Raw genomic sequence first — 112,386 nt, 5'->3', positions numbered from 1 at the left:
AGGTGTGAAGGACGCCGCCCATCCCCGCGACCCCGAACCAGCTGACGAGGTGGCGCGAATGGTTCATCGCGAGGCTCGCGACCTTGTCCCCCGGCTTGAGGCCGAGCGCCTGTAGCGCCTGCGCCATCTTGCGCGCATCGCGGTGGATGCCCGCCCAATTGGTCCGCGTCTCGCTGCCATCGGCCCAGCGGGTCACGATCTCGCGGGTTGGGGCTTCTCTCGCAGCATGGTCGATCACATGCGAAATCCGCATGGTCCAATCCTGCATGGCGCCTAACGACATATGCTCTCCTCTCGCCGTATTCAGGCGACGAGGCGCAGGTTTGCCTTCCCCCGTCGCGCGGTCAGTTGCACCTTGGCAAGGCCGGGCACGCTTGCCAAGCGTTCAGCGAGCTCTCCATCGATGCAAAATGTACGGCCGAGGCGCATGACCGGCGGCTCGGGATCGCCGGTGTGCAGTGTCGCCATCACCTCGTCGCCGCCCTCGCCTGCCGTCTGAAGCGCGATTGCCAGCTCCATGAGGGCATCGACATTCTCAACCTCGAGAGTGAGCAGCATCGCCATGCTGCCTTTCACTGCATCCAAGGGGACGGCGCCGCGCACGGTAATCCGCGGCGGTTCGTCGGGACTTGGACTGTCGAGCTCGACGTCAAGCTTTACGCAGGTCTGGTTCTCCGCCCATTCGAGGAAGCGATCGACCATGCCCTCCTCGAAACAGGCGGCACTGAACTGGCCGGAGCTGTCGGAGAAATCGGCGCGGATGAAGGGCTTGCCGCGCTTGGTGGTTCCCTTGCTCGCCTTCTCGACCATGGCTGCCATCACCGCACCCGCGCGGCCGCCGGGAGGGGCGCCGCTCGCCATAAGCGAGGCATAGCTGCGCGCACCCTGCGCGCTTGCCACGGTGCGCCAGGCTTCGACCGGATGCTCGGCGAAGTAGAAGCCGAAGTTCTCCTTCTCCCGCGCCATTTGCTCCGCGCGCGGCCAGGGATCGGCATCCTTGAGGCGCAGCGTGTCTTCGCTCGCCGCATCGTCGCCGCCGAACAGCGCCGCCTGCCCGCTCGACCGCTCGCGCTCGGCAGCGTCCGCGATGGCCAGCAGCATGTCGGCATTGGCGAACAGCTTCGCCCGGTTGGTCTCGAATTCGTCGAGTGCGCCGGCCGAAATCAGCGCCTCCAGCTGACGAGAATTCATCGAGCCCTTGGGCAGCCGCTCGAACAGGTCCTGCAGGCTCTCGAACTTGCCGCTGACCTCCCGCTCGTGGACGATCGCTTCCATCGCCCGTTCGCCGACATTGCGAATGCCCGCCAGCGCATAGCGCACGGCATAGCCATCGTCGGTCTGCTCGACACTGTATTCCGCCTCGGAATAGTTCAGCGCGGGTGGCAGCACCTTGATTCCGCTGCGCCGCGCATCGTCGACAAAGACGGCCAGTTTCTCCGACTGGTGCATGTCGAAGCACATAGACGCGGCGAAGAACTCTTCCGGATAATGCGCCTTGAGCCACGCCGTCTGGTAGGCGAGCAACGCGTAGGCCGCAGCGTGCGACTTGTTGAAGCCGTAGCCGGCGAACTTGTCGATCAAGTCGAACAGCGCATTCGCCTCGGCCTTTTCAATGCCGGAGACTTCCTTGCAGCCCTCGACGAACCGCTCACGCTGGGCGTCCATTTCGGCCTGCACCTTCTTGCCCATGGCGCGGCGCAGCAGGTCGGCATCCCCGAGCGAATATCCGGCGAGGATCTGCGCGGCCTGCATGACCTGTTCCTGATAGACGAAGATGCCATATGTCTCGGCCAGGATGCCTTCGAGCTTGGCGTGCGGATATTCGATCGCGACCTCGCCCGCCTTGCGCTTGCCGAACAGCGGAATGTTGTCCATCGGACCCGGACGATAGAGCGACACGAGCGCGATGATGTCGCCGAAATTTGTCGGTTTCACTGCCGTCAGCGTGCGGCGCATGCCTTCCGATTCCAGCTGGAACACACCGACCGTGTTGCCCGCCTTCATCAGCTCATAGACCTTGGGATCGTCGAGCGGGAGCGTCGAGAGGTCGATGTCGATCTCGCGCCGCTTGAGCAGGTCGGTGGCCTTCTTGAGCACCGAAAGCGTCTTCAATCCAAGGAAGTCGAACTTCACGAGGCCGGAGCTCTCGACATTCTTCATGTCGTATTGCGTCACCGGCATGTCCGAGCGCGGGTCGCGGTAAAGCGGGACGAGTTGCGCCAGCGGGCGATCGCCGATCACGACGCCAGCGGCGTGGGTCGAGCTGTTGCGCGGGAAGCCCTCCAGCTGCATCGCGAGATCGACGAGGCGCTTCACCTCATTGTCGTTATCGTATTCGCGCTTGAAGTCTGCCGCGCCATTGAGCGCGCGGGGCAGCGTCCAGGGGTCGGTCGGGTGATTGGGCACCATCTTGCAGAGGCGATCCACATGGCCGTAGCTCATCTGCAAAATGCGGCCCGTATCGCGCAGCACGGCGCGGGCCTTCAGCTTACCGAAGGTAATTATCTGCGCGACGTGATCGTGGCCGTATTTCTGCTGGACGTAGCGGATCACCTCGCCGCGCCGCGTTTCGCAGAAGTCGATGTCGAAGTCGGGCATCGATACGCGCTCGGGGTTGAGGAAGCGTTCGAACAGCAGGCCGAGCTGGATCGGGTCGAGATCGGTAATCGTGAGCGCCCAGGCGACAAGGCTGCCCGCACCCGAGCCACGGCCCGGGCCGACGGGAATGTCCTGATCCTTGGCCCATTTGATGAAGTCGGCAACGATCAGGAAGTAGCCGGGAAAGCCCATCTGGTTGATGATGTCGACTTCGAACTTCAACCGGTCGAAATAGACCTTGCGGTCTTCTTCCGACATCTCGCCATAGGGCGCCAGCCGAGCTTCGAGGCCATTGCGCGCGTCCTCTTCCAGCGCCCGCGCTTCGCCTTCCAGATCGCCCGCAAGGCTGGGCAAGATCGGGTCGCGATAGGGCGGCGCGTAGGCGCAGCGCTGCGCAAGGACGATAGTGTTCTCGACTGCTTCGGGCAGGTCGGCGAACGCCTCGTCCATCATGTGGTAGGTCTTGACGTAGCTTTCCGGATTGGACCGCGCGCGCTCCTCGGCCTCGATATGGGTCGAGCCGGCAATGCATAGCATTGCATCATGCGCCTTATGCATGTGCGGTTCGGCATAGTTTGCCGGGTTGGTCGCAATCAGCGGCAGGTCTCGCGCATAGGCCAAATCGACGAGGGCATCCTCAGCACGCTCCTCTACCTCATCTCCGCGCCTCGCGAGTTCGATGTAGAGCCTGTCCGGAAACAGCGCCTGCAGGCGATCCAGTGCAAGTTCGGCATGACTTTGCTGACCTTCCGCCAGAAGCCGCGTTACGACCCCTTCGCTCGCCCCCGTCAGCGCAATCAGCCCACCGGTGCGACCCTCGAAATCCTCCATCCGCACATGCGGCTCAAATTCCAGCGGGCGTTCGAGATGCGCTTTGGAAACCAGATGACAAAGATTGTCGTAGCCCGCCTCGTCCTGCGCATAGAGCGGCAGGTAGTCGACCTGCTTGCCCTCGGCATCCCTCGCGACGCCCAGAAGCGTGCCGATGATCGGCTGAATACCTTCCGCCTTGCAGGCGTTGGCGAACATGACCGCACCGTAAAGCCCGTTGCGGTCCGCGATCGCGATCGCGGGAAAGCCGCGTTCCTTCGCCAGCTTGGCCATCGCCTTGGGATCGATTGCCCCTTCGAGCATCGAATATGCCGACAACACGCGCAGTGGGACGAAAGGCTTGTAGCTCATAGCCACAAGTTAAGGGTTTTACGCGGATTCGGAAGGCTCCCGCAGCGCTCTTTCTCCACAGCGCGTGGAGAAGTCAGCCCTCCCGAATCTTCTTGCGCGTATCGCGGATCGTGGAGATAGCGCCATAGATCACCAGCGCGGCCAGGAAGATCCAGACCCAGATCGGAATATTCCGCCCCGCGATCGCCAGGTAAAGGTAGGCGGAGACGAAAAAGAACCCGGCCAGCATGGTCGGCACCACCGTGGAACGTCCTGCTCGCGCGCGCTTCACCAGCCAGCCGATCGAGAGCAGGAAAAAGGGGATCGCTCCCACATAAATCCCGCCGAAGATGTAGGGATTGACGCCATATTCGGCGCCGAGGGCGAGGAACCACTGGTTGATATCAGCAAGCATGGTCTGCCTTTCGCGCGGGCCGCCGGAACGGTTACAGCAGGCTCTCGATATCCACGGCGATGCCTTTTGGCGCGTCGGCCGGGCCGTACCTCTTTACGACGTTTCCCTTCCGGTCGATCAGGAATTTGGTGAAGTTCCATTTGATCGCCTTGGATCCCATCAGGCCGGGCGCCTCTTTCTTCATCCAGTCGAATAGCGGACTTGCTTCGTCGCCGTTTACGTCCACCTTCGCCATCAGCGGGAAGGTGAGGCCGAAATTCACTTTGCAGAACTGCTCGATCTCCTCCGCATCGCCCGGTTCCTGGTTGCCGAATTGATTGCAGGGGAAGGCCAGTACTTCGAAACCCTTGTCGCCATAGCGCTGATACAGCTCTTCCAGCCCGTCATATTGCGGCGTGAAACCGCACTTGCTGGCGGTATTGACCACCAGCAGAACCTTGCCGAGCTTCTCGCCAAGGTCGAGCGCCTCGCCCTTGCTGGTCGATACAGTGAAATCGGCGATTGTGGTCATGGGGGCGTTAATCCTTGCGGCGATAGATAAGGTCGAAGCTGTCCCGCCACGTTTGGCCATGGTCCGAGGATGCCTGACCGTACTGGCGCACGCTGCCGTCCTCCTGCACGCTGTATGTCATTCGCACAAGCTGCGGAGTGCCCTCCTGATCCTTGCCCCAATAGCCGGTCAGCACCATCGCGCCATCGACCGGACCGCCGTCGAAGAATACGCGGCCTGGCTGACCGCCGATCCATAGCTGGTGCCAGCGGCCGGTCTGCGGGTCCAGAGCGGTCAGGCTTTTGCCCTCCGGCCCCTGGAGCGGCATCCAGTTTTCGAGGATGGCGCAGCCTGCGCTGACTCGCTCGATCCGGCTATCGGCGACCTTCTCTTCGCGACCCTTGGGATAAACCTCCCACTCTCCGACCCAGAAATCGAAAGCGGAATGCGCCTCTGTTTCGCATGATGGCTGCGGTGGTGGCGTGGCGGGAATGTTGACTTGGGCGATCAGCAGCGCGGCTGCGGCGGACGTAAGCATGGTAGCATTTCCCCTCTCGGGAGAAACCTGTCACATCTTTGCCGAACCGTATGCGGCGCTTCGACGAGAGCGTGACCGCCCGCTAAGAACGCGGGAAATCATCGCGCGCTGCGAGCATGGCGATTTCTTCCGCATGGTATTCACGATCACCCAGCTTCTCGATGTAATATTCGCTGCGCTCGTCGGGGCTCATAAGCATGATGTGGCGGATGAGGTCGGCGAATGTGCCCTGACGCAGCCCCTTCGCACCGTCGAGCACTCCGTCGCCATCACCTTCTCGGTGCAGGCTCGCGCGATCGTCCCACTGGATGCCCGGGCGATGGGTATCTTCGGCGCGGTAGGTGCTGGGGTGGTCGGTCATGCAAAATCTCCTTTAATGACCAAACTCGCCAGCGGCCCTTCGGGTCCTACTCGAGCAGCCCTTCGTGCAGGCGTACGACCCGATCCATGCGCGCGGCTAACCGCTCGTTATGTGTCGCGATCAGGGCGGCACTGCCCTCACCTCGGACCAGGGCAAGGAATTGCTCCAGCACACGGTCGCTGGTGTGTTCGTCAAGATTGCCGGTGGGCTCGTCGGCGAGCACCAGCTTTGGCCGGTTGGCAAGCCCGCGTGCGACAGCCACGCGTTGCTGCTCGCCCCCCGACAACTGGCTCGGTCGGTGGTCCAGCCGATGGCCGAGCCCGAGGGAGGTCAGCAACTGCCGGGCACGATGTTCGGCTTCCTCGCGTGGTTTTCCCGATACGAGTTGCGGCAGAACCACGTTCTCGACTGCGTCGAAATCGGGCAGCAAATGGTGGAATTGGTAAACGAAACCGAGGTGCTCGCGCCGCAGAAGAGTCCGGGCATGGGAATCGGATTTCTCCGCAGATTCTCCAGCGATGAAGATTTCGCCGCCAAATCCACCTTCCAGCAGGCCGACTGCTTGCAAGAGCGTCGACTTGCCTGAGCCGGAGGGTCCGAGCAAGGCTACGATCTCGCCCGGTTGCACGGCCAGATCGACGCCGCGCAGGACGTCAATCCGCTCCCCACCCTGCTCGAAGCTGCGCGTGAGCTGCTTCAGTTCCACCACCGGTCGCACGCCACCGCTATTCATAGCGAAGCACCTGGACGGGATCGGTGCTGGCAGCCTTCCACGCAGGATAAAGCGTGGCCAGGAAGCTCAGCACCAGCGCAAGCAGAACGATCAGCGCCACCTCGACCGGATCAGTTTTGGATGGCAATGTGGTCAAGAAGCGGACTTGCGGATCCCACAGCTCTACCCCGGTCAGCCAACCGATCCCGGTGACGATGGGCTGGCGGAATGTAAGGACAATGAAACCGAGCACCAGCCCGGCAAGCGTACCGATGGCACCAACCGTGAAGCCGGTTGTCACGAAAATCTTCATCAGGCTGCGGCGGGTCGCGCCCATAGTCCGCATGATCGCAATATCGCGCGTCTTGGCACGCACCAGCATTACGAGGCTCGAAAGGATATTGAAAGCCGCGACCAAAACCATGAAACTTAATGCGAAAGCCATCGCCACGCGCTCAACCTGAAGCGCCTCGAACAAGGTCGAGTTGATCGTTTTCCAGTCGGCCACCACCGCCCTGCCCTGAACTGCACGCTGAACGGGAGCAAGGATTTCGCCGACTTCATCGGGGTCCTCGACAGTGACCTCGATCATGCTCACCGTGTCCCCGAGCAGCAGCAGCGTCTGCGCATCCTGCATCGGCATGACCACGAAGGCGCCATCATAATCGTAGACACCCACTTCGAAAATTGCCGACACTTCATAGCCGATCTGGCGCGGCACAGTGCCGAAAGGCGTCGAGCGGCCTTGCGGATTGATGATGGTGATCGTGTCTCCGACACGCGCGCCGATGTTCTCCGCAAGCCGGACCCCGATCGCAACTCTGCTCGCGCCAGGCTGCAGCGCGTCGATATTGCCGCTTACCACCTTGCTGCCGAGGTCGCGGATGTCCTGCGGAGTGTTGCCGCGCACGAGTATTGCCTCGACGCGGCCGTTGAAGCTGGTCAGCAGGGGCTGCTCGATGAGCGGACTTGCCGCCGTAACGCCGGGGGTTTCGCGCACCTCCTCGAGGATCGACTCCCAATCCTCCAACTTACCGCCATAGGCCTGGACGATTGCATGGCCGTTCAGCCCGACGATCTTGTCGAGCAGCTCGGCGCGGAACCCGTTCATCACGCTCATGACAATCACGAGCATGGCGACCGACAACATGACGACGGTGATGGAAATGCCCGCGACAAGCGCAATGAATGCTTCGCTCCTGCCGGGCAGCAAGTAGCGTCGGGCAATCGTTCGTTCGAAAGCGGAGAGGATCAAGCCGGCCCTTACACGTCCTGTTTGGTCCACGGGCCTTAGCAGGCGAAGCTGTCGCTGCAATGAAATCCTGTCGGCCGATCACTATGCCACTTGCCGCACTGCCCTTGTAATCGTCGCGTAACATCGCCATTGGGTCGCGCATCCCGATTGCTGGCGCGGACAGGCCCTTCGATGAACCTCACCCACCCGTTTCTCGACGAGGATGGCGACAAGCTGCGCGAAGAGTGCGGCGTGTTCGGTGCCGTCAATGCGACCGATGCCGCGGCGGCGACCGCGCTGGGGCTGCACGCGTTGCAGCACCGCGGCCAGGAAGCCGCCGGGATTACAAGCTTCGATGGCGCGGAATTCTTTACTCGCCGTGGCATCGGACATGTTGCGGAAAACTTCTCCAGCCAAGAGGCCATCGCCGAATTGCCCGGCATGATGGCCGCGGGACACGTCCGCTACTCGACGACCGGCGGTTCGGGTTTGCGCAACGTGCAGCCGCTCTATGCGGATCTTGCGAGCGGAGGCTTTGCCGTTGCGCACAATGGCAATATCTCGAATGCCGGGATGCTGCGCGAGGATCTCGTGCGGCGCGGATCGATCTTCCAGTCGACCAGCGACACCGAGGTCATCATTCACCTGGTCGCAACCAGCCGATATCCCACGATCATGGACCGGTTGATCGACGCGCTGCGTTTGCTCGAGGGTGCCTATGCGTTAATCGTGATGACGCCGGAAGGAATGATCGCCTGCCGCGACCCGCTCGGCATTCGCCCGCTGCAGATGGGGCGGATCGGCGATGCGACCGTCTTCGCGTCCGAGACCGTGGCGTTCGACGTGGTCGGCGCAGAGTTCGTGCGCCAGGTCGAGCCGGGCGAAGTCATCCGGGTCGATTTCGACGGCAATATCGACTCCCTGCATCCGTTCGGGAATCACGCTCCGCGCCCCTGCATTTTCGAGCATGTCTATTTCAGTCGTCCCGATTCCGTGTTCGACGGCCGCAGCATTTATGAAGCGCGCAAGGCGATCGGCGCCGAACTGGCGCGAGAAAAGCCGGTCGAGGCGGACCTCGTGATCCCCGTACCCGACAGCGGCGTGCCGGCAGCGATCGGCTATGCGCAGGAATCGGGCATCCCCTTTGAACTCGGCATAATTCGTTCGCACTATGTCGGGCGCACCTTCATCCAGCCGAGCGACGGCGCGCGGCATGCGGGCGTCAAGCGCAAGCACAACGCCAATCGCGCCCTGGTCGAGGGCAAGCGCATCGTCCTGATCGACGACAGCATCGTGCGCGGCACGACCTCACTCCAGATCGTCGAAATGATGCGTGATGCCGGCGCCATCGAAGTCCATTTCCGCGTTGCCAGCCCGCCGACTGCGCACAGTTGCTTTTATGGGGTCGACACGCCCGAACGCTCCAAGCTGCTGGCCGCCCGCATGGATGTGGAACCGATGCGCGAATTCATCAGGGCGGACAGCCTCGCCTTCGTCTCCATCGACGGACTCTATCGCGCGGTTGGCGAAAAGCCGCGCAACAGCACCTGCCCGCAATTCTGCGATGCCTGCTTCACGGGCGATTATCCGACTTCGCTGACCGACCTTGTCCGCCGCGAGGAAAAACAAGGCCAGCTTGCGCTCCCCGTCGAGGCTGCCGAATGAGCGACATGCCGCTCGACGGCCGGCTTGCGCTCGTAACCGGGGCCAGCAAGGGTATCGGCGCCGCGACGGCTCAGGCCCTTGCGAAGGCGGGCGCGCATGTCGTCCTGACCGCACGCGATGTCCGTGGGCTGGAACAGGTCGAGGATGCCATTCACGAGGCTGGCGGGCAGTCTACTATCGCGCCAGTCGACCTTGCTGAAAGCGACGGCATCGCACGCCTGGCATCGGCCGTTGCCGGACGATGGGACAAGCTCGATGCGCTGGTTGTTTCAGCAGCTTACCTGCCGACTCTCACGCCAGTTACTCAGATCGACGGCAAGCAGTTCAGTCAGGCGATAACAGTCAACGTGCTGGCGACTCAGGCATTGCTTGCCAATTTCGATCCGCTGCTCAAGCGTGCCGATGCGGGGCGGGTTTTCGGCCTGACAAGCAGCGTCGGCGAGACCCCTCGCGCCTATTGGTCGGCCTACGGATCAACCAAGGCTGCTTTCGACAACCTTCTCGAATGCTATGCGGCCGAGGTTGAGAAAGTGTCGAAGGTTCGGGTCGCGCTGATCGATCCGGGTGCGACTCGCACGGCAATGCGTGCAAAAGCCTATCCCGGCGAAGACCCGCAGACCGTCAAACCACCCGAAACGGTTGGCAGCCGCATAGTCGAGCTGCTTGTTAACGATTTCGAGGGCTTCCACCGAGAGCGGGTGGAAGAGTGAATTAACCCGACCGGTTTACCGTTTGGTAACCTGAAAGGCCGAGATTCGGCTTAAGTATTCACGGGCGCGAGCGGCCTCGAAACCGCCGGAAACTCGAATTGGAAGGGCGTCATATGACCTACCAGACACAGGATCGCTATCTTGTCGCCGCGCAGGAAGATCGCTGCGCACCGCGGACCAAGCTCACCATCCCGGGCCAGCTTCGTGCGTCGGGCGGACGCGCTTTCCAGACCGTGGTACACGATCTTTCGATTTCGGGATTTTCCGCCGCAGCGCTCAACCGCATGCACGAGGGCCAGATGTGCTGGCTCACCCTGCCCGGTCTGGAATCGCTCCAGGCGCAGGTCGTCTGGTGGGAAAACTGCATGGTCGGCTGCGCTTTCAACGAGCTGCTGTCGCCGATCGTGCATGACAACATCATCGGTCGCTACACCGGCGCGGGTAACTACCGCTCTTACTGAGCGGGATTGTACCCCATCCTATTCACGCAGACAGGCAACGACACCGAACGCTTTGGCAGCGGCCTCAGGGCCCGGCCTGAACCGTGTCCCGAGTGCTCGTTGCCGGTGGCGGTGCCGCTAGCGGTCGCCGCCACCACTGCGTTCAATCGAGATCGGCTGCGATCTTGCCCACCATATCGCGAAAGGCGTTTCGGTTGGCCGTGCTTGTGGCGGTAGGCCAGTTGCTGATGACCGCCACGACGAGGTCGCTCTCGGGAACGATAGTAATCGCCTGTCCGAAGATCCCCTGCGCGCCATAAGCGCCGGGGTAAGTCCACCACTGATAGCCATAGCCGAAGCCCGGTGCACTGGCGCCGAAATCGACCAGCGGCGATCCTGCGGTGGCAAACCAGTTTTCCGGAACGACCCCCTTGCCGCCTTCGAGCGCAAACTGGCCCATGCGCGCATAATCCGCGAGGCGCAGCGACAGGCAACAGCCGCCAATATTGCCGCCGGTGAGGTCCTGCATCCAGAAGAGCCCGCCCTCGAACCCGGCAGGCTCGACGATCTTCTCCGCCGCATAGGCGGCGAGCGATTTGCCGGTAGCTTCCTCGACGATCAGGCCAAGGAGGTTGGTCTCAAGCGTCTTGTAGACCCACTTCTCGCCTGCCGGTGCCTCTCGAGAAAGGGTTTTTGCATAGGTCACCGCCTGCGATTCTCCCGCGACCGGGGTGACCGATAACATCCGGGCGACATCGCTGTTCGGGTCGGTGTAATCCTCATTCCACGCTACTCCGGACGTCATGCTCGCAACCTGCCCGACGGTAACGCCATCATAGGCGGTGCCGGCAAGCGCGGGAATGATTTCGGTCACGGGCGTATCAACGCTGTCGATCGCGCCATCGGCAATTGCCGCGCCAAGCAGCGTGGAGGTGAAGCTTTTGGCCACAGAAAAGCTGGTCCACCGGTCGGCGGGCATGAGGCCGAGCCCATATTCCTCGAACCGCACGGTGCCATCGTCGAGCACCATTACACCGGCGGCTTCGGTTTCGGTCATGAACTCGCGGATTGCCACTTGGACATCGCGGGACAGAGGCGGACCACGGCGCAAGTCCCGCGGATCGGCAGCGGCGGCGACTTCGAGACCGGGAAAGAGCGACTCCATATCGCGAAACGCAGCAGAGCGCCGCGCGTCGTCCCAGAACAAGATGGAATCGCCGGGGTCCATGCTCGCCATTCGTTCGGGCATGCTTTGCGTGACCGCTGGCGCTGCCGCCACGGGCGTGTTTTCATAGGCCGTCGCACAGCCTGCTAAGGCAATGGCCAGGGTCGATGCAAGAAATGCCCTCATCCTAAGTCTCCTTCATTCACCAGAGTGACCTGGTGCACATCGATCCCGCCGCCACGGAACCCGCCTTCGCAATACATCAGGTAATAGCGCCAGAGATCGCAGAAACCCTCGTCGAAGCCCGCTGGCAACCGTTCCTCGCGCGCGGCGGCGTCGAAATTTTGCCGCCAGGCCCGCAGCGTTTCCGCATAGTCGAGGCCAAAATCGTGCTGATCCTTCCAAACAAGTCCGCGCTCTTCGGCCAGTTTGCGGAATTCGCTGGTCCGGATGAGCAAGCCACCGGGAAAGATATAAGCCTGGATGAAGTCGGCGCTGGCCGCGTAATCCTCGAAGATATCGTCGTCGATGGAGATGTACTGGATCGCCGCGCGTCCGCCCGGTTTCAGGTTGCGCGCGATGCAATCCATGAACGTCGGCCAGTATTCGCGGCCCAGCGCCTCGACCATCTCGACCGACACGATGGCATCATAGCTGCCGGCCGTGTCGCGATAATCCTGCTTGCGGAAGTGGATGGCGTCACTGTGGCGTGCCCTCGCCCAGTCGAGCTGCTCGCCCGAAAGGCTGATGGCGGTGACGTCACTGCCTCGCCGCGCCAGATCGTCCGCCAGCGCGCCCCAGCCGCAGCCGATCTCAAGCACCGTGGCGGCATCGCCGGTGCGTGACGCCAGCGCGTCCCACTTGCGCTTCTGTGCCGCTTCCAGCCCGTCCGCCGTGACGTCGAGCCCGGAGGAATAGCTCATCGTCGGATCGAGCCATGCCTCGTAGAAATCATTGCCGAGGTCGTAATGCGCGCTGATATTCTTCTGCGCGCCCTCATGTGTGTTGCGATTGAAGAGATGCGCCAGCTTCAGCGCATGGCGGAACGGACCCTTCGCGCGTGCCGTATCGCCCAGCCGCGTCGCATGCTGCATGAACAGCGCGAACAGCGGCACGGGATCGGGGCTCCACCATTCGCCTGCTTCCCATGCCTGATACCAGCCGACCGAACCATTGCTCGCGAGCCGCAGCAGCGCGTTATAGCTCCGCAGCTCAACCGTACATTCGAACCCCGGCGCGCGGCCGCCGAGCGTGCGCGGCGTGCCGTCGGGCAGCGTGCCGTGGATCGTGCCGGAAATCAGCGCTTGATCGATCCGGTCGAGGATCTTCTCGACCCCCGGTACGAACATCCGAGCGAACACGCCGGGCCGCCTTGCAAAGCGCTGCGCCCCCTCGGTCAGGCTTCGTCCGCGAAGTGTGGTCTGCATGTCCATTGCGCGTGGCTATGGCGCGGAGCGGCGCCATCCTCAAGCGTCTATGATTTGCTGTCCCGATAAGCCTGCAGCGCGCGCTCGCGGGCTTCCTTGTGGCCGATCAGCTTCTCCGGGTAGTCGTCCGGCCGATGCTTGTCGTCGGGATCGTGGATATGCTCGTCGTCCAGATCGGCAAGCTCCGGCACGTATTCGCGGATATACTCCGCCGCGTCGAACTTCTCGCTTTGGCTGAGCGGGGCCATGATGCGCGGGAACATGTTGCTGTCGACGCCTGTGCCGCTGACCCACTGCCAATTGGTGCCGTTGCTCGCATAGTCGCCATCGACAAGCGTGTCCCAAAACCAGCGCTCGCCATGGCGCCAGTCGATCAGCAGGTGTTTGATGAGGAAGCTGGCCGCGATCATGCGGACGCGGTTGTGCATCCAGCCGGTCTGCCATAGCTGGCGCATGCCGGCATCGACGATCGGATAGCCGGTCTGCCCCTGTTGCCACGCCTCCAGTTCGGACTGGATGATGTGACCGCGATTGGGGTTCCGCCACAGCGTCTGCTCATCGTAATCGCGGTAGCTTTCTTCGGGGTATTTCGGGAACTGGCAGATCACGTTCTGCGCATAGTCGCGCCAGATCAGCTCCTTCTCGTAAACTTGCCACCCGTCGGAGCGCATGTCCTTCATGCGGTGCCAGATGGTGACGGGCGAGATTTCGCCCCAGTGGAGGTGCGGCGACATTTTCGAGGTCGCATCCTCGCTCGGCAGATTGCGCCCGTCGTCATAGCCGCCGACGTGATCCGCCCACCAACCCAGCCGCTCATGCGCGGCATCTTCGCCCACGGTCCAGAAATCGCGCAGACCCCCTGCCCAGTCGGGCTTGGTCGGCAGCAAGTTCCAGTCGGCGAGATCGTCGCTCTCCGGCATATCGGACGGCTGCGAGATCGTGCCCGGCTCGGGCAGCTCGTCGCGCGGGGGCAGCAGCTCCTTCACCGCCTTCATGAAGGGCGTGTAGATCTTGTAGGGATCGCCGCCGCCGGTGCGCGCCGTGCCGGGGGGCAGCAGGTAGTTGCCATCGTGCAGCACCAGCTCGCACTCGCTGTCCTTCAGCGCATCGTGCAGGTCTTCCTCGGCCTCGCGGTGCCAGGGTTCGTAATGACGGTTCGCGTGGATCGCGCTCGCGCCGGTTTCCTGCGCGATGCCCTGCAGCACGGAGACGCTGTCGCCCCGGCGCATTACGATCTCCGCATTGCGGCGACCGTAGCTTTTCGCGAGGTCCTCCAGCGAATGATGCAGCCACCAGCGATGCGCCCCACCCAGCTTGCGATCGCCTGCGCGCTCGTCGTCGAGGATATAGACCGGGATCACCGGCCCTGACTGCGCGGCGGCATGGAGCGCGGGCTGGTCCTTCATGCGCAAGTCGCGCCGCAGCCAGACGATTTGTGGTGAAGCCATGAAATCCCCTTTTGCGAGGCAACGGGATCAACGCGAGGGAAGTTCCTCGCACGTCACAAGGGGCAGCGCCACGGTGAAGCGGTCACGCGCACGCGGATCGTAGAAGCGCGCATCGCGGAGCAGGATCGAGCCGTTAGGCGCTCTCTCCAGAAATGGCGAGCGCGACCAGAAGAGGAATGCGCGCGTCTGTGAATTAAGCTTGGCGATCCGGTCGAGATCGCAAAAATAGGCAAGCGCAGGATCGCCAAGAATATCTGGTCGAACCCGCTCCTCGGTCGGACCTGCGAAGTTCGGAATAATTTGAAACTGCCCGTTTTCGAGCGGTGTGATCATTTCCCGTTGCCAAAAGGCAAGGGGCAGTGGACTTGCGATCGTCGGTCCCGAAGCATTCATGGGCGTCATCCGCTCGTATGAATGGGTTATGGCCGCGTTCACGCCGATATACGCCAGCGCCACGCTCAGCGCCACGCGCGCCGGCCTCCGCCAATCCCCGCCCCGCTTCTCGCGGCGGAGCGAGAACCATGTCGCTGAGCCCATCAACCCCCACAGCCACACGTCGATTATGAACAGCGTGTCGCCGTAGAACCAGCGGCTGGAGAATGGCTCCAGCAGGCGGATGCCGTAAACGTTGAGCCAGTCGAGCGCCGGGTGCGTCAGGCAGCCGATGAAGCCGAGCAGGTAAAGCCATTTGAAGCTCACCGGCAAGCGCGCCGCTGGCCGCGTGCCGCGCTTCGCCTGCCAGCGGTCGAAACCGTAGAGCAGCCCCGCCAGCACCAGCGGCAGCAGCAGCCAGGCAGGCGGTCCATGCGTGATCCCGCGCCGGAAGCCGAGATGCTCCACCCCGTCGAGCCACAGGAAGCACGCCGCATCCACATCGGGCAGGTTCGCCCCGATGATCAACGCGGGCATGGCAAGGCCGGTCTTCTTCTTGAACCCCGCCTGCCCGATCAGCGCCCCGACGAGGGAGTGGGTCAGATTGTCCAGCGTATCTCTCCTGTCGGATAACCTCGGCCACTCATGCGTTATCGCCGCACCATCGCAAAGGACCGGCTGTGCAGCTATCCACCCTCAGGACCTATATCCACCGTGAACAGGGCCTACTGATCGGTCTTCTGGTCGGCGCCGCGCTGATCGGCGGGTTCGTCAAGCTGGCCGGCGAGATGATGGAAGGCGACACGCAGGCCTTCGATATCGCATTCCTGAAAGCGCTGCGCATGCCGGGGGACCTCGCCGCACCGGTCGGGCCATCATGGCTGCTCGGTTCGATGCGCGACATAACCGCGCTCGGTGGCGTGACCGTGCTGACGCTGGTCTCCGCGCTTGCCATCGCGTTCCTGCTGATGCGCGGACGCGTGAAGCAGGCGCTCTACACCGCCCTCGCGACCGGCGGCGGTGCAGTGATGGGCAAATTGCTCAAGAGCCTCTTCGCGCGCGAACGGCCCGAAGTGGTCCCGCATCTGGTCGAGGTTACCTCGCTCAGCTTTCCGAGCGGCCATTCGATGAACAGCGCCATCGTCTACCTCACGCTGGCAGTCATGATTTCGCGCAGTTTCGACGAACGCCGTGCGCGCATATTCACCATCGGCAGCGCCGCACTGCTTGTGCTCGCCATCGGGTTCAGCCGGCTATATCTGGGCGTACATTACCCCACCGACGTACTCGGCGGCTGGACGGTCGGGGCCAGCTGGGCGCTGGCGATGGGCCTCATCGCCACCCGATTACAGGAGCGTCACAAGATTGAGGAACCGGGGGAAGACCCGGTCCCCGCCTAAATCGGGTCCCGCCTAGATCGGGTCCTGCGCAGTGCCGCTGACCGTCCAGGTCTGGCCGCTGCTCAGCAATTTGGCGAGGTTCGCTTCCTTGCCGGCGCTCGCCTTGGCGCGTTCCTCGGTCACGGCATCCTCGAAGGTGGGGGCCGGATCGTCGTAAAGCACGCCCAACGCCATTGGGAACGGGCCGAACGGCATTTCGACCAGCATGTGGGCAATCGAACGGTTGGTGACATCGTGGACGATCACGCCCGCGCTCTTCCAGTCGCCGTCGGCCACATCGACCACTTCGAGGCTCAGCGTCTCGTGATTGAGCGTCAGGCCCTTGGTGTCCTTGGCGAACAGCATGGGCTTGCCGTCTTCCAGCCACAGCTGCCGGTCTTCCGCCCCCTTGGGCGCGGCGAAATCGTCGAACACGTCCTTGTTGTAGACGATGCAGTTCTGGAAGATCTCGATGAAGGCCGCGCCCTTGTGGGCATGGGCCGCCTTGAGCACTTCGGGCAAATGCTTCGACACATCGAACCCGCGCGCGACGAAACGCGCACCGCTGCCAAGTGCGAATGCCGCGGGTCTTGCGGGATGGTCCACACTACCGATCGGGGTCGAGGGCGACTTGGTCCCCTCGCGGCTGGTCGGCGAGGCCTGGCCCTTGGTGAGGCCGTAGATTTCGTTGTTGAACAGCATGATCTGCATGTTCACGTTGCGGCGCAGGACATGCATCAAATGGTTGCCGCCGATGGACAGGCCATCGCCGTCGCCCGTCACCAGCCAGATGTCGAGATCGGGATTGGCGAGTTTCGCCCCCGTCGCAAAGGCCGGCGCGCGGCCATGGATGGTGTGGAAGCCATAGCTCTCGATGTAATAGGGAAAGCGGCTCGAACAGCCGATACCGCTGATAAACACCGTATTCGCCGGATCCGCCCCCAACTGCGGCAGCGTGCGCTGCACGGCCTTGAGGATGGCATAGTCGCCGCATCCCGGGCACCAGCGAACCTCTTGGTCGGTTTCCCAGTCCTTGAGCGTGGTCTCGATCTTAACGGGTGCGTTCATCAGTCGTTCTCCGCAACAGGGCTTGGAAGTTGCTGGTCATTGACTGCGACCTCCCCACCCTCATTGCCTTCGATGCCATCGAAATACTTCGCGATTGCCGCTTCCAGTTCGGCAATCTGGAAGGGCTGGCCGCTGGTCTTGGTGAGCGGCTGCGCATCGACGAGGAACTGGTCGCGCAGCACGGTCTTGAACTGGCCGGTGTTCATTTCCGGCACCAGCACATGGTCGAAGCCCTTGAGCAGTTCGCCGAGGTTCTTCGGCATCGGCCAGATGTGGCGCACGTGGATGTGGCTGACCGAGCAGCCCTTCGCGATGCTTCGGCGCACGGCCTGGTGGATCGGGCCGTAGGTGCTGCCCCAGCCGACCACGGCGAGCGTGCCCGAAGTCTCGCCCAGCGCGACCTCCTGATCGGGCACGGCGATGTTCTCGACCTTCGCCTTGCGCAGGTCGGTCATGCGCTGGTGGTTGTCGGGCGAATAGTCGATATTGCCCGTTTCCTCGTGCTTCTCGATCCCGCCGATGCGGTGCATCATGCCGGGCGTGCCGGGCTTGATCCACGGACGCGCGCCCTTCTCGTTGCGCTTGTAGGGCAGCAATTGCTCGCCGCGCGGTTCGGTGAGGAATTGCGCCGGGAACGGCGTGAAATCGGCCGGGTTCGGCACCTTCCACGGCTCGGCGGCATTGGCGATGTAGCCATCGGTCAACAGCATGACCGGCGTCATGTATTCGGTCGCGATGCGGCAGGCTTCGATGGCGACCTCGAATGCGTCGGACGGGCTGCGTGCGGCGATGACCGGCATGGGCGCATCGCCATTGCGGCCATAGACGGCCTGATAGAGGTCGCTCTGCTCGGTCTTTGTCGGCAGGCCGGTGCTCGGCCCGCCACGCTGCGAATTGACGATCACCAGCGGCAGCTCGGTCATGATGCCGAGGCCGATCGCTTCGGTCTTGAGCGCAATGCCGGGGCCGGACGAACTCGTGACGCCCAGCTGGCCGGCATAGCTTGCGCCGATGGCGGCGCAGATCGCTGCAATCTCGTCTTCCGCCTGAAAAGTGGTGACGCCGTATTCCTTCAGCCGCGCGAGGTGGTGGAGGATCGCGCTGGCGGGCGTGATCGGATAGCCGCCGAAGAACATCGGCAATTCGGCCAGCTGCGCGCCCGCCACCAGGCCGAGCGACACGGCTTCCGCGCCGGTGATCGTGCGGTAGAGTCCCGGGGCGCTTTCGACCGGGGGCATTTCCATCTGGCGGATCGGGCCGGACAGCTCGGCCGTCTCGCCGAAGGCATGGCCCGCATCGAGTGCGGCGATATTGGCGTCGGCGATGTCGGGCTTGGACTTGAACTTGGCCTTCAGCCAATCGTGGATCGGCTTGCGCGGTCGGCCGAACATCCACAGCGCAAGGCCCAGCGTCCACATGTTCTTGGAGCGCAGCGCATCCTTGTTGCCGAGGCCGAAGGGCTTCACTGCCTCGATCGTTTTCTCGCTGATGTCGAAGGCCAGCACGTCGTATTTGGCGAGGCTGCCGTCTTCCAGCGGGTTGCTGAGGTAATGTGCCTTGTCGAGGTTGCGCTTGGTGAAGGCTCCCGTGTCGGCGACGATCAGCCCGCCCGGCTTCAGCGCCGCAAGGTTCACCTTGAGCGCCGCCGGGTTCATCGCCACCAGCACGTCCGGCGCATCGCCCGCGGTGTTGATCGCGCGGCTGCCGAAGTTGATCTGGAAGGCGGACACACCGAACAGCGTGCCTTGCGGCGCCCGGATTTCGGCGGGAAAATCGGGAAAAGTCGCCAGGTCGTTGCCCGCCAGCGCGGTCGACAGGGTGAACTGTCCGCCTGTCAGCTGCATGCCGTCGCCGGAGTCCCCGGCAAAGCGGACGACGATGGCGTCGGGGGTGGAGGACGCGGCGCCCTCGGGGGTGGTGGCGGCTGTAGCCATCCGGAATTCCTTGTCTTGCGCGGCTCTCTCCCGCGCCGTTCTCATGGGAAGCCGCACCTAGGAGGCGCCCCATCCTCTCGCAATCAAGTTTCTCTGCTAGCGAGAAAATGCACGGTGGAAAAGCGCCTCGAAGCGGCTAAGTCCTGAATTGCAACGAATGGGAGAGAGACCATGGCCGATACCGAACACTATGTGCGCGACGATGTGCGCGGCTTTCTCGACATGCTCGAACAGATGGGTGGGCAGAGTGTCGAGGAGGTCGGCGCGGTTGAGGGGCGCCAGCAGATGAAGGCGCTCGGCACCGTCGCTGAAATGGAGCCACGGAAGCTGGCGGTGATCAAGGACCTGACGTGCCCCGGGCCCGCGGGCGACATTCCGCTGCGCTTCTATGACACAAAGGAAACGCGCGAGGCCGGGCCATGCGTGATCTTCATCCATGGCGGCGGCTTCGTGATCGGCGATCTCGACGTCTATCACGCGCTGTGCAGCGAAATCTCGCATCATCTCGACCTGCCGGTGGTCTCGGTGGGCTATCGCCTTGCGCCCGAACACACCTTTCCCGCCGCGCCCGACGACTGCGAAGCGGCGGCCCGCTGGGTCGCATCCTCGCCTGCCGAGCTCGGCCGAGAGATCACCGGGCTCGTCATCACCGGCGATAGCGCTGGCGGCAATCTGACCATCGTCACGACCAACCAGCTGATGAACGATCCGGCCGACGTACCGGTGATCGTGCAGGCCCCGATCTATCCGGTGGCGAGCGATGTGTCGCAGCACTCGAGCCTCGCGGCTTTCGCGGAAGGCTTCCTGCTGACCGGCGCGGCGATGAGCTGGTTTACCGAGCAATACGGCGGCGACGCCAGCGATCCCCGCCATACGCCGATGGTGGGCGACTGTTCGAACACGCCGCCGACCGTGGTCTGCACGGCAGGTCTGGACCCCCTGCGCGATTCCGGGCGCGAATATGCCTCGCACCTCGTCAGCCTCGGCACCGAGGTGGTCTATCTCGAGTTTCCGGGCATCATTCACGGTTTCACAACCCTGCGGAAGGCAATCCCGAGCGGACAACGCGATCTGGAAGCCTTTCTCGACGCGACCAAACTGATGGTGGAGCGCTACAAGTGAACGAACCGCTTGCATACCGGCCCTGCGTGGGGGTGATGCTGGTCAATGCCCAGGGCAAGGTCTTCGTCGGTCGCCGTATCGACAATCGCGAGGGCGACTGGTGGCAAATGCCGCAGGGCGGCGTCGATGAAGGCGAGGACCTGCAAGAAGCGGCCTTTCGCGAACTCGCCGAAGAAACCGGCGTGCGCGCGGAGCATGTCACATTGCTCGACAGCACGAAGGAGCCGATCCGTTACGATCTGCCCGAAGAACTCATGGGCAAGCTGTGGGGCGGCAAATATCGCGGACAGGAGCAGATTTGGTTCCTCGCCCGCTTTTCCGGAACCGATGCGGACATCGATCTGGAGGCGCACGATCCTCCCGAATTCTGCGACTGGAAATGGGCCGATCCGGAGGATCTGCCGGAGCTGATCGTGCCGTTCAAGAAGCGCGTCTATCGCGCCGTGCTCGACGCCTTTCGAGAGCTGGTCTGACCGATCAGTTGGATTGCGGCTGCGGCTCGATCGTGATCGTCGCTTCCGCAGTCTGGACACGCGGCTGAGCACCGGTTTCGATCGCGGCTGCAAGCCTTTCCGTTTCCGGGCAGCTCTTGCCACAAGCGGTCTCGAGGCGAACCAGATTGCCGCGCGCTTTCTCGATCGCGCCCTTTTCCAGCAAGGCCTGGCCTTCCCCGGAGATAGCGGCAAAGTTGCGTGGGTCGCGCGCCAGCACCTCGCGGTAATAGCGGATCGCCTTACCCTGTAACTGATCTGCGCGCGCCGCCTCGGCGAGACGCAGGTAGAGCGGCGTGTACCCCGGATCGACCGCAAGCGCCGCTTCGTATGCGTCGATTGCGCCCTGCACATTTCCGTTCTCGAGCGCGGATTGCCCTTCCGTTATCAACATGGCCGCCCGCGGGTTCGGATCGCGGTCCGCGCTCCAGCCGACACTCGCCGTCGCGGCGAGGACCAGAGAAAGGGCTGCGGCAGCAGGGGCAAAGCGCATTATCGTCTCCAGCGGGGATTTCCGTCCTGTGTCAGGCGTATCGGCCATGGTCTTGCGGCTTTATCACGCCCTTTCTGCACAAGCGATGAAAAACCCGTCTGTTCCGTCATGGCGAGGCGTCAGGCGCCAACCCTGCCCCCGCGCTTGCCCGAGCGGGAGGTGCGTATCCAGCGCGCGGCAGTCGGCATGGCGAGCGAGAAAGGCGTCGAACTGTCCTGCCCCCTCTTCATCGAGCAGTGAGCAGGTGACGTAAATGACCCTTCCGTCGGGCCGCACGAGATCGCGCGCAAGATCAAGCAGGTAGGACTGAATTCCGACAAGTCTGTCCAGCTCGCCGCGGTCGAGCCGCCACCGTGCCTCCGGATTGCGCCGCCATGTACCGGTGCCGGAACAGGGAGCATCGACCAGCACCGCATCGGCCTGGCCAAGATACTCGGCCAAAGCCTCGTGTTCGCGCGTCGGATCGAGCAGGCAAGTCTCCACGATCGTCGCCCCCGCCCGTTCGGCGCGCGGCGCAAGGCGGGACAGGCGGTTGCGATCGGTATCGCTCGCAATCAGGCGCCCGAGATTGTCCATGGCCGCCGCCAGCGCGAGGGTCTTGCCGCCACCGCCCGCGCACAGATCGATGATCGTCTCCCCCGGCTGCGCGCCCACTGCCAGGCAGGCGATTTGCGAACCGGTATCCTGCACTTCGATCAGGCCGTCCTTGAACTGCTGCCATTGTTCCACCGGAGTACCCGGTTCCAGCCGCGATCCGTGGGGCGCATCGGTCGGCACCGCGGCGACCGGCAGTTCAAGCGCAGCACGCCGGGCCTTGAGCGTGTTTACCCGCAGGTCGAGCGGGGCGCGTTCGAGCAGCGCCTCGGCTTCGAGTCCCGCGATGTCCGATGTCGCAAGCAGGTCTTCCAGCCACTGCGGCGCAATGCCGCCTTCCGCAACGGCTTCCCCTCCCCCCAAGGCTGCAGGCCCATATTGGGAACCATCGAAGAGCGGAGGCAGCAGCGGATCGCTTTGCGCGAGCCGGAGCATTGCCGCGCGCCCGCTTGCCGGTAGCGGCCCGCAGGCACGGATGGCGGCAAAGACAAGCTCGCGGATTGCGCGGCGATCCTTGGAGCCCGCGAAGCGATGGCTGCGAAACCAGTCGGCCAGAATACGGTCGGCAGGGGCGCCCTTTGCCTGCGCAGCGGTGATGATGGCGTCGAGCAATTCGATCGCGGTCTGGACGCGAGCCGCCGGAGTCATGACCGCTCGCGCGCCTCAGAGGGCTCGCCTTCGAAAAGATCAGCGAATTCGTCCGGACCCGGAACCGGCAGGCACCAGTGCCGCAGGTCTCGGCGCTCGCGATGAGCGCGACGAGCGATATCGTCGAGCATGGCGTCGGCAGCGGCAAGACACTCTTCTTCGCTCGCGAAAAGCGCCGGCTGACGTTCCAGCGTTACCGCTACCGGATCATCGCCCAATATCTTCAGGACGAAGAGCATGAACGGAATGACTTCGACCATGACCTAGCGCGTCGGATAGTTCGGCGCCTCGCGTGTGATCGACACGTCGTGGACGTGGCTCTCGGTCAGGCCGGCATTGGTGATGCGCACGAACTTCGCCCGCTTGAGATCCTCGATCGTGCTGCTGCCGGTATAGCCCATGGCGGCTTTGATCCCGCCGACAAGTTGGTGGACGACCGCGCTGGCTGGGCCCTTGAAAGGCACCTGTCCCTCGATCCCCTCCGGCACCAGCTTCTGCTGGCTTACGTCGGCCTGGAAATAGCGGTCCGCACTGCCACGCGCCATTGCGCCCACGCTGCCCATGCCGCGGTAGGACTTGTAGCTGCGCCCCTGATAGATGAAGGTTTCGCCCGGCGCTTCCTCGGTCCCGGCAAGCATGGAGCCGACCATGATGGTCGAGGCACCGGCTGCCAGAGCCTTGGCCGCATCGCCGCTCGTGCGCAGGCCACCATCGGCAATGACCGGAACCCCGTCTTTCGCCGCGGTTTCCGCGCAATCCATGATCGCCGTCAACTGCGGGACGCCGACGCCCGCCACGACGCGCGTGGTGCAGATCGAACCCGGACCGATACCGACCTTCACCGCGTCGGCACCCGCGCCAACAAGCGCCTTCGTGGCTTCTGCCGTCGCGACATTGCCTGCAATCACCTGGACATTGTTCGACAGCGTCTTCACGCGCTCCACGGAGCGGGCGACGTCCTTGTTGTGGCCATGCGCCGTGTCGATCACTACCACGTCCACACCGGCGTCAATCAACGCCTCGGTGCGCTCGAAGCCCTTGTCGCCCACCGTCGTCGCCGCGGCAACGCGCAGGCGGCCCTGATCGTCCTTGGTCGCTTCGGGATAGGCGACCGCCTTCTCGATGTCCTTGACCGTGATCAGGCCGACGCAGCGCCCGCTGTCATCGACCACCAGCAGCTTCTCGATCCGGCGCTGGTGCAGCAGCTTGCGCGCCTCGTCCTGCCCCGTCCCGAGCGGGACGGTGGCGAGATTGTCGGTAGTCATCAGTTCGCGGACCGGCTGCTGCGGATTCTCGGCGAACCGAACGTCGCGATTGGTCAGGATACCGACCAGCTTGCCGCTGCGATCGGTCACGGGAATGCCGCTGATGCGGTTCTTGTCCATGATCACCTGCGCCTCGCCCAGCGTGGCGTCGGGATGGATGGTGATCGGGTTCACGACCATACCGCTTTCGTAGCGCTTGACGGCGCGCACGGCCGCGGCCTGTTCGTCCACTTCGAAGTTGCGATGCAGCACGCCGATCCCGCCCAGTTGCGCCATGGCGATGGCCATGTCGGCTTCGGTCACGGTGTCCATCGCGCTGGAGATGACGGGGATGTTGAGCCCGATGTCGCGCGTCAATCGCGTCGCGGTCTTCGCCATCGACGGCAGGATGTCGCTCTCCGCCGGCACGAGCAGGACGTCGTCGAAAGTGAGACCGAGGGGAATATCGAAATTTGCCACGTGGAGAATCGCCTGCCGGAGGGAAATGTGGCGGCCCATGTAACGACGGAACGGGGCCCGCGCTAGGGCACGCACCAAACGAAAAGGGCCCCGCAAAGCGGAGCCCTTATGTGGAAGCGGTATCAGCCGCAGCGCGTGAGGCGCTTACTCCATTTCGTCGGCGCGCTCGTTCAGCGCGTCGGCCCGCTCGTCGCCGATGTCGTCAACTTCTTCGGCACGAGCGTTCAGCGCATCTTCCTGCGCGTCGGTCGGGGCCTCGTCGGCCATTTCCTCAAGCTCGCCTGCACGATCGTCACCGATGTTCTCTACGGCATCGGCGCGCTCTTCAAGCATGTCGCCCTGCTCTTCGACGGCGCTGTCCTGACCACAGGCAGCGAGGGCGAGCGGGGCGGCAGCGGCGAAAATGATAAGCTTCTTCATGAAAATTCCTCCTTCTGAACAATGGGATATTATCCAGACAATGCGGAGGCGCAGCGTCGGTTCCAAAAAAGGCAGAATTGTGGCCGAGGGGCGCGAAGAGCCTATTCCGCGGTCCAGCCGCCATCGATGCTCCAGTTGGCGCCGTTCACATTCTGCGCCTCGTCACGGCAGAGGAAGGTCGCCAGAGCACCGATTTCTTCGGGCTGCACGAACTTCTTGGTGGCCTGCTTTACCAGCAGCACGTCATTGATGACCTCGTCGCGGGTCAGGCCGCGCGCCTTCATCGTATCGGGGATCTGACCCTCGATCAGCGGAGTCCAGACGTATCCGGGACTGACGCAATTGGCGGTTATCCCGTGCTCTGCAAGCTCGAGCGCGATCGTCTTGGTGAAGCCCGCAATTCCGTGCTTGCTGGCATTGTAGGCGCTCTTGAAGGGCGAGGCGATCTTGGAATGGGCGCTGGCGGTATTGATTATCCGCCCCCAGCCCTTTTTCTTCATGCCGGGCACAGCAAGACGCGTGGTGTGGAAGGCAGCTGTCAGGTTCAGGGCGATGATCAGGTTCCATTTGTCGACCGGGAAGTCCTCCACCGGTGAAACGTGCTGCACGCCAGCGTTGTTGACGAGGATGTCGATGTCGCCCGCCGCGGCCATCATCGTTTCGATTTGCGCCGCATCGGTAAGGTCCGCGCCGGAATGGGTCGCGCCCAACTCGTCGCACAGCTTGGCGATCTCGGCCTCGTCGCCGAAGCCGTTCAGGACAATTTCGGCGCCCTCCGCCGCCAGCGCACGCGCAATGGCGAGGCCAATTCCGCTGGTCGAACCGGTAACGAGAGCGCGCTTACCTTCAAGAAACATTTGGACCTCCGGGCGTTGTCTTGCCATGCGTTGCCCCCAACCGGGGTAATAGACAAGTCTGCGCGGCCATCGGCCCGAAGGGGAAAGGGGATAGGATGCGGCTCAATCCGTTCGACACCAGCAAGATCGATGTCGGCAGTCGCGGAGGCGGCGTGGGCAAGGCCGGCGGCATCGGCTGCGGGACCATCGTCATCGCCGCACTGGGCTATTTCGTCTTCGGGCTCGACCCGATGCAGACCGCCGCCACCGTCGAAGGCATGCAGCAGGGTCAGGCAACCCAAAGCGCCGGAACGCAGGACGAGCAGGCTCTGTGTACTGCCAACGAATATGCGCGCGAGACCTGCAATGCACTGACCTCGCTCAACGAGACCTGGGCGCGAACCTTCCAACAGCAGGGCCTCGGCGACCAGTTCCAGACACCCGGGCTCGACTTCGTCAGCGGCCGGTTCAATACCGAATGCGGGCCGGCATCGAGCGGCTTGGGCCCGTTCTATTGCCCAGCCGATCAGCGCATCTACATCGATACGAGTTTCTACGACCAGCTTGCGCAAATGGCTGGCAATGGCGGCGACTTCGCACGACTCTATGTCGTGGCGCACGAATACGGGCATCACGTCCAGACAATCACCGGCATCTCAGGCCAGATCCGCAGTGCGCAGCAGGCCAATCCGCGTCAGGCGAACCAGCTCAACGTCCTGATGGAGTTGCAGGCGGATTGCTACGCTGGGGTCTGGGCCGGCAAGAACCGCAACCTCATCGAGCCGGGCGATATCGAAGAAGGCATGCAAGCCGCCGCGGCGATCGGCGACGACCGGCTGACCGGAGGTCGCGTGTCGAGCGAGAACTTCACTCACGGCACGAGCGAACAGCGCAGCCAGGCACTGCGACTTGGCCTGCAGGGCGACGATCGCGCCTGCGACCGGATTACCGCGATCAGTTAGGGTGAAAGGATCGGGGCGACCGCCGAAACCGGCGGCCGCCCCTCATTCCATCAGGCGCTCTTAGCGCGAAAGCTGAGCAATTTCGGAATCGAGCTCGCGCAGGATTTCGCGGCGCGTCTCATCCGACAAATTCGTGCTTGCGGCGATCCCCGCGCGGGCGGACTTGAGTGCCTTCAACGCGATCCGATCGCCGGCGGTTTCACAAACATACATCACGACCGAACCGTCGCTCGCCTCGAGGCTCGTGACCGGCTGGTCGGGATAACGGCAGGATTCGACGACCTTGGGAACATGCCTGAGCGCCAATTCGACGGTCTTTTCGATTTCCCGCTGGTTCGCTTCGCTCCAGCCGTACGCTTGCGCCTCGGCCTTGGCGTGATCGCTGCGGGCTACGGCGTGCTGCACGCGACCTTCGGCCCATTGTTTGCGCCCCTCGGCCCACTGTACGCGGCCCTCCGCCCACTGCTTGCGACCTTCGGCATAGGCGATCCTGCCGCGCGCCCATTCCTTGCGGCCCTCTTCCCAATCGCGACGCGCCTCGACACGCGCCTCGCGCAGCTGTTCGGCTCGTTCGATCCGGCGTTCCTGGCGCTCCAGCTGTCGCTCGGCGCGCTCTTCGCGCCGTTCTTCACGCAACTCATCGCGTTGCTCATCGAACCAGATCTCGGCCGCGTTCGGTGCCGGCGGGGCAAGCGGGGCTTCGGGCGGCAGCGGAGGTTCCGGTGCTTCCGGCGGCAGCGGCGCTTGCGGCGGCGGTGGCACCTCGGCGGCGGCGAGCCGTGCATCGAGCGGCGAGGCGAGCGCACTTGAATAGCATATCGAAGCGGTCATCGGCAGAGCCAGCAAGGCAGCGGCAATGCCCGAGCGCGCGACCATGCGGCGGCGCGGTGTTACGTCATCCATGGACAAATTCCTCAATCGGTGAATGATGGATTTGTCCCCCAAAACCGGACACGCCATCGGCGCGGCGAGCGCCAGGCGCCTCGCTGCCTGCGGACGGCGTGCGTAATCTGCGATAACCCCTGCATAAACCGCGCGTTCTTCGCGCGGACGGGCAGCGACCACGCGCGCGTCGCAGGCTGCTTCCTGGTCGCGGCGCAGGGCGGTCCAGCCCATATAGCCCAAGGGGTTGAACCAATGCGCCGCAAACAGCGGCTGCAACAGGATGTTGGCGAGCAAATCGTGCCCGCGATGGTGTGCCAGTTCATGCGCAATGGCGAGGTCGCGCGCGACCCGGTCGCGGCCGGTCATGAAGCCCGAAGGCAACGCGATGACCTTGTCGCGCACGCCGAATGCCAGCGGACCGGAGATTGCGGGCGTTTCGACGAGGCGAATGCTGCCGACCTCACCCACAGGCACCGCATCGTCGAGCAATTCGCTGCGCAAGCGGCCGTAGAGCCAGAAACGCCGCGCAAGAAAGATCATCGCGCCAACCAGCCACACGATCGCCAGCGGCGTCGTGAAATCGGTCGGCTCGGCCAGGACCGGCGCGGCACCAGCCATCTCTATCGGGGCAAATTGCGCGAAGTCCATGGCAGCAGCGGTCGCGGCAGCAGGGTCCTGTGCCTGCACAGGCTCTGCGAGGGAGGGAGCCATCCATTGCGGCAGGGTGAGAGGCGGCATGACGAGCCTGAATGCCGGAAGCGCCCATAGCGAGTACGCCGCCCCGGCACCGAGATGTCGCGCGACAGGGCGTCGGATCAGCAGGACGAGGGCGATCAGCGCGCCGGTCCACACCAGCGTGTCCAGCAGGAACCAGTCCCAATACTCTCGCAGGAGCTCGGTCATTTGCGCATCTCCCTCAAGAGCGCCTCGATCTCGTCGATATCCTTATCACTCAACGCCTCATTCTCGGCAAGCTGGGCGAAAAGCGGCGCTGCCCGCCCGCCGAACAGCCGTTCGACCAGGCGACGGCTTTCCGTGCCGACATAGTCGGACCGCTCTATGAGGGGACTGTAGAGAAACTTTCGGCCCACCGGCTCGGTGCCGAGGGCGCCTTTCGATACCAGACGACTGAGCAGGGTCTTGACAGTGGGCATGGACCAGTCGCGATCGGCGCAGACACGGTCGCAGACATCGGCCGCGCTCATGGGGCTGCGTTCCCACAACACTTCCATCACGGCATGTTCGGCTTCGCTGATGCGGTCGCCGGGACCGTCCTTGCGCTTCGCCATTGCTTCACTCCCCACGTACTTCTCGGTATCGATTACGTGTGTAGCCGTTCCGACTACGCATGTAAACACCTTTTGCTGAAGGTATATCATGGAACGCCCTCGCCTTACGAACGCTGGTGGCCTGCCATCTACCAAGGAACGAGGATTGCCGATGAACGACACCGATCGCCAGAAAGTCCTGACCGCGCCGCAATTGCGACTCATCGGCAATGTCGACGAGGCGATGTATGCCGAGTTCCGCAGCCAGCTTGCCGCCGCGCCTCAGGACGGGCCGCTGGTGATCGCCCTCACCACGCTGGGCGGCAATCCGGAAGTCGCCCGCGCAATGGCCGATGACGTGCGCCTGATCCGGGATGCCGGGCGCACGATCTACTTCCTCGGCAAGACCGCGGTCTATTCGGCCGGGGCGACCTTCATGGCGGGCTTCCCGGTCGATTGCCGGTTCCTGACCAAGGGTTCGAGCATCCTGTTGCACGAGCGCCAGATCGCCAAGACGATCAATCTGAGCGGCCCGCTGAGGAGCTGCACGGCACAGCTCAAGGCCGCCCTGCATGAAATCGAGCATTCGATCGACATCGAGGAGCAGGGCTTTCGCGATATCGTCGATGGATCGGAGGTGACGTTCGAGGAGGTTCGCGACAAGGCCCCTGACAACTGGTACCTCGATTGCGACGAGGCCGCGGAGCGCGGAATGATCGCCGGGGTGATCTGAGCCTATGCGATCCGGGCCCGATCGTGGCATCCTCCCGGCCATGTCATTCCGATTCGCAATTGCCGCCCTCGCCCTACCTGTCTCCCCCCTTGCAGCGCAAACTGCCGATGTCCCTGCCCCGGCGCCGGAGACGACGCGCGTGGTGCTGGAGACCAGTGCGGGCGACATCACCGTGGCCATCGAGACCGAGCGAGCGCCGGTCACGGCCGCGAATTTCCTGCGCTACGTCGACGAGGACCGCTTCGATGGCACGGTTTTCTATCGCGCCATGGTGCTCGACTGGGGCGAACAGCCCAACGGGCTGATCCAGGCGGGGACCCAGTACGATCCCGAGCGAACGCTGGACCCGATCGCGCACGAACCGACCAGCGAGACCGGCGTGCTGCACAAGCGCGGCGCGCTCTCGATGGCACGCTACGCGCCGGGAACCGCGACCGGCGATTTCTCCATCCTCCTGCAGGACGAGCCGAGCATGGATGCCGACCCGACCAGCGCCGATCCGGAAGTGCGCGCCGGTTTCGCCGCTTTCGGACAGGTCGTCGATGGCATGGACGTGGTAGAGGCCATTCATGCCATGCCGACCGATCCGGACAAGGGCGAAGGCTGGATGAAAGGCCAGATGCTGGCGCAACCGGTAACGATCATCGACGCGCGCCGGATAGAGAGCGTCACGGACTAGCAGACTTCGGCGGTGTTCTCGGGCAACGGCCCCGGCGGCACGCGCGCTGGATGCTGCCAGAACGGATCGCCATCGAGCCGGTGCCGGGTACCATAGGCCTCGGCCAGCGCCGCATAGAGCTGCGGGTCGTAGGCGGCGAGGTCCTGATGATTGAGGATGCGGCGACCGTCGAAAGCCTGGAGACGGTTGGAATCGAACCAGAATTGCGTGCCTTCCGCCCAGTATTCCTGGATGGTCGTGGTGGTGTATTCATTGAGCCAGAGATCGCTCGCGATCGCGTTGTCATAGGCCGCCTGTACCCGCGCATAGAGCGCCGGATCGACCGCGTTGATCGCAAACAGGACGTTATGCGCCATCTCGTGCACGAAAATCGTCTCGCCGTAATAGCGACTCGCCGGCAGGCCGAGCACGTCCTCTTCGGACCCCACCGTCCGCTCGCCACCGATCGCGCGGGCGCGATTGTCCCAGTATTCGCGGTCCGACAGCCGTCCGATCCGCGTGTCGTAAAGCTTGCGCTCGCACCGGGTCAGGCGCGGATCGTCAAAGGCTGGCTTTTTCCAATCGGCATTTTCCGGAAGATCGAGCAACGCCTCGTCCACCGCCATGATCGCGACACGGTAATCGTTGACGGCGAGCCATTTCGCCAGTTCGGGGCGATGCGCGAACATGTCGCGCGTCATGGCGCGCGCCGCAACCAGAGCCTCATCGATTACCCTGGCCGAAGAGAGGATCGGGATGCCGCGTGCGGCCACCTGCTTGGTGTAGAACGATGGCGCGCCGAGCTGCGGCGACGGTGCCGAGGGGCCGGTGGCGCACCCTCCCAGGGTGGCCGCCAGCAGCAGCGCAGCCAGCCCGCGAAACCTAGTCACGCGGTTGCTTGGCCAACCTGCCTATCAGGATTGCCGTGCGCTTGGCCTGCCGCGCGATGGTCGGCAAATCGACATATTCGCCCTCCGCATGGCTCCCGCCACCACCGGGCCCCATCCCGGCGAGGCCGTCGACATAGGGCGCGACGAAACTGATGTCGGCCGCCCCGCGGCGCGACGGCGGATAGGGCAGCTGCTCGTCCAGTCCGAGATCGGCATTGATGCGGTTGAGCTGTGCGAGCAAATCGCGATTGCCGTCTGTCGGTGCCATCGGTGGATAGCGCGATTCGAATTCGAACTCGGCACTGGTCCCGGGCAAATGATCGGCGACGATCGCACGCATCTTCGCCACGATGCGCTCGTCCTGCTCGCTCGTAAGAGTGCGCAGATCGCCACGCGCTATGGCGATGGAGGGAATGATATTGGTCTTGCCCTCAGTGGTCGCGGAGAGCTCGTCCTCGGCCAGCTCGGCGGGCGTTCCACCCGCGAGGAGACCGATGTTGAAGGTTGCGTTCTCCTCGGGAAGTTCTGCCCGAAACCGGTCGAGAATCCGGGCCATCTCGTAGATTGCACCGTAGCCGGCGTCATCGGAGAAAATGCCGGAGCTGTGACCGCTCGCAGCACGGGTGGTGAGCTTCCAGCTGGAGGACGAACGACGCGCGATCACGCCGGCATCCCGGCCGTCGAGCGTAGATAGCCCTTCGAACCCGAGCGCTACATCAGCCCATTGCCCGGCCGCGACCAGATCGCGGCGCGCCAGTTCGAGCGGATCGCCGGCATCCTCCTCGTCACCGGTGAGGGCCACGACGATGTTCGCGCCCTCGAGCGTGCCGGCTACCTTCATCGCGCGCAGGGCGGAGAGGATCACGATCACACCACCCTTGTCGTCGAGGATGCCCGGCCCCACCGCGCGATCGCCGTCGCGCACAAAACCCGTAAACGGCGACGATGGCTCGAATACCGTATCGAGGTGCCCGATCAGCAGGACGCGTTTGGTCGCGGGATCACCGGAATGCCGCGCGAACAGGTGCCCGGCCCGGCCTGCGACCGACTGGTCGATCCACTCGGCGGTAAAGCCAAGCTCTTCGAATGCGGGGATGAGCATGTCGGCAACGGCCTTCACGCCGGCATGATTGTGTGTTCCGGAATTGACCAGAGTGATCGCCTCAAGCTCGGCAACGTCGCGCTCGAACCCGGCGTCGACAGCCGCCACCGCAGCCTGTTCGGGCGTGGATAGCTGGGCGGAAAGCGGGCTGGCAGCCAGGGCCGCTGCAATCGCGCCCGCCGCCAGTTCCGCAATCCGCATCAGTAGACCCGCTTCTTCGGCTTGATGTACTCGACATCGTCGGTCAGCGTATATTCGTGGACCGGGCGATAGTCGATCTTCACGTCGCCGCCCCCGGAACCGCGAGCACCGCCACCCCAGCCGTCGAACCAGGCGATGGTATGCTTCATCCATTCCGCGTCGTTTCGCTCGGGGAAGTCCTCGTGTGCGTGGGCGCCACGGCTTTCCTTGCGATTTTCGGCCGATGCCATTGTGACACTGGCCTGCGCCATGAGGTTGTCGAGTTCGAGCGTTTCGATGAGGTCGCTGTTCCAGATCATCGAGCGGTCGTGGACCTTCACGTCCTCCATCCGCTTGTTGATCTGCTTCAGGTTCTCGACGCCTTCGGCCATCAGCTTGCTGTCGCGGAACACGGCAGCGTGGCGCGTCATGGTCTTTTGCATGTCCGCCCGCAGGGCCGCGGTCGGCGTGCCGCCATCGGCATAGCGGAAGTGATCGAGGCGGGTCAAAGCCATCTCGGCGCTGTCGCCGGGAAGCTCATCATGGCTGGTGCCAGGCTTGATCAGGTCGCGCAGGCGGTGGCCGATGGCACGCCCGAAGACCACGAGATCGATCAGCGAGTTGGAGCCGAGACGGTTCGCACCGTGGACCGACACACAGCCCGCTTCGCCGGCGGCAAAGAGGCCCGGCACGATCTTTTCGGGATCGTTCGGATCGCCGGCCATGACCTCGCCGTGAAAGTTGGTCGGGATGCCGCCCATGTTGTAGTGCACGGTCGGCGTCACCGGCAGCGGTTCGCGCGTCAGATCGACGCCAGCGAAGATCTTGCCACTTTCGGTGATGCCTGGCAGGCGCTGCGCCAGCACATTGGGATCGATGTGGTCGAGGTGGAGGTAGATGTGGTCCTTCTCCGGACCGACCCCGCGCCCTTCGCGCATCTCCAGCGCCATCGAGCGGCTGACGACGTCGCGCGAGGCGAGATCCTTCGCGCTCGGCGCATAGCGCTCCATGAAGCGCTCGCCTTCGGAATTGGTGAGATAGCCGCCCTCGCCGCGCGCGCCCTCGGTGATGAGCACGCCCGCGCCGTAGATGCCGGTCGGGTGGAATTGTACGAATTCCATGTCCTGCAGCGGCAGGCCGGCGCGCAGCACCATGCCGCCGCCGTCACCGGTGCAGGTGTGGGCGCTGGTCGCGGTGAAGTAGCAGCGGCCATAGCCGCCCGTCGCCAGTACGACGGCCTTCGAGCGGAACCGGTGAATGGTGCCATCGTCGAGACACATGGCGATCACCCCGACACAAACCTTGCCGTCGGGCGTGTCCTTCATGATCAGGTCGAGCGCAAAATATTCAATGAAGAAGTCCGCATCGTACTTCAGGCTCTGCTGGTAGAGCGCGTGCAGCATGGCGTGGCCGGTACGGTCGGCGGCAGCGCAGGTGCGCTGGACCGGCGGGCCCTCGCCCATGTTCTGCATGTGGCCGCCGAACGGACGCTGGTAGATCGTGCCGTCGTCGTTGCGGCTAAAGGGGACGCCCGCGTGCTCCAGCTCGTAGACCGCCTGCGGCGCCTCCCGCACGAGATATTCGATCGCGTCCTGGTCGCCGAGCCAGTCGGAGCCCTTGACGGTATCGTACATGTGCCACGACCAGTGGTCGGGCGAATTGTTGCCGAGCGAAGCCGCGATCCCGCCCTGCGCCGCGACGGTGTGTGAGCGCGTAGGGAAGACCTTGGAAATGTTCGCGGTCTTCAGTCCGGCTTCGGCCGTACCCATGGTCGCACGCAGGCCGCTGCCGCCTGCGCCCACGACGACCACGTCATACGTATGGTCGACGATGGGGTAGGCACGGTCGCCGATGGTGAAAGTGTCGCTGGCAGCCATCAGGCGGCTCCTCCGGAAACAGGGGCAAGGGCTAGGCGCGCGATCGACACGATGCCGAAAGCCGCGCCGCCGATGGTGGCAAGATTGAGCAGGACGAGCACGCCGAACTTGGTGCCCGCGTCATGGACGTAGTCTTCGATCAGCACCTGCAGGCCGAGCCGCGCGTGCCAGAAGACCGAAACGATGAGCAGCGCGAGCGCGGTGGCGGGCAGGGTCTGCGACGCCCAGCCCGTGACAGTGCCGTAATCATAGCTCGGCAGCAGGGCGAGGCTGATCGCGAGGAACAGCATCAGCACCAGATTGCCGATCGCGGTGAAGCGCTGCACCAGCCAGTGATGCGCGCCCTCGTGCGCCGAGCCGAGCCCGCGCACGCGTCCGATGGAAGTACCGTTGCCCATTATCTACCTTTAACGAAGCAGGACGAGGGCCCAGAAGCCCGCCGTAAGAAGAATGCCGAGGACCGGCGAGAGGATCGACCAGGTCTTGTTGGTGTCGAGTTCGTAGCCCGCGCCGATGTCGAGCACGAAGTGTCGCAGCCCGCTCATCATATGAGTGAAGAAGGCCCAGCTAAGACCCACCAGGACGATCAGCCCGACCGGCGAACCCATCACGTCCTGGAACAGGCCGTAGGCTGCGGGCCCTCCGGCCATGGCCCCCAGCCACCATAGCAGGACCGCAAGGCCCACCAGTGCCATGCCATCGCCGGTGATGCGATGGAGGATGGAAACCGCCATATGCGGACCCCATTTCCAGACTTGCAGATGCGGTGCCATCGGGCGATTTGCCATGAATTCCATCCGTTGCGATGCAGTGTTGCGCCCCACTTAGCGAAACGGACGCGGCGTGCAAGGCGCGCGGCCTCGACAAATGCTGCAAATATCCGAATACGGTGATGCATGACATGCATCCTCCTCACCGGCTCGTCGCGCGGGATCGGCGCTGCGGCCCGAAAGCTGCTCCAGGGTCGCGGCGCGACCGTCATCGGCCACGCGACCGGCAGCGACCACCCGGCAACAATCGCCGCAGATTTCACCGACAATGAGGCGCCGCAGCGGCTCTGGCAGGCAGCCCTCGACCAGGCCGGCGGCACCATCGACGTACTGGTCAACAATGCCGGCCTGTTCGATGCCAATCCGCTCGACTGCGAAGATGCCGAATGGCTGGCGGCGTGGGAAGATACGCTGCGCATCAACCTGACTGCCGCAGCACAGCTAAGCCGCTTCGCCGTGCGCCACTGGCAGGAACGCGGCGCCAAAGGCGCACAGGGCGGCGGCCGGATCGTCCACGTCGCCAGCCGCGCGGGCCATCGTGGCGATTCCCCGGCGCACTGGCACTATGCCGCGGCGAAGGGCGGTATGCTGGCCATGCACAAGACCATTGCGCGCCAATATGCGAGCGAAGGCATCCTCAGTTTCGCCATCACACCCGGCTTCACCGATACGGCGATGGCGGGCGATTATCTCGAGAGCCGCGGAGGACCCGGCCTGCTCGCGGACATTCCGCTCGGCCGCGTCGCCGAGCCCGAGGAGATCGGCAAACTGATCGAATTCTGCGCGCTCGATGCGCCTGCCAGCCTGACCGGTGCCACACTCGACGCGAACGGGGCGAGCTATGTTCGCTAGGCCTGTGGCCTTGCTGCTGCTCGCCGGGTGCACTTCGGCGCAGACAGCCCAGCCCGCGGCAATGCCCGCGCTCCTGCAGGCTGGCTTCTCTTCCACGCAATTCGCCGAGCAATGCGAGCCGTGGGACGAGTGGGACAAGCCCGCTCCACCGTTCCGCATTCTCGGCAACAGCTGGTATGTCGGCACTTGCGGAATCGCCTCGATCCTGATCGCCGATCCGGCCGGACATGTACTGATCGACAGCGGAACCGAGACAGGGGCCGAGGTCATCCTCGCGAACCTGCGCACCATCAGCGTCGAACCGACAGACGTGCGGTATATTCTCGCCAGCCACGAACATTTCGACCACGTCGGCGGCCACGCGGTGCTGGCTGAAGCGACCGGAGCGGAAATCGTCGCCTTGGCCGAGGCCGCGCCCGTGCTGGAAAGCGGCAAGGTCTCGCCCGACGATCCGCAGGCCGCTGCCGGGCATCCGAACATGACGCCCGTCGCGGTCGCGCGCATTGTGGCCGACGGTGAGGTGCTGACACTGGGCGACATCTCCATCACGGCCCACGCCACGCCCGGCCATAGCCCGGGAGCAACGAGCTGGACCTGGACTGCCTGCACCGGCCCGGAGGAGCCACCGGTGTGTCGTCGTCTCGCCTATGTCGACAGCCTCTCGCCCGTCTCGGCGGACAGCTATCGTTTCGGTGATCATCCCGATGTGGTCGCGGCCTTTCGCGCCAGCCTGGCAAAGGTCGCCGCCCTGCCTTGCGACGAATTGCTGACGCCGCACCCTTCCGCGAGCCAATTAATCGAGAAGCTACGCAGCGGTTCAATCGCCGTGGCGGGCCAGTGCCAGGCCTATGCCCGCGCGCTGGGCGAGCGGCTCGACAAGCGCCTCGCCGAGGAGGCAGCGAGTGACTGACGGCTGGAAGATCTACGCGGAGTGCTCGAAGGATCGGGCCAAGGCAGCGCTGGTCGCGCATGAGGAGGATCTCGACTGGCCAGCCGATTGGGTGGTGACCGGGATGGAGGTCGCGGACCATCTGCCCGACGAGTGGACCTTCGAAGTCTATATGGACCGCAAGCCCAAGGCAGCCGACAAGAAACGCGTGGCGGCGCTGTTCGAAGGCGATGTGCCTGAGCTGGTTGTCGAGAAACTGCCCGATGCCGACTGGGTCGTCGAGAGCCAGAAAGGCGTCGATCCGATCCGCGCCGGGCGCTTCCATGTCCGCACGCCGGAGCACGCGGCCGACCCCGAACTGGTCGATTTCGTCATCCCCGCCAGCCAGGCCTTCGGCACCGGTCAGCACCAGACCACCGCTGGCTGCCTCGCCATGCTCGACCTGATGAAGCGCGAGGGCGTCGTCGCGCGCAATGTGGCCGACATCGGCACCGGCACCGGCCTGTTGGCCTTCGCCGCGCTGCACCTGTGGCCCAATGCGAAAGCCACCGCCTCGGACATCGACCCGGTCTGTGCCGGCGTCGTAGCCGACAATTGCGCACTCAACGGGGTGCGACAGGGAGCCGGTTCGGGCACGCTGACCATGGTGATCGCTGACGGCATGGCCGATCCACTGCTCGACGCGCGCGGGCCTTACGATCTCTTCATCGCCAACATTCTCGCGGGGCCGTTGGTCGAGCTTGCGCCCGAATTTGCCGCAGCGATGACACCGGGTGCGAACCTGTTGCTGGCAGGTCTGCTGGAAGCGCAAGAGCTGCAAGTCCGCCGTGCCTATCGCGCGCTCGGCTTCCGCCTTGCGCGGCGGCTGGTAAACGGCGACTGGTCCATCCTTTGGCTACGCAAGAGCCGCGTGCGGTGAAGCCCGTGCTGCGCTGGCTGGCGTGGCTGCTGGGCGTGCCTCTGGCACTCGCCGGCCTCTTTCTGCTGGGCGCATGGATCGGCAGTGCGATACCGCGCAATGGCGACTGGACCGAGCCTGCAGACGGTGTCGAAATCCTTATCGAGACCAACGGCATTCACACCGGCATCGTGATGCCGCTGGTCACCGCGCAGAAGGACTGGCGCACCGCCTTTCCCGCCAGCGATCTGGGCGAGCCCTACCGTCCCTACACCCATGTTTCGGTTAGCTGGGGCGAGCGTGAGGTTTTTCTCAACACGCCAACCTGGGGCGACCTCAGCCTGGCCACCGCTGCTCGCGCCGCAACCGGTGGCGAGGGATTGCTGCATGCAGCCCATTATGTCCGCCCTGCCCCGGCTAGCGACATCCGGCCCTTGCGGATCAGCAAGGATGAATATGCCAGGCTGGTCTCCGTCATCGAGCGCCAGGTCAAACCCCCGGGCGAGCGCGCCGTCTATCCGGGCTATGCCGGTTATGATGTCTTCTATGCAGCGCCCGGCACTTATCACCTCGGCAGAACCTGCAATCAGTGGACGAGCGATACGCTGGCCGCCGCCGGCATACGCACCGGCTGGTGGACCCCGCTTCCCGGCGGCGTGATGAAATGGGTCCCCCCGCTGCCCTAGGCTGCCGGAATTGAATACTCGGCCTCGTCATAGGCCACCAGCGCAGCGACGACTTCGTGCATCATCGCCATTCGCGCCGGCGTCGGTTGCCGGGTCCGCCCGATCAGCACGGCTATGCCGTATTGCCGTCCCGCGGGCGAGGTGATCACGCCGACGTCGTTATAGCCTGACTGCTCGCCATCGAAGAACTGCCCGGTGCCGGTCTTGTGCGCGATGCTCCACCCCGGCGGCAACCCACCCTTCAGGCGGTTGGGACCACTGCGGGTTTCTTCCAGAGTATCGAGCAGGAATTCGCTGGCGAGCGATGACAGCAGCTCGCCGCGCACCAGCCGCGCCATGGCTTCGGAGATGCCAACGGCAGTCGCGCCGTCGACCGGATCCGCGAGGTAGCCTTCGAATGCCACGCGCCGCAATGTATCGGGCACCCCGTCGCGGGCCTCGAAAAAGGCATTGCCGCGGCTATAGGCCTGGTTCCAGTCCAGACCGGCAATCGCGCTCTGCTTGGTCCGCTCGTCCGCGCCGAAGCGGACTTCGTCGATGTTCCTGTCATCGAGGAACTCCTCCACCTCCTCGGGCCCACCGATACGGCGCAGGATGGTATCATTCGCAGTATTGTCGCTGCGGGTGAGCGCACGTTCGACGAGGTCGGCATAATCGGTGCGATAACTGCCACGCGTGCGCACGATCTCGCGGATCGGCTGGTAGAACAACGTCAGGTCCTGCGGTCCGATCACAACCGGCTCCATGAGGTCCAGGTCACCCTCTTCGGCCTTGTGCAAAGCCGTCATGGCGACCCACAGCTTGCTGACGCTCTGTTGCGGCAGAAGCTCGTTGCCATTGGCTTCTATCGTCCTATCGGCGGCGACATCGGTGATTGCGATACCGACTTCGCCGTCGAAGCCTTGTGCAATTTCTTCGAGCCTTCTTTCGAAAGCCCGAGCGGCAGGGGAAAGCGCCGGTTCGCTTGCCGGCTGCGCGACGGTGGACATGAGCGGCGCATCGCCACCGTCATCGTCGCCGGTCACACCTGCTGCGAGCATCAGCAGGATGGCCAGCGCAAATATCGGTAAGAACAGGAAAAGAAATCGAAAAGCGTGGGTCACATCTGGCCAACGCCAACCGTGCCGATCGGGTCCGAGAAACCTCAGGCGAGCTTGGCCTCGGCGGCCGCTTCGCCGGGCAGCGCCTTGCCGGTCTGCAGGAAAGCGCGGACCTGTTCGCTGAACATCAGCCGGCCGTTCGGGTAGTGCTTTCGGTGGATGGCCATCAGCCGGTCGAGATGGTGCTCGCCCAGCGATTCCCGAAAGGCCGGCACCAGCGCGCTTTTGCCGAAATGCGGGCGGGTTGCGGGCTCGTACTGCAGCACCAGCCGCTGCAGCCGCTCCAGCCAGCCGTAGTCGCGTGGATCGGCAAACAGGTCGATGGCGGCGACCGGCCCTGCGTGGTTCGCCGCGAAAACGAGGTCGGACGAGCCGGTCAATTCACGCACGCTGATGACCCCTTTGAGGAAGAAGCCCAGATCACGCAGATTGTCCGCTTCCAGCATGATGAATTTCACTATGGCCGGAGCCTTGTCCAGCGGGACGAAGAAGGCGAGATTGTATCCGGTATAGGTGGTGGAAAAGCATCCTCGCAGGATGTTCGGCGCGCGGTCCTTGGCCTGCCCCTTCTTCGGGTCATAGAGATAATCGAGATCTTCCGGGTCGGTTGTCGTTCGATCGACCTGGCGCACATCCAGCCGACAGATGAAGCGTTGGAGGGGCCGCCGCAGCTTCGGCACCCAGCGATCGAGCCATTGATAGCGGCCGATGATGGCGCGGGCGAAGGGCGCGAAGAAGCCGCCTCCCTTCTTCTCGCTCTGCGCCTCGACCCTGGCGTCGCAAGGCGCCAGCGTGTGCAGCATCATGACCGGATCGTCCGGATTGGAATAGGGCAGGACACACCAGTTCGATGCAATCGTACCCTGCTGCAAATCATGCAGGGCCGACAAACGATCAACGTAACTGGTCGATATGAACGCTTCGATCGGGGCGGTCTCGAGCTCGAGTTCGACGATCGGAGCGATCGTCCCGAAGGACAGGGCGACATAGGCAAAATCCGGCTCGCCCCTGGCAACCCGCACCCGCCGGCCGCTATCGTCGAGGAAAGTGACAGCCGTGACCGCATCCGCCATCACGCCGCGCTCGCCAAAGCCGTGCGTGCCGGTGGCCAGCGCACCGACCACGGTCTGCTTCATGTAATTGCCTGAGTTGAGCAGCCTGCGCTTGTGGCGAAGGAGGAACAGCTTGCATTCTTCGACCGTCACCGATGCGCCGATTCTGGCTATGCCAGTCGCCGGATCGAAGGCGGTGATGTGGAGGCCGCCCTCCTCCATCATCATTGCCCGGATATTCGGCACGATTTGCACCCCGTTGTAGGAGTGCGAGGTGCCGACGCAGCTATAGCAGCCCTCTGCCATGTCGCCGGCCAGCTTGGCCTCGTCCGCGGGAATGCGTGCGTCGGCATCCGCGCGGTAGACGTGGATCCACGACGCGATCCGCCGCTTGCCTTCCGTGCCCGCCTGTTTTTCCAACATGCGCTGTTTACGACCGCGCCGGATTTCCTCGATCATGTCGCCGCCCCCCCGATGACAATAATGACAATTTTACGAAGAATATCAGCTTGCAGCAGCCCGTGCGAGGACAGAAGCGACATCCGGTCGGTGCCGGAACGGTCGGCATCGGGAACCACCAACGCGCTCGCCCACTGACATGGCGAACCTCAGCAATTCAACGGGACACCAAATGGCTAAGACTCTTCTCATCACCGGAGCATCCTCCGGCATCGGCGCGGCAACGGCGCGCGCAGCCGCCAAATCGGGCTGGAACGTCGCCCTGCTGGCGCGGTCGCAAGACAAGCTCGAGAGCCTGGCACACGAAATCGGCGAGAACGCGCTCGCCCTACCCTGCGATGTGACCGACCGCGACGAGTTGCGCGACGCGATCGGCAAGACCGTCACGCGCTTCGGCAGCCTCGAGGCGGTTTATGCCAATGCCGGCAAGGGCGTCGATGCGGCCGGGGTCGAAACCGGCGACCCGGACGAATGGCACGACATGATCCACCTCAACATTCTCGCCGTGCTCTACACCGCGCATGCTGCCTTGCCGGAATTGCGCAAGACGAAGGGCCATTTCGTGGTCACCGGATCGAAGGCCGGGCGCGACCACCTCAAGGGATCGATCTACGGCGCGACCAAGTGGTTCGTGCAAGGCTTTGCTGGAAACCTCGCCGAAGAAATGCGCGAATGGGGTGGCCGCTGCACCGTCATCACGCCTGGCATGGTCGACACGCCATTCTTCGACGAACCGAAGCCCGGCAAAATCCAGCCGGAGGACGTGGCCGATGCAGTGGTATTCGCGATCGAGCAGCCCGCGACGGCCGCGGTGCGCGAGATCCATATCATGCCGAACGACTGATCAGGAATCGAGCGCCTGTTCGAGCGCGACCAGTGCGGCGCGGGTGAAGGCTTCCATATTGGCAATGCGATCCTCGCTGCCCGTTTCGGTCACGACGACATGTTCGAATCCGTCCGGACCGACGATGGCCACCACGCTGCGACCGGCCGGCGCGCCGCTGGGATGGCTCGATCCGCCGACCGATCCGCTCTCGGCGATGCCCCACTCGGCACCGAAATTGTCACGGATCGCGCGCGCTTGCAGCATCGCATATTCCTCGCTCGCCCCGCGCATGCCGGCATAGGCCTCTCGCGGGAGGGCGAACAAGACATCGCGGGCGCGAAAGGAATAGACCACCCCACCCCCGACGAAGAAATCGAGCGCGCCGGGAACGGTCAGCAAGGATGCGGCAATCAATCCGCCGGTCGCGCCATCGGCCACCGCAATTTTTTGTCCGCGCTTGCGCAAGGACGTTGCAATCTGCGTGGCGATAGGGTGCGTGGTGCTCAGCATGGGCATCTGGCTATGCTGGAGGCGCCGATTGCTCAAGTGGCGAAAAAGTGCGGGAGACGGCCGAAGCCATCCCCCGCAGTCTGAATGGCTCGTTCAAAAGCCTTTCGGGTCGCCAGAACGGAATTAGCAGGTCACGGACACCTGTCGCCCCCCAATTGGGTTGGAAACGGAGCGGATTTGCGAATTGACTGCGCCGGTTGTCACTTCGCCGCCGCAGCGACGATCGCGGCCCAGGCGGCTTCGTCGATCACGTCGATGCCGAGCTCGGCCGCCTTCTTGAGCTTGTTGCCCGCGCCCGGACCAGCGACGACCAGATCGGTCTTCGCACTGACCGAGCCGCTTGCCTTTGCGCCCAATCGCTCGGCCTGTGCCTTGGCCTCGTCGCGGCTCATGGTTTCGAGCTTGCCGGTGAAGACCACTGTCTTGCCGGCCACTTCGCTGTCCAGCGTCTCCACTTCGTAGCGCGGCGGCGAGACTTGCGAGAGGATGTCGTCCCACACCTTCGTGTTGTGGTCTTCGTGGAAGAAGTCCCCCAGAGCCTCGACTACCGCGCTGCCGATCCCATCGATCGAACTGAGTGCGGCGGCAGCTTCTTCGTCACCCGCATGCGCCCTTTCCGCCGTATCGCGGAGGACTGGAAGCTCGTGAAAGTTCTTCATGAGATCGCGCGCCGTGACCGCTCCGACATGACGAATGCCGAGGCCGAAAAGCAGGCGGGCAGCATCTGGTTCGCGCCGCGCCTCGATGCTTTTCAACAGATTGTCCACAGATCGCTCCTTCCAGCCCTCGAGCGCGAGGATGTCCTCGCGCCGGTCTTTCAGGCGGAAGATGTCGGCAGGGCTTTCGAGCCAGCCGAGCGCGAAGAACTGGTCGATGGTCTTCTCCCCGAGCCCATCGATATCGAGCGCGCCGCGAGAGACGAAATGCTTGAGGCGCTCGGTGCGTTGGGCAGGACAGATCAAACCGCCGGTGCAGCGCACATCGACCTCGCCCTCTTCGGCCACCGCCTCGCTGCCGCATTCGGGGCAGTGGTCGGGAAAACCGAATGGCTCGCGGTCGGCGTCCGGCGTGAGGTTTTCCACAAGCTGTGGAATAACGTCGCCCGCGCGCTGGACGACCACCCGGTCACCGGGCCGCACGCCCAGCCGCGCGATCTCGTCGCGGTTGTGGAGCGTGACATTGGTGACCGTGACGCCGCCCACCAGCACCGGCGCCAGCCGGCCGACGGGTGTCAGCTTGCCCGTGCGTCCAACCTGGATGTCGATGCTCTCGAGCGTCGTCTCGGCACGCTCCGCAGGAAACTTGTGCGCCAGCGCCCAGCGCGGCGCCTTGGCGACGAAGCCGAGCCGCCGCTGGTAGTCCAGCCGGTCGACCTTGTAGACCACGCCGTCGATCTCATAGGGCAGGTCGGGCCGCGCCTTGCCGATCGTCTCGTAATGCGCGAGCAGGCCCGCGAGATCGTCGACACAGGTGAATAGCGGCGAGATCGGGAAGCCCCACTCGCGCAAGGTCTCGACCACGCCGTGTTGCGTCTCGCCCGGCACGTCCGACGCCGCGCCCCAGCCATGCGCCCAGAAGCGCAGCGGGCGCTCCGCGGTCACGCTCGCATCCTTCTGTCTGAGCGAGCCGGCCGCCGCATTGCGCGGATTGGCGAACAGCTTGCCATCCGCCTCTTGCTGCGCAGCATTGAGCGCAGCAAAGGCCTGTTTTTCCATATAGACTTCGCCGCGCACCTCGAACACATCAGGCGGATTGTCGGTCGCCAATTGCTGCGGGATGTCGGCGATGTGCGCGACATTCGGAGTCACGTCTTCGCCCACCTGACCATCGCCCCGCGTTGCCGCGCGTACCAACATGCCCTTCTCGTACCGTAGCGAGCAGGACAGCCCGTCGATCTTGTCCTCCGCCGTGAATGCCAGTGGGGCATCCTCGTCCAGCGCGAGGAAACGCCGCACGCGCGCGACCCACTCCGCGATCTCCTCGTCCGAAAAGCCGTTGTCGAGGCTCATCATTCGAACCTCGTGCGTGACCTTGCTCAGCGGCGAGGCAGCAATCGCATGCCCGACGTTCTTCGACGGCGAGTCCGCGCGCACCAGATGCGGAAACGCTTCCTCCAGCTCGGCATTGCGCCGCACCAGCGCATCATATTCCTGATCGGTGATCTCTGGCTCATCCTCGGCATGATAGAGCCGGTCGTGCCGCGCAATCTGCTTCGCCAGCCGCATCAACTCGTTGGCGGCCTCGGCTTCGGTAGGCTTGGTTTCGCTGATCATCGAAGAATCATTGTCTCGCTCGGGATGCCCGCCCTACCCATTACACATCGCGGATGGGCGCAACAGGGGATGGGACATGCTACGCGAGCGTGATGACGTGCCTCACGATATCCATGAAACACCCGCCGTCTCGATCGACCATCCGCCGGGGATCGGCCGCATGATATAGCCCTGCCCTTCGCCGCCCATATTGGCGAAGACCCGCGCGCCTTCGGCCACGCAGCGGCTGCGCCCGTCGCACTCGAGCCGCGCGTCGACGAAGACTGCCGGGCTGTCGTCATCACGCAGCACGACGCCGCCGCCGTCCCAGCGGCACATAGGGGCGGCAAAGACATCGGTGAAGCGGTCGGAAAGGCGCGCCAGTATGGCGCCGTCCACTTCCCGCAGGCACGCAGGCCGGTTGTGGAATCCTTCTCCCTCGCGAAGGCCGCCGATCATATGCGCGAACAACGCCTCGCGCGGGTCGTCGATGCCGAGCACCTCCGCCGGCTCGGCACCGCTGCCCTCCGGACTGTTCTTCACGCTATCGAGAAAGCTGGGTGCAGGCGGCGGTGGCGGAGGCGGCGGCGCACGCGTATCCGGAGAGCCCATCGGTTCGATAGCGACGCGGGTCACGCTTTCGACACTGTGCACCTGGACCGCTGGACGATCCGCACACTCCTCCGGTACCTCACCTTGGACAAAATTCGCAATCGGCGCTGCGGGCGGAAGGCCACCACCTCCGCCGACGATGCGATCGCCTTCGCTGGCCTGCAGCCCGGATGAAAACTGCACCGCCCAGCCCTTGACATCATCTTCGATTATCCGCGTCCCATCACCCCAGACGATCAACGCCTGCTCCGATCCGGTGTCGAGTAAAAGACATAGACCCTCCCTTCGCAACGCGCCGGCGGTGATCGCCTCCATCCCGCCCAGGCCTTTGCCAGTGAGAAGGACGGGCAGGTCATCGTACGGCTGGTCCGCAGGCAGCTTGCCTTCGGGAACGGTCGGGGTTGGCGCTGTGCCGGGGTCCTGGCAGGCCGCGAGGACCAGCGTCACACAGCCGAACGCGATCCGCGCGGTGGTTTGCAGCCCTGTCACGTCACCACGATGTCCAGTTCCTCGCGCCGGATGCGCCATTCCCCGTCGCGAAAGCGCATGCGATAATAACTCCATCCGTGCTGGCCGTTGGCAAAATAGCCGCCCCAGCCAAGGCATTCGTCCGGCGTCTCGCAGGTGAAGTCGTTCACGTCGAAGATCGCCGCCGGAACCCCTGTGTCGGCAGCGATAATATCGTTGCCCCTCGTCTTGCACCGCGTCAAAGGCGACAATCCCGGGAAACGTTTCAGGAGTGCCAGTTCCTTTTCCGGTTCAAGCGGCAACCTCTCGGTAATTCCGCTCGCCACGCTTGGTCGCTCTTGAGACGCGCAAATAACCTCGTAAGGCCGACCTCTCTGCGCAAAATACTGGCCTAGGCGGTATTCGAGCAGCGCAAGTCGTGGCGTATCGATATCCTCGTAAAAGCCGGTTGCGAAGGCGTCAGGCCCTGCTTCGTAGCGTGGCAGTTCGCGCGCGCAGGCCGAGAGAACGAGCAGGCAAAGCGAACCAAGCATTATGCGTAAAGCGACCATGCAAAGACAAACGCGCAAACTTTCGTCGAGTGCCCTCAAACCCCCTCCAGCAGCCGGTCCGCCTGCGCCCGTGCTTCGGGCGTCACTTCCGCGCCGCTGAGCATGCGGGCGATTTCTTCCTGCCGACCCGCCTCGTCGAGCAGGGCCACGCTGGTGCGGGTGACCGTTCCGTCGGAGCTTTTGGCGATCATGTAGTGCGTGCGCCCGCGCGCGGCGACTTGCGGGCTGTGGGTCACGGCGAGCAATTGACCGTCCGCCGCCAGCCGTGCAAGGCGTTCGCCGATCGCGCTCGCCACTGCGCCGCCGACGCCGCGGTCGATCTCGTCGAAGATGATCGTGGCCGCGCCGCCCTTCTCCGCGAGCGCGACTTTCAGCGCGAGGATGAAGCGCGACAGCTCTCCGCCGCTCGCGATCTTGGCAAGCGGGGCGAAATCGGCGCCCGGATTGGTCGAGATCAGGAACTCGACGGTGTCCATGCCCTGCGCGCCCCAGCGCTCCTCGGGCAATTCGGCGACGGCGGTCTTGAAGCGCGCCGCATCGAGCTTGAGCGGCGCGAGCTCGCCCGCCACCGCTTCGTCGAGCCGCATGGCAGCGGCGACGCGCGTCGCATGCAGCGCCTCGGCCTCCGCGCGATAGCGCTGGCCCGCATCCTTGGCCGCAGCCTCCAGCGCATCGAGTTCTGCTTCCCCACCCTCGATCGAGTCGAGCGCGGTGCGGAATTCGCGCATCTTTTCGGGAAGCTCGTCGACCTCGCAGCGATGCTTGCGGGCGAGCGCGCGCAATTCGAAAAGCCGCGTCTCCGCCGCGTCGAGCGCCTGCGGATCATGGACCAGGGCTTCGGCGGCGGCCTGCAGCTTGTCTTCAGCCTCGCCTGCCTCGATGACTGCGCGATCGAGGGAGGCGAGCGCATCGGCGAGCAGCGGATGCTCGGGCGCGATCCGGTCCAGCCGACGGGCGGCCACGCGCAGCGCAGCCAGCGGCGAATCCGAACCCTCCCAGATGTGCCGCAACTCATCGAGATCGCCTGAGAGTTTCTCGCCCTTCTGCATGTCCGCCCGCGTTTCGGCGAGACGTGCCTCCTCACCCGCCTGCGGTTCGAGCGCGGTCAGTTCGGACAGGTGCGCGAGCAAAAGGTCCTGATCCGCCTTGGCAGTCTCCACCGCCTCGCGCGCCTCGGCCAGCGCCGCTTCCGCGTTCCGCCACTTGCTCCATGCCTGCGCGACACGCGCCGTATCGGCATCCGCAAAGCGATCAAGCAGCGCCCGGTGTCCGCGCGGGTTCACCAGCCCGCGATCGTCGTGCTGGCCGTGCAGCTCCACCAGATGAGCTGCCATCTCGCGTAGCAAGCCAACGCTGACGCCCTGGTCGTTGACGAAGGCCTTGCTCTTTCCGTCCGCCTTCAGCTGGCGACGCAGGATCAGCGGCTCGCCTTCCTCCACCTCGATATCGGCATCGTCGAGCAATTCGAAAAGCGGCGCGGGCAGCGCGGCGAATTCGAAGCTGGCGGTAACACTCGCCTTGTCCTCCCCAGCGCGCACGAGCCCGCTATCGGCGCGATTGCCCAGCACCAGGCCGAGCGAGTCCAGCAGGATCGACTTGCCCGCCCCGGTCTCCCCCGTCAGCACGCCGAGGCCGCGCCCGAAGTCGAGGTCGAGCGCTTCGATCAGCACGATGTTGCGAATGGCGAGCCGGGTCAGCATCGCCGCCGTGCTTAGCGCAGGCCGCAGGCCGCGTCACGATGGCAGGCGGCGGGGCTGTGAATTAGTGGGCCACGTGCGAGGCTTGCCAGCGGTCGGCTTCGGTCTCGCCGCCCACACTCCAGGAAATGAGCTCGAAATCGTCGATCGCGATCGGTTCGAGATTGCCGCCCGAATTCGCGGGAACGAAGCGCAGGATCGGCCGGAAGGGCCTGGCATGGCCGTCCGCTTCTTCGGGTCTGACGAAATCGAAGCTGATGTCCTGCCAGTTCGCGGCTGCGGGCACATCGCGAACCTGAAGGATTTCGCCGCGCCAGCGCGCGCTGGGTTGGGCGCCTGCATAAGGCCGGTCCTTGATGCGCAGCTCCACGCGTGTTGCCACCGGGAGCAAAACCCTTGCCCTCAATGTATAGGCACCCGCCGGCACATCGCGCAGGTAAGCATGGGTGAAAAGGGCGGGACTGGATGCGGCCTTCTCGGGCCGAAGCACAGCATGGGCCTCGCCGTCCGACATCACGAATTCGAGGCCCGCATCGTCGCTCATGAGGGCGCGTTCAACGGCATCATCCTGACGCGCCATGGTGAAATCGCCGCGTGCGATTACATCGCGACCGAGGCGCACGCCCTCACAAGCGGGGGCGAAACCGGCGAGCTTGAATTCGCCCTCGCTCCGCCGATGGCAGGGACCGGTCAGGCCGCCTCGCTGGTTCGCATAGACCACTGCATGGCCGCCGCTCATCGCGAGCCGGGTCCCGCGTTCAGCCGAAAAGCCGAACAGGCGGCGCAGCACGCGTTCGCGCATCGCACCCACAGCGGGCACGGGGCGATAGTCGACGACGCCGACGGGCACGAATTCCGCCCGCAGGAAGCGACCCTTCTCCAGTATCGCGCGGATCGCATAGGTGACGTGGGTGCGAGGATGCTGTTGGTCGAACAGGAAGTTGCCGATCGATGGCGCGACCAGCGCCTTGCGATAGACTTCTACTCCCATGACCAGATGCGGATGATGGCCGATTGCCAGCGGCGCGCCCTGCTCCACCGCCTCGCGCAGACGGCCGATGGTCGTGGCGCTGGGACGGTCGATATATTCCGCCCCGCCGTGATATTGCAGCACCGGCACATTGCGCAGCTTGCGTTCGCGCTCGACGCTGCGCCGGACCTGGCCACGCGTGCCGAATGCTGCACCACCCTTGTCGGCAGTCGCAATCTGGTGCGCTCCGTTCGATCCCTCCCAGCCGACAAAGCCGAGCAGGGCCAGCGAGGCTTTCCCGATGTCGAGCCGCGTCGCACCGACTGCCTGCGCTTCGTCGTGTCCCGCCCCGGAGTATGCGAGCCCTGCCTGGTCGAGAGCGGCAATTGTCGAGGCAATCCCCGGTTCGCCGTAATCATAGATATGGTTGTTGCCGAGCGTCACATAGTCCACCCCCGCGCGCTTCAGGGCATGCGCCAGTTCGGGAGGCGAGAAGAAGGTGATGCTCTTGCCGGGAAGCGGTTCACCCGGCGCGCTGTCGGCCAGCACGGTCTCCAGATTGACCGAAGCGAGGTCGGCGCTTTCCATGTATGGCCGCATCGGCGCGAGCAGCCGGTCGAGATCGGCCGCCAATGTCTCGCGATAAAGCAACTGGCGCTGGCCCGATGGCGGCTCGAAGTATCGCCTGCCTGCCATCGTATCGCCGCCGAAGAAAAGCTCGATGCGATCCTTCGATCGCGCGACGACCTCGATCGAAGGGATGGCGAGGCAGCTGCAGGTCTCGTCGCGCAATTCGGCCGTGGCAAAGGTCTGTATCGCGGCAAAGATGCCCGGCCCCGTGATCTCTACGCGGTAGGTCGGCGCGAGTGCAAAAGTCCCGCCGAAATGTCCGTCCGCCGCGACGCTTGCGGGTCGACCGTTGATCGAGACCGAGACTCCGGCAAACTCAAGCCGGTCGCGCCGCCCGTCGAGCATGCCGGTGATGGCAATCTCGCCCGGTGCAATGATCGCTCCGCCGACCAGTGCCTCGTCAGGATGCGCGGCGATCGGCTGGGCGAACAGCAATGCCGAAGCGGCAATCGAGGCAGACCGGACCCGGCGAAACATGGCGCTGGCCGTAGCGCCCGGATGGAAAAAATTGCGTTAACCGCGCAGGCGGGGGGCTTAGCTCGCCGTGGCGCTGGGCGCGTGCTTCTGCACGAGCTCGTAAGCTTTCTGATACCACTCGTTGCCCGGATAGTTCGCGCCCAGAACGGCGGCATATTTCACCGCCTCGCTTGGGATGCCCAGGGCGAGGCTGGTCTCGGTGAGGCGATAGAGCGCTTCGGGCGCATGGCTGGTGGTCTGGTAGTTGTCGACCACGTTCTGGAACCGGATCTGCGCGGCAATCCATTTGCCCGAACGTTCGTAATGCCGGCCGATCTCCATTTCCTTGCCCGCAAGATGGTCCTCGACGAGGTCGATCTTGAGCCGCGCGTCGGCGGCATATTGCGTGGTCGGGAACCGGCGATTGACTTCCTGCAGCGCAGTGAGCGCCTGCTCGGTAATCTTCTGGTCGCGCTGCACATCGCTGATCTGCTCGTAATAGCTGAGCGCGATCAGGTAATAGGCATAGGGCGCATCCTTGTTGCCCGGATGGATCGACAGGAACCGCTGCGCCGAGCGGACCGCCTGGTTATAGTCTTGCGCGACGTAATAGCTGAAGGCGCTCATCAGCTGGGCACGGCGGGCCCAGGGCGAATAGGGGTGCTGGCGCTCGACCTCGTCGAACAGGGCGGCGGCAAGCTTCGCATTGCCATTGTCCAGCCGTCGCTTGGCTTCGCGATAGAGCGTCTCGACGTCACGCGCGACATAGGCGGTGGTCTTCAGATCGTCGCCGCCGTTGCGCGAGCCGCAGCCCGCGGTGAGGACGCTGGCACCGGCGACGAAGCCGGCGATGAGGAGTTTGCTCTTGGAATGCGAAGCCGTGGTCATGTCGAGGCCTATAGCCAGCGCCCTGCTGAACGCCAAGTGAAGTTCGCCTCCCTGTCCCCGGAGCGGCTAGCCGCCGAGGCCGGTAGCTTCTTCGGCAATCGCCGCGGGAGCATCCCATAGCAGATGCCGGGTCTCGAGCGGCACGAGATTCGCCCCGCGAATGATTTCGCCCTTCGTGCGATAGCCGAGCAGCTTCTCCGCCTCCGCTTCCGGATTGCTGACCAGAACGCGAATTTCCTCTGAGGTGAAATCGCTGAGGCCGCGTGCGCGCTCGACCCCCTGCTTGTCGTAGATGTGCAGCACGTCGCCGCGGGTGAAATCGCCATCCATGGAAATGATGTCTTCGCGCCGGACGGCCCGCTTGCGCTCGGCCATGGTATCGAAAACCGTGTCCTTCACCACTACGCTGCCCGCCATCTGCAGGCGATTGGCAATCCAGCTGTCCCAGCCGGACAGCGGGTTCTCATGCGCGATGATCTTGGTCGAACGGCGCTCGCCCGACAGCACGGCCGAGAGCGGGCGGTCGACTTCGCCTTGGGCGATCCAGGTCGTGCAGCCGGCTTCCTGCGCCATATTGGCCGCTTGGAGCTTCGTCGCCATGCCCCCGGTGCCGAGCGTGCTCTTGCCCTTGGTCGCTTCCATATAGTCCGACACGTCGGTGACCTCCGGCACGAATTGCGCCTCGGGATCGTCGGGGTTGCGATCGTAGAGCCCGTCGACGCCGGTCAGGATCACGAGGTCCTGCGCCCCGACCATCTGCGCCACTTTGGCTGCCAGTCGGTCGTTGTCGCCGACCCTGATTTCCTCGGTGGTAATGGAATCGTTTTCGTTGATGATCGGAACGATATCCGCCTCGAGCAGGCGGTGGACGGTGTTGCGCGTGTTGAGGAAGCGGCGATGGTCCTCGAAATCGCCGAGCGTCAGCAGCACCTGCGCGATCTCTATTCCGTATTCGTGGCCCACCTGCTTGTAGGCATTGAGCAACAGGGGCATTCCGCACGCTGCCGCGGCCTGCTTGTCGGAAACGCCCGCGGTTTCGGGCGTTTCGCCGACCATGCGCAGGCCCAGTGCAACCGAGCCGGAAGAGCAAAGGATAACCTGATACCCCTGGCTACGAAGGCGCATCACGTCTTCCAGCAAACGCTGGAGAAAGCCGAAGCGCGGCGTCAGAAGGTCTTGATTCGCAAGGAGAGCTGAACCGATCTTGATAACTATGTTTCGTTTTTCAGTCACAAATAGAAACCCATGTGGCTTGAAATTTTCGCGTCATAGTGTAGATATGATTGCTGCAGCGCACAAGCCGATTTGCCAAATTTTTTGACTTGGCGCTTTCCGGATAAGTTGTCTTCGAATTTTGATCTTAATTCGGATAATGATTAGTGTCGATTTGCAAAAAAGTTCATCCACGTTGACTATTGGAGGAAAGTATTTCCTACGAGAACATCCTTATGATTGGTTGCGGCAAGATGGGTGGAGCCCTTTTGTCGCACTGGAACACTGGCCCCGAAAATTTCACGGTCGTCGATCCGGCCCTTGATAAGGCCCCCGTAGGCGTGCGGCTGGAACGCAGCCGCGACGCGGTCGCGGACGAGACGTTCGATGTCATAATCGTGGCAATCAAGCCGCAGATGGTCGACGACCTGCTGCCCGAATATGCTCCGATGCTGTCGGATGGCGGATATGTTCTGTCCATCGCCGCCGGATGCTCGCTCGCGCGTCTCTCGCGCCTGATGAACGGCGCTCCGGTCGTGCGCGTCATGCCTAACCTTCCTGCCGCGGTCGGCAAGGGTGTGAGCGGCCTCTGCGCCGATGACGCGGCGCAAGGCGAGGCCCTCGCCCATGCGAAGGACATGATGCAGCGCACCGGCACCGCTGTTGTCGTCGACAGCGAAGACAAGATCGACCGCGTCACCGCCGTAGCGGGTTCGGGCCCGGGATATGTCTTCGAGATCGCACGCGCCTATGTCGCAGCAGCGATGGAAATGGGCTTCGATGAAGACGAGGCACGCGCACTGGTTCTCGGCACCATCGAAGGCGCGACCGCGATGGCACTGGAGCCCGGCGCTGCGGGGCTGGAAGAATTGCGTAATTCGGTGACCAGCAAGGGCGGCACGACCGCCGCGGGTCTCGATGCGCTCAATGGCGACGGAACCATTTCGCGCAAGATGCGTGAAACACTAGAGGCAGCTTACAAACGGGCGGTCGAGCTGCGCTGACCCGCGCCTCCCGCCACAGATAGACGAGGACTTTATGACCGACCAGAAACTGGACCCCCAGATCCATGTCCACGAACTCGGCAGCCGCGCCCGCGATGCCGCGCGCAAGCTCGCGATCGCCGGCACCGATGCCAAGAACCTGGCCTTGCGCGAGGCTGCCAAGGCTCTGCGTTCGCGAATGGACGAGCTGCTAGAAGCCAATAAGAGGGACGTCGACAGCGTCGCCGACAGCAAGCCCGAAAGCTTCATCGATCGCCTGCGCCTGACCGAAGATCGCGTCGAAGGCATGGCCTCCGCGCTCGAGGAGATCGCCGAGCTTGACGATCCCGTAGGCCGCGTACTGGCGACGTTCGAACGCCCGAACGGCCTTGAGATCCAGCGCGTGGCCGTGCCAATCGGCGTTATCGGCATGATCTACGAAAGCCGCCCCAATGTCGGTGCCGATGCCAGCGCGCTGTGTCTGAAGAGCGGCAATGCCGTCATCCTGCGCGGCGGATCGGAAAGCCGGCATTCCACCCGTGTGATCGTCGAATGCATGCAGGCCGGCCTCAAGGCCGCCGACCTGCCGGGCGATGCGGTGCAGACCATCCAGACCACCGACCGCGCCGCGGTCGCCGCCCTGCTGGAGGCGGTCGAGCATGTCGATCTCGTGATCCCGCGCGGCGGACGTGGCCTGGTAGAGCTGGTGCGCGACAAGGCGAAGGTCCCCACCCTCCTCCACCTCGATGGCAATTGCCACAGCTATGTCCACGAGGCCGCCGATCTCGACAAGGCGGCCGAGGTGATCCGTAATGCCAAGCTGCGCCGTACCGGCGTGTGCGGAGCGACCGAAAGCGTCGTGGTCGACAAGGCCGTTGCGCAGGATTTCATCCCTCGTCTCGCCGAGATCATGGGCAATGACTGCGAATTGCGTGGTGACGAAACCGCCGTATCGATCGACGGCCGCATCACCCCCGCCAGCGACGAAGACTGGGGCACCGAATATCTCGACCCCATAGCCAGCGTGAAGGTCGTTGACGGTATCGATCAGGCGATCGACTGGGTCTCGACCTACAGCTCGCACCACACCGATGCGATCATGACCGAGGACGATGCCGCAGCGAAGCGCTTCATGGACAGCATCGACAGCGCCATCGTGATGCGTAACGCCTCCACCCAGTTCGCCGATGGCGGCGAGTTCGGGATGGGCGCTGAAATCGGCATCGCGACCGGCAAGATGCACGCCCGCGGTCCCGTCGGCCTCGAACAGCTGTGCAGCTTCAAATACCTCGTACACGGCGACGGGCAGACGCGTCCCGCCTGATGCGTTGACGCCTATGCCAGGCGTACGTGAATTGGTCCGATCGCACCTTTGGAACAGCACCGGCTCCTTGCCCGTTCATTCGGGCGAGGAGCCTTTTTCATGCATTATTACGTCAAGTCCGAAGCCAACGAGCGCGGCGATCACGTGGTCCACTCGGAGGAGTGCCAGTTCCTCCCCAATGAGGACAACCGCAAGGCCTTGGGCGACTTCGCCAAATGCGACACCGCCATGGACCACGCGCGCGAGCATTTCGACCAGATCGAGGGCTGCCAGACGTGTTGCCCCGACTGCCACGAAGGCTGATCGAGCAAGGTACTCCCCCCCTCTACCCCTCCTCCCATTTTCCTACTCACCCGAAATCTGCTTCACGCTCGCGGATGACCCGCCGCGCAGACCCCCGCGAGACCCGCCTCCCCGTTCCGGCAGGCGAGCTTCCCGCCTTCACCCCCGTCCCCCGCCAGACCAATCGCCACGACGGCTGGACCGAGGATCGCCAGCGCCGCTTCATCGAGGCGCTCGCCGATACCGGCAGCGTCGAGGCCGCCTGCCGCGCGGTCAACATGAGCACTGTCGGCGCCTATTACCTGCGCCGCCAGAAAGGCGCGGAGAGCTTCCGCAAGGCCTGGGCCGCCGCGCTCGACCTCGGCGTGCAGCGGATCGAGGATGTCGCGATGGACAGGGCCCTCAACGGCGTGGAGCAGCCCGTCTATTCCTACGGCAAGCTCGTCGGCACGCGCATGGTCCATAACGACCGCCTGCTGATGTTCATGCTCCGCAACCGCGCGCCCGAGCGCTTCACGGAAGGCCGCGCAAAAGGCCTGAACGCGATCGGCAAGATGGACCTCGACCGGCTGAAGAAACAGTGGCGCAAGGAATGGGAGGCCGAACGCGCCGCCGCCGCCACGGCGGAGGAGGACGCGCATGCCGAGAAGATCAATGCGATGCTCTCCAAGATGCGCGAGCGCCGCCTCGCCCTGATGAGCCCCCGCACCCGCGCCGCCTATGAGGAATATTGCCGCCTCACGGATGAGGACGAGAAAGCCGGCTACCGCTGCTGGGACGACCCGGAGCACGACAATTATGTCGACCGGGACGCCGACTGGGGCGAGGACGAAGACGAGCCGCTCGCCCTACCCCCACCCGACTGGCGCAAGCGCGAGGTGGAGGAAAGCGAGGACGACGCACCGAGGGTGCGGCGGTTGAAGGATGACACTTGGGAGTAACTGGCTGACAAGAGCTGATCCCGAGGCGAAGCCGAGGCAAGGCCGACCGGCCGCCCGAGCTGATGCGAGGAAGCAAGCGAGCCGGATGGCTCGCGCCCGCAGGGTCCAAACTAAAAACCGATCCTTGGAATGACTTTAGCAGACCGCGCTGACGCTAAGCATCGAAACCGTGGAACTCGCGATGCCAAGACAGGAACTTGGGATGAGGCCTGTAGGACTCGATTTCCGGTGCCTTCAGCTTGCCCGTTGGATTGATGATCGACTCGACACCCTCGCGATCATTGACCTTGCGGTGCACGATGATCTCAAGATCATCCCTGAAACCAATCAACCCACGGTCAAACATCCAATGCGCGGTACCTGATAGCGCAAGACCATTGCGCACGCTGTCAGGGCCGCCGTGCTCGACCGGGCGGATATGCGCGGCCTGCGCTTCCAATCGGCCACCGCCATTGACCAGCTTCCAGCCTGTCACCGCGCAGCGGCCATCATAGGCGTGCATCACGGCGCGTCGGAAAGCGCGGTCGCGAAATGGCTTGGAGACGAGTGACTGGACGATGGGCCGCTCGATTTCGAACGGGGTCTGATGCTCGCGGACACGGTTGTCCTCAATCACTTCTTCATCACTGCGGGGCAGAAAGTCCTCATCCGGCAGGCCGAGCGATATGATCCGTGCGAAGTCGGCATGCGAAAGCGGGCGGACGGCGGCTTGGGCACGGCCAGAGACTTTGCCTTCTTCGTTGAGAACACCGCGCTCAACCTGCTCGCCATTCGCGATATGAGGAACGGTCGGCTCGAATGGTAGATAGCTGCCTTCTTCGATGACCGCGCGATAGCGATCCGGCTCTGTCGGGTCAGGAATGATCCGCTCGAACTTCGCCACCGCGAAGAAGCCCTTGGAGTTCGGAATTTTGACCGGTTCGCGATAGACAATCCAGTCGCCGGCCATCTGCTGAGCGCGGCTGAGATAGCTTTTCGGAAACTGGTAATGCACCTCGGGAATATCGTCGTAAATCGACCCATCCTTGTGCATAAAAACGCCGAAGGTCACTAGGACGTTCAGTTATACTAAGATGCTTCTAAACAGTCGATTGTCGAATCCATCACCTCCGTTGACCAACCGGATAAGCTCGGCAATCTTTCCGCCAAACTCATGAGACTTTCCCCTCCAATCTTCGTCATCACGCCTTAGGGTCTTGATTGCCTTTTTCTTTTCCTGAACGAATTCCAGGAATTCACCATAGTCTGCGACAGCTTCGTTTGCTTTTTCCGCGATGGCATCCGTTTCCCCCAGAGATGAGAATTTGCCGCCCGAACTAAATTCCTGAAGTCGCTCAACTGGCGAAAGCAAACTCATTGTTTCCACATCCGAAGGTGTGACAGTCCCACTAACTCGATAGACGGCTGAGAGGTAGATAACCGCGGAGAAGCACGTCAACATTCTGATATATTTCAGTTTGAGATTTTTAATGCGCCAATCGCTCGTTGGCTTTTTCTTTGCGAAATGCTCGTAGTTTACGCAGAATGTACGCCACATGCGAAGAAGGTCATTGATTAGGAAATACGGCACAAACTCAGTTTCGTTGCCCTCGAAGTCTGCGAAATAGGAGTTTATGGCTTGTTTCTTCAGGTCCTCATACACCTCGTCCCCTAGAAGCGGGCGGCTCTCCAAAATAAGGAGCATTCGTCCTGTGAAGGTGTTCTTGTAGTCATCGGCTGGGCTACCCACCTCGCTGACAAGCTCATCGAAAAGGTGTGTTTCTAAAAACTTGCCTCCTGAATCGAACTCAGCCATGCGAACTTTCTCGGCAGCAACGATAAGTTCGCTCTTAAGTCGAATTTGGCGGACTAGGCTTAGAACTGCTTCTTCTCCACCATCCTTATTTCGACTCACAACGAAAACGTCCAAATCGCTATTCGGCCCGGCCTCAAGCCGACCAAAGGACCCAGTTGCGAATATGGTCCCATCCTCGCCAATGATCTCGCGGGCGATTATCAACTCAGACCTTAGCGCCTCAAGACGCTCAGAAGAACTCTTCTTAACTTTGGAAAGGTACGATTCAGCCATTATGACGCTCCAGGCGAAATATGTTTGAGAATAACTCCGCCTGGGAAATAGCATCATCTAGAGCATTGTGAGTATGGGGGGATTTAGATTTCAACACATTTGGAATTCGATCTTTGCCGACGCTCTTCACGGTGCGCCCTAACGTCAACGCCATTGCGGTCTTGATATCGAAGCATTTAGAAAAGCCAAATGGCGATCCGATTTCAGAGAACTGGACGAAATACCAATACATCCACGTCCAGTCGAAGCTCAGAGGATAAGCTACGAAAATAGGTTCAGCTTTGCCGACAATATTTTCGATCCATCCTGCTGCAGATGTCATGGCGACTCTCGGGTCTTGCCCGGTCTCAAACAAAGCTGTTCGGTCTAGTCCATTGACCTCCAAAGCCTCAGGCTCAAACTCCTGAAAAATCGGCCGCAATTCACAATAGAAGTTATGGATGTATTCAGGGGGCTCATAGAACGTCTTTCCGTCAAAAGCGCCCGCATAGACAAGTGCAAATGAGAGCATGGAAAAACGTCCAGGGATGGGACCGTCGGTCTCCACATCCACAGAAAAATATACATCCATGCTGCGAGTAAAGGTCTTAGGAAATCCCTTTATACAGGTTATGTCAGGGCGATCCCGAAGAGTCATATTCGACCAAAACCCCTAGCAACCATGGCTTTCATTCCTCCCCCATCCGCAATGCAGCGATGAACGCCTCCTGCGGAATGCTCACATTGCCATACTCGCGCATCCGCGCCTTGCCCTTCTTTTGTTTTTCCAACAGCTTTTTCTTGCGCGTAATGTCGCCGCCGTAGCATTTGGCGGTCACGTCCTTGCGGAGCGCAGCGATGGTTTCGCGGGCGATGATCTTGCCGCCGATCGCGGCCTGGATCGGGATCTTGAACAGGTGGCGCGGGATGAGGTCTTTCAGGCGCTCGCACATGCCGCGGCCGCGTTCCTCGGCAACGGAGCGGTGGACGATCAGGGATAGCGCGTCGACCGGCTCGTTGTTGACGAGGATGTTCATCTTCACAAGGTCGCCCTCGCGGCTGCCGATCTGTTCGTAATCGAAGCTGGCATAGCCGCGGCTGATCGATTTCAGGCGGTCGTAGAAGTCGAACACCACCTCGTTCAGCGGCAGCTCGTAGCTCACCTGTGCGCGGCCGCCGACATAGGTGAGGTCGGTCTGGATGCCGCGGCGGTCCTGGCACAGTTTCAGGATCGCGCCGAGATATTCGTCGGGCGTGTAGATCACCGCCTTGATCCACGGTTCCTCCACCGTCTCGATCCGGTTGACGTCGGGCCAGTCGGCGGGATTGTGGATCTCGATCGTCTTCGCGTCCTCGTTCTTCGTGTGGGCGAGGTGGACGCGGTAGACCACGGACGGGGCCGTGGTGATGAGGTCGAGATCGTATTCGCGGGAAAGGCGTTCCTGGATGATTTCCAGGTGCAGGAGGCCGAGGAAGCCGGCGCGGAAGCCGAAGCCCAGCGCGGCGGAGCTTTCCATCTCGTAGCTGAAGCTGGCATCGTTGAGGCGCAACTTGCCGATGCTTTCGCGCAGCTTCTCGAAATCGGCGGCGTCGACGGGGAAGAGGCCGCAGAAGACCACGGGCTGGACTTCCTTGTAGCCTTTCAGGGCCTCGGGCGCCCCGCCCTTCACCGTGGTGATGGTGTCGCCGACGCGGGCCTGTTCGACTTCCTTGATCTGCGCGGTGATGAAACCGATTTCGCCCGGGCCGAGCTCGGGCAGGTCGGTGCGCTTGGGAGTGAAGCAGCCGACGCGGTCGATCAGGTGCTCGGTGCCGCCCTGCATGAATTTGACCTGCAGGCCCTTCTTGATGACCCCGTCCATCACGCGCACGAGGATGACGACGCCGAGATAGGGGTCGTACCATGAGTCGACGAGCATGGCCTTGAGCGGGGCATCGCGGTCGCCCGTGGGGGCGGGAATGCGGGCGACGAGCGCCTCCAGCGTGTCCTCGATCCCGATGCCGGACTTGGCGGAGGTGAGAACCGCGTCGGAGGCGTCGAGGCCGATGATGTCCTCGATCTCTGCCTTGACCTTGTCGGGCTCGGCCGCGGGCAGGTCGATCTTGTTGATGACGGGGACGATCTCGTGGTCGTGCTCGATCGACTGGTAGACATTGGCGAGGGTCTGGGCTTCGACGCCTTGCGCGGCGTCCACCACCAGCAGCGCGCCTTCGCAGGCGGCGAGGGAGCGGCTGACCTCGTAGGCGAAGTCGACATGGCCGGGCGTGTCCATGAGGTTCAGCTCATAGGTCTCGCCATCCTTGGCGGTGTAGTTCAGGCGCACGGTCTGCGCCTTGATGGTGATCCCGCGCTCCTTCTCGATGTCCATGTTATCAAGGACTTGCTCGGACATCTCGCGGTCGGTCAGCCCACCGGTGAACTGGATCAGCCGGTCTGCCAGCGTCGACTTGCCATGGTCGATATGGGCGATAATCGAAAAATTGCGGATCTTGGAAAGGTCGGTCATCGCCCGCGCAATTAGCGACGAACGATGACCCTGTCAGCAGCTATGCGTGTCGGAGAGCGCTTTTTGGCTCAACCGAGGTTCGCCGCGCCGAAGAACACACCGAACGCGCGACACCAGATCACGGCGGAGCGGATCTTCGACAAGTCGGTACCGGCCGGAATGCGGTAGATCTGTTCGCCGCTGGTGCTCTTGAGGCCATCGAGATCTATGTGGCGCGCCTTGCGTACCGCGGCCCCGTTGCGCGGGCCTGGCGCTTCGCTCAGCCAGACGCGCAGATCAGGTGCACCAGTGCTGCGAAAATCGCGATGCAGCTTGAGGCCGAAGCCGCCGCCCTTGAGCGGGACGATTTCTGCCGTACCAGAGACCTGGTGGGCCCGGTCGGCTCCGCGGAACTGGCCGCTCGACTTTACCTCGGCAGCAATGGCGGGATGCGGAGTCAGCACCGTAACGCCCGTTCCGACGACAGCAAAGGTCGAAGCGAGGCTGAGAAACAGCGGAGCGGAGAATTGGCGGAAGGTTCGGGTCATCTCAATATCCTTTCGTGAATGTCTGGTACCGTGACATTCGCGAGGGATGACCGCTTCGTTACAGGGAAATCGATTTATCGAGCGGCTTTCAAACGATCACGACGATCGATCCCGCCGATCACGCAGCCTGTTGCGTGGGCGCGTTGGATGAAAGCTTGAATTGCGGGAAGGTCGATCCGGCGCCCGCGCCGGTTGCTAACGCATATTTGCCCGGGGGCAGCGCCTGAAGCGGCGCGCCGGCCGTTGCAAGTTCGTATGGGCTCACGCGATGGCGCGTGCACAGGCCGCCCGCCCCATCATCGACCAGTTCCTGCTCGAATTCCACGCCTTGGGTGTCGTCCATCGAACGCTTCACTGTGCAGACCGCGAGCTGTCCCTGCCCGAAATCGAGGACGAACATCGTGCCTGCCGGCACATCTTCCAGACCCTGGATCATCGCGCCCGAGCGCGACAGATTGCGCAGAGTCACGTCATAATAATGGTCTTCGTGGATCAGTCCGATCTTGCGGAAGACGGTACGGCGCGTCGCACGTTGCGTGCCCGCATCGCTTGGCGCGATGCTCCACTCGCCATCGGCGATTTCCTCGGACACCTGTTCGGCGGTGAGCGCTTCCGAATAGACGAAGCCACAGACCTGATCGACGCCGAGTCGCTTGAGCTCCTCGCGCAAGGGCATCGCATGGACCCCCGATGCGATCGTCTGCATTCCCATCGCCCCTGCAAGCGCGACAACCGCCCGGACGAGTTCGATATCGCCGAGGTCGTTGCCCATGATCGGTTCGAAGAAATTCTCGCCGATACGCAGCGCATTGAGCGGCGCGCGCCGCAGATAGCTGAGCGAGGAGAGGCCCGTACCGAACTGGTCGAGGGTGAGCCGCACACCAAGCTTGAAGAGACGCGACAGCGCCGTGTCGACCTTCGAGCCGTCGCCCAGCAGGACGGATTCGGGCAAGCGCAATTCGAGGCGTGCAGGATCGAGGCCGGTTTTCTCCAGCGCATCCTCGACCATGTCGACGAAGCCGCTTGCCTCGAACTGGACCGGCGAAACTTGCAGTGAGACCACCAGCGCGTCGGGCCATTGCACGGCGTCTTCGCACGCCTTGCGCACGCCCCATTCGCCGATCGGCACGATAAGTCGGCTGCCTTCGGCGACCGGAAGGAAGGTGTCAGGCTCCACCCGGCCCCGGTCTTCGTCCGCCCAGCAATATTGCGCTTCCAGCGCGACAACGCGATCGTCGGCAAGCGACACGACCGGTTGATATTCGAGCGTGAAATGCCCGGCTTCGATCGCCTCGGCCAGATCGTCTTCCATGCGTTTGCGCAAATTGGCTTCGTGCTCGAGATCGCCGGCATAGAAGCGGAACTGGCCCCGCCCGCCGTTCTTCGAGGCATAAAGCGCCAGGTCCGCGGCGCGGGTCAGTTCCTCGCGTTCGACCCCGTCATAGGGCGCGACTGCGATCCCCAACGAACAGCCGATGACGCATCGTCCCTCTTCGACGGAATAGGGCTGCGACAGGATCTGGATGATGCGCTTGGCAATCTCGCCCAACTCGCCGCGATCGTCGATATCGGGAATAAGGATCTGGAACTCGTCACCGCCCAGGCGCCCGATCTCGCCGCGTCCGGCCACCGCGCCGCGCAGCCGGTCTGCCACCTGCTGCAGCAACTGGTCGCCTGCGGCATGCCCGAGCGTGTCGTTGACCTGTTTGAACTTGTCGAGGTCGAGCATGAGCAGCGCTGCTGCGCGCTCGGCGCTCCTGAAGGCATGCAGCGTCGAATTGATCCGTTGCTCCATCCTGTGGCGATTGGCGAGGCCCGTGAGGGAATCGTATTTGGCGAGGCGACTGGCCTCCTCCTCTGCGAGAAACTCTTCGGTGACGTCGATCGCTGTGCCGCGAAAGCCCTGAAAGGCACCCGACTTGTCGTAGAGTGGACGCCCGCTGAGCCGCAGGACAAGGCGGTTTTCGCTCCGTTCATTCTGCACCGCGAGACCGGAGAAGCTTTTGCGCGTGCCAAGCTTCAGGCCGAGCGACCTGCCGTCCGTTTCGCCATCCACCGGCATGAAAACGTGCTGCAGCGGCTGCAGCGCCAGATCAGCGAATTGCTCGCCTATCGCATCGACGATCCAGCCGCTGAGATAGGCAAGGTTGCCTGCGCTGTCGGTATTCCAGAAACCGAATGCACCGCTGAGTTCGATATCCTCGACAATAGCAACTTTTTCCGCGACATCGATGCCGTCGGGAGAGGCCCCGGCGCGGCTGTGCGGCGCCTTCTTGGCCTTGAACAGATCGGAAAAGGGCATCGCCCCCATATCCACTCACCCTCGTCGGACACGTCGTTATGAATAGGCGATAGCCGATAGTGGTTATTATTTGCCTAATGTGCCGATGCCGACAGCCGCAGCATCGGCTTGTTCAGCCGCGCGACTTGTGCGTCCCGACTTCCATGAAGGCGCGGCCCTTGAGGTTGCCTGCGACCTCGAGCTTGAGCAGCTCGTAAGGGTCTTCGGGCAGGCTCGCCAGCGGCTTGCCGGCAGCTTCGATCTGGTAAGGCGACACGCGGTGGCGCGTACACAGCCCGTCGGCACCATCGCTGATAAGCGGCAGTTCGAATTCGACGCCCTGCGTGGCCCCCTCCGACCGGCGGACGGTCGCGACTGCCAATTGCCCGCCGCCCAGATTGAGCACGACATTGGTGTCGATCGGCACATCGAGCAGACCCTCGATCATTGCACCCGTCTTGGACAGATTGCGCAAGGTCACATCGTATACGTGATTGTCGTGGATGAGCTTGATCTTGCGATAGACCGACTTGCGCTCCGACCGGTATTTTTCCGGACCACGCGGCTCGTACACCAGTTCGCCCTTCTCAAGGCGCTCCAGCACTTCTGCGTGAGGGATAGCCTTCGAGAAGATGAAACCCTGAACATGACTTGCGCCACGTTCGATCACCAGATTCAGCTCGTCCTTGGTCTCCACGCCCTCGGCCACGGTTTCCATGTGCAGCGATTCCGCCAGACTGACGATCGCACTCATGATGGCGGGATTGTTGTTATCCTTTTCCGTCGCACCGCGAACGAAGCTCTGGTCGATTTTGATCTTGTCGAACGGAGCGTGCTGGAGATAGCTCAGCGAGCTGTAGCCCGTTCCGAAATCGTCCAGCGCCAGGCGGACGCCCAGGCGCTTGAGCTCCTCGAATTTTTCCTGCGTGCGCTCTGGATCGCCGAGGAACACGCTTTCGGTGATCTCGAGCTCAAGCCGGTGGGGATCGAGCTGCGTCTCCATAAGGATCGATTTGACCAGATCGGGAAAATCGTCGCGAGCGAACTGGACCGCCGAAACGTTAACCGCGACGCGCAGCTCGACCGGCCATTCCTTGGCCTGGAAACAGGTGCGGCGCAGCGCCCATTCGCCCAGCTCCTTGATCAGGCCGATATCCTCGGCGACCGGAATGAAGATGGAGGGCGCGATAAAGCCCCTTTCCGGGTGCTCCCATCGCATCAGCGCTTCGAGGCACTTGAGCTTGTGAGTCTTGCAGTCGACGATCGGCTGGAAATACATCTCCAGCTCGTCGCTCGCCAAGGCATCGCGCAGGTCTTCCTCGACCTGCCGGCGATGCTTGGCCCCGTCGGTAAAGTCGATGTGATAGAAGCGGTACTGACCGCGCCCGCCGCCCTTTGCGGCATAAAGGGCAAGGTCGGCCGCCTTGACCAGCTCGTCGCACTCGACCCCGTCATAGGGCGATACGGCGATGCCGACGGAGGTGCCGATGACAGCGCGCGAACCGCTGATCTGATAGGGCTGCGAGATCATCTGGATCAATCTCTGGCCCAGCTCGCCCAAGTCGCCACGATCATCCATGTCATGGAGGATGATCTGGAATTCGTCGCCACCCAGACGCCCAATCTCGCCGCGCCCGTCGATGACCTTTTCGATACGCGCGGCGACCTGTTGCAACAGCTCGTCGCCGGCCGGGTGGCCGAGCGTGTCGTTGACCTGCTTGAAGCGGTCGAGATCGAGCATCATCAGGGCGCAGCTGCGCTTGGAATTGCGGAAGGCTGTCAGGGTGGAGGTCAACCGCTTCGTCATGCGATGGCGGTTGGCAAGGCCGGTCAGCGAGTCATACTGCGACAGGCGCTCGGCATCCTTCGCACTCTGGAAGGTCGAGGTAATGTCTTTCGCGCTACCACGATAGCCCACGAAATCCTGGTTCTGGTCGAATTGCGGCTTGCCAGCGATTTCCCAGAAATGCTCCGTCTTGCCACCGGCGACCTTAACCGCGAGTTGCGAGATCGAATTGCGCGCGCCCAGCAGGAAGGGCAGCGGGCGCTGGCTCTGCTTTTCGAGGCTCTGATCGACTTCTGGTTCGAACAGATCGGTGAGGTGCGTGCCCATCAGATCTGCCGTATCGAGGCCGAGCTTTTCCGCCGCGTTTTCGGAAAGGTAGATCAGTCGCCCCTGCGCATCGGACGCCCAGAACCAGCCGAGCCCGGCATTCTCGAAGCTGTCGAGGAGTTCGACCCGGCGCTGCAGATCGGCAGCACTGATGGGATGGAGAACCCCTGCCTCCGCCTCGTCGTCCTGTTGTGTTTTTGCCCGCGCAGACCGCGAGAAAAAGCCAGCCATCGTCTACCTCTTGCATTCGTGTCAGTTGCGCCTCCTTGGGCGCGCGACCCGTCAATCGCATCGGCTTAGCGGCCAAACCTTTCCAAACGCATAACCATGCAATGCAAGGACAATCGGGCTGCCGCGCATGCTTGCCAGCATCTTCAACTGCGTGCAGGATAGGCTTCGCGTTTGCGCAAGAGGGGACCGGTATGCGGCACATCGCGATCGTGGGTTCGGGGCCTGCCGGGTATTACACAGCCGAAGCCGCGGCGAAGAAATGGGGCGAGGATGTCCGCGTGGATGTCTTCGACAGGATGCCGGTTCCATACGGCTTGATCCGCACAGGCGTCGCGCCGGACCACCAGTCGATCAAGGGCGTGTCCCGCCGCTATGAGAAGACCGCGCTATCCGACAATGTGCGCTTCGTCGGCAATGTAGCGATCGGGACTGACGTGTCGGTAGGGGAGCTCCAGCAGCTTTACGATGCCGTTATCCTCGCCACCGGAGCTCCGAACGACCGGCGGCTTGGCTTGCCGGGCGAGGAACTCGCGAATATCTTCGGCAGCGCCGCCTTCGTCGGCTGGTACAATGGCCATCCGCAATTCGCCGGGCTCGATCCCGACCTCTCCGGACGAGACGTCGTAGTGATCGGCATGGGCAATGTGGCGCTCGATGTCGCACGCATCCTGTCGAAGACGCGATCCGAGTTCGAAGGAGCCGATATCGTCACCCACGCGCTCGACGCGCTCGACGCCTCGAAAGTCGAGACCATTACCATCGTAGGGCGGCGCGGGCCGCACCAGATCATGATGACGCCCAAGGAACTGGGCGAATTGCTGCATCTCGAACGCGCCAGCCCGATGGTGGAGCCGGGAGACCTGCCGCCGGTCGCAGACGATGCCCTGCTTGAACCGGGCCTGCGCAAATCTGTCACGCTGCTGCGCGACTTCGCGAATATTCCGCCAAGCATCCATGGCGAGACCCCGGTTACGATCGAATTCGATTTTTTCGCCAGCCCGGTCGGGTTCGAGGGCATCGATGGAAAGGTGACTGCACTCGAGGTCGAGCGCACACGGGTGGAGGCGGGTCGCGCCGTCGGGACCGGAGAGACCTATTCCATACCTGCCGATCTGGTGGTGACATGCATCGGCTATCGCAGCTCGCCGCTCGCCGGCGTGCCCTTCGATGAACGCGCCGGTCGGTTCGCCAACGATCAGGGACGGATCCTGCCCGGCCTTTACTGCGTCGGCTGGGCCCGCCGTGGGCCGACCGGCACGATCGGCACGAACCGGCCCGACGGCTTTTCGATTGTCGACCTTGTCGAGGAGGACATCGGGTCCGGCACGCGCAAGCAGGGCCGCGAGGGATTTGATGCGCTGGTCGAAACCCGTGGGCTCGATGTGGTCACCTTTCGCGACTGGCAGAAGATTGAGGAAGCCGAAGAGGCTGCCGCCCGTGACGGGGCGCCGCGCGAAAAATTCGTCGATGTCGCCAGCATGATCGCGGCGCGCGGCGACTGAACGCAGGCTTGCAATCGGAACGCGCGCGCCGCATCAGCCGTTGGGGTCGAAGCGGATGAGACAGACATAATCGGAGAGGATTTGACGCCCCATGGCCAAGCTTGAAGACGAAGCCGCCCAGTCCACCAGCGCCCTCGGCCCGCTTGTCGGCCTGACCCGTGAGGATATTTTCGGTGCGGTTGCCGTCATGCTGCGCGAAACCGCATCCGATCCCCAGCGCCTGATGAAGCACAGCCAGGCGATGGGTCAGGACATGATCAAGATCATGACCGGCCAGAGCGATATCGAGCCGCATCCCAAGGACAAGCGCTTCCAGGACCCCGCGTGGCAGTACAATCCCTTCATGCGCGCCGGCATGCAGTATTACCTCGCCGTCCAGAAGGGCGCGTCGAAATGGATCGAGGAGCTCGAACTCGACGAGCTGGAGAAGGATCGCGCGCGGTTCGTCTCCAACATGATAATCGACGGAATTGCCCCGACCAACACGCTGATCGGGAACCCGTCTGCTCAGAAGATGGCGATCACCAGCGGCGGATTGTCGCTGATCAAGGGCCTCAAGAACGCCTATGACGACATGGTCCATAACAAGGGCATGGTCAGCCAGGTGGACAAGCGCCCTTTCAAGCTGGGCGAGAATATTGCCACGACCAAGGGATCGGTGGTCCTGCGCACCGAAATGATGGAACTGGTGCAATATGCGCCCACGACCGACGAGGTCTACGAGATCCCGCAACTCACCATCCCGCCGCAGATCAACAAGATGTACATCAACGATCTGTCGCCCGAGAAATCGGTGGTGAAGTACCAGCTCGACAACGGCATCCAGACCTTCGTCATCAGCTGGAAGAACCCGACCAAGGAACAGGGCCATTGGGACATGGCCGATTATGTCCGCTCTTGCCGCGAGGCGATGGAAGCGGTCAGCAAGATCACGGGTTCGAAAAAGGTCAACGTTTCGGCCGGGTGCTCGGGCGGCCAGACGGCAGCGATGCTGGCCAGCAAGATGGCGGCCGACAAGGACGATCTGCTCGGCGCGCTGACTCTGATGGTGTGTGTGCTGCACCCGAAGCAGAACGACATCGAGGCGGGTTCTCTCGTCAGCGAAAACGGGCTGAAACTGGCCCGCCGGCGCGCCGAGAAAAAGGGCGTCATCAAGGGCGATGATCTGGCGCGCGGTTTCGCATGGCTCAGGCCGAACGACCTCGTCTGGAACTACGTCATCAATAATTACCTGCTCGGCCAGGACCCGCCCGCCTTCGACGTGCTGTTCTGGAATGCGGACGCCACCAACCTTTCCGCCGCCCTGATGGGCGATTTTCTCACCGTCTTCGAAACGCTCGCTTTCACCCGGAAGGGCGAAGTCGAGATGGTTGACCACAAGATCGACCTTTCGAAGGTGACCAGCGACCTGTTCATTCTCGGTGGAGTCACCGACCATATCACGCCGTGGAAAGCGACGTATCGCTCGACGCGCCTGTTCGGCTCGAAAGATGTTACCTACGTGCTCAGCCAGTCGGGCCACATGCAGGCGATCCTGAACCCTCCGGGCAATCCCAAGGCGAAGTATTACGTGCAGAAGGACGCGAACAAAAAGCTTCCGGAAACCGCCGACGAATGGCTGAAGGGCACAGAGGAAGTGGCCGGAAGCTGGTGGCCATTCTGGATGGAATGGGTGCAGGCGCGCGGCGGCGACAAGAAGAAGGCACCGGCAAAGCTGGGGAACAAGGAGTATCAGCCGCTGGACCCCGCCCCCGGTCTATACGTTATGGAAGCTTGCTGAATTGACGAAAGGCGCCCTAGCGTGACCGCATCCAAAGACGAAGCCATGACCGCCACCATCACGATGATGGAGGCCGGCGGACGCACCTTGCGGGTCGCGCATTGGCGACTGGACCAGAAGTCCGACTTTCCGCCGATCCTCTTCTTCAACGGAATCGGCGCGAATATCGAGGCGGTCGCGCCACTGGCCGAACAGCTTACCGAGCGCGCCTTCGTGATGTTCGACATGCCGGGAACAGGGGAAAGCCCCGACCCGACGATCCCCTACAACGCCTTCACCATGAGCTGGACCGCCAATCTCATCCTCGATCAGCTCGGGGTGGGCGAAGTCGATGTGATGGGCGTCAGCTGGGGCGGCGCGATGGCGCAGCATTTCGCTCTGCAGCACCCGGGCCGCGTCCGCCGCCTCGTCCTTGCTGCCACCACGGCCGGCATGCTGATGGTGCCGGGCAACCCCGCCGCCCTGACCAAGATGGCCAATCCGCGCCGCTATATCGATCCCAAGTTCATGAATGAGCATTTCCAGACGCTCTATGGCGGGATCGACCCCGATGGGGCGGAACACCAGAAGGACAGCCATATCGGCCGGCTCAAACCGCCCTCCCCGCGCGGCTATTTCTACCAATTGCTCGCGATGGTCGGCTGGACAAGCCTTCCCGCCTTGCCGTTCCTGAGCAAGGAAACGCTCGTGATGATGGGTGACGAGGACCAGATCGTCCCGCTTATCAACGGCCGCATTCTGGCATCCGCGATACCCAATGCCCAGCTCGAGGTCTGTCGGGGCGGCGGGCACCTGTTCCTGCTGACTCACGCGGACGAGAGCATCGCCGCCTTGCGCGGCTTCCTCGACGCCCCGGAAACCGACGCCGAAGCGCGCCGGGCGGCCTGAGCGAAGCTCGGCGGACCATCGGGAGAGTAAGCAGACCGATGGAAACCGCCAACCCCGACCCCAATATCCGGCCTGCCTTCGCGCGCCCTCACAGCGGCGAAGGCGGTGCGCTCGGTCGCACAGGGCTCGCCTGGGCGATCTTCGAATGGGCCCGCAATCCCTATTACATCCTGATCGTCATCTACATCTTCGCGCCCTATTTCGCGCGCGACATCATCGGCGCGGACCTGTTGGCGAGCGGTGCTCTCGATGGTCTGGAGCCCGAGGCGGCACGCGGCGCAGCAAATGCGCAAGGGCAGGCGACCATCGCATCCATCACCAAATGGGCCGGCGTGATCGCGGCGCTGACGGCACCGTTCTTGGGTGCCGCGCTCGATCGCGGGGGCCGGTTGAAGCCGCTGCTGGCCATCTTCCTCGGGTCGATCACGATCTGCTCTGCGCTGCTGTGGTTCGCCATGCCTGGGGGAGCCGGCCTGCCAACCGGCGCGATCATGGCGTTGCTGGTCATCGCCTATGTCAGCTATACCTACTCCGAAGTGACGCATAACGCGATGCTCAGCGTCGCCGGCACGCCAGACCGGCTGTCGATGATTTCCGGGCTCGGCCTGGGGCTCGGCAATCTTGCCGCGACGCTGATCTTCATCGCGCTGGTGATCCTGTTCGTCATGCCCTCCATGATCGGATGGCCCGTCGCCCAGCCCGCCTTCGGCCTCGACGTCGCTCGGTTCGAGCACATGCGGATCGCGGGACCCATCTGCGCAATCTGGCTGGCAGCATTTTCGCTTTATTTCTTCCGCCACGCGCGCGATCCGGGCACGCCGGGGGCAAGCTGGACGCGGGCCGTCCGCGAGGGTGCGCGCAGCGTTATCAAGACCTTGCGCGAGGCCACCCATTATCGTGAGCTCATGAAGTTCCTCCTTGCCCGCATGTTCTATGCCGACGGCATGGCCGCCCTGCTCGCCCTGGGGGCGGTCTATGTCGCGCTGTTCCTGGGCTGGGGCTTTCTCGAAATGCTCTGCTACGCGATTTTCGCCAGCGCCTGGGCCTTTCTGGGCGGAATTTTCGGCGGCTGGCTCGATAGTCGTGTCGGCGTGAAACGCGCGCTGGTCATCGAGATCGCGGGCATGGTCTTCGCCCTGCTCGTCCAGCTCAGCCTCACGCGCGAGAGCCTGCTCTTCGGCCTGGTCCCGAACGCGCAGGTGTGGGACGGGCTCGTCTTCCAGACCCGCTCCGACCTTGCCTATCTCTCGCTGATCAGCGTCGTCGCGGTGACTGCCACCGCCAGCATTTCCTCGAGCCGCGCGATGCTCGTCACCCTCGCCCCACCCGGCCGCAGCGGCGAGTTCTTCGGCCTGTTCGCCATCGCCGGCACGATCACCGTGTGGATGGGCCCGCTGCTGGTGGAGCAATTCACCCTGTGGTCTGGCGATCAGCGCATCGGCATGGCCTCGATCACGTTGCTGTTCGCAATCGGCTTCGCATTCCTGCTGTCGGTCCGGATGCCCGAACGCCCGGTCTGAGTCCCGCTGGACTCATCGGTTGCAATGTGGGACCTTCTTCTCCGGAGAGAGGAGACAGCTGTCATGCCCGCATTCGATATGATCATTCGCAACGGCACCATCGTCGATGGAACCGGTTCGGACCGCTTCACCGGGGACATTGCCATCAAGGATGGCTTAATCGCGCAGGTGGGCGACGTGACGGGCGATGCGGCCGAGGAAATCGATGCCGCCGGGCTGATCGTCACGCCGGGCTTTGTAGACATCCACACGCATTACGACGGGCAGGCTACCTGGGACCAGGAAATGGCGCCGAGCAGCTGGCACGGCGTCACTACGGTGGTCATGGGCAATTGCGGTGTCGGCTTCGCCCCCGCCCGCCCTGACCAGCATGAATGGCTGATCGGCCTGATGGAGGGGGTCGAGGACATTCCCGGCACCGCCCTTGCCGAGGGAATCACATGGAACTGGGAGAGCTTCCCCGAATACCTCGACGAGCTTGAAAAGCTGCCACGCACAGTGGATGTGGGCACCCACGTGCCGCATGGGGCAGTCCGCGCCTATGTGCTCGGCGAGCGCGAAGAACCCGGCGCGGTCCCGACCGAGGCCGATATCGCCGAGATGAGCCGCATCGTCGAGGAAGGCGTGCGGGCCGGCGCTCTCGGTTTCTCGACCTCGCGCACCGTTCTGCACAAGGATGTCGACGGCGTGCTGGTCCCCGGCACCACTGCCAATGCCGATGAGCTGGTAGAATTGGGCCGCGCCATGGGCCGCGTGGGTCATGGCGTGTTCGAAATGGCAAGCGACTTGCAGCGCGACTGGAACGAGTTCGAATGGATGGGCAAGCTCAGCCGCGAAACCGGCCTGCCAGTGACCTTTGCCGCGCTCCAGTCGATCGCCAAGGAACTGCCGCTCGACGAACAGATCGAAACCATGCGGGCAGAGAACGATAATGGCGCCAATATCGTCGCGCAGATCGCGCTGCGCGGCAATGGCATCATCATGGCGTGGCAGGGCACGGTGAACCCCTTCGTCTATCGCCCCAGTTGGCAGGCCATCGCCGAGCTTCCGTGGGAGGAGCAGAAAGCCAAGCTGTTCGACCCGACGTTCAAGAAGCAGCTCCTGTCCGAAGCCAACGACTATTCCGAAGCCCCCGTCGATATCCTGCCGGTGGTCGCCGCGCTGACCCAGGGCTGGGCGCTGATGTACGAAATGGACGAGGATTTCGACTACGAGCCGGACGAAGATGCAACCGTCCAGGCTCGCGCGGAGCGGGCCGGTATCGACGCGCAGGAATATGCCTATGACATGCTGTGCCGCGATGGCGGCAAGGGCTTCATCTACTTCCCCGTTCTCAATTATGCCGACAAGAACCTCGATTTCCTCCACCCGCTTCAGCATAGCGACGACACGGTGAATTCGCTATCCGATGGCGGCGCGCACTGCGGCACGATCTGCGACGCGGCATCGCCCACCTTCATGCTCCAGCACTGGGTACGCGACCGGAAGCGCGGTGACAGGATCACCCTCGAGAATGCGATCAAGCGGCAATGCGCAGATACCGCGCGGCTCTATGGTCTCGAGGATCGCGGCATCCTCGCGCCGGGCTACCTCGCCGATCTCAACATCATCGACATGGAGCGGCTGAAGCTCGGCAAGCCGTGGCTGGCCTTCGATCTGCCGGCAGGTGGCAAACGCCTGTTGCAAAAGGCTGACGGCTATGTGGCGACGATCAAGAACGGCACCGTGACGTTCCGCGATGGCAAGTGGACCGGCGAAACGCCGGGCGGCCTCATCCGCGGTCCGCAACGCGCCGAGCTGGCGGAGGCAGCCGAATGAAGGCGATCCGCACCGGCGCGACGCCCTCCACCCTCGATGCTCTCGAACTGGTCGATCTCGACGGTCCCGGCAAACCGGGTCCCGGTGAGATTGCCGTCGACATCAAGGCCAGCTCGCTGAATTATCACGATTATGCCGTGGTCAAGGGCATGATCCCCAGCGAACAAGGGCGCATTCCGATGTCCGACGGTGCGGGCGTGGTCACCGCGGTGGGCGACGGGGTAAGCGAGTTCGCCGTGGGCGATCGCGTGGTCTCCACCTTCTTTCCCGACTGGCTGTCCGGTCCGCCCCCGCAAAGTGCCTTCACGCGCGTGCCGGGCGATGGGATCGACGGCTATGCGCGCGAGGCGATTACCGCGCCGACGCACTGGTTCACCCGCGCGCCTGCCGGCTTCAGCCATGCCGAGGCAGCGACGCTCACCTGCGCAGGCCTGACTGCATGGCGCGCGCTTTTCGTGGACTATTCGGTGAAGCCGGGGGACACGGTGCTGGTTCAGGGGACCGGCGGGGTCTCGATCTTCGCCCTGCAATTCGCCAAGGCGGCAGGCGCGACGGTAATCGCCACCAGTTCCTCCGACAAGAAATTGGAGCGGGTCAAAGGCATGGGCGCCGACCACCTCATCAATTACAAGGAGATCGAGGCCTGGGGACCGAAGGCGCTCGAGCTGACCGGCGGACGCGGGGTCGACTGCGTCGTCGAGATCGGCGGGGCGGGTACACTCGACCAGTCGATGCTGGCCACGCGCGTCGGCGGCCATGTGGCGTTGATCGGCGTGCTGGCAGGCTTTGCCGGGCCGGTGCAGACTGCCCTGCTTTTCTCGAAGAACCTCACCGTGCAGGGCCTGACCGTGGGGAGCCGGAGCATGCAGCAGGACATGATCGCGGCGATCGAGGCGAATGGCATCAGGCCGGTGATCAGCGATACTTTCGCGCTGGCCGATCTCGCCGATGCCTTCCGCCATCTGGAAAGCGGCAGCCATTTCGGCAAGATCGCGGTGGAGATCTAGCGCCCCGGCCTAGGGTTCGATCACGATACCCTTGGCGGGATCGATATTGCCGCCCAGCATCGCGACGAAGGTATCGCGCGCGGCTTCGATGCCTTGCCGCCGCTCGATCGTGACACTGTCGCCCGCATCCTCGAGGAAGCCGTGCCAGCTTTCCGCCATCTGCGCGCCGGCCTTCTCCGGGCCAACTTCCTTGAACAAGGCGACCGCATGGTCGGGCGCGAAGAACAGGGTCGGCGTGGGACCGGGCAGGTCGGCAGTGCCCTGCCCCCGTGCCTCGATATGCGTCGCACCGACGAGGCAGGAGTATTTCAGGTGCTCGCCGAGATGTTCATGAAGGCCGCGCAAGACCCGCGCATTGCCGGCGAAGTCGACCGATACGCTCGCAACGCCCTCGACCGAGCCGATCTCGTCATATGACAGCACGCGATCGTAGAGACCGCTGTCCTCGACGAAGCCGACATTGCCGGAAGAGGTCAGGCCGATCCGCGTCACGTCCGGCGAGCGGCGCTTGGCGACGCTTGCCAACCCCATCGCGGTCTTCGACGAGGCGCTGGTCAGGATGACCTGCCGCGCGCCGAACCACTCCTCGGACCGCATGAAATACTCTATCAGAAAGCCGGTCTTGAACAGCGGGCCGAAGATCATCCGCTCGCCCTCGCGCGCGGGATCGTGTTCGGGATCCGCGGCCAGGCGCGAATACTGGTTGTAGATCGGGCTCATCGGCTGCCGATGCTCGGCCAGGTCGGTAAAGCCGCTGGCGGAAACCTTGCCCGGCAACACGTCGAGCTGCGTTGCCATCGGGAGATAGCCATAGACCCGCTCGCCCTCGGCAAAGTCCGGGTGTCTGCTCTCGATTACCCGCGCGTGCCCCCACATCGGCACGATCCCGTGCCCGTCGTTTGCGGGGAAGAAATTCCAGTAACCGAAGCCGTCGCCAACGACCGCATAGGTCACATTGTTGGCCGTTACCGAGAAACTCTCGACCGCGAGGCGCACGCCGCCATCGGCCAGGTCGCCGGGCACGCGCTCCGCGATATGGGTCTTGGTCAGATCGGCCTTGTCGACATGGACTTCGCGCATCGCATCTCTCCCTCGTTAGGAACAGACGCTAGCGAGAAAAGACGCTGTCGGCGAGGGTCAAACCCGCATCGGCATCAGCACGTAAAGCGCAGGTGCATTCTCGTCCTTGCGGATCAGCGTCGGCGCGCCGGCATCCGCGAGGTGGATTTCGACGACATCGCTGTCGATCTGGCTGAGGATGTCCTTCAGATAGCCCGCATTGAAGCCAATCTCGAACCCTTCGGCGCTGTATTCGGCAGACACTTCTTCCGACGCCACGCCATTGTCCGGCGAGGTCACGGTGAGCGTGATCTTGTCCCTGTCGAGGCCCATCTTCACCGCGCGGGTCTTCTCCGTGGCAATGGTCGCCACGCGATCGACACCGGCGAAGAAGCTCTTCGGATCGAGCTTGAGCAGTTTGTCGTTACCCGTTGGAATGACACGGGAATAATCGGGGAATGTTCCGTCGATCAGCTTGCTGGTGAGCACCACCCCGCCCTCGCCGCCGAGGGTGAAGCGGATCTTGCTGGCTGAGAGGTCGATCTGGACGTTCCCGTCCATCGATTCTTCCAGCAGTTTGCGCAGTTCGGCCACGGCCTTCCGCGGCACGATCACGTCGGGCATGCCCTCGGCGCCATCGGGGCGCGCGATGGTGAAGCGTGCGAGGCGATGGCCATCGGTAGCGGCAGCCTTCAGCACGGGCTGGTCCTCGTCCGACACATGGAAGAAGATGCCGTTGAGGTAGTATCGCGTTTCTTCGGTCGAGATCGCGAAGCGCGTACGGTCGATCAATTCGGCAAGTGTCTTTGCCGGAAGTTCGAAGCTGGTCGGGAGATCGCCTTCCACGATCACCGGAAAATCGTCACGCGGCAGGGTGGGTAGCGAGAAGCGACTGCGGCCCGCCTTTACCGTCATGCGGTTCTCTGCCGTCTCGAGGCTGACCTGGCTTCCCTCGGGCAGCTTGCGGGCGATATCGAACAGCAGGTGCGCGGACACGGTGATGGAGCCCGCATCCTCGACGCTCGCTTCCATATGTTCGACCACCTGCAGATCGAGGTCGGTCGCCATAACCTTGAGCGAGTTGTCGCCTTCGGCCTCGATCAGGACGTTGGAGAGGATGGGAATGGTGTTGCGCCGCTCGACAACCGATTGCACGTGGGAAAGACAACGCAGCAGCGTCGCGCGTTCGATGGTGGCCTTCATGGTCCTGCTTTCGTCCCTGCTGGGCGCATCGAGGGCCGGAATCGCCCCTCGCGCGCCGGAATACGGATAGTGACCTTAGCGGGGGTGGCTAGAGGGGCAAGACTACAGCGCAGCCCTGCCCTATCTGTTGGGGAAAACTCGTGCGTTTTCCGCCAAACTCATCCCATCATTGCCATGCCGCCGTTTACGTGCAGCGTCTGGCCGGTGACATAGGCAGCCTCGTCGCTGGCGAGATAGGCGACCGCGGCGCCGATCTCCTCGCCCTCGCCCATGCGGCCCATCGGGATGCGGGTGTTGATTGCGGACTTCTGGTCGTCGGTCAGGGCGTCGGTCATCGCCGTGCGGATGAAGCCCGGAGCGACGCAGTTCACGGTGATGTTCCGGCTCGCCAGTTCCTGCGCGAGGCTCTTGCTCATGCCCGTGAGGCCGGCCTTGGCCGCAACGTAGTTCATCTGGCCCGGATTGCCCGTGTGGCCGACCACGCTGGTAATCGAGATGATCCGCCCGCCCTTGGCCTTCATCATCGGCCGCGCGCTGGCGCGCATCAGGCGAAAACTGGCTTCGAGGTTGATGCGGATCACCTGATCCCACTCCTCGTCCTTCATCCGCATGGCGAGATTGTCGCGCGTGATGCCGGCATTGTTGACGAGGATGTTCATGCTGCCAAGCGTATCGACCGTGGCCGGGATCAGCTCCTCAACCTGAGTCGTATCCGACAGGTCGCATGTGATCTCGACGTGATCGTGCCCGAATTCATCGTTCAGTTGCTCACGAAACGCTCGCAGCTTGGCCGCATTGGAACCGGACAGCGCCAGCCGCGCGCCCTGCTTTGCCAGCGCGTAGGCGATGGACGAACCGATACCGCCACTGGCCCCGGTGACCAGCGCGGTCTTGCCTTCAAGGCTGAACATCATCCGTTCTCCTTCGCAAAATTCTCAAGGTCTTCCATGGTGACTAGGCTGACCGTCGTGGCGTCCGTGGCGATGCGACCGACCATCGGGCCGAGGACCTTGCCACCGAGCTCGACGAAGCGCTCCAAGCCTCCTTCGCGCATGGCCAGCACGCTTTCACGCCAGCGCACACGGCCCGTGATCTGGTCGACCAGCAGCGATTTCTCCTCGGCAGGATCGGTGACCCGCCCCGCGGTCACATTGGCAAAGATGGGCACGGTGAAGGCGGCTGGCGAGGTCGCCTCCAGCGCGTTCTTCATGCGCAGTGCGGCAGGCTGCATCAGCGAACAGTGAAATGGCGCAGAGACAGGCAGTTTGATACCGCGCTTGATACCATGATCCTTGGCCATCTCGATGGCGCGGTCGATCGCTTCGGCATGGCCGGAAATGACCACCTGCGTCGGGTCGTTATCGTTGGCTACCTCGCATACCTGGCCCTCGGCCGCGGCATCCGCCAAGGCGCTGGCCTTCTCGATGTCCGCGCCGAGCAGCGCCGCCATGGCACCGACACCAATGGGCACCGCATCCTGCATGGCGATACCCCGCAGGCGCAGCAGTTTCGCGGTATCGGTGAGCGAGAAGGCGCCCGCTGCGCACAGCGCGCTGTATTCGCCCAGCGAATGGCCCGCGACGCAATCGGCCTGGTCTGACAGGGCGAGGCCGAATTCCTTCTCGAGGACGCGCACGGTGGCCATCGAGTTCGCCATGATCGCAGGCTGGGCATTGGCGGTCATGGTCAGCTCGCTCTCGGGCCCTTCCTTCATCAGGGCGAAGAGGTCCTGCTTGAGCGCCTCGTTCACTTCCTCGAACACTTCGTGGGCATGCACGCTCGCCTCGGCGAGCTCGGTGCCCATGCCGACCTTCTGGCTCCCCTGGCCGGGAAAGATGAATGCAGTCATGAAAATCTCCTCGAGGGCGCGCCTAGGCGCGTGGGCGGCGGGCCTCAAGTCCGAAGGGGACAATCCTGTTGGCAGCATCGTGCCCGATGTCAGCCCGACCGAGGTAGGGAATGCCGCTGCGATCGCACCAGTATCGCGCGATCGCGACCTCGTCCGTGCCGAAAGGACGGTCGTTCTCGGGCACATCGCTGACGCGCCCGAGCCGCAGACCGGCGATACCGCGCAAGTGCTGCGTCACATGGAAGAACAGACGATCGACGGCGTAGAGATGTTCAGCCACCTCCTCCACCATCACCACATGGCCGGCGAGGTCGGGCGCCAGATCGGTGCCCACCAGCATGGTCAGCGTGGTCAGGTTGAAGGCTGCGGCAGGCCGGTCGTCGAGATGCGGTTCCAGCCCATCGTCTGCACCGAGGAACCAGCCGAGCGCACGATCTATCGCCGCCTCCCCGCCCTCGCGCCGAATGTCGCCGGCAAGCGGCCCATGCGCCACGCGCCCGATCCCGTGTCGATAGAGCGCACCGAGCAGGGAACCGGTGTCCGAATAGCCAAGATAGCTTTTCGCCCGCGCATGTTCGTCCATCGCTGCAATGGCCTGCGCTGCAATCCGGTTGGAGCCATAGCCGCCCATGGCAAACCAGACAGCGTCGAATGCCGGATCGTTGGCGCATTCCACCAAAGCTGCCAGCCGCACTTCATCAGGGCCCGCGAAATGGCCTTCGACGGCAAAGCACTGGTCGTGGAAATGCAGCTCGATATCCTCGCGCCCGGCCACATGCGCCAGCACGGCATCGGCCCTTGCGCGCTTCAGCGGTTTTCCCGGAGCACAGATCGCGATTTTCACCATGCGTCCTGCTAGCGCGCTTGTATCGCAAGGCACAACTCAATAGCTGCAGCCCCATGAGTGATATGCCCACCCCCGACGAACTCTTCTCGCGGCCGTTCTTTTTCTGCGGCATCGGCGGGTCCGGCATGCAGCCGCTGGCGCAGATCCTCAAGGGCCGCGGTTGCACGGTGGAGGGATCGGATCGCAGTTTCGATAAAGGGCATACGCCGGAGAAATTCGCCGCGCTGGAACGGCAGGGCTTCGGCCTGCATCCGCAGGACGGCAGCGGAATCGTGTCGAAAGACCAGATCCTCGTCGCCAGCGCTGCGGTGGAGGACACGGTCCCCGATGCGAAACGCGCGAAGGAGCTCGGCTGCCTCAGGCTGACCCGCGCCGAGTTGAACTCTATCCTGTTCAACACCAGCGGCGCCGGGCTGGCGGTTGCCGGAACAAGCGGCAAATCGACCGTCACCGGCATGCTCGGCTGGATCCTCCACGCGGTTGGCCGCGAGCCGACAATCATGAACGGTGCGGTGATGAAGAACTTCGTCTCGCCCGAGCGCCCCTTCGCCAGTGCAGTGGTCGGCGGCCAGTCGCTCTATGTCAGCGAGGTCGACGAAAGCGACGGCTCGGTTGCGCTCTATCGCCCGGCGGTCGGCGTGCTTCTCAACGTCAGCCTCGATCACAAGAGCATGGAGGAATTGCGCCAGCTGTTCGGCGACTATCTTGCGCGCAGCCGCATCAGCGTGATCAATGCCGACGACGAGGAAGCGCTCGCCCTGCTCCCCCATGCGAAGGAAGTCATCACCTTCGGCATCGAGCAGGAGAAGGCCCAGATCGGGATCGTGCCGGGCACCATCGCGGAAGGGCCGCTGCGGCAGGCCGCGATGGTCGTCGATCGCCACGACGGCAGCGAGCATGCGCTGCGCCTTAATATGCCCGGGCGGCACAACCTCTCGAACGCACTCGCCGCCATCGCGGCGGCGGTCGCATCGGGAATCCCGGTCGCGAACGCGGTCGAGGCGCTAGCGGGGTTCGAGGGCCTCGCGCGCCGCTTCGACATCGTCGGAACCACCGTTTCCGCCATCACCGTTATCGACGATTTCGGCCATAATCCGGAGAAATGCGCGGCCACACTGCGCACGCTCAAATCACATGCAGGCCGGGTGATCGCCTTCTTCCAACCGCATGGGTACGGCCCGTTGCGCCAGATGGGCGACGAACTCGCCGAGACCTTCGCCCGCGAGCTTGACCGTGGGGACCTGACGATCCTCAGCGATCCGGTCTATTTCGGCGGAACCGTCGATCGCAGCGAGGGCAGCGAACGGATCGTCCGGCTCATCGAGGAGCACGGCGGCGACACCGAATATGTGCCGAAACGCAAGGCCGTGGCGGATCGTATCGCCTCGCTCGCCAGGCCGGGTGATCGCATTGTCATAATGGGAGCACGTGACGATACGTTGAGCGAGTTCGCACGCGACCTGTTCGAACGGCTGTCCTAGAATTTGGACCTAATGCGCTTCGGCTTCCTTACCGAAGCCGTGACCCATTCGGAACACCTTGTGAAGGAGGAAGGCGATTATCGCGCCGACGCCAAGGGCAAGCAAGGCTGACAAGGCAGCGTAGGTCAGCCAGCCCAGAAAGCCGCCCAGCCCACCGGTCGCGTTCTTTACTGCATATTCGAGGCCGTGCGCCGCGTCGTAGATTGGATTAAAGCCGAACTCGTGCATCGCATGCAGCAGGATGCCGCCACCTACCCAAAGCATCGCCACAGTTCCAATAACCGAGAGGGCCGTCAACAGCTTCGGCATGGCCTTGAGCAGGAAATGCCCGAATCGCTGCGCGCCGGCGCTTTCCTTCTTTGAAAGGTGGAGCCCGAAATCGTCCATCTTCACGATCAGGGCAACCGAGCCGTAGACTGCGATGGTGACTGCGATCGCCACGATACCGAGCGTCAACCCCCGGCCCCAGAAAGTATCCGCGATCGGTTCGCTGGACAGCTCGTTCAGCACGATCGCCATGATCTCGGCTGACAGGATGAGATCGGTGCGAATGGCGCCCGCAATCCGCTCCTTCTCGAACTTGACCGGATCTTCGATCACGTCTTCGACCGTCTTGCCGTGCTTTTCGCCGCCCAGCTTTTCCATGACCTTTTCCGCGCCCTCGTAGGACAGGAACAGCCCGCCGAGCATCAGGATGAAGATAATCGCCGCCGGCAGGAATTCGCTGAGCAGGACCGCGCCGGGCAGCAGGATCAGCAGCTTGTTTTTCAAGCTTCCCTTGGTGATCGCCCAGATGATCGGCAGCTCGCGCGCGGGGCTGAGGCCTGTAACATAGCTTGGCGTGACCGCCGCATCGTCGATCACGACCCCGGCCGTCTTGGATCCCGCCCGCCCGGCGGCGGCAGCAATATCGTCGACCGAGGCCGCCGCAGTGCGCGCGATGATCGATACGTCGTCGAGCAGGGCTACCAATCCACCGGGCACTCGGGTCTCCTTCGTTTTGCAACCAATGCGCCCCTGCCCGCCCCGTTCCATACCCGCAAGCCTTGCGTTTCGCCCCAATCCCGCTATGTGCGCGCATCCCTTCGGTTCGCCGGGGGATTCGAAGAAAGCCGGAGGGGCCCCGCAATCCCGCGGATCAGCCAGCGATCGGCCAGACGTGAAAGGACAAGAGCATGGCTCTCTACGAGCATGTATTCTTGGCGCGACAGGACCTGAGCCAGGCTCAGGTCGACCAGCTCGCCGCCACCGCTACCGAGATTGTCGAGAAGAACGACGGCAAGGTCACCAAGACGGAGACCTGGGGCCTCAAGAACCTCGCCTACAAGATCGACCGCAACCGCAAGGCGCATTTCGTGCTGCTCAACATCGAGGGCCCCGGCTCCGTCGTTGCCGAGCTCGAGCGCCAGACCCGCATCAACGAAGATGTGATCCGTTACATGACCATCGCCGTCGACGAGCACGAGAGTGGCCCGTCGGTGATGATGCGCAAGAACGAGCGCGATTCCAAGAAGCGCCGTGACCGTGAGGAGCGTGACTGATGGCCCGCCCGTTTTTCCGCCGCCGCAAGTCCTGCCCGTTCTCGGGCAAGAATGCCCCGACGATCGACTACAAGGACGTCCGCCTGCTGCAGGGCTTCATGTCCGAACGTGGCAAGATCGTCCCCAGCCGCATCACTGCCGTCAGCGCAAAGAAGCAGCGTGAACTGGCCAAGGCCATCAAGCGTGCGCGCCACATCGGCCTGCTGCCGTACATCGTGAAGTAAGGGGAAGCGACATGGATATCATTCTCCTTCAGAGGATCGAAAAGCTCGGCTCGATCGGTGACGTCGTCACCGTGAAGGACGGCTATGCCCGCAACTTCCTGCTCCCGCAGAAGAAGGCCCTGCGCGCCAACGAAGCCAACAAGAAGGTTTTCGAGGCGAACCGCGAGCGCCTGGAAAAGGAAAATGCCGAGCGTCGCACCGAAGCCGAAAAGGCCGGCGAGAAGGTCGACGGCGTCGAGATCGTCCTGATCCGTGCCGCTTCGAACACCGGCCAGCTTTACGGCTCGGTCAATGTTCGCGATGTCGCCGCCGCCCTCAATGACAAGGGCCACGACATCGACAAGAAGCAGGTCATAATGGGTGATCCGATCAAGACGATCGGCATGCATGAGGTCCGCATCGACCTTCACCCCGAAGTCTCGATCAGCATCAAGGCCAATGTCGCCCGTTCGGACGATGAAGCCGAGCTGCAGAGCCAGGGCGTCGACGTGATGGCGCAGATGTTCGAAGACGAGCAGCGCGAGATCGAGGAGCAGGCCGAAGCGAACCGCATCGATCCCAACCTCGAACCCGGCGAGATCCCGGCCGACATGCTCGAGGACGGCGTCAGCAAGCCCGAGGACATGACGCTGACCGAAGCCAAGATCGAAGCGACTGCGCCGGAAGGCGACGACGCCTGATCCTGCGCTTAGCGAACAATCAGGGCGCGGCGGCTTCGGCCTCCGCGCCCTTTTTGTAAGACACGCGCTTTCGCCCTAGTGAAGCGCGACACGGAAACGAAAACAACAAGAGGCAGGAGAAAGGCCCATGGATGATATTCAACAGATCCTCGATCGCATCGAGGCCATCTACGACGCCGCAGTGGAGCGGCTGCGCGAAGACGTGATGGCCTTCGGCCGCTCGCGCGAGTTACCTGCTCCCGAGCGCCGCAACGATGGCAGCTACGCCTATCCCGAACTGCGGCTGCGCTTTCGCGGCGGCGACCAGCCCGAGGATCGCAATCGCGCTTTTGGCAGGCTGAATGCGCCCGGGCTCTACACGACGACGGTCACGCGCCCGGCGCTGTTCCGCGACTACCTGCGCGAGCAGCTGGAGCTTATCTCTTCGAATTACGAAATCGAAGTCGAGGTTGGCTCTTCGACGCAGGAAATACCTTTCCCCTACGTGCTCGACGGCGACGCCGGTTCGGTTCTCGCTGGTGTCGATCCCAATGCGATCGCGCGATACTTCCCTTCGACCGAACTTGCAGATATCGGCGACGAACTGGCCGACGGTATCGTGCTCGAAAGCGTGGACGATCCTATCCCGCTCTCCTTGTTCGACGGGCTGCGCACCGACTTCAGTCTCGCTCGGCTGGCCCATTACACGGGCACCGATCCAGAACACTTCCAACGCTTCATCCTATTCACCAACTATCACCGCTATGTGGATGAATTCGTTGACTGGGCAGGCGCTCAGCTTGGCAAGGGAGGCTACACAGCACTCGCCGGAGCCGGCGGCCTCATGCTCACCGAACAGACCGACGATGCGCGCGGCCAACTGTCCGACACGGCCTGGCGCCGCCACCAGATGCCCGCCTATCACCTGATCGGCGAGAACCGCGGCGGGATCACGCTGGTTAATATCGGCGTCGGGCCGTCGAACGCGAAGACCATTTGCGATCACCTGGCCGTGCTGCGGCCCGAAGCATGGCTGATGATCGGCCATTGCGGCGGCCTGCGGCCGAGCCAGAAGATAGGCGACTATGTGCTCGCCCACGCCTATTTGCGCGACGACCATGTGCTCGACCCGGTCCTGCCGCCCGAAATTCCCCTTCCTGCAATCGCCGAAGTCCAGCAGGCACTGGCCGCCGCCGCGGAAGAGGTCTCAGGCGAGCATGGCGCAGACCTCAAGAAGCGCATGCGCACCGGTACCGTCGTCACCACTGACGATCGAAATTGGGAGCTGCGATTCACCCAATCGGCCAAACGCATGTCGCTCAGCCGCGCGGTCGGGGTGGACATGGAAAGCGCGACCATCGCCGGCCAGGGCTACCGCTTCCGCGTGCCTTATGGCACGCTGCTGTGCGTGTCCGACAAGCCGCTGCACGGCGAAATCAAGCTCCCGGGGCAGGCTAACCAGTTCTACGAGGAAGCCATTGCGGCGCACCTGCAGATCGGCGTAACCACCTGCCGCCTGCTGCGCCAGGAAGGCCCTCGCCTCCACAGCCGCAAGCTGCGCGCTTTCAACGAGCCGCCGTTCCGTTGAGGCAGGCTACCATGCGAGACTAGGGTTAACGGCTTGGGAATATATTGCTGCCAATAGCGGCGGCAATGCAAAAAGCAGCGCATCACTCCCGGCCCAAAATTGGACGGTTTTTCGGTTTTGCTCAGGTTGCGATAGCCGTCGGAGCTGTCGGCGGTCTGTTGCTTGCGCCGCCGGCCTACGGCCAGCTCGCCTTTTATCCTATTTCCTCGTCGGCAGACCGCGAGTTGCCCAGGGTCATCTTCCAGGATGACCGTCGGCTGGTCGCGCGCACCTACTTTGCCGATGGATACGTCATGCAGGGCGCGCGGCCGCCGCTGTTCGAGCTTCTCTTCGAACACGGAATTCTAGTCCTGGCTGTTCCCGAAAGCGGCTGCACCGGAGCGACCATTGGAAAATAACGAGATCAACGAGCTGCGCCGCAAGGGCGTGATTGGCATCGCCATTGCGGGCTGGGGAGCGTCCCTGTCACTGGCCGCTCTCATCCCGGCGATGGGTACGCAAGCGATTCATGCGCTGATGGTCAGCGCGCTGCTCAACATCGTGCCAAGCCTGTCGGCTTGGCAGCGGCGTTACGACAGCCCGGCTCGAATCGCGGTTGCGCTCATGGCGGCGTTGCAGCCTGCCCTCCTGCTCTACGCCATGCGCGACGCGGCATGGCAGCTCGACATGCACATGTATTTCTTCGTTGCGATCGCGATGCTGACGATACTGTGCGATGTACGCCCGATCCTCGTCGCGGCGGCAGCTGTCGCAATCCACCACCTCACCTTGTCTTTCGCGGCACCTAGCTGGGTCTTCTCCGGTGGCGGTGGGGTGAACCGCGTGTTGATCCATGCGCTGGCCGTCGTCTTGGAAGCAGGCGTGCTTTGCTACATTGCTACGACGCTCAATTCGCTGGTCGCCCGGCTTGGCAATGCCGTAACCCAGAGCGAAGAAGCCGCGCGGGGCGCCGAGGAGGCACTGCGGCTGGCCGAGTCGGAACGCGCGGAGCGCAACCGGATCGAAGACCGCCAGGCGGAACGCCGCCGCGAGGACATGTTGCGGATTGCCCATGAGTTCGAAAGCTCTGTGTCGGAAGTGACCAAGGCCGTGGCGAGCAGCGCGCAGGCTCTCGACGAAGCCATGTCCTCTCTGGACGATACTGCACGCGATACCGGCCAACAGGCGGGCGAGGTGGCTGCGGCCGCCTCGCAGGTTTCGAATTCCATCGACATCGTCGCCGAACGCGTGGCCGAACTGTCCCGCTCGATCGGAAACATCGCGGTGACTGCCGGTCGACAGGACGAACTGGCCAGCGTGGCCGGTGCGCGCACTGACTCCGGCGGGAAAGCAGTCAAGACGCTGGCCGACCATTCCAAGACCATCGGCGACGCCACTCGCTCCATCGCCAATATCGCCGAGATGACCAATCTCCTGGCGCTCAATGCCACGATCGAGGCGGCGACCGCCGGCGATGCGGGCAAGGGTTTTGCCGTCGTCGCTCAGGAAGTGAAGGAGCTCGCCGCGCAGGCCGCGCGTGCGACACGCCAGATCGAGGATCTGCTGTCCGGCATCAGCGAGGGCACGGGCGAAGCGGAAAGCAGCTTTGGCGAACTGAGCGGTGCGATTGCAGAGCTTGCGAAGTCCGCAATGACCGTGAGTAGCGATGTGGACAGCCAGCGTAATGCCACCTCCAGCATCGAGCACACCGTCGGCGATACCGCAGCCGGGACCGAGGAAATGGCTCGCCGCAGTGCCGTACTGGCCGAACGTGCGGGGACGACGCAGAAGCTTTCCAGTGATGCCCGGCAGAACGTGAAGTCGCTTCTCGAGACGATCAATTCTCTTGAGCAATCGGCCAGCGACTTTGTGGCGAACATCAAGGCTGCCTGACGTTCGTCGCCGGTGACGAAACGGTAAGGCATCGTTAGACTCCCACAGGAGGGAGGGAAGACCATGTCCGACACACCGAACCGCTCACGCTCGATCGCAGGGCGCGTCGCGATAATCACCGGCGCTGCCAGCGGCATGGGCCGCGCCACTGCGCGCCTGTTCGCAAGCGAGGGTGCCAAGGTGGCGGTGACCGATCTCGATCTCGGGGCTTGCGAAGCGGTCGCATCGGAATGCGGCGAGGATGCGCGCGCCTATGCTCTGGACGTGGGAGACAAGGACGCGATCGAGCAGGTCGTCGCAAAAATCGCAGAGGATTTCGGTGGGATCGACATCCTGGTGAACAATGCCGGTGTCTCGAGCTTCTGCCCGCTCGAGGATGATGGCTACGAAAATGTCTGGCATAACGCACTTGCCGTGATGCTGACCGCGCACCAGCGCATGGTCCGCGCCGCCCTGCCCCATCTGCGCAACAGCGACGCTGCGCGCATCGTCAATATCGCCAGCACCGAAGGCCTCGGCGCGACCCCTGGCGATACGCCTTACGTGGCAGCCAAGACCGGTGTAACCGGGCTGACACGTGGCCTAGCTGTCGACCTTGGTCCGGAAGCCATCACCGTGAATTGCATCTGCCCCGGCCCCATCCGCACCACGATGACCGACGCCGTACCGGAAGAGCACAAGACGATCTTCGCCAAGCGTCGCACCGCGCTCAGGCGTTATGGCGATCCCGAAGAAGTCGCGCATGTCACGCTTTCGCTCGTACTGCCCGCAGCGAGTTACATCACCGGAGCGATCATTCCCGTCGATGGCGGGCTGATGGCGCGCAACGCCTGAACGCGCTGCGCTACCCCTTGCCTTTCGTCTTCGTCTTCCCGTCTTTCGCGTTCTTCGCGATGTAGTCGACGATCATGCCCGCGATGTCCTTCCCGGTCGCTTTCTCGATCCCTTCGAGGCCGGGAGAGCTGTTCACTTCCATGATCACCGGCCCGTGATTGGACCGCAGCATGTCGACCCCGCAGACGTTGAGGCCCATGTGTTTGGCCGCGCGCACTGCGGTGCTGCGCTCCTCTGGGGTGATCTTGATCAGCTGCGCGCTTCCGCCGCGATGGAGATTGCTGCGGAAATCGTCTGCTGCACCGGTGCGCTTCATCGCCGCGACAACCTTGCCACCGACCACTAGCGCGCGGATGTCGGTGCCGCCCGCCTCCTTGATGAATTCTTGCACGAGAATGTTGACGTTTGCTCCGCGGAAGGCCTCGATTACCGATTTGGCCGAAGACATGGTTTCGGCCAGCACCACGCCAATACCTTGCGTACCTTCGAGCAGCTTGATCACCACCGGCGGGCCCTTCACGGCCTTGATGATCTCTTCGGCCTGCTTGGGATCGTTGGCATAGGCGGTCAGCGGCAGGCCAATGCCGTGCTTCGCGAGGATCTGCATGCTGCGCAGCTTGTCCCGGCTGCGGCCGATGGCGACACTTTCATTCAGCGGCCAGCAGCCGCGCATTTCGAACTGGCGCAGGATCGACAGGCCGTAATTGGTGATCGAGGCGCCAATACGAGGAATCACCGCGTCGTAACCCACACAAGGCTCGCCATTATAATAGACCTCGGGCCGGTGGCTGGCGATATGCACCGTGCAGCGTGTGGTGTTGAGAATGTCGAGATCGTGTCCGCGCTCTTCCGCCGCCTCCTTCAACCGCTTGTGCGAATAGAGGTTCGGATTGCGTGCCAGCATGGCGATTTTCATGGTTTATGGCCTTTCTTGACCTTCATTTCCGGCGTCTGCAGCCAGGAATAGCCGCTGTCCACGACAAAGCGGCGACGCAGCGAGGAGCGGCCGATGAGCATGGGAAATTTCATGTCGCTGCGATCGGCAAGGCTGATCTCGGCGCGGAATTCTACGTCGCCGATTTTGAGCGGGGTCTTGATAACATAGCGATACTGGGTTTCGCCATTGGAGCTGGTGATCCCGCGCACGTCGACATGCACGGCCTCGCACACCTGGCGTACGTGCTGTTGCTGGAAGTCGACGGCGAAACGGATGAACTTCTCCCCGTCGCGCTCGAATTCTTCCAGCACCTCGCCATGCAGGGATGAGGTGCGCGCGCCGGTGTCGATCTTGGCGGGGACGCCATGCAGGCCGAGATCGGGCAGATGCACCAGTTCACGCCAACCGACTGCGGGAAGGAGCTTGCGCTTCGCCGTCATTCGATGATCGCGATCCCATCGCCACCGCCGGTCCCCGGCAGCCTCCGCAGGACCTCGCCGCTGGCGAAGTCGACTTCGGCGATAGTGTTGTCGCGTGTCTCGGCGACATAGATGCGTTCGCCGTCGGGCGACCAGAGGATCGTGACCTGCATGCGTTCCGACGCGCCGTCCAGTCCGCCCACCGGTATCGAGCGCACAGCCTCGCCGGTCGCAGTGTCGATAACCGTAAGGCCGCCATCGGCAAGATCGCTCGTAACGGCAAAGTCGCCCTGCGGTCGCAAGGCGATGCGCAGCGGGAAAGAGCCGGTCGCGATCTCTTGCCGCACCTCCAGCGTCATCGGGTCGAGCGCGAAGGCTTTGTCCGATCCGCGCGCGCTGACCCATAGCGTTTCGCCATCGGGCGACAGGGCAATGCCTTCCGGCTCGTCGCCCACCTCGACCGAGCGCGGCGCGCGCCGGGTCTTGAGATCTACCAGCGTGACGGTCTTGCTACCGAGATCGGTCGTCCAGGCATGATTGCCGCTGGGCGCTACCGCGATCATGTGGCTGCCCTGCTTGCCGGTCGCATATTCGAAGGCTTCCGCGTCGCCCAGAGGGTCCCGTATCCAGAACACGGATTGTCGGCCCTCAGCAGTTGCGTAGAGGTCGCCAGTTTCGTGCCACACGATCCCGTGGGGTCGCGCGTTTTTGCCAAGATCGATGCTGCGCGTGCGGACGAGATCTTCCGTGCGGAAGATATCGACCGTCTGCCCGCCGTAGCAAGCAAGCGCGACGTATCGGTCGTCGGGCGATGTCGCGAGCTCGTGCGGGTTGGCGCAGCTCTCCACGAGCAGCGTTTCCTCGCCGCTTGCCAGATCGACCTTGGCTAGCGTGTTGCCGAACTTGCCCGCTACGAACAGCGCGCCATCCGCCACCGGATCAACCAGAAAACCGGGGTTCGGCTCCCTCGCCTGCGGTGCACAAGCGCCCAGCGCCAGCACACTGCCGAGCGCGATTGCCGGTTTCAGCCTTACCACCCCTGCGGCTTCCCTTCATTCTGCTCTTCTAGCCACGCCATCAGCGGCGCGAAGTATTCGATCATGGCGGTGCCGCTCATCTGGCGCTCACCGGTAAAGGCTTCGAGCGCGTCGGGCCAAGGCTTGCTCGCGCCCATTTCGAGCATGGCGTTGAGGTTCTTGCCCACCTCCTCGTTGCCGTAGAACGAGCAGCGGTGCAGCGGGCCTTCCCAGCCCGCCTGGTCGCAGGCCGCCTTGAAGAACTGGAACTGCAGGATGCGCGCAAGGAAATAGCGCGTATACGGCACGTTGCCCGGGATGTGATACTTCGCGCCGGCGTCGAACTTGCTCTCGTCACGCGCGACCGGCGGGACGATACCCTGATACTCCAGCCGCAAGTCGTTCCAGCCCTTGTTGAGCTGGTCCGCCGGAATGGTGCCGTCGAACAGCTGCCAGCGATAGCGATCGACCATCAAGCCAAAGGGCAGGAAGGCGACCTTATCCATCGCCTGACGCAGCAGCAGGCCGATATCCTTATCGGCGCTGGGTACCTGCGACGGGTCGAGCATATCGATCTGCGTCAGATATTCCGGCGTAATCGACAGTGCGATCATGTCGCCGATCGCTTCGTGGAACCCGTCGTTCGCGCCGTTGAGGTGAAGATAGTCCTGCTGGTTGTAGGCGCGCTGGTAGTAATTGTGGCCGAGCTCGTGGTGGATGGTGATGAAGTCGTCCGCATTGCGCTTGATGCACATCTTGATGCGAAGGTCGTCGACATTGTCCACGTCCCAGGCGCTGGCGTGGCAGACCACCTCGCGATCCTGCGGCTTCACGAATTGGCTGCGCTCCCAGAAGGTCTCGGGCAGCGGATCGAAGCCGAGCGAGGAGAAGAAGGCTTCGCCCACGCGGACCATGCCGACCTCGTCATAGCCCTTCGCTGCGATCAGCTCCGTAAGGTCGTAGCCGATGTCGCCCGCACCTTCCGGCGCGACCAACGGGTAAATATTGCCCCACTCCTGCGCCCACATATTCCCGAGCAAATCGGCGCGGATCGGGCCAGTCGCCGGCTGCACCTCGGCCCCGTATTCCTCGTTCAGCTTGCTGCGGACGTAGGTGTGCAGCGCCATGTAAAGCGGCTTCACTTCCTGCCACATCCGCTCGGTCTCGGCAGCGAACTGGTCGGGGTCCATGTCGTAGTTGGAGCGCCACATGGCGCCGAGATCGGCGAAACCCAGCTCGCTCGCGCCTTCGCCCGCAATGGCGATCATGCGCTGGTAGTCCTCGCGCATCGGCGCGCCGACATTGTCGTGCCAGCTGGTCCACATCTCGGCCTTCTCGGCAGGTGTGCGCTCCAGATTGCCCATCTCCGCCTCGATGTCCGAGCCGTTGATTTCCTCGCCGTTTAGCGTGCCCTTGCCCTTGCCGTACTGGCTGTTGAGGCTGGTCGCGATTTCGTTCAGTTCGGTCGCCGCACCGTCGCGCACTGGCGCGGGCATCACGATGCCGTTGCGCAGGATGTCGAGTTTGCGGGCCACCTCGGGATCGAGCCCGGCAACGCGCGCATATTCGGCAGCCTTGTTGGCATAGGCGACGGATTTTTCGGTCGCTTCGGCCCCGTATTTGGCAGCCAGCTGGTCGCTGTCGTGAATGATGTAGGTGGAGTTGATCCACAGCACCCGGCCGTATTCGACGCTGAAGTCGAACATGTCCTTCTCGACCATCGCCACCCAATCGGCAGCGCCTTGCGGCGTCATTGGGAATTCGGCCGCAGCCTCCATCTCGTTGGAGACATGGTCGTCAGCGAGGGCGGGAGCGGCGCTGGCGATTGCCAAGGCGGCGAGTGAGGTGCGAAGGAGTTTCATAGGCTTTCTCTCAGACAGATATGCGACTGGTTTCATTGGCTACCGGATTGCACCTGTGCCCGCGCTTAATCAAGGGCTCGTGCTGCCCGCCGCTTTTCAAGCCAGAGCCAGAGAAGCGCGATCACGATAAGCGGAAAGCCGACACCAAATGCCGCCAGCTTTGGCAAGCGGACGGCGCTGGCCGTGTAAGCGAGCGCGTTATCTCCGCCGGTCACGAAGAGCTGGATCGCCCTGACATGCCGTTTCGATGAAATCGAGAACGCCAAACGCTGCGTAGGCGAAGAAAACTACACTTCCGAGCGTCTTGAGCATAGCCGACCGCGTCTGCCTGCGGATCAGCATCCCTCCGACCATGCCGCCGATGCTGTAGATCACAATGAACAGGAGGTCGAAGATCATGGCGATCCGGGCGAAACGCATACTGCCAAGCTCCACCCAGCTGCGATGGATTTGGTCGACCCGGTCCGCGGTCCCGGCTGCCTGATGATCGACCATGCCGCGGGGCACAAGCTGGGTCACCAGCTGATCGTTCTGGCTGACAAGCGTGATGATGATGACCAGCCCGCCGACCCATAGGATCCAGAAACTCCGCCAGTTCACAAGGCTAGGGCTCACCCGGCATCTCCGAGCCAGCCCGCGATCGCCAGACCGAGGTCGGGCTTAGTCACGCTGCTCATATGCGTGCCCGGGACCTCGACGAAATCGGCATTTGGCAGGAGGTTGGCGAGGTCCTCGGCCGAGCCGTTGTCGCGGTCCTCGTCGCCGCAGACGACCAGCGCTGGCATGGTCACCTGGTCGAGCATGGCGAGGTCGAGATCCGGCATGGTGTCAAGCAACAAGCGCGCCGCGGTGCGATCCACACCCTGCGACTTCAGGAACTGCATCGAGAAATAGGCCGGATCGCCCTTGGGAATGGCATCGAATTCGTCGATCACCCGGCGGAAGAAGGCCGCGCGCTTGTCCCACTCGCCGAGGCCCGCCGTGCCCATCCCGCCGATCACGATCCGGTGTGGCTCGAGCACGCCATGCGCCACCGCGTGCAGCGTGGTGCGCGCACCGAGCGAGAAGCCTCCGAGATCGTAGTCCGTAAGCTCGAGATGCTCCACCAGCGCCGCCACATCGCGCACCAGCACATTTTGCGGATATTTCTCCGGCTCGTGCGGCGCTGCGCTCTCGCCATGAACGCGGAAGTCGAGCATGAGCACTTCATAGCCCTTCGCCGCGATGGCGAGGTGGTGGCCCCACTTGACCCAGTTCATCTCGGCGCTGGAGAAGAGGCCATGCAGCAGAACGAAGGGCCGTCCCTCGCCATGGCGATGCAGGGCCAGTTCGGTGCCGTCGAAGCTGGTGAAATGTTCGGTCCGTAGCTCGCTCATGCAATGCCCACCTGTGCGATCCATTCCTCGTTCGTGCGCGGCTGCTCGTCCATCGCTTTTGCGCCTTCCGGCAGACCGATCCACGGCTGCTTGCTGCGCACCCAGAGATGCGCGGCCGGGACCACCGATGCGCTGTTGTCGAGCGTGCCGCAGCGCAGGCTGGCCATACCTTCACGGGTATTGTTCACCGCGTAGATGCGCGCCTTGCAGATCGCGCAGCAGAAGATTTCCGATTGCGCGCCGCTCGGCTGGGTATAGCGGGCGACGTCGAGATCGCCGTTTAGCTCCAGGTCCGAGAGCATGAACAGCATGTGCTCGCTGAAGGCGCTGCCGGTGCGGGTCTGGCATTCGGTGCAATGGCAGGCATAGGGTTTCAATCGGAAGGCTTCCCTGAGCGTATACGTCACCGCGCCACAGAGGCATTTGCCCGTCAGTTCGCCCTTCATCGCTTCGCCAATCCCTTCTGCTCCATCCGCCATCGCACCATCTCGATCCGGTCCTGCCCGAAGAAGGGTTCGCCGTCGAACACCAGCGTCGGCACGCCCCAATGGCCTGCCGCCTCCAGCGCGTTCTGATTGGCGGCGATCTCGTCGTCGAGCGCGTCGGCATCGCTTTCGATCTCCGCCTCGATTTCAGCTGGATCGAGACCCGCAGCCTTCAACGCTTCGGCCAGATGCTCGCCCTCATGCCAGTTTTCCTGGCCGCCCCAAATCATGCGCCCTGCCTCGGCAGCGAAGACCAGGCCTGCGCCGCGTCGGGCGGCAGCCTGCCCCATGCGCGTGACGCGGCGGATGTAGGGCTGGTCTTCGGCGATCTTGCGGGTCGCGGTGTCCTGCACGATCGGATCGGGCCGGGGTGCGCCGAACGGAATGTCATAGAATTGCGCCACTCGCAGCATGTCGCGCATGGTGTAGCCGAGCCAGTTGGAGTGGTTGCGCTCGAAGAAATCGGGCTGGCGAACGGCGAGCGGCCAGACCGGGCGAAGCGCGATGTCGAGATCGTAGTCCTCCGTCATCGCCCGATAGCGACCGACCGACAGATAGCTGTAGGGCGAACGAAAGCTGAAATAGAGCTCTGCGGTCAGGGTCATGACTGCGCGTTATACAGACGCGCGGGATTAGCGGAAGAAGCAGCTCACCCCGGCCTGCAATGCAGTGATATTGCCCGCATCATCGGCAAATCCGGTGATCGTGCCGTAATCGGCGGTGGTGTACTGGAATTCGCCTTCGAGCGTGGTGTCGAGCTCCTGAACCTGCCGCTCGCCCTTCAGTGTGTCGAGTGTCGCAACGCCGGGTCTGATCCCATCCGAAGTGACCACGCCGTACCCTTCACGCAGAAACCAGCCGGCGAATTTCCCATCGAGATAGCCAACCTGCAGCGGGCCGTATTGCGTGAATTCCATCGGCCCCGCGCCGCATTCCTCATTGGCCGTCTGCTCGCCCATGCTGCCGAAGGCCCGCTCCGCCACAGTGTCCACCTGCGAGCGCGGGGCGCCAAATGCGACCGGCTCCTGCTGGTAAGCGCCGAGACCGTTCGCATTGACGACGATTTTCACGTCATCGAAGCGTTCGATCAGCGGATTGGTAGTCGGAGCCGTCGCATCGACGGGGTCGTCCGGAGCGCTCTCCGGACTGCCGCAGGCGACAAGCCATAACGGCAAGGCGATCAGGAAAACTCTTCGCATCATCCCTTCTTAAGGCACTCGCGCCCGAGCAGTTCCGCGATCTGGACCGCGTTCAGCGCCGCGCCCTTGCGCAAATTGTCGGACACGCACCACAGGTTGAGGCCGTTCTCCACCGTCGGATCCTCGCGCACGCGGCTGATGTAGGTCGCACTGTCGCCCGCCGCCTCGACAGGGGTGATGTATCCCTCGTCCTCGCGCTTGTCGACGAGCATGCAACCCGGTGCCTCGCGCAGGATGTCCTGCGCCTGCTCGGCCGAGATTTCCTTCTCGAATTCGATGCTGACGGCTTCGGAATGGCCGACGAACACCGGCACGCGCACGCAGGTTGCGGTGAGCTTGATCTTCGGGTCGAGGATCTTCTTTGTCTCGACCACCATCTTCCATTCTTCCTTGGTCGAGCCATCGTCGAGGAAGACGTCGATATGCGGGATCACGTTGAAGGCGATCTGCTTGGTGAACTTCACCGGTTGCACCGGATCGCCGACGAAGATGTTGCGGCTCTGCTCGAACAGCTCGTCCATGCCCGCCTTGCCCGCGCCGGACACCGATTGGTAGGTGCTCACGACGACGCGCTTGATCGTGGCTGCATCGTGCAGCGGCTTAAGCGCCACCACCAGCTGCGCGGTCGAGCAGTTGGGATTGGCGATGATGTTGCGCTTCGAATAATCGTGGATCGCGTCGGGGTTCACCTCGGGCACGATCAGCGGCACGTCGGGGTCCATGCGGTAGAGCGAGCTGTTGTCGATCACTACGCAGCCGGCAGCGGCCGCCTTGGGCGCATACTCTTTCGCCGGGCCGCTCCCTGCCGCGAAAAGGGCAATGTCCCAGCCCGACCAGTCGAAATGCTCGATATTCTTGCATTTGAGCATCTTGCCGGTGTCGCCGAATTCGACCTCCGAGCCCTGCGAGCGGCTGGAGGCGACGGCTGCGATCTCGTCGATGGGAAACTCGCGCTCAGCCAGCACCTGCATCACTTCGCGCCCGACATTCCCGGTCGCGCCAACCACGACAACACGATAACCCAAATCACTTCTCCAGAAACTGTTCGCCGCCGAGATAGCGACTGCTCGCGCGCCCGCAACCGCACATTCGATTGCGCGGGGTAAACCGCTATTCTGGCGGCGTCACGCCGTGATGCTCGAGAAAGCGGAATACGGTGTTGTAGCGATGCGGGCTGATCTGCTCGCCCGAGACGCGATGGGTGTAGCCCGGATAAAGCATCATCTGAAACGGCACATTGGCTTCCTGCATCTTCGAGATGATCTCGGTCGCATTCTCAAAGACCACATTGTCGTCGGCCATGCCGTGGATAATCAGCAGCGGATCGCTGATTGCGGTCGCATTCGGGATCGCACTGGCCGCCTCATACGCGGCGCCATCGGCTTGCGGTGTGCCCATGTAGCGTTCGGTGTAGTGCGTGTCGTACAGCTCCCACCTGGTCACCGGAGCGCCGCTGATGCCCGCGGCGTAGAGGCCGGGATCGGCCTGGAGCTGCTTCAGTGTCATGTACCCGCCATAGGACCAGCCATCGATCGCGATCTTGTCCGGATCGACGAAATCGAGCGTCTTGAGATACTCCGCCCCGGCTTTCTGGTCACGCACCTCCACGCCGCCCATCGCGCGATAAATCGGCTGTTCGAAAGCGACGCCCCGATTGGCAGAGCCGCGGTTGTCGAGCGCGAACCATATGTAGCCCTTGTCGACGATCGCCTGCCGCAGCGCGCCATTCCAGCCGCGATTGACGATCTGCGGTCCTGGCCCACCATAGTGGTAGAAATAGACCGGATAGCGCTTGCCCGGCTCTATTTCGGGCGTGACCATTTCCCAATAAAGCGGCGTGCCGTCCTCGGCGGCAATAGTGCCGTATTGCGTCGGGCGATGGCTGGCGAGGAAAGGCGCATAGGGATGCTCCGCGTCCAGCGCATTTTCCTCGACCCATGCCAGCCGCTCGCCCGTTTGGTCCGCAAGATAGATCTGTGGCGGCGTGTCGTCGCTAGACCGCGTGACCAGCAGCGTCTGACCGCGCGAGTCCATCGTGGCGGAATGGGTGAAGCCGTCCTCGGTCAGCCGCTCGGGCGTTCCGATGATGTCATCCCCGTAGCCGAGCGCATAGACATGCTGTTCGAGCGGGTCGGCTTCACTGGTTGCCGTAAAGAACAGGCGCTGGGCCGACTGGTCGACTCCGACCAGCTTGGTCACCACGAACTGGCCGCGGGTCAATTGCCGCGAGCTTGCCCAGCTATCGCCGGAATAGAGGTAAAGGTGTCCGTAACCGTCCCGTTCGGACCACCAGAGCAGGTCGCCATTGTCGAGAACCTTGTAGTTGTCCGACAGATTGATCCAGTAATCGTCAGCCGCAGCCTTCTCCGCGAAGACCGGAGCCACGGCGCCCGTGGCAGGATCGACCCGCAGAAGGTCCATATGGGTCTGTTCGCGGTTTTGTCGCTGGACGTAGAGCGCGCTGCCGTTCGGGGCCCAATCGACTCTGGCCAGATAAAAATCGGTCGGATCGCCATCGGTGTAGACGTCCGGATGCTGGAAATCGGAGAGGTTCACCCTGACGCGGTTTCCGCCATCGGGGTCCATGACGAACAGTTCGACATCGGCATTCTCGCTGCCTGCTACGGGATAGCGCTGGTCGAATACCTGTGTGCCGGTCGCACCGATCGCGGCGCGGGTGACGATGCCGACCATGCTTTCGTCGAAGCGCTGCACCGCAATGCGGCTGTCGTCGGGGCTCCACCAATATCCGGTGAGCCGCCCCATTTCCTCCTGCGCGACGAATTCCGCCTCGCCCCAGCGGATCGCCTCCCCCTCTTTCGGCGTGATCGGTGCGGCCTCCTCGCCGACTTCACCGACCCACAGCTGGCGGTCGCGCACGAAGCTGACATAGGCGCCGGTGCCGCTGAGCGAGGGGTTGAGTTCGCTTTCCTCCGTATCGGTGAGCTGGACCACCTCGCCGCCGATGCGCGCCAGGTAGAGATCGCCATCGAGGGGGACGAGCACGCCCTCGCCATCCCTGGTCCACTGGTAGCTGATGATACCCTTGAGATTGCCGACGCGGGCGCGCTCGCGCTGCATTTTCTCGTCTTCCGAAAGCTCGCGCCCGGTGCCGAGCGCTTCGCTGTCCACCAGCATCGACCATTCGCCGGTTTCGCGATCATAGCCCCACAGATCGTAGCGTTCGCGGTCGTCCTCGCGGTTGCGCAGCAGGGTGAGGTAGCGGCCGTCGGGCGATAGCTTCGCCTGGCGCGGCGCGGGGCCATCGAGCGAAGGCGAAGCGAAAACGCGTTTGAAGGTGAGCTCCACGGGCGCGGTCTCCTCTGACGATGGGGCAGTCTGGGCGGCAAGCGGCGCGGCAAGGCAGGTGCCCAGCGCCAGCGCGGCGGCATAGGTAATGGGGCGCAATCGATCTCTCCCGGCAGTCCGGCGCCGGTGATGGCGAGCGCGGCAGATCGGCGCAAGCCCCATGCGCCTGCAAACCATGCCTAATTTCGCCTTAAGCGCGCTTCCTTAAATCCCGTTAAGGCGTGGCAGCGCAGACAGGCATGGACGTCGCGGGGCCGAATTTCCGGCTCACTGGCTCCGCGGCGGCAACATCGAAGGGAGGCCAGGTCCGGTCTCCTCTTACGATCCCCACGCAAAAGGGCGGCCCCCGTCTCCGGGAGCCGCCCTTTATTTGTTTCGCTGTTCGCGGTGAGGCGCTTACGCCTTCGGCGCGTTCTCGCGACGCTCGGCGATACGCGCGCGCTTACCGGTGCGGCCACGCAGATAGTAGAGCTTCGCGCGACGCACGATGCCGCGACGCACCACGGTGATGCTGTCGACGATCGGGCTGTAAAGCGGGAACACGCGTTCCACGCCTTCGCCGAAGCTCATCTTGCGGACGGTGAAGTTGCTGCCCATGCCACGGTTGGAGCGGGCAATGACGACGCCTTCGAAATTCTGGACACGCTCGCGGGTGCCTTCGACGACCTTCACGCCGACGCGGACGGTATCGCCTGCGCGGAATTCGGGAATGTCCTTGCCGAGGTTTTCGATCGCTTCGGCTTCGAGCTGCTGGATCAGGTTCATGGCCTGTATTTCCTACTTCTTTAGCCGCGCGCCAGAGGCAGGTCGGTCCCGAGCGTCACTGTAACGCTCCCAAAGGTCCGGCCTGCGTAACCGTGTATCGTCCTCGCTCCTGGCCTTGCGCCATGCAGCGATTTTCGCATGATCCCCCGATCGCAGCACTTCAGGGATCGTGCGCCCTTCCCATTCTTGAGGTCGGGTATATTGCGGGTATTCCAGGAGACCGTCCTCGAACGATTCCTCATGCCCGCTTGTGGGCGCGCCCATTACTCCGGGAAGCAGGCGAATGCAAGCGTCGAGAATCGCCAGCGCGGCGGGCTCTCCGCCCGAAAGGACGATATCGGCGAGGCTGACTTGCTCTATCTGCGGATAATGATCGAACAGGCGCTCGTCGAAGCCCTCGAAACGGCCGCAGATGATGGCGACGCCGGAGCCCGCCGCGATCTCGCGAATGCGCTTCTGCGTGATCGGCTTCCCGCGCGGGGTCATGGCGAGGATCGGGCGATCAAAGCCGACATTCTCGATCGCCGGTCCTAGCACGTCTGCCTTGAGCACCATCCCCGCTCCGCCACCTGCCGGGGTATCGTCCACAGTACGGTGTTTGTCAGTCGCAAAATCGCGGATCTGGACGGTCTCGCACGACCAGTTCCCCCGCTCCAGTGCCCTGCCCGCAAGCGACACCCCCAGCGGCCCGGGGAACATCTCGGGATAGAGAGTGAGGATAGTGGCGGCGAAGGTCATCGGGCGCGCCATGCGGGACGCCTCGCGCCTTGGCAAGCATCGGCGCAGTTCAGCGCGCTAGAAGGGAGCGTTCCGCAGAGTTCAGGCGACCAGTCGCGGCAAGCGAGGCGGCAATTCCGGCTGCGACAAGCACGCCCGAAAACATCAGGTCGCCACCATCGAGCACCACGACGTCGTCGCGCACGATGATCCCGGCGTAAACGCCGCCGAGCGGCGCTACACCCGAAAAAAGGTGACGCCACTTGCGTTTGATACCGGGCGAGAGTTTCGCGATCCCGAAGCTGAGCGCGGCGGCTCCGGCGGCATAAGCAGCGGTGATTACAAAGGGATCGTCAATCATTCGTCCAGTCCACTCCCGGTTTGGCGCCTCTGTCGATGCGCAGCTCGAACACATCAGGCCGTGAGTAGTGACCGTCCGTATCAAGCGACGACAAGCCTTCTTCGACCTCGGACAAATCAAGCTCTGCGAACAGCGTCTCCTCGCCCTCGCCCGCCTGCGCGATGATCCGCGCATCGGGTGCGATGATCATTGAGCCACCGCGGTTGAGCGCCTCGCCCTCGATTGCCTCGAGTAACTCCTTCGCCGCAGCATCGATTACTTGTCCGCTACCGCCTCCGGCTGCTTGAGCGAGGGCAACCCGCTCCAGCCCGTCGAACAGATCGTTCTTCGCCTGCACCAGCCCTGCTGCCAGCACGAAGCAGCGGCCCTCCATCGCATAGTGCCGCGAGGCGAGTGCGTATTCTTCGCGCACTGTGGGCCAGCAGGCGACGTGCACACTCTCACCGAGGTTGTGCATCGCCGCGCGGGCGAGCGGCATCCAGTGCTCCCAGCAGATCAGGCTGCCGACGCTGCCCCACTCCGCCTGATGCACGCCGAGCGTCGAGCCGTCGCCGCGCATCCAGACCAGCCGCTCGCCATGTGTCGGCACCAGCTTGCGGTGGTCGAGCACCGGCAGGCCGGGCCGGAAGGTCATCTGGTTGTTGTAGAGGCTGCGCCGCACCCGCTCATGCGCGCCGATGCTGATCACCGCGCCGGTCGCATCGCACAGTTCCTGCAAGGGCAGCAGCCGCTCGTCGTTCTGCACGATGGCCTGTTCGAGCAGGATGCGGTGCAGCGCCTTGGTGCCCGGGTGATCCCACAAGGCCGCACCGGGCGCTTCGTCTAGCCACAGCGGATAGCCGCCGAGGAAGGTCTCGCCGAAGGCGACCAGCTGTGCGCCGCCCTCCACCGCTTCGCGCGCCAACTGCACCGCCTGCTCGATGCCATCCGGGATGGCCAGCGGGATCGGTGCGGCCTGGACGATAGCGACTTTCAGCGGGGTCATGACAGCCTGCTAGCGCCACGGGCACCGCATTGCCATCCCGCGCGTTGCGCCTGCATGGATGTGGACGACTGCATAATCGTGGGCGCTGGCCCGGCCGGGCTGACTGCCGCGATCTACCTCGCGCGCTATCATCTTTCGATCCGCATGTTCGATTGCGGCACCAGCCGCGCGAGTTGGATCCCGACGAGCCACAATCACGCCGGCTTTCCCGACGGCATCCACGGCGAGGATTTGCTCGACCGGATGCGCGAGCAGGCGGCGAAATACGGCGCGCTGCGCGAACCGAAGCGCGTCACCGACCTGGCGAAGCAAGGCGATCTGTTCATCGTCACCTGCGATGATGAGACGTATCGCGCTCGAACCGTCCTGCTTGCTACGGGCGTCGTCAACAACCGACCGGACGGGATGGACGACCAATTGCACGATGAAGCACTCTCGCGCGGTCTCATCCGCTATTGCCCGGTCTGCGACGGATACGAGGTCACGGACAAGCGCGTCGGCGTCATCGGCACCGGCGATCATGGCACGGCAGAGGCGCTGTTCCTGCGCGGCTACACAGCCGACCTGACGCTGATCTCGCCGAACGGCGATCACGATCTCTCGGACGAATGCTCGGCTGCGCTGGACGAAGCAGGCATCGCGCGTCGGGTGGGCCCGTGCGGTGCGTTCGCCATCACCGGCGACAGGTTGTCAGTCGAAACCGCCGAGGGATCGATGGAGTTTGACTCCGTCTATCCGGCACTCGGTTCGGTCGTGCGCTCTGGCCTGGCACAAGCGTGCGGAGCACAAGTGAGCGACGGCGACTGCATCATCGTCGATGATCACATGGAAACGAGCGTGCCGGGGCTGTTTGCCGCGGGCGATGTCGTGCTCGGCCTCGACCAGATCAGCCACGCGATGGGTCAGGCCGGCGTCGCCGCAACGACGATCCGCAACCATCTCGCCGAGCAACGCCCCCTTCGGCGCTAATCGACAAAGTCGGCGTTGACCGTCAGCGTTTCGCCGTCCCAGCCCGGTACGGCTTGCTCGGTCAGCGGAACCATAAATGTCTTTCCGTCGGGCTTTTCGATCTCGACGATATCGCTCGCGCCGAAATTCTCGACCGCGCAGACCCGACCAAGGGGCTCGCCCTTGTCGCTGACAACCGCAAGATCGAGCAGGTCCGAATGGTAGAATTCGCCTGCCTCCAGCGGCGGCAGGTCATCGCGGGATACGCAAAGGGCAGTGCCGCGCAGCTGCTCCGCCGCGGTCCGATCCGTGACTTCGGCAAAGCGTGCGATGGCACCGCCCTTGTTGTCGCTGCGTATTTTCGCGAGGGTCAACGCACCCCCATTGAAGCTCTTGTGCGGTTTCAGGCCTTCCAGCCCCTCGCCGAACAGCTTCAGGCGGACCTCGCCCGTCACGCCGTGCGCGCCAGTGACGGCGGCGAGAGTGACGGGCTTGTCCTGCATCGAAGAGGCTTACTCGGCCTTCTCTTCCGCTTCGTCTGCGGTTTCCGCGGCTTCGGCAGCAGCGCCTTCTTCTGCGGGTGCTTCTTCGGTCGCGGCTTCTTCGGCCGGAGCTTCTTCAGCGGGAGCCTCAGCAGCGGCCTTGGCTTCTTCTTCAGCAGCCTTCTTCGCTTCTTCGGCTTCGGCGACCTTCGCGGCCTTTTCCTCGGCGCGTTCCTTGGCGGCTTCGCCCGGCTCGCCCTTCTTCGGATTGTTCTTCGGCGCGCGCTCGAGGATGCCGGCGGCATCGAGGAAGCGGTGCACGCGGTCCGACGGCTTGGCGCCGACGCTCAGCCAGTGGCGAGCGCGGTCCTCGTTGAGCTTCACGCGCTCTTCGGAATCCTTCGGCAGCATCGGGTTGTAGGTGCCGATCTGCTCGAGATACTTGCCGTCACGCGCAGCACGCGAGTCGGCAACGACGATGCGGTAGTAGGGGCGCTTTTTCGCGCCGCCACGGGAAAGACGGATTGCTACTGACATTTGGTATTACCTTTCGAATGTAAACGTCTGAAATCTATTTCTTGTTCAACAGGTCGCGCAGTTCCGGCGGGAGTGTCGAGGGATCGACGCCGGGTTCCTTGCCACTGCCGGTGCCGGGGCCGCCAAGGCCGGGCATGCCGCCCATCCCCGCGCCGCCGGGCGCACCGCCCATGCCGGGCATTCCCCCGCCCCCGAACAGCGCGCCGAGACCCTTGAGGCCGCCCATCTTCTTGATCTGCTTCATCGCGCGGGACATCTCCTGGTGCATTTTCAGCACCTTGTTGACCTCCTGCACCTGAGTGCCCGAACCCGCCGCCACGCGCTTCTTGCGCTTGGCGTTCAAGAGCGCGGGGTTCTTGCGCTCCTTGGGCGTCATCGAGCCGATGATCGCATCCATGTGGAGCAAGACGCGGTCGTCCATGCCGCTCGCCGCCATCGCAGCCTTGGCTTTCTTCATGCCAGGCATCATGCCCGCAAGCATGCCGAGGCCGCCCATTTGCTGCATCTGCTTCAATTGCATGCGCAGGTCTTCGAGGTCGAACTGACCCTTCGCCATCTTCTTGGCGAGCGCCTCGGCCTCATCCTGCTTGATCGTGGCCGCGGCCCTTTCGACCAGCGACACGACGTCGCCCATGCCGAGGATACGGCCGGCGACGCGCTTGGGATCGAAGGCCTCGATCGCGTCCAGCTTCTCGCCCGTCCCGGCAAACTTGATCGGCTTGCCTGTGACATAGCGCATGGAGAGCGCCGCACCGCCGCGCGCATCACCGTCCATGCGGGTGAGCACCACGCCGGTCAGCGGCACTTCGCCGGTGAAGCTCTGCGCGACATTGACTGCGTCCTGACCGGTCAGGCTGTCGACCACCAGCAGCACTTCGGTCGGCGCGCTGACCTGCGAGATGGCCTTCATTTCGGCCATCAGCGCTTCGTCGACATGCAGGCGACCCGCGGTGTCGAGCAACAGAACGTCGGCGCTTTGCAGTTTCGCGCTGTCCATCGCGCGGCGGGCGATATCGACCGGCTGCTGGCCTTCGACGATCGGCAGGGTCGCGACATCGACCTGTTCGCCCAGCACCTTGAGCTGTTCCTGCGCGGCCGGGCGATTGACGTCGAGCGACGCCATCAGCGCCTTCTTCCCGTGCTTCTCGCGGATCAGCTTGCCGAGCTTGGCCGTGGTGGTGGTTTTGCCCGAGCCCTGCAGGCCGACCATCATGATGACGACCGGGGGCTTGGCGTTGAAATTGAGTTCGCGGTCCTTGGGATCGGCGTCCTCGCCGCCGCCGAGCATCGCGGTAAGTTCGTCGTCGACGATCTTGACGACCTGCTGGCCGGGCGTGACCGACTTCAGCACGTCCGACCCGATCGCCTTCTCGGTCACGGCATCGATGAAGCGGCGCACGACCGGCAGCGCGACGTCGGCTTCGAGCAGAGCAATGCGGATCTCGCGCATCGCCTCGCGCACATCGCCTTCGCTCAGCGCGCCGCGCCCCTTCAGGCGGTCGAAAACATTGCCGAGGCGGTCGGACAGACTGTCGAACATGCCTACTTCTCCTTCCAGTAACTTGCGCTACCGGATTAAACGCAAAAATCGCCGGCGGACGAGAACTCGTCGGCCAGCGTGGGGAATTCCCCGATGAAACCCAAACTGTTTGCCCGGGTGTGGTGGAAGCAAGCCGCAGCCGTCGCCACGACCTGCTACCATCAAACCCCGACTGCGGTTTCGCCGGATTTCGGCTTGTGCTGGAAGCGAAAATGGTGGGACCGGAGAACCGGAGCGCAGCGACCTTCAGGTCGTGAGCACCGGAAGCGGACGGACCCGCCATTTGCAGCCCAGCACGGGCCGAAAGACGGTGGAACCGGAAATGGTGGAGCCTAGCGGGATCGAACCGCTGACCTCTACAATGCCATTGTAGCGCTCTCCCAGCTGAGCTAAGGCCCCGAGCCATTTCTAACGGCGCACCCTGGGAGGCACGCCAGCCTTGCGGAGGCAGCCCTTTATGAGGCCGCCACCCGCAAAGCAAGGGAAAAATCAGCTTTCGTCGGCGTCGTCGTCGTCGCCCTTGGACTTGGTTTCGACGCCAAGGTCGTCATCGCCGCCGAGATCGACTTCGTTGTCGGGCGAATCGCCGTCTTCGTCGATGTCGATATCCAGATCGTCATCGTCGTCGCCGCTCAGATCGCTATCTGCCTCGGCATCCTTTTTCTTCTTCGCCTCTTCCTCGGCGAGAATCGGCTGCTTCGACTTGAGCACCGGCTCGGGCGTCCATTCCTCGCCGCACTCGATGCAGGTGACGGGATCGTCCTTGTTCAGATCGTAGAAGCGGGTGCCGCAATTCGGGCAGGTCCGCTTGGTGCCCCATTCAGGTTTGACCATGTGTAATCCTTGGATTGGCCGCGCCCGCCAATCGCAGGCGGGAGCGCGTGAATTCGTAATCGTATTGATGGGATCCCGCGGCGCAGGAATCAACAGCGCGCGCGCCTTGCCAGAACACATATGCGCTGTCAAAGCGCCGCTTTCCTATGGATACGCATTCGTGACCGCTCGCCGCTTCGTGCCTTCCGGACCCCTGACCGGACGTATCCGCGTGCCGGGCGACAAATCGATCAGCCATCGCGCTCTGATGTTCGGCGCGTTGGCGGTCGGTCGCAGCCGCATCTCCGGCCTCCTCGAGGGAGAGGATGTGCTTGCCACCGCTGCCGCTCTGCGCGCAATGGGCGCGGTGATCGAGCGTAACGGCGAGGATTGGGTGGTGGACGGCGCCGGGGTCGGGACACTGCTCCAGCCCGAGCAGGCGCTGGAAATGGGCAATTCCGGCACCTCGACGCGCCTCTTGATGGGGCTGGTCGCAAGCCATGGCATCACCGCCGCTTTCATTGGCGACGCCAGCCTATCCAAGCGCCCGATGGAGCGCGTGATCGACCCGCTTTCGCTGATGGGCGCGACATGCACCCCCTCCCCCGGAGGCACGCTGCCACTGGTCATGGAGGGCATGCAGCCCGCCGTCCCCATCACCTATCGCCTTCCTGTGGCGAGCGCGCAGGTGAAGAGCGCCGTGCTGCTTGCCGGCCTCAATACGCCTGGTACGACCACCGTTGTCGAGCCGGTCCCGACGCGCGACCACACCGAGCGCATGCTGCGCGGCTTCGGTGTCGATGTGCAGGTCGAAGAAACCGATGGCGAGAAGCGCATATCGGTGACCGGCCCGGTCGATATGACGCCCTGCGACATCGTGGTGCCGGGCGACCCGTCATCCGCCGCGTTCTTCGCAGTCGCGGCCAGCGTGGTGCCGGGCAGCGATCTGGTGATCGAGAATGTCGGCCTCAATCCGACCCGCAACGGTATCTTCCGCGTGCTGGAGCAGATGGGCGCAAGCATCGACTATCTCGACGAACGCGAGATCGGGGGCGAGCCCGTCGCGGACCTGCGAGTGCGCCATGCGGAATTGAAGGGCGTCGAGGTCGATCCCGCCATCGCCCCCAGCATGATCGACGAGTTTCCCGTGCTCTTCGTTGCCGCCGCGATGGCAGAGGGCACCACTGTCACCTCGGGCCTGGAGGAATTGCGCGTGAAGGAAAGCGACCGGCTGTCCGCCATGGCGGCCGCGCTCGATGTAGCAGGCGCAAGGGTCGAAGAGCGGGGCGATGGCCTGGTAATCCGCGGTAGCGGTGGCAAACCCATCACCGGCGGCGGGGTCGTGACGACCCATCTCGACCACCGCATCGCGATGAGCATGGCGGTGGCTGGTCTTGCCAGCAAGCAGGGTGTCGAGCTCGATAGCACCGAGCCGATCGCCACCAGCTTCCCGAACTTCATCGATCTTCTGCAGGAGGCCGCACGATGATCGGACTCGACTGGGCCAGCATGGTCGGCTTCCTCGGCACCGCCTGCATTATCGGTGCCTATGCCTACCTAACGCTAAAGGATGCGCCCAACCCTTTCGTCCTGCATGGGACCAACCTGCTGGGCGCGGCGCTCCTCACCATATCGCTGCTGGTGCACACCAATTGGCCGAGCCTCGTGCTAGAGGGCTTCTGGGCGGCCATCGCCATCTTCGGCATAGCCAAGGCCATTCGCACGGGCCGCAAGGGGCAGGAGCGCGAAGCATGATCATCGCCGTCGACGGCCCGACCGCTTCGGGCAAGGGCACAATAGCCAAGGCGCTTGCCGCGCATTTCGGCCTGCCGCATCTCGACACCGGCCTGCTCTATCGCGCGGTCGGACGGCAGGTGTTTCTCGACGGCGGCGATCCCGACGACGGCGGCGATGCGCTGGCCGCCACCAGCTTTCCCGACAGCCTGCTGGATGATCCGCACCTGCGGACCGAGGAGACCGGTGGCCTTGCAAGCCGCGTTTCGGTCCATCCGGCCGTCCGCCAGGCGCTTTACGAACGCCAGCGGACCTTCGCCATGCAGGATGGCGGTGCTGTGCTCGACGGGCGCGATATCGGCACGGTCATTGCGCCCGAGGCAGAGGTAAAGCTGTTCGTCACCGCCAGCGTCGAAGCGCGCGGGAAGCGACGTTTCAGCGAGATGCGCGAGCGCGGGCTCGATGTGCGCCTGACCGATATCGAGGCCGATCTCGCCCGGCGCGACGCGCGCGACATGAACCGCTCCGACGCACCGCTGAAGCCGGCGGCGGATGCACTAATCTTCGATACGACCAGCTTCGATCGCAAGGAGGCGATCGAGGCCGCCATTGAAGCGGTGGAGGAACACGCGCGCCGCGCTTCCTAGGCGCGTTCCGATCAGTTGGTGCCCCAACCGTCGTCCTCGAGCTGGTCTTCGGAGGTGGTCCAGCCGCCCTGCTCATCCTGGTAGGTGCGCTCCACTTCCTCCATATTGGCGGCCATGGCCTCGCCCTGCATCTGCGGCATGTGCTTGGTGGCAAGTGCTCCGCCTGCCGCGCGCATCTTGCGCACATCCATCTCGCCGCCGGTCATCGTCGCATGGACGAATTCGCGCACTTCGATTTCGGCCAGCTCCCTGTAAACCGCCTTGCCGCCACCCATGACCGATTCCGAACAATCGGGGGTTATCATCGTGCTGGTTTCGCCTACGCTTTGAGCGACTGCAGCGCAGCTATAGGTGATCGGGTCGCTATGCCCCGAATTGATGACGACGCGCAGCCGGTCCCCTTGCCAGCCAGCGCCGCGCACGGTGCGCATGGTCTCGCCATCGCCGCTCTCGTTATACCGCTGGACCGAACTGCCGAGCCGCGCCTTCGCGTCGGCCATGGGCACATCATAGGTTCCGTCGGCCCCACCCCCACAGGCGACGACCAGGAAGCACGCAGCAGACACGCTGCCCGTCCGCAACAGAGAAACGCTCGTCATTTCAATCCCCCAAGAACAATCCTTTTTTCCGTGCACCAGAGATAAAGCGGCAATACTAGGAAATCGTTGACCGCGCCGGGGGCGCGACGAGCCAAGACAATCCTTCGGCATTTGGTTTTTTGCCACCGAAAGCGCCGACAACCATCTCTGGCGACCCAATTGGCTGGCACTCCAGACCCGTAATTCGCTTGCTTTTCGCCCGTCTCTGGCCTAGGCGCGCGACCGTTCTCGCAGTCAATGGATTGAAAGAACCTTCGCGGCGGCATCCGGCCTCGCGGAGATGTCGGCCCTCTTGCCCCGCTAACCTCGCAATGGTGCGAGAGGCGGTGAAAGACCCCGGGAAAACCGGTGGCCGGTAGCAAAACGATTAGTCAGGACTACACACCACATGGCAACTGCAGCCAATCCCACACGCGATGATTTCGCGAAAATGCTCGACGAGCAGCTCGGCGGCGCAGACGAAGGCGGCTTCGAAGGCCGCGTCGTCAAGGGCACCGTCACCGCCATCGAAAACGGCATGGCCCACATCGATGTCGGCCTGAAGAGCGAAGGCCGCGTCGACCTCAAGGAATTCCAGCGCTCCGAAACCGAAACCGCACCTTCGGTCGGCGACGAAGTCGAAGTCTATGTCGACCGTGTCGAGAATGCCGACGGCGAAGCGATGCTCAGCCGCGACCGCGCACGCCGTGAAGCCGCCTGGGACAAGCTCGAAAGCGAATTCGGCGAAGGCAAGCGCGTCGAGGGCCGCATCTTCGGCCGCGTCAAGGGCGGCTTCACCGTCGACCTCGACGGCGCCGTGGCCTTTCTGCCCGGTTCGCAGGTCGACATCCGCCCCGTGCGCGATGTCACTCCGCTCATGGACATGGCGCAGCCGTTCCAGATCCTCAAGATGGACCGCCGCCGCGGCAACATCGTTGTCTCGCGCCGCGCCGTGCTCGAGGAAACCCGCGCCGAACAGCGCAGCGAGCTGATCAACGACCTGTCGGAAGGCCAGGTCATCGATGGCGTGGTTAAGAACATCACCGATTACGGTGCGTTCGTCGACCTCGGCGGTATCGACGGCCTGCTGCATGTGACCGACATGAGCTACAAGCGCGTCAACCACCCCAGCGAGATGATCGAGATCGGCGCGACCGTGACCGTCCAGATCATCCGCATCAACGAAGATACCCAGCGCATCAGCCTCGGCATGAAGCAGCTGGAATCGGATCCGTGGGATGGCGTTTCGGCCAAGTACCCGGTCGGCATGAAGCTGACGGGCACCGTCACCAACATCACCGAATACGGCGCATTCGTCGAAATCGAGCCGGGCATCGAAGGCCTGGTCCACGTTTCGGAAATGAGCTGGACCAAGAAGAACGTCCACCCGGGCAAGATCGTCTCGACCTCGCAGGAAGTCGAAGTCATGGTCCTCGAAGTGGATAGTGAGAAGCGCCGCATTTCGCTCGGCCTCAAGCAGGCCCAGCGCAATCCGTGGGAAGAGTTCGCCGAGAAGCATCCGGTCGGCTCGAAGGTCGAGGGCGAAGTCAAGAACGCCACCGAATTCGGCCTGTTCATCGGCCTCGACGGCGACGTCGACGGCATGGTTCACATGTCGGACATCGCCTGGGGCATCTCGGGTGAAGACGCGCTGGCCCTGCACCGTAAGGGCGAGCAGGTCGAAGCCGTCGTGCTCGACGTCGACACCGACAAGGAGCGCATCAGCCTCGGCATGAAGCAGCTCGAAAAGGGTGCACCGACCGAAGCCGGTGCTTCGGGCAGCCTCCGCAAGGGCGAAACCGTCACCGTCACCGTGCTCGAAGTTCGCGATGGCGGCCTCGAAGTGCAGGTTGGCGAAGACGGCGCGACCGGCTTCATCAAGCGCAGCGACCTCGGCCGCGACCGCGACGAGCAGCGTCCGGACCGCTTCCAGCCGGGCGCCAAGGTTGACGCCATGGTCACCGGTTTCGACCGTTCGAAGAAGCCCAACTTCTCGATCAAGGCGCGTCAGATCGCCGAAGAGAAGGAAGCGGTTGCTCAGTTCGGTTCGTCGGACTCGGGTGCCTCGCTCGGCGACATCCTCGGCGAAGCGCTGAAGAAGAAGGAAGACTAGGCTCTTCCATCCCTTTTCTGGGTAATCAGGAAGGCCCGCTTGCCACACCGGCAGGCGGGCCTTTCCCTTTGGCGCGGCAGGGATTACCCTCTCGCGCATGCTCGAAATTCACCAGTTCCCCTGCCTGTCCGACAATTACGGATACCTTCTCCACGATCCCGACAGTGGCGAAACCGCCGCGATCGATACGCCTGATGGCAAGGAGTATCTCCGCCAGGCCGAAGCCAAAGGCTGGACGATTACTCAGATCTGGAATACGCATTGGCATCCGGACCATGCCGGCGGAAACGCCGACATCGTCGCAGCAACCGGTGCCAGGGTGGTCGCCCCCCAGGAGGTCGAGAGGATCGCCAAGATCGACCGGGTTGTCGGCAATGGCGACAGCGTTTCGCTGGGCGACTGGACCGCCCGCGTCATCGACGTGTCGGGGCACACAAACGGCCACATCGCCTATCATATCGCGAAGGCCGACATGGCCTTCGTCGGCGACAGCGTTTTCGCGCTCGGCTGCGGGCGCATGTTCGAAGGCGAACCGGAGCAGTTCTGGCATTCGCTCGACCGCATCCGGCAGCTACCCGACAACACGCTGCTTTACTGCGCGCACGAATACACCGCTGCCAATGCGAAGTTCGCGCTGCATGCCGATCCCGACAACACCGAGCTTCAGCTCTATGCCGCCCGGGTGGAGAAGAAACGCGCCAAGGGCGAGCCGACGGTTCCCACTCTCCTGTCGCGCGAATTGGCCACCAACCCTTTCCTGCGTGCAGACGATCGGAGCCTGCGCGATCGCTGGGGTGGAAGCAGCCCCGCGGAGACCTTCGCCGCACTACGGACGGCGAAAGACAAATTCTGACACGATGAAGGCTCTGCGGGTCACGGCGCTGTCCGACGATCTGGCGGGTGTTGCGCTCGAGGATGTGCCCCGACCGGAGGGCGAGGTCATCGTCCGCGTACGGGCGGCGTCGTTGAATTATCCCGACCTGCTGATGACGCAGGGCAAATACCAATTCAAACCGGAATTGCCCTTCACTTCAGGGCTGGAGCTCGCCGGCGAGGTGCTCGAGGCCCCGCGCAGCTCCGGTTTTGCGCCCGGCGACCGGGTGATGGGCGGCGCGAAGACAGGCGCGTTCGCGGAACTGGCTGCCTTGCCCGCCGGCGCGCTGCGTCCCATGCCGGAAAATCTGGATTTCACCAGCGCCGCCGCGATGGGCGCGGCCTTTCACACAGCCTATGTCGCGCTTGTAGAACTCGGTGGTCTTAAGGCAGGCCAGACGGTGCTCGTTCACGGAGCGAGCGGCGGGGTCGGCCTTGCAGCATGCGATCTCGCACGCGCCCTAGGTGCAAGAGTCATCGCCGCTACGCACCGCGAAGACAAGATCGAGGCGCTGGACCGGATTGCGCGGCCGGAGGCAGTCATCCTCAACACCGGCCGATTTCGCGACCGGGTTTCCGAATTGACCGACGGTCGACTGTGCGACCTCATTTATGATCCCGTTGGCGGGAATGTGTTCGATGAGAGCACGCGCTGCGTTGCCTTCGGGGGAAAGCTCCTGGTCATTGGCTTCGTCTCCGGCCGCATTCCCGAGATCGCCGTGAATATTCCGCTGATGAAGGGATTCTCCGTGGTCGGGGCCCGGGCGGGCGAATACGTCAGGCGCTTTCCCGAGCGACGCGCTCCAATCGCCGCGGCACTCGATGGCCTTCTGAGGGATGAAAAGATCGCGCCGCATGTCGATCGTATCCTGCCGCTTGCCCGATGGCGCGAAGCGTTCGAGGCCATGCGGCGCGGAGATATCGTCGGGAAAATCGTCCTCGAACCGTAATCAGAATAGGCGCGCGAAAAAGGGCGGCCCGCCGGACCGCCCTCTTCGTACCCAATGGCCCACGGCCGATCAGATTCCGGCGATGACCTTGTCGGCCAGAGCACGGTCGGCGTCCGCATCGTGCTTTTCGGCGATGAGCTTTCGGCTCGCCTGCGTCGCGGCCGTGACTGCGCGGTTGCGGACGTCCTCGACCGCCTCGCGCTCGGCTGCTGCGATCTTGTCTTCGGCCATGCGCTTGCGGCGCTCGACCATCGCCTTGCTGTCGGCTTCGGCCTTTTCAAGCAGGGCGTCGGCCTCGTGCCGGGCGTTGACCAGCATCGCTTCGGCATCCTTTTCGGCGCTGGCGATCTTACCGGCATACTCGTCACGCAGGGCTTCGGCTTCGGCACGAAGCTGCTTGGCTTCGTCGAGCTGCTCCTTGATCGCCGCGATCTTGCTGTCGAGGCCGCCAGCGATGGTCTTGTGAACCTTCGCGCCGAAGAACGCGATCAGCAAAAGGGCGAACATCGACACCGACACCCACTGGTAAGGCTCGAGGCCCCAGAGCGACGGTTCGCTGTGCTTGGCAGCACCCGCGTCGACTTCGACGATCGCCTCGGGCTCACCGGTTGTCAGTGGCTGGGGCTGGTTAGCCATGGGTCATGGCCTCCTTAACAGCCTTGGCGGCGGTCGGCTTGGTCACCTTCACGCCCGCAAGTGTGGCGACGATGTCCTGCGCGGCTTCGACGGCAACCGATTCAACTTCCGTCAGTGCGGCGGTCCGCGCCTCGGCGATACGAAGCTCAGCATCGGCCAGCTTCTTGTCGAGGCGGGTTTGCGCCGCCTTCAGCTTGGCTTCGGACTTGGCCGCCGCTTCGTCCTTTGCTTTGGCAACGATTGCCTGCGCTGCAGCGCGGTTCTCGTTTTCCTTCACCCGCCAGGCTTCTTCCTGCGCATCGGCCGCATCGCGTGCGGCCTTGGCGGCAGCAAGGTCACCGGCGATCTGCGAGTCGCGCTCGGCGACCGTGTTCATAACCTTGGGGACCATCCCCCGGCCGATGACGAAGAAGGTGAT

Annotated in this window: 110 protein-coding genes, 1 tRNA gene and 1 pseudogene (2 of these 112 cut by a window edge); 39 read left to right on the top strand and 73 right to left on the bottom strand. The window is 63.4% G+C overall.

Going from position 1 to position 112,386, the window contains the following annotated elements; all coding sequences use genetic code 11:
* From P8Q88_RS04480 to P8Q88_RS04445, 8 genes are all read right to left on the bottom strand, one after another.
* Window positions 1-283, bottom strand: partial view of a long-chain fatty acid--CoA ligase gene (locus P8Q88_RS04480; RefSeq protein ID WP_278322617.1) — the beginning only. 1,322 nt of this gene lie to the left of the window's left edge; the window shows 283 of its 1,605 coding nt (coding positions 1-283); its start codon is at window positions 281-283; the stop codon falls past the left edge of the window.
* Between the two features lie 20 nt (window positions 284-303).
* Window positions 304-3,780: a DNA polymerase III subunit alpha gene (gene dnaE / locus P8Q88_RS04475; protein ID WP_278322615.1), complete on the bottom strand. Its 3,477-nt coding sequence runs from the start codon at window positions 3,778-3,780 to the stop codon at window positions 304-306.
* Window positions 3,781-3,853: 73 nt separating this feature from the next.
* Window positions 3,854-4,174, bottom strand: coding sequence for a hypothetical protein (locus tag P8Q88_RS04470; RefSeq protein WP_278322614.1), 321 nt, complete (start codon window positions 4,172-4,174; stop codon window positions 3,854-3,856).
* 31 nt (window positions 4,175-4,205) lie between these two features.
* Window positions 4,206-4,685, bottom strand: coding sequence for a glutathione peroxidase (locus P8Q88_RS04465; RefSeq protein WP_278322613.1), 480 nt, complete (start codon window positions 4,683-4,685; stop codon window positions 4,206-4,208).
* Between the two features lie 7 nt (window positions 4,686-4,692).
* Window positions 4,693-5,202 (bottom strand): hypothetical protein, encoded by a 510-nt coding sequence (locus tag P8Q88_RS04460; protein WP_278322612.1) that lies wholly within the window; start codon window positions 5,200-5,202, stop codon window positions 4,693-4,695.
* Between the two features lie 82 nt (window positions 5,203-5,284).
* Entirely contained in the window at window positions 5,285-5,563 is a 279-nt protein-coding gene (locus P8Q88_RS04455) for a hypothetical protein (RefSeq protein WP_278322611.1), read from the bottom strand.
* A gap of 46 nt (window positions 5,564-5,609) precedes the next feature.
* Window positions 5,610-6,296, bottom strand: a complete 687-nt coding sequence (locus P8Q88_RS04450) for an ABC transporter ATP-binding protein (protein WP_278322610.1) — start codon at window positions 6,294-6,296, stop codon at window positions 5,610-5,612.
* Window positions 6,289-7,530, bottom strand: coding sequence for a lipoprotein-releasing ABC transporter permease subunit (locus tag P8Q88_RS04445; RefSeq protein WP_278322609.1), 1,242 nt, complete (start codon window positions 7,528-7,530; stop codon window positions 6,289-6,291). The genes P8Q88_RS04450 and P8Q88_RS04445 overlap by 8 nt, the downstream gene beginning before the upstream one ends.
* Before the next feature lie 171 nt (window positions 7,531-7,701).
* Here P8Q88_RS04445 and purF point away from each other — a divergent pair, with 171 nt between their 5' ends.
* The 3 genes from purF to P8Q88_RS04430 all read left to right on the top strand — a co-directional run bounded on the left by purF (window position 7,702) and on the right by P8Q88_RS04430 (window position 10,345).
* Entirely contained in the window at window positions 7,702-9,174 is a 1,473-nt protein-coding gene (gene purF, locus P8Q88_RS04440; RefSeq protein ID WP_278322608.1) for an amidophosphoribosyltransferase, read from the top strand.
* Complete coding sequence (locus P8Q88_RS04435) at window positions 9,171-9,884, top strand: SDR family NAD(P)-dependent oxidoreductase (protein ID WP_278322607.1); 714 nt, start codon at window positions 9,171-9,173, stop codon at window positions 9,882-9,884. Before purF ends, P8Q88_RS04435 begins: the two co-directional genes overlap by 4 nt.
* A 113-nt stretch (window positions 9,885-9,997) precedes the next feature.
* Window positions 9,998-10,345 carry a PilZ domain-containing protein gene (locus tag P8Q88_RS04430; protein ID WP_278322606.1) on the top strand — a complete coding sequence of 116 codons (348 nt, stop codon included), beginning with the start codon at window positions 9,998-10,000 and terminating at the stop codon, window positions 10,343-10,345.
* Between the two features lie 142 nt (window positions 10,346-10,487).
* Here P8Q88_RS04430 and P8Q88_RS04425 read toward each other — a convergent pair whose 3' ends face one another.
* Genes P8Q88_RS04425 through P8Q88_RS04410 form a run of 4 tightly spaced genes read right to left on the bottom strand, consistent with a single transcriptional unit; the run spans window position 10,488 to window position 15,348 of the window.
* Window positions 10,488-11,675 carry a serine hydrolase domain-containing protein gene (locus P8Q88_RS04425; protein ID WP_278322605.1) on the bottom strand — a complete coding sequence of 396 codons (1,188 nt, stop codon included), beginning with the start codon at window positions 11,673-11,675 and terminating at the stop codon, window positions 10,488-10,490.
* A complete protein-coding gene (locus tag P8Q88_RS04420) occupies window positions 11,672-12,922 on the bottom strand; it encodes an SAM-dependent methyltransferase (protein ID WP_278322604.1) in 1,251 nt (416 codons plus the stop codon). The genes P8Q88_RS04425 and P8Q88_RS04420 overlap by 4 nt, the downstream gene beginning before the upstream one ends.
* Before the next feature lie 41 nt (window positions 12,923-12,963).
* On the bottom strand, window positions 12,964-14,364 hold the full coding sequence (locus P8Q88_RS04415) for a cryptochrome/photolyase family protein (RefSeq protein ID WP_278322603.1): 1,401 nt from the start codon (window positions 14,362-14,364) through the stop codon (window positions 12,964-12,966).
* A gap of 27 nt (window positions 14,365-14,391) precedes the next feature.
* Window positions 14,392-15,348 (bottom strand): metal-dependent hydrolase, encoded by a 957-nt coding sequence (locus P8Q88_RS04410; protein WP_278322770.1) that lies wholly within the window; start codon window positions 15,346-15,348, stop codon window positions 14,392-14,394.
* A gap of 68 nt (window positions 15,349-15,416) precedes the next feature.
* Between P8Q88_RS04410 and P8Q88_RS04405 the strand changes: the two genes are divergently transcribed.
* Entirely contained in the window at window positions 15,417-16,136 is a 720-nt protein-coding gene (locus tag P8Q88_RS04405; RefSeq protein WP_278322602.1) for a phosphatase PAP2 family protein, read from the top strand.
* Window positions 16,137-16,148: 12 nt separating this feature from the next.
* Here P8Q88_RS04405 and P8Q88_RS04400 read toward each other — a convergent pair whose 3' ends face one another.
* The gene (locus P8Q88_RS04400) at window positions 16,149-17,183 is read right to left on the bottom strand and encodes a 2-oxoacid:ferredoxin oxidoreductase subunit beta (protein ID WP_278322601.1); all 1,035 of its coding nucleotides are present in this window, start codon (window positions 17,181-17,183) and stop codon (window positions 16,149-16,151) included.
* Window positions 17,183-19,117, bottom strand: a complete 1,935-nt coding sequence (locus P8Q88_RS04395; protein ID WP_278322600.1) for a 2-oxoacid:acceptor oxidoreductase subunit alpha — start codon at window positions 19,115-19,117, stop codon at window positions 17,183-17,185. Before P8Q88_RS04395 ends, P8Q88_RS04400 begins: the two co-directional genes overlap by 1 nt.
* A gap of 171 nt (window positions 19,118-19,288) precedes the next feature.
* On the opposite strand from P8Q88_RS04395, the gene P8Q88_RS04390 reads away from it, so the two are divergent.
* Together P8Q88_RS04390 and P8Q88_RS04385 are read left to right on the top strand one after the other, a co-directional pair.
* Window positions 19,289-20,239, top strand: coding sequence for an alpha/beta hydrolase (locus P8Q88_RS04390; RefSeq protein ID WP_278322599.1), 951 nt, complete (start codon window positions 19,289-19,291; stop codon window positions 20,237-20,239).
* 35 nt (window positions 20,240-20,274) lie between these two features.
* Window positions 20,275-20,712: an RNA pyrophosphohydrolase gene (locus P8Q88_RS04385; RefSeq protein WP_446532535.1), complete on the top strand. Its 438-nt coding sequence runs from the start codon at window positions 20,275-20,277 to the stop codon at window positions 20,710-20,712.
* 4 nt (window positions 20,713-20,716) lie between these two features.
* Here P8Q88_RS04385 and P8Q88_RS04380 read toward each other — a convergent pair whose 3' ends face one another.
* From P8Q88_RS04380 to P8Q88_RS04355, 6 genes are all read right to left on the bottom strand, one after another.
* Entirely contained in the window at window positions 20,717-21,223 is a 507-nt protein-coding gene (locus tag P8Q88_RS04380; protein WP_278322597.1) for a tetratricopeptide repeat protein, read from the bottom strand.
* A gap of 63 nt (window positions 21,224-21,286) precedes the next feature.
* Window positions 21,287-22,465 (bottom strand): RsmB/NOP family class I SAM-dependent RNA methyltransferase, encoded by a 1,179-nt coding sequence (locus tag P8Q88_RS04375; protein WP_278322596.1) that lies wholly within the window; start codon window positions 22,463-22,465, stop codon window positions 21,287-21,289.
* On the bottom strand, window positions 22,462-22,725 hold the full coding sequence (locus P8Q88_RS04370; protein WP_278322595.1) for a hypothetical protein: 264 nt from the start codon (window positions 22,723-22,725) through the stop codon (window positions 22,462-22,464). The genes P8Q88_RS04375 and P8Q88_RS04370 overlap by 4 nt, the downstream gene beginning before the upstream one ends.
* A gap of 3 nt (window positions 22,726-22,728) precedes the next feature.
* Window positions 22,729-24,228 carry an IMP dehydrogenase gene (gene guaB, locus P8Q88_RS04365; protein WP_278322594.1) on the bottom strand — a complete coding sequence of 500 codons (1,500 nt, stop codon included), beginning with the start codon at window positions 24,226-24,228 and terminating at the stop codon, window positions 22,729-22,731.
* Between the two features lie 105 nt (window positions 24,229-24,333).
* The gene (locus P8Q88_RS04360; RefSeq protein ID WP_278322593.1) at window positions 24,334-24,609 is read right to left on the bottom strand and encodes a hypothetical protein; all 276 of its coding nucleotides are present in this window, start codon (window positions 24,607-24,609) and stop codon (window positions 24,334-24,336) included.
* 101 nt (window positions 24,610-24,710) lie between these two features.
* Complete coding sequence (locus P8Q88_RS04355; RefSeq protein WP_278322769.1) at window positions 24,711-25,466, bottom strand: 3-hydroxybutyrate dehydrogenase; 756 nt, start codon at window positions 25,464-25,466, stop codon at window positions 24,711-24,713.
* Window positions 25,467-25,561: 95 nt separating this feature from the next.
* Here P8Q88_RS04355 and ypfJ point away from each other — a divergent pair, with 95 nt between their 5' ends.
* Complete coding sequence (gene ypfJ, locus P8Q88_RS04350) at window positions 25,562-26,407, top strand: KPN_02809 family neutral zinc metallopeptidase (RefSeq protein ID WP_278322592.1); 846 nt, start codon at window positions 25,562-25,564, stop codon at window positions 26,405-26,407.
* A 60-nt stretch (window positions 26,408-26,467) separates the two neighbouring features.
* Here the strand turns inward: ypfJ and P8Q88_RS04345 are convergent, their stop codons facing one another.
* The gene (locus tag P8Q88_RS04345; RefSeq protein WP_278322591.1) at window positions 26,468-28,195 is read right to left on the bottom strand and encodes a M56 family metallopeptidase; all 1,728 of its coding nucleotides are present in this window, start codon (window positions 28,193-28,195) and stop codon (window positions 26,468-26,470) included.
* Window positions 28,192-28,581, bottom strand: a complete 390-nt coding sequence (locus P8Q88_RS04340; RefSeq protein ID WP_278322590.1) for a BlaI/MecI/CopY family transcriptional regulator — start codon at window positions 28,579-28,581, stop codon at window positions 28,192-28,194. The genes P8Q88_RS04345 and P8Q88_RS04340 overlap by 4 nt, the downstream gene beginning before the upstream one ends.
* 151 nt (window positions 28,582-28,732) lie before the next feature.
* Between P8Q88_RS04340 and P8Q88_RS04335 the strand changes: the two genes are divergently transcribed.
* Window positions 28,733-29,293, top strand: coding sequence for an ATP-dependent Clp protease proteolytic subunit (locus tag P8Q88_RS04335; protein ID WP_278322589.1), 561 nt, complete (start codon window positions 28,733-28,735; stop codon window positions 29,291-29,293).
* A gap of 40 nt (window positions 29,294-29,333) precedes the next feature.
* Window positions 29,334-29,972, top strand: a complete 639-nt coding sequence (locus P8Q88_RS04330) for a peptidylprolyl isomerase (protein ID WP_278322588.1) — start codon at window positions 29,334-29,336, stop codon at window positions 29,970-29,972.
* Here P8Q88_RS04330 and P8Q88_RS04325 read toward each other — a convergent pair.
* Genes P8Q88_RS04325 through sdhC form a run of 5 tightly spaced genes read right to left on the bottom strand, consistent with a single transcriptional unit; the run spans window position 29,969 to window position 34,788 of the window.
* Window positions 29,969-30,841 (bottom strand): glycoside hydrolase, encoded by an 873-nt coding sequence (locus P8Q88_RS04325; protein ID WP_278322587.1) that lies wholly within the window; start codon window positions 30,839-30,841, stop codon window positions 29,969-29,971. The two genes, P8Q88_RS04330 and P8Q88_RS04325, sit on opposite strands and share 4 nt — an antisense overlap.
* Window positions 30,834-32,144 (bottom strand): M20/M25/M40 family metallo-hydrolase, encoded by a 1,311-nt coding sequence (locus P8Q88_RS04320; RefSeq protein WP_278322586.1) that lies wholly within the window; start codon window positions 32,142-32,144, stop codon window positions 30,834-30,836. The genes P8Q88_RS04325 and P8Q88_RS04320 overlap by 8 nt, the downstream gene beginning before the upstream one ends.
* On the bottom strand, window positions 32,144-34,000 hold the full coding sequence (sdhA, locus tag P8Q88_RS04315) for a succinate dehydrogenase flavoprotein subunit (protein ID WP_278322585.1): 1,857 nt from the start codon (window positions 33,998-34,000) through the stop codon (window positions 32,144-32,146). Before sdhA ends, P8Q88_RS04320 begins: the two co-directional genes overlap by 1 nt.
* On the bottom strand, window positions 34,000-34,398 hold the full coding sequence (sdhD, locus tag P8Q88_RS04310; protein ID WP_278322584.1) for a succinate dehydrogenase, hydrophobic membrane anchor protein: 399 nt from the start codon (window positions 34,396-34,398) through the stop codon (window positions 34,000-34,002). Before sdhD ends, sdhA begins: the two co-directional genes overlap by 1 nt.
* A gap of 9 nt (window positions 34,399-34,407) precedes the next feature.
* Entirely contained in the window at window positions 34,408-34,788 is a 381-nt protein-coding gene (gene sdhC / locus P8Q88_RS04305; RefSeq protein WP_278322583.1) for a succinate dehydrogenase, cytochrome b556 subunit, read from the bottom strand.
* Between the two features lie 108 nt (window positions 34,789-34,896).
* On the opposite strand from sdhC, the gene P8Q88_RS04300 reads away from it, so the two are divergent.
* The 4 genes from P8Q88_RS04300 to P8Q88_RS04285 are packed head-to-tail and all read left to right on the top strand — an operon-like array spanning window position 34,897 to window position 38,095.
* On the top strand, window positions 34,897-35,622 hold the full coding sequence (locus P8Q88_RS04300; protein ID WP_278322582.1) for an SDR family NAD(P)-dependent oxidoreductase: 726 nt from the start codon (window positions 34,897-34,899) through the stop codon (window positions 35,620-35,622).
* Window positions 35,612-36,532: a subclass B3 metallo-beta-lactamase gene (gene bla / locus P8Q88_RS04295; protein ID WP_278322581.1), complete on the top strand. Its 921-nt coding sequence runs from the start codon at window positions 35,612-35,614 to the stop codon at window positions 36,530-36,532. Before P8Q88_RS04300 ends, bla begins: the two co-directional genes overlap by 11 nt.
* Complete coding sequence (locus P8Q88_RS04290; protein ID WP_278322580.1) at window positions 36,525-37,430, top strand: 50S ribosomal protein L11 methyltransferase; 906 nt, start codon at window positions 36,525-36,527, stop codon at window positions 37,428-37,430. The genes bla and P8Q88_RS04290 overlap by 8 nt, the downstream gene beginning before the upstream one ends.
* A complete protein-coding gene (locus P8Q88_RS04285) occupies window positions 37,427-38,095 on the top strand; it encodes a TIGR02117 family protein (protein ID WP_278322579.1) in 669 nt (222 codons plus the stop codon). The genes P8Q88_RS04290 and P8Q88_RS04285 overlap by 4 nt, the downstream gene beginning before the upstream one ends.
* Here P8Q88_RS04285 and P8Q88_RS04280 read toward each other — a convergent pair.
* Together P8Q88_RS04280 and P8Q88_RS04275 are read right to left on the bottom strand one after the other, a co-directional pair.
* Complete coding sequence (locus tag P8Q88_RS04280) at window positions 38,092-39,198, bottom strand: serine hydrolase (protein ID WP_278322578.1); 1,107 nt, start codon at window positions 39,196-39,198, stop codon at window positions 38,092-38,094. The genes P8Q88_RS04285 and P8Q88_RS04280 overlap by 4 nt on opposite strands.
* Before the next feature lie 41 nt (window positions 39,199-39,239).
* Complete coding sequence (locus tag P8Q88_RS04275) at window positions 39,240-40,706, bottom strand: FAD-binding protein (protein WP_278322577.1); 1,467 nt, start codon at window positions 40,704-40,706, stop codon at window positions 39,240-39,242.
* Window positions 40,707-40,878: 172 nt separating this feature from the next.
* Between P8Q88_RS04275 and P8Q88_RS04270 the strand changes: the two genes are divergently transcribed.
* Window positions 40,879-41,550 carry an SDR family oxidoreductase gene (locus tag P8Q88_RS04270; protein ID WP_278322576.1) on the top strand — a complete coding sequence of 224 codons (672 nt, stop codon included), beginning with the start codon at window positions 40,879-40,881 and terminating at the stop codon, window positions 41,548-41,550.
* Here P8Q88_RS04270 and P8Q88_RS04265 read toward each other — a convergent pair whose 3' ends face one another.
* From P8Q88_RS04265 to proB, 8 genes are all read right to left on the bottom strand, one after another.
* A complete protein-coding gene (locus tag P8Q88_RS04265; protein ID WP_278322575.1) occupies window positions 41,551-42,048 on the bottom strand; it encodes a CinA family protein in 498 nt (165 codons plus the stop codon).
* A 194-nt stretch (window positions 42,049-42,242) separates the two neighbouring features.
* On the bottom strand, window positions 42,243-44,315 hold the full coding sequence (gene ligA / locus P8Q88_RS04260) for an NAD-dependent DNA ligase LigA (protein ID WP_278322574.1): 2,073 nt from the start codon (window positions 44,313-44,315) through the stop codon (window positions 42,243-42,245).
* Window positions 44,316-44,417: 102 nt separating this feature from the next.
* On the bottom strand, window positions 44,418-45,395 hold the full coding sequence (locus P8Q88_RS04255; RefSeq protein WP_278322573.1) for a hypothetical protein: 978 nt from the start codon (window positions 45,393-45,395) through the stop codon (window positions 44,418-44,420).
* Window positions 45,392-45,907 carry a hypothetical protein gene (locus tag P8Q88_RS04250; protein WP_278322572.1) on the bottom strand — a complete coding sequence of 172 codons (516 nt, stop codon included), beginning with the start codon at window positions 45,905-45,907 and terminating at the stop codon, window positions 45,392-45,394. The genes P8Q88_RS04255 and P8Q88_RS04250 overlap by 4 nt, the downstream gene beginning before the upstream one ends.
* 53 nt (window positions 45,908-45,960) lie before the next feature.
* Window positions 45,961-47,625 (bottom strand): DNA repair protein RecN, encoded by a 1,665-nt coding sequence (recN, locus tag P8Q88_RS04245; RefSeq protein ID WP_278322571.1) that lies wholly within the window; start codon window positions 47,623-47,625, stop codon window positions 45,961-45,963.
* Window positions 47,626-47,686: 61 nt separating this feature from the next.
* Complete coding sequence (locus P8Q88_RS04240; RefSeq protein ID WP_278322570.1) at window positions 47,687-49,699, bottom strand: CapA family protein; 2,013 nt, start codon at window positions 49,697-49,699, stop codon at window positions 47,687-47,689.
* 57 nt (window positions 49,700-49,756) lie between these two features.
* Window positions 49,757-50,566, bottom strand: coding sequence for an outer membrane protein assembly factor BamD (locus tag P8Q88_RS04235; protein WP_278322569.1), 810 nt, complete (start codon window positions 50,564-50,566; stop codon window positions 49,757-49,759).
* Between the two features lie 66 nt (window positions 50,567-50,632).
* Window positions 50,633-51,799 (bottom strand): glutamate 5-kinase, encoded by a 1,167-nt coding sequence (gene proB, locus P8Q88_RS04230; protein ID WP_278322568.1) that lies wholly within the window; start codon window positions 51,797-51,799, stop codon window positions 50,633-50,635.
* Window positions 51,800-52,014: 215 nt separating this feature from the next.
* Here proB and P8Q88_RS04225 point away from each other — a divergent pair, with 215 nt between their 5' ends.
* The 4 genes from P8Q88_RS04225 (at window position 52,015) to P8Q88_RS04210 (ending at window position 55,308) form a co-directional block, all read left to right on the top strand.
* Window positions 52,015-52,782, top strand: a complete 768-nt coding sequence (locus P8Q88_RS04225; protein WP_278322567.1) for a pyrroline-5-carboxylate reductase family protein — start codon at window positions 52,015-52,017, stop codon at window positions 52,780-52,782.
* A 34-nt stretch (window positions 52,783-52,816) separates the two neighbouring features.
* Window positions 52,817-54,085 carry a glutamate-5-semialdehyde dehydrogenase gene (locus P8Q88_RS04220; RefSeq protein ID WP_278322566.1) on the top strand — a complete coding sequence of 423 codons (1,269 nt, stop codon included), beginning with the start codon at window positions 52,817-52,819 and terminating at the stop codon, window positions 54,083-54,085.
* A gap of 99 nt (window positions 54,086-54,184) precedes the next feature.
* Window positions 54,185-54,388, top strand: a complete 204-nt coding sequence (locus P8Q88_RS04215; RefSeq protein ID WP_278322565.1) for a hypothetical protein — start codon at window positions 54,185-54,187, stop codon at window positions 54,386-54,388.
* Between the two features lie 74 nt (window positions 54,389-54,462).
* Complete coding sequence (locus P8Q88_RS04210) at window positions 54,463-55,308, top strand: hypothetical protein (protein WP_278322564.1); 846 nt, start codon at window positions 54,463-54,465, stop codon at window positions 55,306-55,308.
* 154 nt (window positions 55,309-55,462) lie between these two features.
* Here P8Q88_RS04210 and P8Q88_RS04205 read toward each other — a convergent pair whose 3' ends face one another.
* The 7 genes from P8Q88_RS04205 to P8Q88_RS04175 all read right to left on the bottom strand — a co-directional run bounded on the left by P8Q88_RS04205 (window position 55,463) and on the right by P8Q88_RS04175 (window position 65,014).
* Window positions 55,463-56,359, bottom strand: coding sequence for an HNH endonuclease (locus tag P8Q88_RS04205; RefSeq protein ID WP_278322563.1), 897 nt, complete (start codon window positions 56,357-56,359; stop codon window positions 55,463-55,465).
* 12 nt (window positions 56,360-56,371) lie between these two features.
* Window positions 56,372-57,376 (bottom strand): nucleotidyltransferase domain-containing protein, encoded by a 1,005-nt coding sequence (locus tag P8Q88_RS04200; protein ID WP_278322562.1) that lies wholly within the window; start codon window positions 57,374-57,376, stop codon window positions 56,372-56,374.
* Window positions 57,369-57,947, bottom strand: coding sequence for a 3'-5' exonuclease family protein (locus P8Q88_RS04195; protein WP_278322561.1), 579 nt, complete (start codon window positions 57,945-57,947; stop codon window positions 57,369-57,371). The genes P8Q88_RS04200 and P8Q88_RS04195 overlap by 8 nt, the downstream gene beginning before the upstream one ends.
* Window positions 57,948-58,044: 97 nt before the next feature.
* Window positions 58,045-59,862 (bottom strand): translation elongation factor 4, encoded by a 1,818-nt coding sequence (lepA, locus tag P8Q88_RS04190; protein WP_278322560.1) that lies wholly within the window; start codon window positions 59,860-59,862, stop codon window positions 58,045-58,047.
* Between the two features lie 68 nt (window positions 59,863-59,930).
* Entirely contained in the window at window positions 59,931-60,389 is a 459-nt protein-coding gene (locus P8Q88_RS04185; protein WP_278322559.1) for a DM13 domain-containing protein, read from the bottom strand.
* A gap of 118 nt (window positions 60,390-60,507) precedes the next feature.
* Complete coding sequence (locus tag P8Q88_RS04180; RefSeq protein WP_278322558.1) at window positions 60,508-62,691, bottom strand: putative bifunctional diguanylate cyclase/phosphodiesterase; 2,184 nt, start codon at window positions 62,689-62,691, stop codon at window positions 60,508-60,510.
* Window positions 62,692-62,803: 112 nt separating this feature from the next.
* Complete coding sequence (locus tag P8Q88_RS04175) at window positions 62,804-65,014, bottom strand: putative bifunctional diguanylate cyclase/phosphodiesterase (protein ID WP_278322557.1); 2,211 nt, start codon at window positions 65,012-65,014, stop codon at window positions 62,804-62,806.
* A gap of 191 nt (window positions 65,015-65,205) precedes the next feature.
* On the opposite strand from P8Q88_RS04175, the gene P8Q88_RS04170 reads away from it, so the two are divergent.
* From P8Q88_RS04170 to P8Q88_RS04145, 6 genes are all read left to right on the top strand, one after another.
* Window positions 65,206-66,516 carry an FAD-dependent oxidoreductase gene (locus tag P8Q88_RS04170; RefSeq protein ID WP_278322556.1) on the top strand — a complete coding sequence of 437 codons (1,311 nt, stop codon included), beginning with the start codon at window positions 65,206-65,208 and terminating at the stop codon, window positions 66,514-66,516.
* 91 nt (window positions 66,517-66,607) lie between these two features.
* Window positions 66,608-68,296, top strand: a complete 1,689-nt coding sequence (locus tag P8Q88_RS04165) for a PHA/PHB synthase family protein (RefSeq protein ID WP_278322555.1) — start codon at window positions 66,608-66,610, stop codon at window positions 68,294-68,296.
* A gap of 21 nt (window positions 68,297-68,317) precedes the next feature.
* Window positions 68,318-69,184 carry an alpha/beta fold hydrolase gene (locus P8Q88_RS04160; RefSeq protein WP_278322554.1) on the top strand — a complete coding sequence of 289 codons (867 nt, stop codon included), beginning with the start codon at window positions 68,318-68,320 and terminating at the stop codon, window positions 69,182-69,184.
* A 38-nt stretch (window positions 69,185-69,222) separates the two neighbouring features.
* Window positions 69,223-70,704, top strand: a complete 1,482-nt coding sequence (locus P8Q88_RS04155; protein WP_278322553.1) for an MFS transporter — start codon at window positions 69,223-69,225, stop codon at window positions 70,702-70,704.
* Window positions 70,705-70,767: 63 nt separating this feature from the next.
* Window positions 70,768-72,522 (top strand): N-acyl-D-amino-acid deacylase family protein, encoded by a 1,755-nt coding sequence (locus tag P8Q88_RS04150; RefSeq protein ID WP_278322552.1) that lies wholly within the window; start codon window positions 70,768-70,770, stop codon window positions 72,520-72,522.
* The gene (locus tag P8Q88_RS04145; protein WP_278322551.1) at window positions 72,519-73,529 is read left to right on the top strand and encodes a zinc-dependent alcohol dehydrogenase family protein; all 1,011 of its coding nucleotides are present in this window, start codon (window positions 72,519-72,521) and stop codon (window positions 73,527-73,529) included. Before P8Q88_RS04150 ends, P8Q88_RS04145 begins: the two co-directional genes overlap by 4 nt.
* Window positions 73,530-73,538: 9 nt before the next feature.
* Here P8Q88_RS04145 and P8Q88_RS04140 read toward each other — a convergent pair whose 3' ends face one another.
* The 5 genes from P8Q88_RS04140 to P8Q88_RS04120 form a co-directional block, all read right to left on the bottom strand.
* Entirely contained in the window at window positions 73,539-74,609 is a 1,071-nt protein-coding gene (locus P8Q88_RS04140; RefSeq protein ID WP_278322550.1) for a DUF2855 family protein, read from the bottom strand.
* 57 nt (window positions 74,610-74,666) lie between these two features.
* Window positions 74,667-75,791 (bottom strand): DNA polymerase III subunit beta, encoded by a 1,125-nt coding sequence (gene dnaN, locus P8Q88_RS04135; RefSeq protein WP_278322549.1) that lies wholly within the window; start codon window positions 75,789-75,791, stop codon window positions 74,667-74,669.
* Window positions 75,792-75,949: 158 nt separating this feature from the next.
* On the bottom strand, window positions 75,950-76,702 hold the full coding sequence (gene fabG / locus P8Q88_RS04130; RefSeq protein WP_278322768.1) for a 3-oxoacyl-[acyl-carrier-protein] reductase: 753 nt from the start codon (window positions 76,700-76,702) through the stop codon (window positions 75,950-75,952).
* Window positions 76,702-77,640: an ACP S-malonyltransferase gene (fabD, locus tag P8Q88_RS04125; protein ID WP_278322548.1), complete on the bottom strand. Its 939-nt coding sequence runs from the start codon at window positions 77,638-77,640 to the stop codon at window positions 76,702-76,704. Before fabD ends, fabG begins: the two co-directional genes overlap by 1 nt.
* A gap of 22 nt (window positions 77,641-77,662) precedes the next feature.
* Window positions 77,663-78,487 (bottom strand): LD-carboxypeptidase, encoded by an 825-nt coding sequence (locus P8Q88_RS04120; protein WP_278322547.1) that lies wholly within the window; start codon window positions 78,485-78,487, stop codon window positions 77,663-77,665.
* Between the two features lie 53 nt (window positions 78,488-78,540).
* On the opposite strand from P8Q88_RS04120, the gene P8Q88_RS04115 reads away from it, so the two are divergent.
* Window positions 78,541-79,968, top strand: coding sequence for a glutamate ligase domain-containing protein (locus P8Q88_RS04115; protein ID WP_278322546.1), 1,428 nt, complete (start codon window positions 78,541-78,543; stop codon window positions 79,966-79,968).
* A 9-nt stretch (window positions 79,969-79,977) separates the two neighbouring features.
* Here the strand turns inward: P8Q88_RS04115 and P8Q88_RS04110 are convergent, their stop codons facing one another.
* A complete protein-coding gene (locus P8Q88_RS04110; RefSeq protein ID WP_278322545.1) occupies window positions 79,978-80,952 on the bottom strand; it encodes a DUF808 domain-containing protein in 975 nt (324 codons plus the stop codon).
* Between the two features lie 191 nt (window positions 80,953-81,143).
* On the opposite strand from P8Q88_RS04110, the gene rpsF reads away from it, so the two are divergent.
* The 7 genes and pseudogenes from rpsF (at window position 81,144) to P8Q88_RS04075 (ending at window position 86,686) form a co-directional block, all read left to right on the top strand.
* Window positions 81,144-81,509 (top strand): 30S ribosomal protein S6, encoded by a 366-nt coding sequence (gene rpsF, locus P8Q88_RS04105; protein ID WP_278322544.1) that lies wholly within the window; start codon window positions 81,144-81,146, stop codon window positions 81,507-81,509.
* Complete coding sequence (rpsR, locus tag P8Q88_RS04100) at window positions 81,509-81,733, top strand: 30S ribosomal protein S18 (RefSeq protein WP_050601121.1); 225 nt, start codon at window positions 81,509-81,511, stop codon at window positions 81,731-81,733. Before rpsF ends, rpsR begins: the two co-directional genes overlap by 1 nt.
* An 11-nt stretch (window positions 81,734-81,744) precedes the next feature.
* A complete protein-coding gene (gene rplI / locus P8Q88_RS04095) occupies window positions 81,745-82,413 on the top strand; it encodes a 50S ribosomal protein L9 (protein ID WP_278322543.1) in 669 nt (222 codons plus the stop codon).
* A gap of 97 nt (window positions 82,414-82,510) precedes the next feature.
* Window positions 82,511-83,980: pseudogene (locus tag P8Q88_RS04090) on the top strand (AMP nucleosidase); the annotation flags it as partial.
* A gap of 65 nt (window positions 83,981-84,045) precedes the next feature.
* Entirely contained in the window at window positions 84,046-84,378 is a 333-nt protein-coding gene (locus P8Q88_RS04085) for a hypothetical protein (RefSeq protein WP_278322542.1), read from the top strand.
* Window positions 84,368-85,852, top strand: coding sequence for a methyl-accepting chemotaxis protein (locus tag P8Q88_RS04080; RefSeq protein ID WP_278322541.1), 1,485 nt, complete (start codon window positions 84,368-84,370; stop codon window positions 85,850-85,852). Before P8Q88_RS04085 ends, P8Q88_RS04080 begins: the two co-directional genes overlap by 11 nt.
* A gap of 63 nt (window positions 85,853-85,915) precedes the next feature.
* A complete protein-coding gene (locus P8Q88_RS04075; RefSeq protein WP_278322540.1) occupies window positions 85,916-86,686 on the top strand; it encodes an SDR family NAD(P)-dependent oxidoreductase in 771 nt (256 codons plus the stop codon).
* 10 nt (window positions 86,687-86,696) lie between these two features.
* On the opposite strand, the gene rimK is transcribed toward P8Q88_RS04075, so the two are convergent.
* From rimK to P8Q88_RS04000, 15 genes are all read right to left on the bottom strand, one after another.
* A complete protein-coding gene (gene rimK / locus P8Q88_RS04070; RefSeq protein ID WP_278322539.1) occupies window positions 86,697-87,602 on the bottom strand; it encodes a 30S ribosomal protein S6--L-glutamate ligase in 906 nt (301 codons plus the stop codon).
* Complete coding sequence (locus P8Q88_RS04065; protein WP_278322538.1) at window positions 87,599-88,063, bottom strand: ATP-dependent zinc protease family protein; 465 nt, start codon at window positions 88,061-88,063, stop codon at window positions 87,599-87,601. Before P8Q88_RS04065 ends, rimK begins: the two co-directional genes overlap by 4 nt.
* Window positions 88,060-89,079: a YncE family protein gene (locus P8Q88_RS04060; RefSeq protein WP_278322537.1), complete on the bottom strand. Its 1,020-nt coding sequence runs from the start codon at window positions 89,077-89,079 to the stop codon at window positions 88,060-88,062. Before P8Q88_RS04060 ends, P8Q88_RS04065 begins: the two co-directional genes overlap by 4 nt.
* Entirely contained in the window at window positions 89,073-90,920 is a 1,848-nt protein-coding gene (locus tag P8Q88_RS04055; RefSeq protein WP_278322536.1) for a M2 family metallopeptidase, read from the bottom strand. Before P8Q88_RS04055 ends, P8Q88_RS04060 begins: the two co-directional genes overlap by 7 nt.
* A 198-nt stretch (window positions 90,921-91,118) precedes the next feature.
* Window positions 91,119-91,535 carry a hypothetical protein gene (locus P8Q88_RS04050; protein ID WP_278322535.1) on the bottom strand — a complete coding sequence of 139 codons (417 nt, stop codon included), beginning with the start codon at window positions 91,533-91,535 and terminating at the stop codon, window positions 91,119-91,121.
* Window positions 91,532-92,296 (bottom strand): alpha/beta fold hydrolase, encoded by a 765-nt coding sequence (locus P8Q88_RS04045; protein WP_278322534.1) that lies wholly within the window; start codon window positions 92,294-92,296, stop codon window positions 91,532-91,534. Before P8Q88_RS04045 ends, P8Q88_RS04050 begins: the two co-directional genes overlap by 4 nt.
* Complete coding sequence (locus tag P8Q88_RS04040; RefSeq protein ID WP_278322533.1) at window positions 92,293-92,742, bottom strand: GFA family protein; 450 nt, start codon at window positions 92,740-92,742, stop codon at window positions 92,293-92,295. The genes P8Q88_RS04045 and P8Q88_RS04040 overlap by 4 nt, the downstream gene beginning before the upstream one ends.
* Entirely contained in the window at window positions 92,739-93,386 is a 648-nt protein-coding gene (locus tag P8Q88_RS04035) for a 2-hydroxychromene-2-carboxylate isomerase (protein WP_278322532.1), read from the bottom strand. Before P8Q88_RS04035 ends, P8Q88_RS04040 begins: the two co-directional genes overlap by 4 nt.
* 27 nt (window positions 93,387-93,413) lie before the next feature.
* Window positions 93,414-93,980 carry a hypothetical protein gene (locus tag P8Q88_RS04030; protein ID WP_278322531.1) on the bottom strand — a complete coding sequence of 189 codons (567 nt, stop codon included), beginning with the start codon at window positions 93,978-93,980 and terminating at the stop codon, window positions 93,414-93,416.
* Window positions 93,980-95,005 carry an aspartate-semialdehyde dehydrogenase gene (locus P8Q88_RS04025; RefSeq protein ID WP_278322530.1) on the bottom strand — a complete coding sequence of 342 codons (1,026 nt, stop codon included), beginning with the start codon at window positions 95,003-95,005 and terminating at the stop codon, window positions 93,980-93,982. The genes P8Q88_RS04030 and P8Q88_RS04025 overlap by 1 nt, the downstream gene beginning before the upstream one ends.
* An 85-nt stretch (window positions 95,006-95,090) precedes the next feature.
* Complete coding sequence (locus tag P8Q88_RS04020; protein WP_278322529.1) at window positions 95,091-97,388, bottom strand: S9 family peptidase; 2,298 nt, start codon at window positions 97,386-97,388, stop codon at window positions 95,091-95,093.
* Window positions 97,389-97,685: 297 nt separating this feature from the next.
* A complete protein-coding gene (rplS, locus tag P8Q88_RS04015) occupies window positions 97,686-98,054 on the bottom strand; it encodes a 50S ribosomal protein L19 (RefSeq protein WP_278322528.1) in 369 nt (122 codons plus the stop codon).
* Between the two features lie 12 nt (window positions 98,055-98,066).
* Complete coding sequence (trmD, locus tag P8Q88_RS04010) at window positions 98,067-98,792, bottom strand: tRNA (guanosine(37)-N1)-methyltransferase TrmD (protein ID WP_278322767.1); 726 nt, start codon at window positions 98,790-98,792, stop codon at window positions 98,067-98,069.
* Between the two features lie 49 nt (window positions 98,793-98,841).
* Window positions 98,842-99,132 (bottom strand): hypothetical protein, encoded by a 291-nt coding sequence (locus P8Q88_RS04005; protein WP_278322527.1) that lies wholly within the window; start codon window positions 99,130-99,132, stop codon window positions 98,842-98,844.
* Entirely contained in the window at window positions 99,125-100,117 is a 993-nt protein-coding gene (locus tag P8Q88_RS04000) for a carbon-nitrogen hydrolase family protein (protein ID WP_278322526.1), read from the bottom strand. Before P8Q88_RS04000 ends, P8Q88_RS04005 begins: the two co-directional genes overlap by 8 nt.
* 54 nt (window positions 100,118-100,171) lie before the next feature.
* Here P8Q88_RS04000 and P8Q88_RS03995 point away from each other — a divergent pair, with 54 nt between their 5' ends.
* The gene (locus P8Q88_RS03995; RefSeq protein WP_278322525.1) at window positions 100,172-101,086 is read left to right on the top strand and encodes an NAD(P)/FAD-dependent oxidoreductase; all 915 of its coding nucleotides are present in this window, start codon (window positions 100,172-100,174) and stop codon (window positions 101,084-101,086) included.
* Here the strand turns inward: P8Q88_RS03995 and rimM are convergent.
* The 5 genes from rimM to P8Q88_RS03970 all read right to left on the bottom strand — a co-directional run bounded on the left by rimM (window position 101,083) and on the right by P8Q88_RS03970 (window position 104,458).
* A complete protein-coding gene (gene rimM, locus P8Q88_RS03990) occupies window positions 101,083-101,568 on the bottom strand; it encodes a ribosome maturation factor RimM (protein WP_278322524.1) in 486 nt (161 codons plus the stop codon). The genes P8Q88_RS03995 and rimM overlap by 4 nt on opposite strands.
* A 9-nt stretch (window positions 101,569-101,577) precedes the next feature.
* Window positions 101,578-102,084, bottom strand: a complete 507-nt coding sequence (gene rpsP / locus P8Q88_RS03985; RefSeq protein ID WP_278322523.1) for a 30S ribosomal protein S16 — start codon at window positions 102,082-102,084, stop codon at window positions 101,578-101,580.
* A gap of 34 nt (window positions 102,085-102,118) precedes the next feature.
* Window positions 102,119-103,624 (bottom strand): signal recognition particle protein, encoded by a 1,506-nt coding sequence (ffh, locus tag P8Q88_RS03980; protein ID WP_278322522.1) that lies wholly within the window; start codon window positions 103,622-103,624, stop codon window positions 102,119-102,121.
* Between the two features lie 323 nt (window positions 103,625-103,947).
* A tRNA-Ala gene (locus tag P8Q88_RS03975) sits at window positions 103,948-104,023 on the bottom strand.
* 90 nt (window positions 104,024-104,113) lie between these two features.
* The gene (locus P8Q88_RS03970; RefSeq protein ID WP_278322521.1) at window positions 104,114-104,458 is read right to left on the bottom strand and encodes a TIGR02300 family protein; all 345 of its coding nucleotides are present in this window, start codon (window positions 104,456-104,458) and stop codon (window positions 104,114-104,116) included.
* 160 nt (window positions 104,459-104,618) lie between these two features.
* Between P8Q88_RS03970 and aroA the strand changes: the two genes are divergently transcribed.
* The 3 genes from aroA to P8Q88_RS03955 are packed head-to-tail and all read left to right on the top strand — an operon-like array spanning window position 104,619 to window position 106,818.
* Window positions 104,619-105,926, top strand: a complete 1,308-nt coding sequence (gene aroA, locus P8Q88_RS03965; RefSeq protein ID WP_278322520.1) for a 3-phosphoshikimate 1-carboxyvinyltransferase — start codon at window positions 104,619-104,621, stop codon at window positions 105,924-105,926.
* Window positions 105,923-106,192 carry a CBU_0592 family membrane protein gene (locus tag P8Q88_RS03960; protein ID WP_278322519.1) on the top strand — a complete coding sequence of 90 codons (270 nt, stop codon included), beginning with the start codon at window positions 105,923-105,925 and terminating at the stop codon, window positions 106,190-106,192. The genes aroA and P8Q88_RS03960 overlap by 4 nt, the downstream gene beginning before the upstream one ends.
* Window positions 106,189-106,818 (top strand): (d)CMP kinase, encoded by a 630-nt coding sequence (locus P8Q88_RS03955; RefSeq protein ID WP_278322518.1) that lies wholly within the window; start codon window positions 106,189-106,191, stop codon window positions 106,816-106,818. Before P8Q88_RS03960 ends, P8Q88_RS03955 begins: the two co-directional genes overlap by 4 nt.
* 11 nt (window positions 106,819-106,829) lie before the next feature.
* On the opposite strand, the gene P8Q88_RS03950 is transcribed toward P8Q88_RS03955, so the two are convergent.
* On the bottom strand, window positions 106,830-107,417 hold the full coding sequence (locus P8Q88_RS03950; RefSeq protein ID WP_278322517.1) for a hypothetical protein: 588 nt from the start codon (window positions 107,415-107,417) through the stop codon (window positions 106,830-106,832).
* Between the two features lie 388 nt (window positions 107,418-107,805).
* Between P8Q88_RS03950 and rpsA the strand changes: the two genes are divergently transcribed.
* From rpsA to P8Q88_RS03935, 3 genes are all read left to right on the top strand, one after another.
* A complete protein-coding gene (gene rpsA, locus P8Q88_RS03945; protein ID WP_278322516.1) occupies window positions 107,806-109,509 on the top strand; it encodes a 30S ribosomal protein S1 in 1,704 nt (567 codons plus the stop codon).
* Window positions 109,510-109,606: 97 nt separating this feature from the next.
* Window positions 109,607-110,362, top strand: a complete 756-nt coding sequence (gloB, locus tag P8Q88_RS03940; protein WP_278322515.1) for a hydroxyacylglutathione hydrolase — start codon at window positions 109,607-109,609, stop codon at window positions 110,360-110,362.
* Between the two features lie 4 nt (window positions 110,363-110,366).
* Window positions 110,367-111,332: an NADPH:quinone oxidoreductase family protein gene (locus P8Q88_RS03935; RefSeq protein WP_278322514.1), complete on the top strand. Its 966-nt coding sequence runs from the start codon at window positions 110,367-110,369 to the stop codon at window positions 111,330-111,332.
* A 69-nt stretch (window positions 111,333-111,401) separates the two neighbouring features.
* On the opposite strand, the gene P8Q88_RS03930 is transcribed toward P8Q88_RS03935, so the two are convergent.
* Window positions 111,402-111,968 (bottom strand): F0F1 ATP synthase subunit B family protein, encoded by a 567-nt coding sequence (locus P8Q88_RS03930; RefSeq protein WP_278322513.1) that lies wholly within the window; start codon window positions 111,966-111,968, stop codon window positions 111,402-111,404.
* On the bottom strand, window positions 111,961-112,386 hold the 3' portion of the coding sequence (locus P8Q88_RS03925; RefSeq protein ID WP_278322512.1) for a F0F1 ATP synthase subunit B family protein. 69 nt of this gene lie beyond the right edge of the window; 426 of the gene's 495 nt are visible here — the last part of the coding sequence; the start codon falls outside the window, past its right edge; its stop codon occupies window positions 111,961-111,963. The genes P8Q88_RS03930 and P8Q88_RS03925 overlap by 8 nt, the downstream gene beginning before the upstream one ends.

The organism is Qipengyuania marincola, assembly GCF_029688625.1.
In the GTDB taxonomy this organism is placed as follows: domain Bacteria; phylum Pseudomonadota; class Alphaproteobacteria; order Sphingomonadales; family Sphingomonadaceae; genus Qipengyuania.
This window is presented reverse-complemented; position numbering and strand designations above follow the sequence as displayed.

Bases quoted from the DNA above. Each gene is read 5' to 3' on its own strand.
- dnaE (WP_278322615.1), bottom strand. From the start codon at position 3,780: ATGAGCTACAAGCCTTTCGTCCCACTGCGCGTGTTGTCGGCATATTCG.
- P8Q88_RS04470 (WP_278322614.1), bottom strand. From the start codon at position 4,174: ATGCTTGCTGATATCAACCAGTGGTTCCTCGCCCTCGGCGCCGAATAT.
- P8Q88_RS04465 (WP_278322613.1), bottom strand. From the start codon at position 4,685: ATGACCACAATCGCCGATTTCACTGTATCGACCAGCAAGGGCGAGGCG.
- P8Q88_RS04460 (WP_278322612.1), bottom strand. From the start codon at position 5,202: ATGCTTACGTCCGCCGCAGCCGCGCTGCTGATCGCCCAAGTCAACATT.
- P8Q88_RS04455 (WP_278322611.1), bottom strand. From the start codon at position 5,563: ATGACCGACCACCCCAGCACCTACCGCGCCGAAGATACCCATCGCCCG.
- P8Q88_RS04450 (WP_278322610.1), bottom strand. From the start codon at position 6,296: ATGAATAGCGGTGGCGTGCGACCGGTGGTGGAACTGAAGCAGCTCACG.
- purF (WP_278322608.1), top strand. From the start codon at position 7,702: ATGAACCTCACCCACCCGTTTCTCGACGAGGATGGCGACAAGCTGCGC.
- P8Q88_RS04435 (WP_278322607.1), top strand. From the start codon at position 9,171: ATGAGCGACATGCCGCTCGACGGCCGGCTTGCGCTCGTAACCGGGGCC.
- P8Q88_RS04430 (WP_278322606.1), top strand. From the start codon at position 9,998: ATGACCTACCAGACACAGGATCGCTATCTTGTCGCCGCGCAGGAAGAT.
- P8Q88_RS04425 (WP_278322605.1), bottom strand. From the start codon at position 11,675: ATGAGGGCATTTCTTGCATCGACCCTGGCCATTGCCTTAGCAGGCTGT.
- P8Q88_RS04420 (WP_278322604.1), bottom strand. From the start codon at position 12,922: ATGGACATGCAGACCACACTTCGCGGACGAAGCCTGACCGAGGGGGCG.
- P8Q88_RS04415 (WP_278322603.1), bottom strand. From the start codon at position 14,364: ATGGCTTCACCACAAATCGTCTGGCTGCGGCGCGACTTGCGCATGAAG.
- P8Q88_RS04400 (WP_278322601.1), bottom strand. From the start codon at position 17,183: ATGAACGCACCCGTTAAGATCGAGACCACGCTCAAGGACTGGGAAACC.
- P8Q88_RS04395 (WP_278322600.1), bottom strand. From the start codon at position 19,117: ATGGCTACAGCCGCCACCACCCCCGAGGGCGCCGCGTCCTCCACCCCC.
- P8Q88_RS04390 (WP_278322599.1), top strand. From the start codon at position 19,289: ATGGCCGATACCGAACACTATGTGCGCGACGATGTGCGCGGCTTTCTC.
- P8Q88_RS04385 (WP_446532535.1), top strand. From the start codon at position 20,275: ATGCTGGTCAATGCCCAGGGCAAGGTCTTCGTCGGTCGCCGTATCGAC.
- P8Q88_RS04380 (WP_278322597.1), bottom strand. From the start codon at position 21,223: ATGCGCTTTGCCCCTGCTGCCGCAGCCCTTTCTCTGGTCCTCGCCGCG.
- P8Q88_RS04375 (WP_278322596.1), bottom strand. From the start codon at position 22,465: ATGACTCCGGCGGCTCGCGTCCAGACCGCGATCGAATTGCTCGACGCC.
- P8Q88_RS04370 (WP_278322595.1), bottom strand. From the start codon at position 22,725: ATGGTCGAAGTCATTCCGTTCATGCTCTTCGTCCTGAAGATATTGGGC.
- guaB (WP_278322594.1), bottom strand. From the start codon at position 24,228: ATGGGCCGCCACATTTCCCTCCGGCAGGCGATTCTCCACGTGGCAAAT.
- P8Q88_RS04360 (WP_278322593.1), bottom strand. From the start codon at position 24,609: ATGAAGAAGCTTATCATTTTCGCCGCTGCCGCCCCGCTCGCCCTCGCT.
- P8Q88_RS04355 (WP_278322769.1), bottom strand. From the start codon at position 25,466: ATGTTTCTTGAAGGTAAGCGCGCTCTCGTTACCGGTTCGACCAGCGGA.
- ypfJ (WP_278322592.1), top strand. From the start codon at position 25,562: ATGCGGCTCAATCCGTTCGACACCAGCAAGATCGATGTCGGCAGTCGC.
- P8Q88_RS04345 (WP_278322591.1), bottom strand. From the start codon at position 28,195: ATGACCGAGCTCCTGCGAGAGTATTGGGACTGGTTCCTGCTGGACACG.
- P8Q88_RS04340 (WP_278322590.1), bottom strand. From the start codon at position 28,581: ATGGCGAAGCGCAAGGACGGTCCCGGCGACCGCATCAGCGAAGCCGAA.
- P8Q88_RS04335 (WP_278322589.1), top strand. From the start codon at position 28,733: ATGAACGACACCGATCGCCAGAAAGTCCTGACCGCGCCGCAATTGCGA.
- P8Q88_RS04330 (WP_278322588.1), top strand. From the start codon at position 29,334: ATGTCATTCCGATTCGCAATTGCCGCCCTCGCCCTACCTGTCTCCCCC.
- P8Q88_RS04320 (WP_278322586.1), bottom strand. From the start codon at position 32,144: ATGCGGATTGCGGAACTGGCGGCGGGCGCGATTGCAGCGGCCCTGGCT.
- sdhA (WP_278322585.1), bottom strand. From the start codon at position 34,000: ATGGCTGCCAGCGACACTTTCACCATCGGCGACCGTGCCTACCCCATC.
- sdhD (WP_278322584.1), bottom strand. From the start codon at position 34,398: ATGGGCAACGGTACTTCCATCGGACGCGTGCGCGGGCTCGGCTCGGCG.
- sdhC (WP_278322583.1), bottom strand. From the start codon at position 34,788: ATGGCAAATCGCCCGATGGCACCGCATCTGCAAGTCTGGAAATGGGGT.
- P8Q88_RS04300 (WP_278322582.1), top strand. From the start codon at position 34,897: ATGACATGCATCCTCCTCACCGGCTCGTCGCGCGGGATCGGCGCTGCG.
- bla (WP_278322581.1), top strand. From the start codon at position 35,612: ATGTTCGCTAGGCCTGTGGCCTTGCTGCTGCTCGCCGGGTGCACTTCG.
- P8Q88_RS04275 (WP_278322577.1), bottom strand. From the start codon at position 40,706: ATGATCGAGGAAATCCGGCGCGGTCGTAAACAGCGCATGTTGGAAAAA.
- P8Q88_RS04270 (WP_278322576.1), top strand. From the start codon at position 40,879: ATGGCTAAGACTCTTCTCATCACCGGAGCATCCTCCGGCATCGGCGCG.
- P8Q88_RS04265 (WP_278322575.1), bottom strand. From the start codon at position 42,048: ATGCCCATGCTGAGCACCACGCACCCTATCGCCACGCAGATTGCAACG.
- ligA (WP_278322574.1), bottom strand. From the start codon at position 44,315: ATGATCAGCGAAACCAAGCCTACCGAAGCCGAGGCCGCCAACGAGTTG.
- P8Q88_RS04250 (WP_278322572.1), bottom strand. From the start codon at position 45,907: ATGCTTGGTTCGCTTTGCCTGCTCGTTCTCTCGGCCTGCGCGCGCGAA.
- recN (WP_278322571.1), bottom strand. From the start codon at position 47,625: ATGCTGACCCGGCTCGCCATTCGCAACATCGTGCTGATCGAAGCGCTC.
- P8Q88_RS04240 (WP_278322570.1), bottom strand. From the start codon at position 49,699: ATGTTTCGCCGGGTCCGGTCTGCCTCGATTGCCGCTTCGGCATTGCTG.
- P8Q88_RS04235 (WP_278322569.1), bottom strand. From the start codon at position 50,566: ATGACCACGGCTTCGCATTCCAAGAGCAAACTCCTCATCGCCGGCTTC.
- P8Q88_RS04225 (WP_278322567.1), top strand. From the start codon at position 52,015: ATGATTGGTTGCGGCAAGATGGGTGGAGCCCTTTTGTCGCACTGGAAC.
- P8Q88_RS04220 (WP_278322566.1), top strand. From the start codon at position 52,817: ATGACCGACCAGAAACTGGACCCCCAGATCCATGTCCACGAACTCGGC.
- P8Q88_RS04215 (WP_278322565.1), top strand. From the start codon at position 54,185: ATGCATTATTACGTCAAGTCCGAAGCCAACGAGCGCGGCGATCACGTG.
- P8Q88_RS04210 (WP_278322564.1), top strand. From the start codon at position 54,463: ATGACCCGCCGCGCAGACCCCCGCGAGACCCGCCTCCCCGTTCCGGCA.
- P8Q88_RS04200 (WP_278322562.1), bottom strand. From the start codon at position 57,376: ATGGCTGAATCGTACCTTTCCAAAGTTAAGAAGAGTTCTTCTGAGCGT.
- P8Q88_RS04195 (WP_278322561.1), bottom strand. From the start codon at position 57,947: ATGGATGTATATTTTTCTGTGGATGTGGAGACCGACGGTCCCATCCCT.
- lepA (WP_278322560.1), bottom strand. From the start codon at position 59,862: ATGACCGACCTTTCCAAGATCCGCAATTTTTCGATTATCGCCCATATC.
- P8Q88_RS04185 (WP_278322559.1), bottom strand. From the start codon at position 60,389: ATGACCCGAACCTTCCGCCAATTCTCCGCTCCGCTGTTTCTCAGCCTC.
- P8Q88_RS04180 (WP_278322558.1), bottom strand. From the start codon at position 62,691: ATGCCCTTTTCCGATCTGTTCAAGGCCAAGAAGGCGCCGCACAGCCGC.
- P8Q88_RS04175 (WP_278322557.1), bottom strand. From the start codon at position 65,014: ATGGCTGGCTTTTTCTCGCGGTCTGCGCGGGCAAAAACACAACAGGAC.
- P8Q88_RS04170 (WP_278322556.1), top strand. From the start codon at position 65,206: ATGCGGCACATCGCGATCGTGGGTTCGGGGCCTGCCGGGTATTACACA.
- P8Q88_RS04165 (WP_278322555.1), top strand. From the start codon at position 66,608: ATGGCCAAGCTTGAAGACGAAGCCGCCCAGTCCACCAGCGCCCTCGGC.
- P8Q88_RS04155 (WP_278322553.1), top strand. From the start codon at position 69,223: ATGGAAACCGCCAACCCCGACCCCAATATCCGGCCTGCCTTCGCGCGC.
- P8Q88_RS04150 (WP_278322552.1), top strand. From the start codon at position 70,768: ATGCCCGCATTCGATATGATCATTCGCAACGGCACCATCGTCGATGGA.
- P8Q88_RS04145 (WP_278322551.1), top strand. From the start codon at position 72,519: ATGAAGGCGATCCGCACCGGCGCGACGCCCTCCACCCTCGATGCTCTC.
- P8Q88_RS04140 (WP_278322550.1), bottom strand. From the start codon at position 74,609: ATGCGCGAAGTCCATGTCGACAAGGCCGATCTGACCAAGACCCATATC.
- dnaN (WP_278322549.1), bottom strand. From the start codon at position 75,791: ATGAAGGCCACCATCGAACGCGCGACGCTGCTGCGTTGTCTTTCCCAC.
- fabG (WP_278322768.1), bottom strand. From the start codon at position 76,702: ATGTTCAGCCTTGAAGGCAAGACCGCGCTGGTCACCGGGGCCAGTGGC.
- fabD (WP_278322548.1), bottom strand. From the start codon at position 77,640: ATGACTGCATTCATCTTTCCCGGCCAGGGGAGCCAGAAGGTCGGCATG.
- P8Q88_RS04120 (WP_278322547.1), bottom strand. From the start codon at position 78,487: ATGGTGAAAATCGCGATCTGTGCTCCGGGAAAACCGCTGAAGCGCGCA.
- P8Q88_RS04115 (WP_278322546.1), top strand. From the start codon at position 78,541: ATGAGTGATATGCCCACCCCCGACGAACTCTTCTCGCGGCCGTTCTTT.
- rpsF (WP_278322544.1), top strand. From the start codon at position 81,144: ATGGCTCTCTACGAGCATGTATTCTTGGCGCGACAGGACCTGAGCCAG.
- rpsR (WP_050601121.1), top strand. From the start codon at position 81,509: ATGGCCCGCCCGTTTTTCCGCCGCCGCAAGTCCTGCCCGTTCTCGGGC.
- rplI (WP_278322543.1), top strand. From the start codon at position 81,745: ATGGATATCATTCTCCTTCAGAGGATCGAAAAGCTCGGCTCGATCGGT.
- P8Q88_RS04085 (WP_278322542.1), top strand. From the start codon at position 84,046: ATGCAAAAAGCAGCGCATCACTCCCGGCCCAAAATTGGACGGTTTTTC.
- P8Q88_RS04075 (WP_278322540.1), top strand. From the start codon at position 85,916: ATGTCCGACACACCGAACCGCTCACGCTCGATCGCAGGGCGCGTCGCG.
- rimK (WP_278322539.1), bottom strand. From the start codon at position 87,602: ATGAAAATCGCCATGCTGGCACGCAATCCGAACCTCTATTCGCACAAG.
- P8Q88_RS04065 (WP_278322538.1), bottom strand. From the start codon at position 88,063: ATGACGGCGAAGCGCAAGCTCCTTCCCGCAGTCGGTTGGCGTGAACTG.
- P8Q88_RS04055 (WP_278322536.1), bottom strand. From the start codon at position 90,920: ATGAAACTCCTTCGCACCTCACTCGCCGCCTTGGCAATCGCCAGCGCC.
- P8Q88_RS04045 (WP_278322534.1), bottom strand. From the start codon at position 92,296: ATGAGCGAGCTACGGACCGAACATTTCACCAGCTTCGACGGCACCGAA.
- P8Q88_RS04040 (WP_278322533.1), bottom strand. From the start codon at position 92,742: ATGAAGGGCGAACTGACGGGCAAATGCCTCTGTGGCGCGGTGACGTAT.
- P8Q88_RS04035 (WP_278322532.1), bottom strand. From the start codon at position 93,386: ATGACCCTGACCGCAGAGCTCTATTTCAGCTTTCGTTCGCCCTACAGC.
- P8Q88_RS04030 (WP_278322531.1), bottom strand. From the start codon at position 93,980: ATGCGAAGAGTTTTCCTGATCGCCTTGCCGTTATGGCTTGTCGCCTGC.
- rplS (WP_278322528.1), bottom strand. From the start codon at position 98,054: ATGAACCTGATCCAGCAGCTCGAAGCCGAAGCGATCGAAAACCTCGGC.
- trmD (WP_278322767.1), bottom strand. From the start codon at position 98,792: ATGACCTTCGCCGCCACTATCCTCACTCTCTATCCCGAGATGTTCCCC.
- P8Q88_RS04005 (WP_278322527.1), bottom strand. From the start codon at position 99,132: ATGATTGACGATCCCTTTGTAATCACCGCTGCTTATGCCGCCGGAGCC.
- P8Q88_RS04000 (WP_278322526.1), bottom strand. From the start codon at position 100,117: ATGACCCCGCTGAAAGTCGCTATCGTCCAGGCCGCACCGATCCCGCTG.
- P8Q88_RS03995 (WP_278322525.1), top strand. From the start codon at position 100,172: ATGGATGTGGACGACTGCATAATCGTGGGCGCTGGCCCGGCCGGGCTG.
- rimM (WP_278322524.1), bottom strand. From the start codon at position 101,568: ATGCAGGACAAGCCCGTCACTCTCGCCGCCGTCACTGGCGCGCACGGC.
- rpsP (WP_278322523.1), bottom strand. From the start codon at position 102,084: ATGTCAGTAGCAATCCGTCTTTCCCGTGGCGGCGCGAAAAAGCGCCCC.
- ffh (WP_278322522.1), bottom strand. From the start codon at position 103,624: ATGTTCGACAGTCTGTCCGACCGCCTCGGCAATGTTTTCGACCGCCTG.
- P8Q88_RS03970 (WP_278322521.1), bottom strand. From the start codon at position 104,458: ATGGTCAAACCTGAATGGGGCACCAAGCGGACCTGCCCGAATTGCGGC.
- P8Q88_RS03960 (WP_278322519.1), top strand. From the start codon at position 105,923: ATGATCGGACTCGACTGGGCCAGCATGGTCGGCTTCCTCGGCACCGCC.
- P8Q88_RS03955 (WP_278322518.1), top strand. From the start codon at position 106,189: ATGATCATCGCCGTCGACGGCCCGACCGCTTCGGGCAAGGGCACAATA.
- P8Q88_RS03950 (WP_278322517.1), bottom strand. From the start codon at position 107,417: ATGACGAGCGTTTCTCTGTTGCGGACGGGCAGCGTGTCTGCTGCGTGC.
- rpsA (WP_278322516.1), top strand. From the start codon at position 107,806: ATGGCAACTGCAGCCAATCCCACACGCGATGATTTCGCGAAAATGCTC.
- gloB (WP_278322515.1), top strand. From the start codon at position 109,607: ATGCTCGAAATTCACCAGTTCCCCTGCCTGTCCGACAATTACGGATAC.
- P8Q88_RS03935 (WP_278322514.1), top strand. From the start codon at position 110,367: ATGAAGGCTCTGCGGGTCACGGCGCTGTCCGACGATCTGGCGGGTGTT.
- P8Q88_RS03930 (WP_278322513.1), bottom strand. From the start codon at position 111,968: ATGGCTAACCAGCCCCAGCCACTGACAACCGGTGAGCCCGAGGCGATC.